Origin of the sequence: Bradyrhizobium sp. HKCCYLS3077, from assembly GCF_051167555.1 — a bacterium.
Lineage (GTDB): Bacteria > Pseudomonadota > Alphaproteobacteria > Rhizobiales > Xanthobacteraceae > Bradyrhizobium.
Genome location: NZ_JBNPTH010000007.1, coordinates 1 through 111,521, shown reverse-complemented (window position 1 = coordinate 111,521; position 111,521 = coordinate 1). Strand labels below are relative to the sequence as shown.

General features: G+C 65.8%; 106 protein-coding genes (1 of these 106 running past the window's edge). 51 read left to right on the top strand and 55 right to left on the bottom strand.

What is annotated here, in order from left to right; translation table 11 throughout:
* Positions 1-123 carry the end of a LysR family transcriptional regulator gene (locus ACQR0Z_RS26570; protein ID WP_434861503.1) on the top strand. 786 nt of this gene lie to the left of the window's left edge, so 123 of the gene's 909 nt are visible here — the last part of the coding sequence; its start codon lies off the left edge, out of view; the stop codon is at positions 121-123.
* 6 nt (positions 124-129) lie between these two features.
* On the opposite strand, the gene ACQR0Z_RS26565 is transcribed toward ACQR0Z_RS26570, so the two are convergent.
* The 3 genes from ACQR0Z_RS26565 to ACQR0Z_RS26555 form a co-directional block, all read right to left on the bottom strand.
* A complete protein-coding gene (locus ACQR0Z_RS26565; protein ID WP_434920600.1) occupies positions 130-753 on the bottom strand; it encodes a LysE family translocator in 624 nt (207 codons plus the stop codon).
* A gap of 110 nt (positions 754-863) precedes the next feature.
* A complete protein-coding gene (locus ACQR0Z_RS26560; protein WP_434877637.1) occupies positions 864-1,325 on the bottom strand; it encodes a YbaK/EbsC family protein in 462 nt (153 codons plus the stop codon).
* A gap of 14 nt (positions 1,326-1,339) precedes the next feature.
* A complete protein-coding gene (locus tag ACQR0Z_RS26555; RefSeq protein WP_172113282.1) occupies positions 1,340-2,224 on the bottom strand; it encodes an amidohydrolase family protein in 885 nt (294 codons plus the stop codon).
* A gap of 290 nt (positions 2,225-2,514) precedes the next feature.
* Between ACQR0Z_RS26555 and ykgO the strand changes: the two genes are divergently transcribed.
* From ykgO to ACQR0Z_RS26540, 3 genes are all read left to right on the top strand, one after another.
* Positions 2,515-2,640 (top strand): type B 50S ribosomal protein L36, encoded by a 126-nt coding sequence (gene ykgO, locus ACQR0Z_RS26550; RefSeq protein WP_006611362.1) that lies wholly within the window; start codon positions 2,515-2,517, stop codon positions 2,638-2,640.
* 99 nt (positions 2,641-2,739) lie between these two features.
* Positions 2,740-3,369 (top strand): tetratricopeptide repeat protein, encoded by a 630-nt coding sequence (locus ACQR0Z_RS26545; RefSeq protein ID WP_434877636.1) that lies wholly within the window; start codon positions 2,740-2,742, stop codon positions 3,367-3,369.
* 103 nt (positions 3,370-3,472) lie between these two features.
* Positions 3,473-3,730: a hypothetical protein gene (locus ACQR0Z_RS26540; RefSeq protein ID WP_434877635.1), complete on the top strand. Its 258-nt coding sequence runs from the start codon at positions 3,473-3,475 to the stop codon at positions 3,728-3,730.
* Positions 3,731-3,758: 28 nt separating this feature from the next.
* Here the strand turns inward: ACQR0Z_RS26540 and ACQR0Z_RS26535 are convergent, their stop codons facing one another.
* The gene (locus tag ACQR0Z_RS26535; protein WP_434861498.1) at positions 3,759-3,941 is read right to left on the bottom strand and encodes a hypothetical protein; all 183 of its coding nucleotides are present in this window, start codon (positions 3,939-3,941) and stop codon (positions 3,759-3,761) included.
* A 252-nt stretch (positions 3,942-4,193) separates the two neighbouring features.
* On the opposite strand from ACQR0Z_RS26535, the gene ACQR0Z_RS26530 reads away from it, so the two are divergent.
* Positions 4,194-5,153 carry an alpha/beta fold hydrolase gene (locus ACQR0Z_RS26530; protein ID WP_434920599.1) on the top strand — a complete coding sequence of 320 codons (960 nt, stop codon included), beginning with the start codon at positions 4,194-4,196 and terminating at the stop codon, positions 5,151-5,153.
* Between the two features lie 62 nt (positions 5,154-5,215).
* Here the strand turns inward: ACQR0Z_RS26530 and cycA are convergent, their stop codons facing one another.
* A complete protein-coding gene (cycA, locus tag ACQR0Z_RS26525; RefSeq protein ID WP_434861496.1) occupies positions 5,216-5,611 on the bottom strand; it encodes a cytochrome c-550 CycA in 396 nt (131 codons plus the stop codon).
* Positions 5,612-5,822: 211 nt separating this feature from the next.
* Between cycA and ACQR0Z_RS26520 the strand changes: the two genes are divergently transcribed.
* The 3 genes from ACQR0Z_RS26520 (at position 5,823) to ACQR0Z_RS26510 (ending at position 12,318) form a co-directional block, all read left to right on the top strand.
* Entirely contained in the window at positions 5,823-7,316 is a 1,494-nt protein-coding gene (locus tag ACQR0Z_RS26520) for an FAD-linked oxidase C-terminal domain-containing protein (RefSeq protein WP_434877632.1), read from the top strand.
* 1,313 nt (positions 7,317-8,629) lie between these two features.
* Positions 8,630-10,627 (top strand): ATP-dependent nuclease, encoded by a 1,998-nt coding sequence (locus tag ACQR0Z_RS26515; RefSeq protein WP_434920598.1) that lies wholly within the window; start codon positions 8,630-8,632, stop codon positions 10,625-10,627.
* 2 nt (positions 10,628-10,629) lie between these two features.
* Positions 10,630-12,318, top strand: coding sequence for a UvrD-helicase domain-containing protein (locus ACQR0Z_RS26510; RefSeq protein ID WP_434920597.1), 1,689 nt, complete (start codon positions 10,630-10,632; stop codon positions 12,316-12,318).
* A gap of 231 nt (positions 12,319-12,549) precedes the next feature.
* Here ACQR0Z_RS26510 and ACQR0Z_RS26505 read toward each other — a convergent pair whose 3' ends face one another.
* Entirely contained in the window at positions 12,550-13,011 is a 462-nt protein-coding gene (locus tag ACQR0Z_RS26505) for a hypothetical protein (RefSeq protein ID WP_434920596.1), read from the bottom strand.
* Positions 13,012-13,722: 711 nt separating this feature from the next.
* Between ACQR0Z_RS26505 and ACQR0Z_RS26500 the strand changes: the two genes are divergently transcribed.
* The 4 genes from ACQR0Z_RS26500 (at position 13,723) to ACQR0Z_RS26485 (ending at position 18,320) form a co-directional block, all read left to right on the top strand.
* A complete protein-coding gene (locus tag ACQR0Z_RS26500; protein WP_434920595.1) occupies positions 13,723-14,961 on the top strand; it encodes an FAD-binding protein in 1,239 nt (412 codons plus the stop codon).
* A complete protein-coding gene (glcF, locus tag ACQR0Z_RS26495; RefSeq protein WP_434920594.1) occupies positions 14,958-16,280 on the top strand; it encodes a glycolate oxidase subunit GlcF in 1,323 nt (440 codons plus the stop codon). The genes ACQR0Z_RS26500 and glcF overlap by 4 nt, the downstream gene beginning before the upstream one ends.
* 73 nt (positions 16,281-16,353) lie before the next feature.
* Positions 16,354-16,815 (top strand): hypothetical protein, encoded by a 462-nt coding sequence (locus ACQR0Z_RS26490; RefSeq protein WP_434920593.1) that lies wholly within the window; start codon positions 16,354-16,356, stop codon positions 16,813-16,815.
* Positions 16,816-17,321: 506 nt separating this feature from the next.
* Positions 17,322-18,320: a TorF family putative porin gene (locus ACQR0Z_RS26485; RefSeq protein ID WP_434862457.1), complete on the top strand. Its 999-nt coding sequence runs from the start codon at positions 17,322-17,324 to the stop codon at positions 18,318-18,320.
* 539 nt (positions 18,321-18,859) lie between these two features.
* Here the strand turns inward: ACQR0Z_RS26485 and ACQR0Z_RS26480 are convergent.
* Positions 18,860-20,620 (bottom strand): ABC transporter ATP-binding protein/permease, encoded by a 1,761-nt coding sequence (locus ACQR0Z_RS26480; RefSeq protein WP_434920592.1) that lies wholly within the window; start codon positions 20,618-20,620, stop codon positions 18,860-18,862.
* Positions 20,621-20,940: 320 nt separating this feature from the next.
* Between ACQR0Z_RS26480 and ACQR0Z_RS26475 the strand changes: the two genes are divergently transcribed.
* The gene (locus ACQR0Z_RS26475; RefSeq protein WP_434862455.1) at positions 20,941-22,605 is read left to right on the top strand and encodes an L-lactate permease; all 1,665 of its coding nucleotides are present in this window, start codon (positions 20,941-20,943) and stop codon (positions 22,603-22,605) included.
* 214 nt (positions 22,606-22,819) lie between these two features.
* Entirely contained in the window at positions 22,820-23,218 is a 399-nt protein-coding gene (locus tag ACQR0Z_RS26470) for an META domain-containing protein (protein ID WP_434920591.1), read from the top strand.
* A gap of 330 nt (positions 23,219-23,548) precedes the next feature.
* Here the strand turns inward: ACQR0Z_RS26470 and ACQR0Z_RS26465 are convergent, their stop codons facing one another.
* From ACQR0Z_RS26465 to groES, 3 genes are all read right to left on the bottom strand, one after another.
* Complete coding sequence (locus tag ACQR0Z_RS26465) at positions 23,549-24,742, bottom strand: hypothetical protein (protein ID WP_434856185.1); 1,194 nt, start codon at positions 24,740-24,742, stop codon at positions 23,549-23,551.
* A 138-nt stretch (positions 24,743-24,880) separates the two neighbouring features.
* Entirely contained in the window at positions 24,881-26,524 is a 1,644-nt protein-coding gene (gene groL, locus ACQR0Z_RS26460) for a chaperonin GroEL (RefSeq protein ID WP_012029656.1), read from the bottom strand.
* 122 nt (positions 26,525-26,646) lie between these two features.
* A complete protein-coding gene (groES, locus tag ACQR0Z_RS26455; protein WP_434856184.1) occupies positions 26,647-26,943 on the bottom strand; it encodes a co-chaperone GroES in 297 nt (98 codons plus the stop codon).
* Between the two features lie 327 nt (positions 26,944-27,270).
* On the opposite strand from groES, the gene ACQR0Z_RS26450 reads away from it, so the two are divergent.
* Positions 27,271-27,780: a hypothetical protein gene (locus ACQR0Z_RS26450; protein ID WP_434856183.1), complete on the top strand. Its 510-nt coding sequence runs from the start codon at positions 27,271-27,273 to the stop codon at positions 27,778-27,780.
* Between the two features lie 462 nt (positions 27,781-28,242).
* Here the strand turns inward: ACQR0Z_RS26450 and ACQR0Z_RS26445 are convergent, their stop codons facing one another.
* Positions 28,243-29,022 (bottom strand): protein phosphatase CheZ, encoded by a 780-nt coding sequence (locus ACQR0Z_RS26445; RefSeq protein ID WP_434856182.1) that lies wholly within the window; start codon positions 29,020-29,022, stop codon positions 28,243-28,245.
* A 307-nt stretch (positions 29,023-29,329) separates the two neighbouring features.
* Between ACQR0Z_RS26445 and ACQR0Z_RS26440 the strand changes: the two genes are divergently transcribed.
* Positions 29,330-30,118 carry a L,D-transpeptidase family protein gene (locus ACQR0Z_RS26440; RefSeq protein ID WP_434856181.1) on the top strand — a complete coding sequence of 263 codons (789 nt, stop codon included), beginning with the start codon at positions 29,330-29,332 and terminating at the stop codon, positions 30,116-30,118.
* 84 nt (positions 30,119-30,202) lie between these two features.
* Here the strand turns inward: ACQR0Z_RS26440 and ACQR0Z_RS26435 are convergent, their stop codons facing one another.
* From ACQR0Z_RS26435 to ACQR0Z_RS26410, 6 genes are all read right to left on the bottom strand, one after another.
* The gene (locus tag ACQR0Z_RS26435) at positions 30,203-31,021 is read right to left on the bottom strand and encodes a DUF2076 domain-containing protein (protein ID WP_434856180.1); all 819 of its coding nucleotides are present in this window, start codon (positions 31,019-31,021) and stop codon (positions 30,203-30,205) included.
* Between the two features lie 187 nt (positions 31,022-31,208).
* Complete coding sequence (locus ACQR0Z_RS26430; RefSeq protein ID WP_434920590.1) at positions 31,209-32,051, bottom strand: ChbG/HpnK family deacetylase; 843 nt, start codon at positions 32,049-32,051, stop codon at positions 31,209-31,211.
* Positions 32,048-33,088: a glycosyltransferase family 2 protein gene (locus ACQR0Z_RS26425; protein ID WP_434920589.1), complete on the bottom strand. Its 1,041-nt coding sequence runs from the start codon at positions 33,086-33,088 to the stop codon at positions 32,048-32,050. Before ACQR0Z_RS26425 ends, ACQR0Z_RS26430 begins: the two co-directional genes overlap by 4 nt.
* Before the next feature lie 71 nt (positions 33,089-33,159).
* Positions 33,160-34,137 carry an ATP phosphoribosyltransferase gene (gene hisG, locus ACQR0Z_RS26420; RefSeq protein ID WP_434920588.1) on the bottom strand — a complete coding sequence of 326 codons (978 nt, stop codon included), beginning with the start codon at positions 34,135-34,137 and terminating at the stop codon, positions 33,160-33,162.
* The gene (locus tag ACQR0Z_RS26415; protein WP_434920587.1) at positions 34,134-35,294 is read right to left on the bottom strand and encodes an ATP phosphoribosyltransferase regulatory subunit; all 1,161 of its coding nucleotides are present in this window, start codon (positions 35,292-35,294) and stop codon (positions 34,134-34,136) included. Before ACQR0Z_RS26415 ends, hisG begins: the two co-directional genes overlap by 4 nt.
* 117 nt (positions 35,295-35,411) lie before the next feature.
* Positions 35,412-36,161 carry a 16S rRNA (uracil(1498)-N(3))-methyltransferase gene (locus ACQR0Z_RS26410; protein ID WP_434920586.1) on the bottom strand — a complete coding sequence of 250 codons (750 nt, stop codon included), beginning with the start codon at positions 36,159-36,161 and terminating at the stop codon, positions 35,412-35,414.
* 163 nt (positions 36,162-36,324) lie between these two features.
* On the opposite strand from ACQR0Z_RS26410, the gene ACQR0Z_RS26405 reads away from it, so the two are divergent.
* The 3 genes from ACQR0Z_RS26405 (at position 36,325) to ubiA (ending at position 38,608) form a co-directional block, all read left to right on the top strand.
* The gene (locus ACQR0Z_RS26405) at positions 36,325-36,792 is read left to right on the top strand and encodes a hypothetical protein (protein WP_434920585.1); all 468 of its coding nucleotides are present in this window, start codon (positions 36,325-36,327) and stop codon (positions 36,790-36,792) included.
* A gap of 206 nt (positions 36,793-36,998) precedes the next feature.
* A complete protein-coding gene (locus ACQR0Z_RS26400; protein ID WP_434856553.1) occupies positions 36,999-37,679 on the top strand; it encodes a hypothetical protein in 681 nt (226 codons plus the stop codon).
* The gene (ubiA, locus tag ACQR0Z_RS26395) at positions 37,676-38,608 is read left to right on the top strand and encodes a 4-hydroxybenzoate octaprenyltransferase (protein ID WP_434856173.1); all 933 of its coding nucleotides are present in this window, start codon (positions 37,676-37,678) and stop codon (positions 38,606-38,608) included. Before ACQR0Z_RS26400 ends, ubiA begins: the two co-directional genes overlap by 4 nt.
* Here ubiA and ACQR0Z_RS26390 read toward each other — a convergent pair whose 3' ends face one another.
* Positions 38,609-39,133, bottom strand: a complete 525-nt coding sequence (locus tag ACQR0Z_RS26390; RefSeq protein WP_434920584.1) for a DUF6101 family protein — start codon at positions 39,131-39,133, stop codon at positions 38,609-38,611. It lies immediately after the preceding gene.
* A 284-nt stretch (positions 39,134-39,417) separates the two neighbouring features.
* On the opposite strand from ACQR0Z_RS26390, the gene ACQR0Z_RS26385 reads away from it, so the two are divergent.
* The 6 genes from ACQR0Z_RS26385 to lpxK all read left to right on the top strand — a co-directional run bounded on the left by ACQR0Z_RS26385 (position 39,418) and on the right by lpxK (position 45,009).
* Positions 39,418-40,812, top strand: coding sequence for a TldD/PmbA family protein (locus ACQR0Z_RS26385; protein ID WP_434877615.1), 1,395 nt, complete (start codon positions 39,418-39,420; stop codon positions 40,810-40,812).
* 73 nt (positions 40,813-40,885) lie between these two features.
* Positions 40,886-41,632, top strand: coding sequence for a 3'(2'),5'-bisphosphate nucleotidase CysQ (locus ACQR0Z_RS26380; protein WP_434877653.1), 747 nt, complete (start codon positions 40,886-40,888; stop codon positions 41,630-41,632).
* Between the two features lie 66 nt (positions 41,633-41,698).
* On the top strand, positions 41,699-41,941 hold the full coding sequence (locus tag ACQR0Z_RS26375; RefSeq protein ID WP_006610384.1) for a DUF4170 domain-containing protein: 243 nt from the start codon (positions 41,699-41,701) through the stop codon (positions 41,939-41,941).
* A gap of 15 nt (positions 41,942-41,956) precedes the next feature.
* Positions 41,957-42,712: a lysophospholipid acyltransferase family protein gene (locus ACQR0Z_RS26370; protein ID WP_434920583.1), complete on the top strand. Its 756-nt coding sequence runs from the start codon at positions 41,957-41,959 to the stop codon at positions 42,710-42,712.
* Entirely contained in the window at positions 42,705-44,012 is a 1,308-nt protein-coding gene (locus tag ACQR0Z_RS26365) for a 3-deoxy-D-manno-octulosonic acid transferase (protein ID WP_434920582.1), read from the top strand. Before ACQR0Z_RS26370 ends, ACQR0Z_RS26365 begins: the two co-directional genes overlap by 8 nt.
* Positions 44,002-45,009 (top strand): tetraacyldisaccharide 4'-kinase, encoded by a 1,008-nt coding sequence (gene lpxK / locus ACQR0Z_RS26360; protein WP_434920581.1) that lies wholly within the window; start codon positions 44,002-44,004, stop codon positions 45,007-45,009. Before ACQR0Z_RS26365 ends, lpxK begins: the two co-directional genes overlap by 11 nt.
* Here lpxK and ACQR0Z_RS26355 read toward each other — a convergent pair.
* Positions 45,006-45,233: a DUF2093 domain-containing protein gene (locus tag ACQR0Z_RS26355; RefSeq protein WP_434856167.1), complete on the bottom strand. Its 228-nt coding sequence runs from the start codon at positions 45,231-45,233 to the stop codon at positions 45,006-45,008. The two genes, lpxK and ACQR0Z_RS26355, sit on opposite strands and share 4 nt — an antisense overlap.
* 172 nt (positions 45,234-45,405) lie before the next feature.
* Here ACQR0Z_RS26355 and ACQR0Z_RS26350 point away from each other — a divergent pair, with 172 nt between their 5' ends.
* On the top strand, positions 45,406-46,236 hold the full coding sequence (locus ACQR0Z_RS26350; protein ID WP_434920580.1) for a dienelactone hydrolase family protein: 831 nt from the start codon (positions 45,406-45,408) through the stop codon (positions 46,234-46,236).
* Positions 46,237-46,243: 7 nt separating this feature from the next.
* On the opposite strand, the gene xseA is transcribed toward ACQR0Z_RS26350, so the two are convergent.
* Positions 46,244-47,857 (bottom strand): exodeoxyribonuclease VII large subunit, encoded by a 1,614-nt coding sequence (gene xseA / locus ACQR0Z_RS26345; protein ID WP_434920579.1) that lies wholly within the window; start codon positions 47,855-47,857, stop codon positions 46,244-46,246.
* A gap of 189 nt (positions 47,858-48,046) precedes the next feature.
* Between xseA and ACQR0Z_RS26340 the strand changes: the two genes are divergently transcribed.
* From ACQR0Z_RS26340 to ACQR0Z_RS26300, 9 genes are all read left to right on the top strand, one after another.
* Positions 48,047-48,970 carry an alpha/beta hydrolase gene (locus tag ACQR0Z_RS26340; RefSeq protein WP_434920824.1) on the top strand — a complete coding sequence of 308 codons (924 nt, stop codon included), beginning with the start codon at positions 48,047-48,049 and terminating at the stop codon, positions 48,968-48,970.
* Between the two features lie 13 nt (positions 48,971-48,983).
* A complete protein-coding gene (locus ACQR0Z_RS26335) occupies positions 48,984-49,532 on the top strand; it encodes a hypothetical protein (RefSeq protein ID WP_434920578.1) in 549 nt (182 codons plus the stop codon).
* A gap of 4 nt (positions 49,533-49,536) precedes the next feature.
* Positions 49,537-49,851 (top strand): winged helix-turn-helix domain-containing protein, encoded by a 315-nt coding sequence (locus ACQR0Z_RS26330; protein ID WP_434856163.1) that lies wholly within the window; start codon positions 49,537-49,539, stop codon positions 49,849-49,851.
* A 72-nt stretch (positions 49,852-49,923) separates the two neighbouring features.
* Positions 49,924-51,207: a phosphoribosylamine--glycine ligase gene (gene purD / locus ACQR0Z_RS26325; RefSeq protein ID WP_434856162.1), complete on the top strand. Its 1,284-nt coding sequence runs from the start codon at positions 49,924-49,926 to the stop codon at positions 51,205-51,207.
* A gap of 135 nt (positions 51,208-51,342) precedes the next feature.
* Positions 51,343-54,573, top strand: a complete 3,231-nt coding sequence (locus ACQR0Z_RS26320; protein ID WP_434920577.1) for an AAA family ATPase — start codon at positions 51,343-51,345, stop codon at positions 54,571-54,573.
* Between the two features lie 49 nt (positions 54,574-54,622).
* Positions 54,623-55,114 carry a hypothetical protein gene (locus ACQR0Z_RS26315; protein ID WP_434856160.1) on the top strand — a complete coding sequence of 164 codons (492 nt, stop codon included), beginning with the start codon at positions 54,623-54,625 and terminating at the stop codon, positions 55,112-55,114.
* Positions 55,111-55,827, top strand: a complete 717-nt coding sequence (locus tag ACQR0Z_RS26310) for a methyltransferase domain-containing protein (RefSeq protein WP_434856159.1) — start codon at positions 55,111-55,113, stop codon at positions 55,825-55,827. Before ACQR0Z_RS26315 ends, ACQR0Z_RS26310 begins: the two co-directional genes overlap by 4 nt.
* Positions 55,827-57,140: a cytochrome P450 gene (locus ACQR0Z_RS26305; protein ID WP_434920576.1), complete on the top strand. Its 1,314-nt coding sequence runs from the start codon at positions 55,827-55,829 to the stop codon at positions 57,138-57,140. The genes ACQR0Z_RS26310 and ACQR0Z_RS26305 overlap by 1 nt, the downstream gene beginning before the upstream one ends.
* A 49-nt stretch (positions 57,141-57,189) precedes the next feature.
* Positions 57,190-58,095: an alpha/beta fold hydrolase gene (locus tag ACQR0Z_RS26300; RefSeq protein WP_434920575.1), complete on the top strand. Its 906-nt coding sequence runs from the start codon at positions 57,190-57,192 to the stop codon at positions 58,093-58,095.
* Positions 58,096-58,097: 2 nt separating this feature from the next.
* Here the strand turns inward: ACQR0Z_RS26300 and ACQR0Z_RS26295 are convergent, their stop codons facing one another.
* Positions 58,098-58,544: a nucleoside deaminase gene (locus ACQR0Z_RS26295; RefSeq protein ID WP_434877605.1), complete on the bottom strand. Its 447-nt coding sequence runs from the start codon at positions 58,542-58,544 to the stop codon at positions 58,098-58,100.
* A 131-nt stretch (positions 58,545-58,675) separates the two neighbouring features.
* On the opposite strand from ACQR0Z_RS26295, the gene ACQR0Z_RS26290 reads away from it, so the two are divergent.
* Positions 58,676-60,784, top strand: coding sequence for a pseudouridine synthase (locus ACQR0Z_RS26290; RefSeq protein ID WP_434920574.1), 2,109 nt, complete (start codon positions 58,676-58,678; stop codon positions 60,782-60,784).
* A gap of 249 nt (positions 60,785-61,033) precedes the next feature.
* Positions 61,034-61,588: a 16S rRNA (guanine(966)-N(2))-methyltransferase RsmD gene (gene rsmD, locus ACQR0Z_RS26285; protein WP_434920573.1), complete on the top strand. Its 555-nt coding sequence runs from the start codon at positions 61,034-61,036 to the stop codon at positions 61,586-61,588.
* Between the two features lie 206 nt (positions 61,589-61,794).
* Here rsmD and mutL read toward each other — a convergent pair whose 3' ends face one another.
* Complete coding sequence (mutL, locus tag ACQR0Z_RS26280; protein ID WP_434920572.1) at positions 61,795-63,645, bottom strand: DNA mismatch repair endonuclease MutL; 1,851 nt, start codon at positions 63,643-63,645, stop codon at positions 61,795-61,797.
* Positions 63,646-63,813: 168 nt separating this feature from the next.
* Between mutL and ACQR0Z_RS26275 the strand changes: the two genes are divergently transcribed.
* Complete coding sequence (locus tag ACQR0Z_RS26275; RefSeq protein WP_434877601.1) at positions 63,814-64,125, top strand: ribbon-helix-helix domain-containing protein; 312 nt, start codon at positions 63,814-63,816, stop codon at positions 64,123-64,125.
* Positions 64,126-64,346: 221 nt separating this feature from the next.
* Here ACQR0Z_RS26275 and ACQR0Z_RS26270 read toward each other — a convergent pair whose 3' ends face one another.
* From ACQR0Z_RS26270 to ACQR0Z_RS26220, 11 genes are all read right to left on the bottom strand, one after another.
* Complete coding sequence (locus tag ACQR0Z_RS26270) at positions 64,347-65,915, bottom strand: GMC family oxidoreductase (protein ID WP_434920571.1); 1,569 nt, start codon at positions 65,913-65,915, stop codon at positions 64,347-64,349.
* 38 nt (positions 65,916-65,953) lie between these two features.
* Positions 65,954-66,502: a gluconate 2-dehydrogenase subunit 3 family protein gene (locus ACQR0Z_RS26265; protein ID WP_434920570.1), complete on the bottom strand. Its 549-nt coding sequence runs from the start codon at positions 66,500-66,502 to the stop codon at positions 65,954-65,956.
* 49 nt (positions 66,503-66,551) lie between these two features.
* Entirely contained in the window at positions 66,552-66,947 is a 396-nt protein-coding gene (locus ACQR0Z_RS26260; RefSeq protein ID WP_434920569.1) for a VOC family protein, read from the bottom strand.
* 1 nt (position 66,948) lies between these two features.
* Positions 66,949-67,266 (bottom strand): c-type cytochrome, encoded by a 318-nt coding sequence (locus ACQR0Z_RS26255; RefSeq protein WP_315784600.1) that lies wholly within the window; start codon positions 67,264-67,266, stop codon positions 66,949-66,951.
* 445 nt (positions 67,267-67,711) lie between these two features.
* Positions 67,712-68,131: an alternative ribosome rescue aminoacyl-tRNA hydrolase ArfB gene (arfB, locus tag ACQR0Z_RS26250; protein ID WP_434920568.1), complete on the bottom strand. Its 420-nt coding sequence runs from the start codon at positions 68,129-68,131 to the stop codon at positions 67,712-67,714.
* A gap of 330 nt (positions 68,132-68,461) precedes the next feature.
* On the bottom strand, positions 68,462-69,841 hold the full coding sequence (locus tag ACQR0Z_RS26245; RefSeq protein ID WP_434877598.1) for a M16 family metallopeptidase: 1,380 nt from the start codon (positions 69,839-69,841) through the stop codon (positions 68,462-68,464).
* Complete coding sequence (locus ACQR0Z_RS26240; RefSeq protein WP_434856147.1) at positions 69,841-71,226, bottom strand: M16 family metallopeptidase; 1,386 nt, start codon at positions 71,224-71,226, stop codon at positions 69,841-69,843. Before ACQR0Z_RS26240 ends, ACQR0Z_RS26245 begins: the two co-directional genes overlap by 1 nt.
* A gap of 177 nt (positions 71,227-71,403) precedes the next feature.
* A complete protein-coding gene (locus ACQR0Z_RS26235) occupies positions 71,404-72,099 on the bottom strand; it encodes a hypothetical protein (protein ID WP_434856146.1) in 696 nt (231 codons plus the stop codon).
* A gap of 184 nt (positions 72,100-72,283) precedes the next feature.
* Complete coding sequence (lspA, locus tag ACQR0Z_RS26230; protein ID WP_434920567.1) at positions 72,284-72,781, bottom strand: signal peptidase II; 498 nt, start codon at positions 72,779-72,781, stop codon at positions 72,284-72,286.
* Positions 72,782-72,992: 211 nt separating this feature from the next.
* Positions 72,993-76,004 (bottom strand): isoleucine--tRNA ligase, encoded by a 3,012-nt coding sequence (gene ileS, locus ACQR0Z_RS26225; protein WP_434920566.1) that lies wholly within the window; start codon positions 76,002-76,004, stop codon positions 72,993-72,995.
* 321 nt (positions 76,005-76,325) lie between these two features.
* On the bottom strand, positions 76,326-77,306 hold the full coding sequence (locus tag ACQR0Z_RS26220) for a bifunctional riboflavin kinase/FAD synthetase (protein ID WP_434856143.1): 981 nt from the start codon (positions 77,304-77,306) through the stop codon (positions 76,326-76,328).
* A gap of 267 nt (positions 77,307-77,573) precedes the next feature.
* Here ACQR0Z_RS26220 and ACQR0Z_RS26215 point away from each other — a divergent pair, with 267 nt between their 5' ends.
* On the top strand, positions 77,574-77,969 hold the full coding sequence (locus tag ACQR0Z_RS26215; protein WP_006613531.1) for a response regulator: 396 nt from the start codon (positions 77,574-77,576) through the stop codon (positions 77,967-77,969).
* Positions 77,970-78,039: 70 nt separating this feature from the next.
* Here ACQR0Z_RS26215 and ACQR0Z_RS26210 read toward each other — a convergent pair whose 3' ends face one another.
* The 11 genes from ACQR0Z_RS26210 to uvrC all read right to left on the bottom strand — a co-directional run bounded on the left by ACQR0Z_RS26210 (position 78,040) and on the right by uvrC (position 89,097).
* Positions 78,040-78,894: a TIGR01459 family HAD-type hydrolase gene (locus ACQR0Z_RS26210; protein WP_434920565.1), complete on the bottom strand. Its 855-nt coding sequence runs from the start codon at positions 78,892-78,894 to the stop codon at positions 78,040-78,042.
* 15 nt (positions 78,895-78,909) lie between these two features.
* Positions 78,910-80,460, bottom strand: coding sequence for an EAL domain-containing protein (locus ACQR0Z_RS26205; protein WP_434920564.1), 1,551 nt, complete (start codon positions 80,458-80,460; stop codon positions 78,910-78,912).
* Between the two features lie 334 nt (positions 80,461-80,794).
* Complete coding sequence (locus ACQR0Z_RS26200) at positions 80,795-81,346, bottom strand: phage holin family protein (RefSeq protein WP_434920563.1); 552 nt, start codon at positions 81,344-81,346, stop codon at positions 80,795-80,797.
* 200 nt (positions 81,347-81,546) lie between these two features.
* A complete protein-coding gene (locus tag ACQR0Z_RS26195) occupies positions 81,547-81,996 on the bottom strand; it encodes an endonuclease domain-containing protein (protein WP_434920562.1) in 450 nt (149 codons plus the stop codon).
* Between the two features lie 169 nt (positions 81,997-82,165).
* A complete protein-coding gene (locus ACQR0Z_RS26190; RefSeq protein WP_434920561.1) occupies positions 82,166-83,509 on the bottom strand; it encodes an aspartate aminotransferase family protein in 1,344 nt (447 codons plus the stop codon).
* A gap of 296 nt (positions 83,510-83,805) precedes the next feature.
* On the bottom strand, positions 83,806-84,771 hold the full coding sequence (gene prmB, locus ACQR0Z_RS26185) for a 50S ribosomal protein L3 N(5)-glutamine methyltransferase (RefSeq protein ID WP_434920560.1): 966 nt from the start codon (positions 84,769-84,771) through the stop codon (positions 83,806-83,808).
* Positions 84,771-85,235, bottom strand: a complete 465-nt coding sequence (locus tag ACQR0Z_RS26180; RefSeq protein ID WP_434877589.1) for a molybdenum cofactor biosynthesis protein MoaE — start codon at positions 85,233-85,235, stop codon at positions 84,771-84,773. The genes prmB and ACQR0Z_RS26180 overlap by 1 nt, the downstream gene beginning before the upstream one ends.
* A gap of 21 nt (positions 85,236-85,256) precedes the next feature.
* Complete coding sequence (gene moaD / locus ACQR0Z_RS26175) at positions 85,257-85,508, bottom strand: molybdopterin converting factor subunit 1 (protein WP_434877588.1); 252 nt, start codon at positions 85,506-85,508, stop codon at positions 85,257-85,259.
* Complete coding sequence (gene pgsA, locus ACQR0Z_RS26170) at positions 85,505-86,122, bottom strand: CDP-diacylglycerol--glycerol-3-phosphate 3-phosphatidyltransferase (protein ID WP_035647124.1); 618 nt, start codon at positions 86,120-86,122, stop codon at positions 85,505-85,507. The genes moaD and pgsA overlap by 4 nt, the downstream gene beginning before the upstream one ends.
* Before the next feature lie 266 nt (positions 86,123-86,388).
* The gene (locus ACQR0Z_RS26165; RefSeq protein ID WP_434856134.1) at positions 86,389-86,724 is read right to left on the bottom strand and encodes a GIY-YIG nuclease family protein; all 336 of its coding nucleotides are present in this window, start codon (positions 86,722-86,724) and stop codon (positions 86,389-86,391) included.
* Positions 86,725-87,033: 309 nt separating this feature from the next.
* Positions 87,034-89,097 (bottom strand): excinuclease ABC subunit UvrC, encoded by a 2,064-nt coding sequence (gene uvrC / locus ACQR0Z_RS26160; protein WP_434920559.1) that lies wholly within the window; start codon positions 89,095-89,097, stop codon positions 87,034-87,036.
* A 246-nt stretch (positions 89,098-89,343) separates the two neighbouring features.
* Here uvrC and ACQR0Z_RS26155 point away from each other — a divergent pair, with 246 nt between their 5' ends.
* Complete coding sequence (locus ACQR0Z_RS26155; protein ID WP_434856132.1) at positions 89,344-89,979, top strand: outer membrane protein; 636 nt, start codon at positions 89,344-89,346, stop codon at positions 89,977-89,979.
* Between the two features lie 244 nt (positions 89,980-90,223).
* On the opposite strand, the gene ACQR0Z_RS26150 is transcribed toward ACQR0Z_RS26155, so the two are convergent.
* The 4 genes from ACQR0Z_RS26150 to ACQR0Z_RS26135 all read right to left on the bottom strand — a co-directional run bounded on the left by ACQR0Z_RS26150 (position 90,224) and on the right by ACQR0Z_RS26135 (position 93,273).
* Entirely contained in the window at positions 90,224-90,439 is a 216-nt protein-coding gene (locus ACQR0Z_RS26150) for a cold-shock protein (RefSeq protein WP_006612991.1), read from the bottom strand.
* A gap of 252 nt (positions 90,440-90,691) precedes the next feature.
* The gene (locus tag ACQR0Z_RS26145; RefSeq protein ID WP_434920558.1) at positions 90,692-91,552 is read right to left on the bottom strand and encodes a 23S rRNA (adenine(2030)-N(6))-methyltransferase RlmJ; all 861 of its coding nucleotides are present in this window, start codon (positions 91,550-91,552) and stop codon (positions 90,692-90,694) included.
* A gap of 429 nt (positions 91,553-91,981) precedes the next feature.
* The gene (locus ACQR0Z_RS26140; protein ID WP_434877585.1) at positions 91,982-92,686 is read right to left on the bottom strand and encodes a ribonuclease T2 family protein; all 705 of its coding nucleotides are present in this window, start codon (positions 92,684-92,686) and stop codon (positions 91,982-91,984) included.
* A gap of 107 nt (positions 92,687-92,793) precedes the next feature.
* Entirely contained in the window at positions 92,794-93,273 is a 480-nt protein-coding gene (locus ACQR0Z_RS26135; protein ID WP_434856129.1) for a hypothetical protein, read from the bottom strand.
* 167 nt (positions 93,274-93,440) lie between these two features.
* Between ACQR0Z_RS26135 and ACQR0Z_RS26130 the strand changes: the two genes are divergently transcribed.
* Positions 93,441-93,746 carry a hypothetical protein gene (locus ACQR0Z_RS26130; protein WP_434856128.1) on the top strand — a complete coding sequence of 102 codons (306 nt, stop codon included), beginning with the start codon at positions 93,441-93,443 and terminating at the stop codon, positions 93,744-93,746.
* A 98-nt stretch (positions 93,747-93,844) separates the two neighbouring features.
* Entirely contained in the window at positions 93,845-94,393 is a 549-nt protein-coding gene (locus ACQR0Z_RS26125; protein ID WP_434856127.1) for a DUF3617 domain-containing protein, read from the top strand.
* Between the two features lie 259 nt (positions 94,394-94,652).
* Here the strand turns inward: ACQR0Z_RS26125 and ACQR0Z_RS26120 are convergent, their stop codons facing one another.
* The 3 genes from ACQR0Z_RS26120 to ACQR0Z_RS26110 all read right to left on the bottom strand — a co-directional run bounded on the left by ACQR0Z_RS26120 (position 94,653) and on the right by ACQR0Z_RS26110 (position 97,790).
* A complete protein-coding gene (locus ACQR0Z_RS26120; protein ID WP_434856126.1) occupies positions 94,653-96,041 on the bottom strand; it encodes an ATP-binding protein in 1,389 nt (462 codons plus the stop codon).
* Between the two features lie 469 nt (positions 96,042-96,510).
* On the bottom strand, positions 96,511-97,242 hold the full coding sequence (locus ACQR0Z_RS26115) for a response regulator (protein ID WP_434877583.1): 732 nt from the start codon (positions 97,240-97,242) through the stop codon (positions 96,511-96,513).
* Positions 97,239-97,790: a MarR family winged helix-turn-helix transcriptional regulator gene (locus tag ACQR0Z_RS26110; protein WP_434920557.1), complete on the bottom strand. Its 552-nt coding sequence runs from the start codon at positions 97,788-97,790 to the stop codon at positions 97,239-97,241. The genes ACQR0Z_RS26115 and ACQR0Z_RS26110 overlap by 4 nt, the downstream gene beginning before the upstream one ends.
* A gap of 346 nt (positions 97,791-98,136) precedes the next feature.
* Between ACQR0Z_RS26110 and ACQR0Z_RS26105 the strand changes: the two genes are divergently transcribed.
* The 4 genes from ACQR0Z_RS26105 to ACQR0Z_RS26090 all read left to right on the top strand — a co-directional run bounded on the left by ACQR0Z_RS26105 (position 98,137) and on the right by ACQR0Z_RS26090 (position 102,132).
* Complete coding sequence (locus ACQR0Z_RS26105) at positions 98,137-99,216, top strand: branched-chain amino acid aminotransferase (RefSeq protein ID WP_434920556.1); 1,080 nt, start codon at positions 98,137-98,139, stop codon at positions 99,214-99,216.
* A gap of 312 nt (positions 99,217-99,528) precedes the next feature.
* A complete protein-coding gene (gene hisS, locus ACQR0Z_RS26100; RefSeq protein ID WP_434920555.1) occupies positions 99,529-101,172 on the top strand; it encodes a histidine--tRNA ligase in 1,644 nt (547 codons plus the stop codon).
* Positions 101,173-101,184: 12 nt separating this feature from the next.
* The gene (locus ACQR0Z_RS26095; protein ID WP_434856121.1) at positions 101,185-101,511 is read left to right on the top strand and encodes a tautomerase family protein; all 327 of its coding nucleotides are present in this window, start codon (positions 101,185-101,187) and stop codon (positions 101,509-101,511) included.
* Positions 101,512-101,736: 225 nt separating this feature from the next.
* Entirely contained in the window at positions 101,737-102,132 is a 396-nt protein-coding gene (locus ACQR0Z_RS26090) for a thioesterase family protein (protein WP_434920554.1), read from the top strand.
* Between the two features lie 5 nt (positions 102,133-102,137).
* Here ACQR0Z_RS26090 and ACQR0Z_RS26085 read toward each other — a convergent pair whose 3' ends face one another.
* The gene (locus ACQR0Z_RS26085; protein ID WP_434920553.1) at positions 102,138-102,542 is read right to left on the bottom strand and encodes a DUF4864 domain-containing protein; all 405 of its coding nucleotides are present in this window, start codon (positions 102,540-102,542) and stop codon (positions 102,138-102,140) included.
* Between the two features lie 256 nt (positions 102,543-102,798).
* On the opposite strand from ACQR0Z_RS26085, the gene kynU reads away from it, so the two are divergent.
* From kynU to ACQR0Z_RS26065, 4 genes are all read left to right on the top strand, one after another.
* Positions 102,799-103,992: a kynureninase gene (kynU, locus tag ACQR0Z_RS26080; RefSeq protein WP_434920552.1), complete on the top strand. Its 1,194-nt coding sequence runs from the start codon at positions 102,799-102,801 to the stop codon at positions 103,990-103,992.
* A complete protein-coding gene (gene kynA, locus ACQR0Z_RS26075) occupies positions 103,989-104,828 on the top strand; it encodes a tryptophan 2,3-dioxygenase (RefSeq protein WP_434920551.1) in 840 nt (279 codons plus the stop codon). Before kynU ends, kynA begins: the two co-directional genes overlap by 4 nt.
* A 30-nt stretch (positions 104,829-104,858) precedes the next feature.
* Positions 104,859-105,686 carry an alpha/beta hydrolase gene (locus ACQR0Z_RS26070; protein ID WP_434920550.1) on the top strand — a complete coding sequence of 276 codons (828 nt, stop codon included), beginning with the start codon at positions 104,859-104,861 and terminating at the stop codon, positions 105,684-105,686.
* A gap of 207 nt (positions 105,687-105,893) precedes the next feature.
* Complete coding sequence (locus ACQR0Z_RS26065) at positions 105,894-107,399, top strand: amidase (protein WP_434920549.1); 1,506 nt, start codon at positions 105,894-105,896, stop codon at positions 107,397-107,399.
* Between the two features lie 17 nt (positions 107,400-107,416).
* Here the strand turns inward: ACQR0Z_RS26065 and ACQR0Z_RS26060 are convergent, their stop codons facing one another.
* Positions 107,417-108,160 carry a haloacid dehalogenase type II gene (locus ACQR0Z_RS26060; protein WP_434920548.1) on the bottom strand — a complete coding sequence of 248 codons (744 nt, stop codon included), beginning with the start codon at positions 108,158-108,160 and terminating at the stop codon, positions 107,417-107,419.
* Positions 108,161-108,311: 151 nt separating this feature from the next.
* On the opposite strand from ACQR0Z_RS26060, the gene ACQR0Z_RS26055 reads away from it, so the two are divergent.
* A complete protein-coding gene (locus ACQR0Z_RS26055) occupies positions 108,312-109,172 on the top strand; it encodes a LysR substrate-binding domain-containing protein (protein WP_434920547.1) in 861 nt (286 codons plus the stop codon).
* A 22-nt stretch (positions 109,173-109,194) separates the two neighbouring features.
* On the opposite strand, the gene ACQR0Z_RS26050 is transcribed toward ACQR0Z_RS26055, so the two are convergent.
* Together ACQR0Z_RS26050 and ACQR0Z_RS26045 are read right to left on the bottom strand one after the other, a co-directional pair.
* Positions 109,195-110,790, bottom strand: a complete 1,596-nt coding sequence (locus ACQR0Z_RS26050; protein ID WP_434920546.1) for a gamma-glutamyltransferase family protein — start codon at positions 110,788-110,790, stop codon at positions 109,195-109,197.
* A 141-nt stretch (positions 110,791-110,931) separates the two neighbouring features.
* On the bottom strand, positions 110,932-111,315 hold the full coding sequence (locus ACQR0Z_RS26045; RefSeq protein WP_434920823.1) for a RidA family protein: 384 nt from the start codon (positions 111,313-111,315) through the stop codon (positions 110,932-110,934).
* Positions 111,316-111,521: the final 206 nt, after the last annotated feature.

Genomic DNA, 111,521 nt, shown 5'->3' with positions numbered 1-111,521 from the left:
GGCTGGAGCCAGCCGGAAGGCGCGATGCACTTGGTGATGCCGCCCGGCGGCCCGCGCCCAGCGCGCGTGGAGGTGCTGTCGGAGTTTCTGGTGAAGGAGCTGGCGAAGGGAAAGCGGAAGTGAGGGCGATCAGGCCATGACCCGCACCGCCATGCGCAGCAACGTCGTGACACCGAGCGCCAGCAGGATGAGGCTCGCGAGCTTGCTGCTCCATGCCATGACGCCAGCGTCGACACGCTGTCGTATCAGCGCGACCGTGGCGCTGAGTACGAGCCACCAGGCGACCGAGCCCGCGAACACGCCGGCGATCAGCAGCGGCGCGGCCGATTGTCCGGCGAGCGCGTGAAGCATCGCCAGGAAAAGAACGATGGTGAGGGGATTGGCCGCGCCCAATCCGATCGCGCTGAAGAATGCATGCGCCGGGTGAATGCGGGCGGTGTCGCCGCTCGCGCTCAAGACGACGGTGCGGCGGTAGAGGCGGAGCGCGAACCAGAGCAGGATCAGGCCGGAGCAACATCCAAGTAATAGCGAGTGCGACTCGAGCCACGGCTGGGCCAGGGTGCCGAGGCCGAAGACGGCGAAGGCGCTGTAGACGAGGTGGACGGTGGCTGCGCCCAAACCGGTTGCCACTCCCGTCGCGGCGCCGCAGCTCAGCGTGCGTTGGATGCAGAGCACGCCCATCGGGCCGATCGGGGCGGCGACGGAGAGGCCTACGCCTACTCCGGACAACAAGGCGGCTATGGCTTGCGACATGCAATGTATCCAACGACATCGAGCACCGATCGGTTGTGCTTAGCGTTGGATGCGATTGCACGCGTCCATCATTTGCCGGAGTCCCGGCTATCAAGTCGACGCTGCGTGACCTAGGTCACGCAGACATCGACCCATTCGGCAGATGTGAGTTCGGCCATCCGCTCCGGCGTGATCTTCACCGCGCTGTGCGTCGAGCCCGCCGCGGGCACTACGATGTCGAACGCCTTCAGCGAGACGTCGCAATACACCGGCAGCGGAGACTTCAGTCCGAACGGGCAGACGCCGCCGACTTCGTGTCCGGTGATGTCGGCGACCTCGTCGAGGCCGAGCATCTTCGGCTTGCCGCCGAACAGCGTCTTGACCTTCTTGTTGTCCATCCGCGCGTGGCCGGCCGCGACAATGAGAATCACGCGGTCGCCGACGCGCAGCGACAATGTCTTGGCGATGCGCGCGGGCTCGACGCCATAGGCCTCCGCCGCGAGTGCGACGGTGGCCGAGCTTTGGGAGGAGACGAGCACCTCGATATCAGGGGCCTTTTCGGCGAAGAACGCGCGGACGGAGTCGAGGCTCATGCTGACGTGCGCTCTCAGATCCCGAGCAGCTTGCGCGCGTTGGCCTTCAGCACCTTCGGCCGGATCTCCTCGCGGATGTCGAGCTTGGCGAAATCCGCCAGCCAGCGATCCGGCGTGATGACAGGCCAATCCGAGCCGAACAGCATCTTGTCCTGCAAAATCGAGTTGATGTAGCGCACCAGGATCGGCGGGAAGTACTTCGGCGACCAGCCCGACAGGTCGATATAGACGTTCGGCTTGTGGGTCGCGACCGACAGCGCCTCTTCCTGCCAGGGGAAGGAGGGGTGCGCGAGGATGATCTTGAGGTCGGGAAAATCGGCCGCGACGTCGTCCATGTACATCGGGTTCGAATACTTCAGCCGCATGCCCATGCCGCCCGGCATGCCCGAGCCGACGCCGGTCTGGCCGGTGTGGAACAGCGCGATCGCGCCGCCGTCATTGATCGCCTCGTAGAGCGGGTAGGCGAGGCGGTCGTTGGCGTAGAAGCCCTGCATGGTCGGGTGGAACTTGAAGCCGCGGACGCCATAATCCTCGATCAGCCGGCGCGCCTCGCGCACGCCGAGCTTGCCCTTGTGCGGATCGATCGAGACGAACGGGATCAGCACATCGAGATGCTCGGAGGCGATCTCCAGCATCTCTTCATTCTTGTAGCGGCGGAAGCCGGTCTCGCGCTCGGCATCGACCGGGAAGATCACCGCGGCGATGTTCTTGGAGCGGTAGTACGCCGCGGTCTCCGGCACGGTCGGCGGATGCTTGTGCGGCGACTTGAAGTATTCGGCCATCTGGGCCTGGAAATCGTCATAGCCGTCGTCGGCATGCATGCCGCACGGCTCCTCGGCATGGGTATGGATGTCGATGGCGACGACGTCGTCGATCTTGGGCAGAGCGAGCTTTGGCATGGACGTTCCCGGCGTTCGGTTCTTGATTTGGTTGTTGGTTTGGTTCTTGGCTTTGTGAAATTGATTATACGATATAACGAATTTGGCAATCGGCAATTGGCCCGCCTGCCGAGTTCCCCGGGCCCGGGGACGCCAGGCTCTGTTGAAGCCGGCGCCACAATCGTTGACATCGCCCAAGTCGGTGGTTAGAAACCGGCCACTCCGGGCGACCCTGTCGCTTGCGGAAATCCCTTTCTATTTGCCACTTCCGGCCTGTCCAACACGGCCTTTCGAACGTATCAGGATGTCCCATGAAGGTCCGTAACTCGCTGAAGTCGCTGCGTGGCCGCCATCGCGCCAACCGTCTGGTTCGCCGCAAGGGCCGCGTCTACGTAATCAACAAGGTCCAGCGCCGCTTCAAGGCCCGCCAGGGCTGATCCGAAGGCTGATCCGGCTCGCGCCAGCCTCACCTGCTCACAGGTCTTTGACGCGCGCTCTGCTTTGCAGGGCGCGCTGTCTGCGTTTAGACTTGCCGCATGGCAAAACGCTCCTCCCTGGCGATTCTTCTCGCCGCCGCTGTCATCTGCATACCGCACCTTGCGTTCGCGCAGGGTGAGCCGCGATCGGGCGCCAAGCCAAAACCCCCGGAAGCGCCGTCGAAGCTGCCCAAAGTCGGCGCCGACAAGACCAAGGGGCTCGATTTCTTGTTCGGAGCGCTGAAGGCCGCGCCCGACGAGATCAGCGCCAAGCATGTGGAGGCCCGGATCTGGGCGATCTGGCTGCAGACCCCCAGCGACACCGTCGCGCTGCTGATGGCGCGCTCCAAGGCCGCGATGGACGCCAAGCAGAACGAGGTCGCGCTCAAGCTGCTCGATTCCGTCATCAAGCTCCGTCCCGACTATGTCGAGGCCTGGAACCGGCGGGCGACCATCTATTACCTGCAGAACGACTACGGCCGCTCGCTCGCCGACATCCAGCAGGTGCTGGTGCGCGAGCCGCGGCACTTCGGCGCGCTCGCCGGCCTCGGCATGATCATGCAGGACCTCGGCGAGGAAAAACGGGCGCTGGATGCCTTCCGCAAGGCGCTGGAGGTCAATCCGCACCTCGACAAGGTGCCGGATCTGGTCAAATCGTTGACCGAAAAGGTCGAAGGCCGCGACATCTAGCCTTAACCGCCGGTTAACCATGTTCGGACGGCCGTGCTTGCCGGCTGAACCGCGCCATCCCACCTGCCGTTCACCGGAGGAGATCTGGCGAGGAGACGGCGCAATGAGGCGTGCAGGACTGACGGCGGCGCTTGTGGGGCTGACAGCTCTGGGAATCACGGCGGCCGCCGCGCAGGCGGACGGTCTGTTCTGGGTGGTCGGAAACCGTGCCACCGATCGCTGCGAGATCGTGACCAGCAACCCCGTCATCATCGGGGACATCTGGTTCGCGTCGGGGCCGTTCAAGTCGAAGGACGACGCCAAGCTGGCGCGATCGACGATCAACGCGTGCCCGAACAAGGACCTGACACAGGAGGACTGATCGGCGCGACTGCGCCCGGTCGGTCCGCTTAGTGGAACGCGGTGCTGCGGCGGTCCGGCATGCCGTATTGCGCGGCTGCGGCATAGAGCTGAGCGATCTCGGCCTCGAGATGCTCGTTGACCAGCAGCAGCGCCTTCAGCGCGCCACGCAGATCGCCATTGCAGCTCGCGACGATCTCGTCGATCGCTGACTCGCTTGAACGAAAGCTCATCGGGTACCCCCTCCCAAAACACCAAACTAAACGCAGGGCCGGTGATCGCAGGTGACATCCTGCAATGACCCAACCGTAAGTAATTCACGGCCATCAGCCGATTGCGAGGAAAAGTCCCGACCATGGTTATAAAATGGCCGACGACGCCGTGATGACAGGATTCCTTATTGAAACGGCCCAGCACCGCCGCTGGATCTGCAACTCTCGTCTTTTCAGCCCGTAACTGTCTTTGTGACAGGCAGAAAACTATCAATGATTTCAATGTTCTTAGTGGGCGCATTGGCCGTGCTCGCGGCGATGACCCGGGCTGGCGTCGCGCTCGTCGAGCGCCGCTATCCGGCGAAGGGGCAGGCCATCGACGTCGACGGCGCCACCATCAATCTTGTGGATATCGGTCCGCGCGACAGCGAAAAGCCTCCCCTGTTGCTGCTGCACGGCGCGAGCTCGAACCTCGAGGCGATGCGCAAGCCGCTCGGCGACATGCTGGCGGAGCGCCACCGGGTGCTGCTGGTCGACCGTCCCGGCCATGGCTGGAGCCCGCGCGTCAGGCCGGAGGATTCCACCCCGGCGGCCCAGGCCCGGATGCTGAACGAGGCGCTCGGCCGGATCGGCGCCGGCCCGGTCATCCTGGTCGTGCATTCCTGGAGCGGCGCGCTCGGGCTGCGCATGGCGCTGGATTTCCCGGACCGCGTTGCCGGGCTCGTGATGCTGGCGCCGGTCGCCTATCCCTGGCGCGGCGGGGTCGGCCAGTACAACGCCGCGGTGACGACGCCCGTCATCGGCCCGTTGCTGGCCCACACCATCACTTTGCCGCTCGGGCTTGCCCTGATGGGCCCCGGCGCCCGCGGCGTGTTTGCACCGCAACAGATGCCGGAGGATTTCGTCGACCAGAGCGCGACGCCACTGCTGCTGCGGCCCCGCGAATTCCTCGCCAACGCGTTCGACCTCGTCACCCTGAAGCAGGCGGTCATCGAGCAGGCGCCGCGCTATGGCGAGATCAAGGTCCCCGTCACGATCCTGGCCGGCGACGCCGACAAGACCGTCTACACCGACATTCATGCGCGCCAGCTCGCGCGAACCTTGCCGCAGACGCGGCTCATCGTCGTGCCCGACCTCGGCCATATGGTCCAGAACGCCGTGCCGGAGCTCGTCGCCGGCGAGGTCGACCGCATGGTCGGCGCGCTCACGGCCACCGCGGCGGCCGCGCCTTGAAAACGAAAAAGCCCCGGCGCGCGGCCGGGGCTTCGAGGGCAGAGCGCGTGGCGCGCCGCCGCTTACTGCTTCTGCTTGCCGTCCTTGTCGAACGACGAGATGTAGGCCCAGAGGTTGTTGACCTCGGTCTCGTTCTTGATGCCGGCGAAGGTCATCTTGGTGCCGGGAATCTTGGCCTTCGGATCCTTGATGTATTCCTTGAAGGTCGCCTCGTTCCAGGTGATGCCGGAGTTCTTGTTCGCTTCCGAATAATTGTAGTCCGGCGCGGTGCCCGACTTGCGGCCGTCGAGGCCGTTCAGTTCCGGGCCGACCTTGTTCTTCGCGCCTTCGCCGATCGCGTGGCACGGCAGGCACTTGTTGAACGAGGTCTTGCCTGCGGCGGCATCCTGCGCCAGCGCGGCGGACACCAGCGACGACGAGGCGATCACGACGAGCGCAGTCAAAGTCAGTTTCTTCATGGATCAGGCTCTGTGGTTTCGAGACAAAAATCGTGCGCAGGTTTGTTGCATGGCCTCCGCCCTCAGACAAGCCGTCCATCGGGATAGGGTTCATTTGATCGCCGCGAACTTTGCGCGGCAGCAAACAGCGAAACCGGCCGCGGCCGCCTACCCAAAGCGCCGCGGTTGTGGTTGATATGACGGTCGAAATCGAGGTCAGGAGACGCGCGCGATGGCCATCATGATGCCGGAGGCTGATCAGGCGGTGCTGGCGCGCCGCGGCGAGATCGTTGCTGCACTGCGCGCGATTGTCCCAGGCGAGGGCGTCATCGACAGCGCCGCCGAAATGCTGCCTTACGAGTCCGACGGATTGATGGCGTATCGCCAGCCGCCGATGGTGGTGGTGCTGCCGGAGACCACGGCACAGGTTTCGCAGGTTCTGAAATACTGCCATCAGCAAGGCATCAAAGTGGTTCCGCGCGGCTCCGGCACGTCGCTGTCCGGCGGCGCTCTGCCATTGGCCGACGGCGTGCTGCTTGGGCTGGGCAAGTTCAAACGCATCCGCGAGATCGATTTCGACAACCGTGTCGTCGTCACCGAGCCGGGCGTGACCAACCTCGCCATCAGCCAGGCGGTGGCGCATGCCGGCTTTTACTACGCGCCCGACCCGTCGTCGCAGATCGCCTGCTCGATCGGCGGCAATGTCGCGGAGAATTCCGGCGGCGTGCACTGCCTCAAATACGGCATGACCACCAACAACGTGCTGGGATGCGAGATTGTGCTGATCAACGGCGAGGTGTTGCGCATCGGAGGCAAGTGCACCGAGAACGCGGGCTACGACCTGATGGGCCTGATCACCGGCTCGGAGGGCCTGCTCGGCGTCGTCACCGAGGTCACCGTGCGCATCCTGCAAAAGCCGGAGACGGCGCGCGCGCTGATGGTCGGCTTCGCGCAAGTCGAGGCCGCCGGCGAATGCGTCGCGCGCATCATCGGCGCCGGCATCATCCCCGGCGGCATGGAGATGATGGACAAGCCGGCCATCCACGCCGCTGAGGCCTTCGTCCATGCCGGCTATCCGCTTGACGTCGAGGCGCTGCTGATCATCGAGCTCGACGGCCCCGGCGTCGAGGTCGACGAGCTGATCAGCCGTGTCGAGGCCATTGCCAACGGCTGCGGCTCGACCACCTGCCGGATTTCGACCTCCGAGGCCGAGCGCAACCTGTTCTGGGCCGGCCGCAAGGCGGCGTTTCCCGCGGTCGGCCGCATCTCGCCGGACTATCTCTGCATGGACGGCACCATCCCGCGCGGCGCGCTGCCCAAGGCGCTGGCGCGCATCCGCGAGCTGTCGGACAAGTACCAGCTCGGCTGCGCCAACGTCTTCCATGCCGGCGACGGCAATCTGCATCCCCTCATCCTCTACGATGCCAACAAGCCCGGCGAGATGGAGCGTGCGGAGGCCTTCGGCGCCGACATCCTGCGCTGCTGCGTCGAGCTCGGCGGCGTCCTCACCGGCGAGCACGGCGTCGGCATCGAGAAGCGCGACCTGATGCCCGACATGTTCACCGAGATCGACCTCAACCAGCAGCAGCGCGTGAAATGCGCGTTCGACAGCCAGGGGCTGTTGAACCCCGGCAAGGTGTTCCCGACCTTGCACCGCTGCGCGGAGCTGGGTCGGATGCATGTCCATGCCGGCAAGCTGGCGTTCCCGGATCTGCCGCGGTTCTGAAAAAGCCACCGGCCTCTCCACGTCATTGCGAGCGCAGCGAAGCAATCCAGGGGCGTAGGCGGGACTCTGGATTGCTTCCGCCTTCGCTCTTCGAGCTTCGGCGGACACGTCGCTGCGCTCGCAATGACGCTGAGAGAGTCGTCCAAGCATTTCGCATCCCGCCTCGCAGACCACACGGCCCGCTGATGTGAAGACTCTCTCCCCACGTCATTCCGGGGCGCCCGCAGGGCGAGCCCGGAATCCATAACCACAGCCCGTTGAGTGAGGCACGCCGGCAGCTCCATCTCGCTCCACCAACATCTGCTCGGGGATATGGATTCCGGGCTCATCGCTTCGCGATGCCCCGGAATGACGCGGAGAGAGGTTGCCCCACTCATCCATCGTCCCCTCTGACGCACGGCGACTGCTCGATCGCACCCACACTCTCTCTCCACGTCCTTCCGGGGCGCCCGCAGGGCGAGCCCGGAATCCATAACCACAGGCCGCTATGTGAGGCACGTCGGCAGCTCCATCTCGCTCCAACAACATCCGCTCGTGGTTATGGATTCCGGGCTCATCGCTGCGCGATGCCCCGGAATGACGGTGGAGAGAGCCTGCCTCCCTCCACATTCCACCCCTCAGACACACGCCCGCAATCCCGCGGCGTCCTCCGCCCAGGTGATGCAACCGTCCGCCCTCCAAAACCAATCGAGAGGGCACGGGGAATGCCGGGTGAAGGCCTCACCCATGGCCCGCCTGCAACAAAAAAGCAGGCGGCAGTCACCACAGGTTCAGCCGAACATCCGGCATTCCCCGCGTGGCGGTCTTAACGCTTATACGTGCTCGCCCCGGGGATCGGCGTTCTTGTCCCCGTCGCCGACGCGACGCACCGAGGCGTCATCGCCGGCTTGACCTCAGCACCGGGAGGCCAGGCCCACACGATTTCACGTCCGCATCGGACTCGTTCGTCGGCGCGACACGAAGCCACGCTGCGACCCGACACGGCCACCACATCCCCACCCCACGTATCGTGACGACCGCGCGTACGCCCCTCTCGGAGGGGTGGGATGAACGAGTCATATCATGATTTCCGTTAAAACGAAATACAAAAAGTGGGCATCCGGGACAAATTGGCCGTCGATGATGAAAGCGCACGCGAAACTAGTTTTCCAGCGCAAGCGAAAGTACTGTTGCGGACCCCATTACACGCTGAGACCACTGCAAGATCGCACGGGCACTTTTTGCCCGATTAAAGGCGCTATGGACCCCTGCACGTGATGGTTGTATAAAATGAAAAAAATCGGCGTTTGAAGCGCTGATCGGCTGGAGGGCGCATGAGGCTTGAGCGCATTTGTATCAGAAATTTTCGATTGTTGAGACGATTCTCGATTGACTTGGCTAGAAATAAGACGACGACGGTGCTCGTCGGACCGAACAACAGCGGTAAGACCTCGGTCATGGAAGCCCTGCAACTATTTGTTGGAGCTGGCGGAGAGCTTAGACGAAGATTTTCTATCCATGACTTCGCGCATGCCCGCCGGAAAGACTTCGCGCATATGGAGTCCAGGCTGACTGCGATAGCCAGTGAGGAGGATGCAATAAAATTGCTCCGCCGGTTCGCCCCAAGCATCAGGATGGAGCTTAAATTCCGCTATGCGGACGAAACGGCAGATTTGGTCGTTGCGAACGAGTTGCTCATGTCCCTTGAAGTTACCAGTGACGTGATAGCTGTCCGCATCGAATACGCAATTGATAATGCAAGAGGTCTGTGGGTTGACTTCAAGGCCCGCACTGACAAGGCGCAGACGCTCTTCGAGTTTCTGGCCGGAAACCTTCAGCTCTATTACAAAGTAAAGACTTACAAGATCTCCGAAGATGGTTCAAAGGCGCAGGCGCTCGATAGCAACGAGGTGCTCAATCGGCTTATTAAGATCGATACAATTTCAGCACAGCGGCATCTCGATGATGAGGAGGCGACCGGCGCTGCAAAGCTGTCGCGGCTCCTACATGATCACTACAACCGCTACTATAAGGTGGAGCATGTCGAAGGCGCCAAAGACATCGAAGATGCTATCAAGAGTAGCTCCGAAATTCTCACCGGAAAATACGTGGGAGCTTTTGGACGGCTTACAGGGAGGCTCAAAACCTTCGGCTATCCTCAGGGGCACGCATCACCTGATCTGTTGATCAAAGCTGAAATGACGGCAGAGAAAATCTATCGAGATAGCACGCGAATCTACTACGCGAGCGAGCATACTTCTATCGGGGGTGTCGTCACGAAGTACGAGCTTCCGGAGAAGTACAATGGCTTAGGCTACAAAAATCTAATTTTCATTGTGCTCCAATTGGAATCGTTTCGAGCGGCTCTAGAGTCTATGCCTAAGGATAAGCCGCGGGTCCATATCATCGCCTTGGAGGAGCCTGAGGCTCACCTTCATCCGCAAATGCAGAGTGTCTTCATTAGAGAGATATCAAGGGCGCTTGAGCACACCGACGGCGTTACCGCGCAGGTCATTCTTTCTACGCACTCGTCCCATATGGTGTCGGGGTCGGATTTTGATCCCATCCGTTACTTCAAGCGCAAGGGACATGAGGTTTCCGTAAAGGATTTGTCGGCGTTGCCGCTCGGTAAGGATGATGGTACCGTCCTAAATTTCCTGCGGCGCTACATGAAGAGCACGCATTGCGAACTCTTTTTTGCCGATAAGGCTATATTCGTCGAAGGTCAGGTCGAACGCTTATTGTTGCCGCTTATGATCGAGAAATTTGCAAGCAAGAAGGTTGGGTCGTTTTTGGCAAGCCAGTACATAAGCATTTCCGAAGTGGGTGGCGCTTATGCGCATATTTTCAAGCCTCTGATCGACTTTCTCGGTGTGCCGACGCTCCTGATTACTGACTTGGACTCTGTAGACGACGATGGAAAAAAATGCCCGGTTGCGGATGGGAAAAGTACCAGCAATGCAGCATTGAAAAGTTGGCTGCCGGGCAAAAGCGTGTTGACAGACCTAATGTCATGTGATGCGCCCGCTAAAACGGAAGGGCGCGTTCAGGTGTCATATCAGGTGGAGGAAAATGGAAGTTGTGGTCGCTCCTTTGAGGAGGCGTTTGTCTATGCTAACGTTGACTGGTTGAAAAGCAACCATACTAATTTGCTCGCGTCGGGCAAGCTATTCGACGAAGTCGCAACCAAGGATTTGGTGGCGAGTGCATACGAGCTGTGTGCGCGACTGCCTAAGGTGGATTTTGCGCTGGACTTGGTTGCTCACGGAGGCTGGGATATCCCTAAATACATCTCCGATGGCCTTGAATGGCTTGCGCAGCAAGGGTCTTGAACATGAAGACCACTGAGGCTGATGAAAAGATCAAAAGGTGCGTTGAGGAACGGAAGAGTTTCTTGCTCGACGCAGGTGCGGGATCTGGCAAGACCGCATCTCTTATCCGAACCTTGAATCAAATTCGTGGTAGTCAGCGGCGCCGATTGGTTGCTAATTCACAGAACGTCGCCTGTATTACGTTCACGAATGTCGCGAAGAACGAAATCATCGAGAGAACGGAGGGTGACGATCTTTTTAAGGTGTCTACGATTCACGACTTCCTCTGGAATTCGATAAAGCCGTTTCAAAATGAATTGAAGGTGGCGGTTGAGCTTGTCAACGAGCGGCTACCCGCCAAAAGTAAGCGTAGAAAAGATCCGGCCGAACTGAAATCTGCTCTAGCAGAGGTTCAAGGGATCTCGTACTCGGATCGCGGTGGAAATTTTCTTGAAGGACGCATCTTTCACGATGATCTCCTGGAAGTAGCGCAGGTTATGTTCAAAACATATCCCATGCTGTCGCGACTCGTCGCAGCAAAATATCCGTACATCTTTGTGGACGAGTATCAGGACACAAACGAAAAGGTTATTTCTTCATTGCTCGACTGCATTTTGGTTACGAAGAGTCCGCCGGTCATAGGTTTCTTTGGCGACAAAATGCAGAGCATCTACTCCGATGGCGTCGGCGAGTTGTCTGAAGGGTATTTGGCAAAGCTGGAGCTTATACAAAAGGAAGAAAACTTCCGTTGCGCAACGACGGTTATCGACGTTCTCAACGGAATACGCTCCGACATCAAGCAAAGGCCAGCGGGTAGGAATCAGGTTGGGTCGGCCATCTATCTCAACCTCCATCGGGCTAACGCCGACGAAGTTGTCGACGTCGCTAAAGCCTTGGTCCGTGAAAAGTTTTCATGGCAGTTTGCTGATCGCGATCTCCGCGTGCTTTTTCTGACGCACCGTCTGATCGCGCGTAAGGCCGGATACGAAAATCTATTTGCTGCATACAACCAGCGGGGGGGCTTCTCGCAGGAGCAGTTCCAGGCCGGGGAAGATGTTAATGGAAAATTCCTATGTAATGAGATCGATGGACTAGTGACGGCCTGGAAAAGCGATGACGCCGGCACTGTAATATCTTTGCTTCATCGCAATCAGCGGGTGGTTGCTTCGAAAAAGGATAAGAAGCGGGTCAAAGAAGTGCTAGATAAACTCGCGGCGTTGGTGGTTGCCGACGCGAGTATCGGCGACGTACTAAGGTACGTACGCGATGTCGACCTTCTGCCGCTTCTCGACCAACTCAATTACTGGCTCAATCCTGAAGTATGTGGCAACATCGCTAATGACCCTGATTCCGAAAGGGATCGCACGTTTTTTAAGGCGCTGTTTTCAGTGCCGTTTAGGGAGGTTTCGGCTTATCGCGGAGTGTTGGAAAGAAACCTTCCTTATTCGACCAAGCACGGTGTGAAGGGCGACGAGTTTGATACTGTAATGGTCGTTCTCGATGATGTCGGAGCCAACTGGAGCCAATACTCGTTCGGAAATATGCTAGCCGGCAGCGATTCAAGCGAGGCGCGACTTCAAAGAACTCGAAACCTGTTCTACGTAAGTTGCTCCCGAGCAAGACGCAATCTAGCTGTAGTCGACTTGGCGGCCCCGGGAGCCAGCATAAGTAAGATCCAGAAGCTGTTCGGTAAGGACAATTGCGTCTTTTGATACAGTTCTGATTGGTCGTCGCGCTAGCGGCGGGGTGGGGCGGACGGGCCGAATGCGAAATCTGCCGCGGTTCGAGAAGCGGGGGCGGTTATGCTTCGCTAACACGTCCCAGGAACAGGTAGGCAGAGGTGCTGAAGACGTTGGCTTTTCGGCGGACACGAGCCGTCGCTGCCTAACAATCGGGAAACTTCCTTGGGTGACGGTGACAGTGCAACTAATTAGACAATCCGTCTACCGCGGCCCGCCGCCGGCCGGGACGTTGATTGCGCAAGGCCGATAGAGCGCTTGGAGCTCCTTGCCGCGAAGGAAGATCGGATGTGCGGTCAGGCCGCCCTGGCGCGTGATCCATCGTTTGATCGGGGCCGGGTAGAGGTCAAACAGCATCCGCGTTGCTTCCGGGTTCGGGACAGGACGAAAAAAGGGCCCCAGATCGTCAGTTTCCCTGAACGTGAACACGGCTCGCGGGGTGACGCAGATCCTGTCGCGCGGAAGGGTCCCTAGCACGATCGTGCAGGCGCCCCCGCAGATCCCGTCGATGATGACGTGCTCGCCGGAGTCGCGCAGCAGTTTGAATTTGTCGACATACGTCCCGATGCGTCCGCCCGGGTCGTCGGCGATGCGCACCGTCGCCCGGCCCGCGCCCATGCCGGCCAGGACGAGCGCGGCGGCCAATATCCCCATCACAAGCTTCATGTGCATCCCGTCCAGTCGCATCAAATCCGATCGATCCGAATCGTCGCACCGTTCATCGTCGTCGCGGTTTTATCGCAGCCTAAGGCTTGCGATAGGCTTCGATGATCGACTTCCGACGTTCCTCAGGGGACAGGGGCTTGCCCATTGTAGACGATGCGGCCTTCATAGTGGGGGAATACTCGATCCCCTCGACGGCGCTGATCGTGCGATAGCGCGCGCTGCCGATCACGAAGCCGCGGGCCTTGGTCTTTTTCGATGCGGGTCTCTTTGGAGCCATGCCAATACGCTAGCACGTTTGGAGCGATCTCGCACGAGAAGCGGGTCGGGCGGAATGAGCCGAAGGCGTCATCCGCCGTGTGGCGCGAAAGGTCGGCGGGTTACGCTGCGCTGACCCGCCCTACGGACTACACATGCACCACCCGTGCGGCGCCCCTCACCCCGACCCTCTCCCCGTGAAGGACGGGGAGAGGGGGCGCGCCGCTCGTGGGGTGATGGCTCGTGTCATGACGGCGGCGGTCCTGGCGAGTCCGCGCTCCAAGACCGCGAATGGTCCGCCCGGCGTGTCCGTCGTTCCCTCTCATCTCCTTGTCCGCGCACGATCTTTTCGCCACACCGGGCTGCCCTTTTCGCCCATCATGCTCTAGAACGACTCCAACGCAGGTGGCCGCGCGTGCGGCCGCCTGCCATCATCAACAAGCAAGGCGAGCAGTGGTGGACGCCCTCAGAGTACGGAACGCAGCCGATGTGGAGGAGGTGGTCCGCTCGGCGATGGCCGATGAGCAGCCGATCGAGGTGATCGGGCATGGCTCGAAGCGCGGGATCGGGCAGGTGACGGCGACCAATGCCGTGCTCGACCTGTCGGCGCTGAGCGCGGTGGTCTCCTATGAGCCGAACGAGCTGATCATCACGGCGCAGGCCGGGGCGCCGCTGGGCGACCTCTTGTCGCTGATCGATTCGAAGAGCCAGCAATTCGCGTTCGAGCCGATGGATACGGGGCCGCTGCTGGGCACCACGGGGCGGGGAACGCTGGGCGGGATGATCGCGGCGGGGCTGGCCGGGCCGCGGCGGATCCGGGCCGGCGGGGTGCGCGATCATCTGCTCGGGGCTTACGCCGTGTCCGGCTTCGGCGAGAGCTTCAAGACCGGCGGCAAGGTGGTGAAGAACGTCACCGGCTATGATCTCTGCAAGCTCTTGGCGGGGTCCTGGGGCACGCTCGCGGTCATGACCGAGGCGACCTTGAAGGTGATGCCGCGGCCGGAGGCGGAGCGGACGCTGGTGCTGCGCGGGCTCGACGATCTCAGGGCCAACCGGGCGATGACGGCGGCTCTGGGCTCGCCGTTCGACGTCTCGGGCGCGGCGCATCTGCCGGCCTCGACCATGCGGCCCGAGGTGGACGGGCTCGGCGCGATCGGCACGCGGGGCGAGGCGGTCACGCTGATCCGGCTGGAGGGCATCACGGCCTCCGCCGTGCATCGCGCGGGCTCGCTGACGAAGCTGCTCGCGACGTTCGGCGCGGCCGAGATCATCGCCGATGACGTCTCGGCCAACGCGTGGAGCGCCATCCGCGACGTGCTGCCGTTCGCGGCGCAGGGCACGCTCGGGGCGTGGCCGGTGTGGCGGATCGTCTGCCCGCCGGTGTCGGGCGCTGATATCGGGCAGGCGCTGGTGAAACAGACCGGCGGCGAGGTGATCTATGACTGGGGCGGCGGCCTGATCTGGGCGGCGCTGCCGCCGCAGGCGGATGCCTCGGCGGGCGTGGTGCGCAAGCTCGCGGACGCCGCGGGCGGCCACGCGATGCTGCTGCGGGCGTGGGACGAGATGCGGCTCGCCGTCGACGTGTTCCATCCGCAGCCGCCGGGCGTCGCCGCGCTGGAGGAGCGGGTTCGCGTGTCCTTCGACCCCAAGACGATTCTCAACCGCGGGCGGATGCGCCGGAGCGTTGTGGCATGAAGACCGAGTTCACTTTGGCGCAGCTGGCCGATCCCGATATCGCGGTGGCCGACAAGATCCTGCGCGCCTGCGTCCATTGCGGCTTCTGCACCGCGACCTGTCCGACCTATGTGCTGCTCGGCGACGAGCTCGACAGCCCGCGCGGCCGCATCTACCTGATCAAGCAGATGCTGGAGAAGGAGCAGGCGCCGACGGCCGACGTCGTCAAGCACATCGACCGCTGCCTGTCGTGCCTGTCCTGCATGACGACCTGTCCGTCCGGCGTGCACTACATGCACCTGGTCGACCAGGCGCGAGGGCGGATCGAGGCGACCTATCAGCGTGCGCCGATGGACCGGTGGCTTCGCGCCGTGCTGGCCTATGTGCTGCCGCGGCCGCGCGAGTTTCGCCTGGCGATGACGCTGGCGCGGTTCGCCCGGCCGTTCAAGGCGCTGCTGCCGGCAAGATCGCAGACCACGGGGCCGGCGCCGAGCGTGCTGCGGCGCGTCAGGGCGATGCTCGATCTCGCACCGTCAGCGCCGCTGCCGGCGCCGGGGCCGGCGGGCGGCTCGGTGTTTCCGGCGCAGGGCGCGCGGCGTGGCCGTGTGGCCTTGTTGCAGGGCTGCGCGCAGGCGGCGCTGGCGCCGCGCATCAACCAGGCTGCGATCAATGTGCTGACGCGGCACGGCGTCGAGGTGGTGCTGGTGAAGGACGAGCAATGCTGCGGCGCGCTCACCCATCACATGGGGCAGGACGACGACGCCAAGGCGCGGGCGAAAGCCAACATCGCGGTGTGGACCGCGGAGGCGCAGCGCGGCGGCCTCGACGCGATCCTGGTGACGACGTCCGGCTGCGGCACCGTCATCAAGGACTACGGCCATATGCTGCGCGAAGACCCGCAATTCGCAGCGCCTGCGGCGGCGGTGTCGGCGATGGCCAAGGACATCAGCGAGTATCTCGCGACGCTCGAGCTGAACGTTCAGGCGACGCATGATGACATCACGGTCGCCTATCACTCCGCATGTTCGCTGCAACATGGGCAGAAAATCACGAGCATTCCGAAAGAATTGCTTTCCAAGTCCGGATTCGTGGTGAAAGATATACCGGAGAGTCATCTGTGTTGCGGTTCGGCGGGGACCTACAACATTCTCCAGCCCGACATCGCGATGAGACTGCGCGATCGCAAGGTCGCCAACATCGCGAGCGTCAGGCCGAATGTGATCGCGGCGGGCAATATCGGCTGCATGATGCAGATTGCCAGCGGCACAACCCTCCCTGTCGTCCACACCGTTGAACTTCTCGACTGGGCGACGGGCGGTCCGCGTCCGGAAATGAATTGAGCGACGGGCGCGAGCGGCTTGCCGGCCCGTCCCGCCGGATGATCTGACCGATCGGCGGCAACAGGAGGTTTCGATGGCGAAGGACAAGAAGTCGAAGAAGGACAAGAAAGAGAAGAAAGAAAAGAAGCTGATGGCGCAGGCCAAGAAGGCCGCGAAGAAGGCGAGCAAGTCGGCGAAGAAGGCTGGGAAGTCCGCCAAGAAAGCTGCGAAGGCTCCGGCCAAGAAGGCGAAGAAGGCCGTGAAGGCGGCGCCGAAGAAGGCTGCCAAGGCTCCGGCCAAGAAGGCCGCCGCCAAGAAGGCGGCGAAGGCTCCGGCGAAGAAGGCCGCCAAGGCTCCTGCCAAATCTGCGCCGAAGTCCGCCGCGAAGGCGCCGGCCGCGCCGAAGAAGGCGGCCAAGAAGCGCGCTCCGAAGAAGATGGCGCCGCTGGTCGAGGCTCCCGAGACGCACGAGACCGAACAGGCCTCCGAGACCAGCTGGGCGACGCCGAGCGAGCCGGCCCACGACGGCGAGCAAGGCACGACCTCCGAGAGCTGATACCGGCTTCTGCGCTGGTCAGGGCAGGCCGCCAGGACCAGACTGCAGGACCAGACCCCAGGATCAGACCCCAGGATCAGACTTGGGGGCACGACGATCGATGGACGACCGAGGCTGCAGCGCCACCGCTGCGGCCTCTTTGCTTTTGACGGGCTCGCGCGTCGACTCACCCCGGTGCGGGGGCTGTCCCCGTAAATCTACGACCGGGCGAATCCGCATTGCCGTCGGTGGTCGAATGTGAGGACCGAGCGCCACGATCTCGCGGTTTTGTGCACGCCACGGGGATTTCACCCACAGAAACTTGTTGTTCAAATGCAACAGGCCGACGGCAACCTGCCGTAGAATTGTCAAATCGCCCAAAAAGGCGGCAGATGCCGCGCTTTTTTGCTTCACCTGCGGCGAGACGCTGTCACAAATCGAGACTGTATGACGCAGATGGTCTTGATTGTGCCCTGGGGGGCCGAACATCGGACCGGTGCTCGAAATTCGGGTGATGGGGAACGTTCATGAAGAAGTTGGCTTTGTTGGCAACGGCGCTGGCAATGGTTTCGGGTTCGGCCTCGGCCGCTGACATGGCGGTGAAGGCCTACAAGGCTCCGCCGCCGGTGGCCGCTTTCGATCCCTGGGACATCGCGTTCGGCGCCGCGATCATGAACGACTACGTCTTCCGCGGCGTGACCCAGTCCAACCACAAGCCGTCGGTCGCCGCCTATTTCGAGCCGCGCTACAACGTCAACAAGGACCTGCAGCTGTACATCGGCGTCGCCGGTGAGAGCATCTCCTTCCCGAACCGCGCCGCGGCCGAGATCGACATCTACGGCGGTATCCGCCCGACCTTCGGCGCCTTCGCCTTCGACATCGGCGTCTGGGGTTACCTGTATCCGGGCGGCACCTGCTACTACGGCGGCGGCGCGACCACCGACTTCGCCGGCCGCGCCCTGAGCGCCGAGTGCCAGGCCAACACGCTGACCAACCTGAACGTGATGAAGAAGGACGTCTCGTTCTTCGAAGTCTACGGCAAGATGAACTACACCGTGAACGACATGTGGACGTTCGGCGTCACCGAGTTCTACACGCCCAGCTTCCTGAACACCGGCGCCTGGGGCAACTACGCCTCGGTCACCGGCAAGTTCACTGCCCCCAGCACGACCTTCGGCTCCAGCGGCGTCGGCATGTATGTGTCGGGTGAGTTCGGCCGCCAGTGGTTCGGCACCTCCGACTCGTTCTACGGCACCGCCGCCTTCCCGAACGGCATCAAGTATGCCGACTACAACACCTGGAACATCGGCGTCGGCTTCACCTACAAGGTCTTCACGCTGGACCTGCGCTACTCCGACACCAACCTGTCGAAGGGCGATTGCAACGCCTTCACCAGCGACTTCACCGGCAGCGGCACCACCAACGTGACCGCGATCAACCCGACCGGCGTCGGCTCCAAGTGGTGCGGCGCGACCGGCATCGCCAAGCTCTCGGTCGACCTGACCGCGATGAGCAACCTGAAGTAAGTCGCCTCACGGCGGATCGAATTCTCCAAGGCAAAGGGCGGCAGAGCAATCTGCCGCCCTTCTGCTTTTTTGGGGTCTTGTTGTCGAGAGCATCATGGGATCCCGCGGACGCAGATGATGGAGGCCCCGTGTACGGTCCCGATTCTGCCACGCGCTTCTTGGAGGTCAGCCTCTGCGGTTTTGCGCTCATCTTTCCACGTCGTCATGGCCGGGCTCGTCCCGGCCATCCACGTCGGTCGGCGTGCTGACAACGACGTGGATGCCCGGGACAAGCCCGGGCATGACGGAGCAAATAACTTGCAGGATCGTTCGCCGCGATAGCCCTGCATCTCATATGCGACAGCGCCGCTTTGAGGGGTTCGGCTCCCGGCGAGCGAAGCGAAACGTGAGCCGGGGTGGCGAGATCTCTCCACCCGCACCGGTGTCCGCGGCTCACCCCACCCCCGCTCGCCCGCTTCGCGTGCGATCGACCCTCCCCCTCCAGGGGAGGGTGAGATCGAGATCGCCGCGCCTGCGAGGCCTGTCACGCCAGGATTGCCTTACTCGGCTCCCTCCGCCGGGGCCTCCGCCGGCTGCGCCGTCGGCCGCAAGGTGAAGCGGTCGCCGTCGCGAATCAGTTCGACCTTGCGGTCATGGAAGTCGTGCAAGGTCGAGCGGTGGCCGATCGAGACCACCGTGGTCTGCGGCAGGCGTTCGGCGATGACGCGGTAAAGCTTGGCTTCGCCCGGCTCGTCCAGCGACGCCGTGGCCTCGTCGAGGAACAGGTAGTCCGGTTCATGCAGCAGCGCGCGGGCGATGCCGAGCCGCTGCTGCTCGCCGAGCGACAAGGTCCGGTTCCAGTGCCCGTCCTCGGCGAGCCGGTCAGCCAGTTGCGGCAGCCCGACGGCCGCCAGCGCCTCCTTGATCCGATCGGCGCCGTATGCGTCCGCCGCGGCCGGATAGGCGATGGCGGCCCCCAGCGCGCCGATCGGGAAGTATGGCCGCTGCGGCAGCATCATCAGCTTGGCGTGGCCGGGCACGCTGATCGCGCCGCTGCCGAACGGCCAGATGCCGGCGATGGCGCGGAACAGGGTGGATTTGCCGGCACCGGACGGGCCGGTCAGCAAAGTCCGCTCGCCGCTCTCGAGGCGGAAGCCTTCAGCGGCGATCAGCGGCAGGCCGTTCGGCAGCTTCAGCAGCAGCTGGGCCAGCTCGATGCTGTCGCCCGAATGGCCGACGACATCGATCGTCTGCGGCTCCGTGGCGAGCTTGGCCGCGCTCTCGATCGCCATGTCGAAGCCGTCGAGGCGGGCCACGGTGGAGCGCCAGTCGGCGAGCGTGCGGTAGGTCGAGACGAAGAACGACAGCGCGCCCTGCACCTGGGAGAACGCCGAGGCCGTCTGCATGATCGCGCCCATCTGGATGGTCTTGGCGAAGTAGGCCGGCGCCACCAGCACATAGGGGAAGATCACCGCCGCCTGCGAGTAGCTCGCGGTGAACGCCGTGAGCCGCTTGGTCCGGCTCATGATCTGATACCAGTTCTGCACCACCCGGCCGAACCTGTCGGTGAGCTGGCCCTGCTCGGCGCCCTCGCCGCGCAACAGCGCGATCTGCTCGGAGCTTTCGCGCACCCGCACCAGGTTGAAGCGGAAGTCGGCCTCGTAGCGCTGCTGCTCGAAATTGAGATTGACCAGCGGCGCGCCGATCCAATGCGTCAGCACCGTGCCGAACACCGCGTAGATGAGTGCGATCCAGACGAGATAGCCGGGTACGGAAACCTGCGTCCCGAACAGCTGCAGCGGCGCGTCATTGGACAGGCCCCACAGCACCACCGTGAACGAGGCGAGCGACACGATGGAGCTGAGCAGGCCGATCGAGATGTTGAGGGTCTTGTCGACGAACAGCTGCACGTCCTCGGCGATACGCTGGTCCGGGTTGTCGGCGATGTCGCCGCGCAGCTGCATGCGGTAGTGCGTGGCGCTGCTCAGCCAGCGCCGCAGATAGACCTCGGTCATCCAGCGCCGCCAGCGGATCTGCAGCCACTGATTCAAATAGAGCTGGTAGATTGCGAGCAGGATGTAGATCGCCGCGAGCCCGACGAACACGCCGATCTCCCAGATGAAGCTGTCCCAATTGTATTCCTGCAGCGCGTTGAAGAAGCGGTTCTGCCATTGGTTCACCAGCACCTGGATCGCGACCAGCGACAGCTCGATGGCGATGACGGCGGCGAGCAGGATGCGTCCCGCCAGTCTGTCCTCGGACCGGAAGTAGGGGATGGCGATCCGCCAGACGGTCGCGATGGTCGAGCGCAGATTGTTCACAGTGGAACTGCTCCTGAGAAAGGGCCTTAACGGGCTGAGTTGGCGGGAGAATTTCGCAGTCGCCACCGCCTGTCTAGACGAAAGTCGTAAGGTGCCGGGCGACCGCCGGCTTGTCGGTCGCATGCGGCAAACCGTAGCATGCTGCATACAAGAGACATCGCGGCTGCCGCCAGATTTCGCGAGAATTTGAGCAGATTGGGGCGGTTGCCGGGTTTGTGATCTCGAATGCGCAGTCTTGCCCGGGCTTGACCTTGGGCAGATAGACCCGGTCCGCCCCGCCGGCTCGGGTCCAACAAGAAGAACGTGGGGGGAGACGTACCATGTGGAACCAAGTCTATGATCCGTTGGCGAGTCCGGTGCTGTCCACACTGGCCGCCGCAGTCCCCGTCGTGACGCTGCTGGTGCTGATCGCCAGCGGCAAGGTCAAGGCGCACATCGCGGCGATCATCGCCGTGATCCTCACCAACGTGATCACGATCGTTGTCTTCACGATGCCCGCCAACATGTCGCTGCGCGCCACCTTCCTCGGCGTGGTCACCGGCTTCTTCCCGATCGGCTGGATCGTCCTCAACGTCATCTTTCTTTACCAGGTCACGGTCTCGACCGGCCGATTCGAGCTCTTGAAGCGCGCGATCGGCGGCGTCACCGAGGACCGGCGCCTGCAATTGCTGCTCGTCGCGTTCTCCTTCGGCGCCTTCTTCGAGGGCGCCTCCGGCTTCGGCACGCCGGTGGCCATCACCGGCGCCGTGCTGATCGGGCTGGGCTTCTCGCCGCTCGCGGCCTCCGGCCTGTCGCTGATCGCCAACACCGCGCCGGTCGCCTACGGCGCGCTCGGCACGCCGATCCAGGGCCTCGCCTCGGTCACCGGCATCGATCCCTATATCCTCGGCGCGATGGTCGGCCGGCAATTGCCGGTATTCTCGCTGATCGTGCCGTTCTGGGTGATCTGGGCGTTCGCGGGCTGGAAGGGCATGAAGGACGTCTGGCCGGCGATCCTGGTCACCGCCGTCTCCTTCGCCGTGCCGCAGTTCCTGATCTCGAACTACATCAATCCCTGGATCGTCGACATCGGCGCCTCGCTGATCTCGATGGGCGCGCTGATCCTGTTCCTGAAGGTCTGGCAGCCGCGGCAGCTGTGGCTGTCGCCGGCGCTGCGCGGACGCGACGATTCGGCGGCGACCATGGCCGCGCAGAAGCCGCTCGACCGCACGCCGCTGACGCAAGCCGAACTGTGGGGCGCGCTGCTGCCGTGGATCATCGTCTGCATCATCATGCTGATCTGGGGCAGCGGCGCCTTCAAGAGCTGGGCGAACGCGAACTTCGCGTGGAACTATCCGGTGCCCGAGCTCGACAAGCTGATCAACAAGATGCCGCCGGTGGCTGCCAAGCCGACGCCGGAGGGCGCGGTGTTCTCGTTCACCTACCTGACCTTCACCGGCACCGGCATGCTGATCGCTGCGATCATCTCCGGCTTCCTGATGGGTGTCGGACCGGGCAAGCTGATCGCCGAATATGGCCGCACCATCCGGCTCTGCGCGATCTCGCTGATCACGATCTCGGCGATGCTCGCGATCGGCACGCTCACCCGCTTGTCCGGCGTCGACGCCACCCTCGGCCTCGCCTTCGCCACGACAGGCGTGCTCTATCCCTTCTTCGGCACCTTGCTCGGCTGGCTGGGCGTGGCGCTGACGGGGTCGGACACGGCGTCGAACGTGCTGTTCGGCAACCTGCAGAAGATCACCTCCGAGCAGCTCGGCCTGTCGCCGGTGCTGATGGCGGCCGCCAACTCCTCCGGCGGCGTGATGGGCAAGATGATCGATGCCCAATCCATCGTCGTCGCCTCGACCGCCACCAACTGGTACGGCCACGAGAGCTCGATCCTGCGCTACGTCTTCCTGCACTCGATCGTGCTGGCCTGTCTGGTCGGCCTGTTCGTGACCTTGCAGGCCTATGTCTATCCGTTCACCGCGATGGTGCTGAAGTAGCGCCATCGCTCAAGACAGAGACCGATTGCGATCGAACGGACTGCGACAAAAACCCCGCGTCGCCTGGGCGACGCGGGGTTTGCTATGTTTGGACCACAATTGTGCGGGAGCCGTGCTGGCAGCCATCGAGTCGATCGCCTACAAGGCGGGCTCCGTGCGTGATGATCTGTCGAGAGGAATGATGCGAGTTGTGAAGCGAGCCAGGACGCGAACCATGACGCGAACCATGGCCGGCGTGATCGTCGCGCTGGCGATGTCCAGCATGTCCGTCGGTGCAATGGCGGCGGAGGAGTTTCCGTTCGGCATGGAAATGACGCTGGACGCGCTGCCGCAGCCCGGCTCGAAGCGGGTGCCGGATCTCGATATCGGCGACCACGGCGAGACCGTGCTGGAGCTCTGGTGCAAGGGCGGCAAGGGCCAGTTCTCGGTCGCTGGCAACACCATCGTGTTCATCGCGGGCCAGATCGAGGACCGCAACTGCCCGGCGGCGCGTGCCCAGGCCGACGACGAGCTGATCGCCGCGCTGAGCGCGGCCACGAACTGGAAGCGTCAGGGCGATTTGATCACCTTCATCGGCCCGAAGACGCTGCGCTTCCGGCTGAACACGAACTGAGAATTGAGCTGAGGCAGGCCTTTCTGAAATCAGAGTTGCATCGATCGGAATGCAGGCCCCGCTGCCACCCTCCAGGGCAGGGCTATCGCATGTGGAAATTCCAGGCTGTCGCGACGAACGATCCTGCAAGTTAGTTACTCCGTCATGCCCGGGCTTGTCCCGGGCATCCACGTCGTTCTCAGCATGCCGGCCGACGTGGATGGCCGGGACAAGCCCGGCCATGACGACGTGGAGAGAGACGAGCACAAAACGGCGATCGCCACACGCGATTGCCCTGCCCTCCAGGGGAGGGTGAGACCGAGATCGCGGCGCTTGCCGTCGGAGCTCGCCTTACTTCCAAACCGAGTTGTCCGCGTCCCAGCGCTTGGCCTTGAAGACCTTGGCCAGCTCGTCGATGGCACCGCCGTCGTCGCGGGTGTCGCCTTCCTCGTCGCCGGAGGATTCATCCGACAGGATCAGCTTGGCCGACGAGTTCTCGTCGATCGTCGTTGTCGTCGGGCTGCTGATCCACAGCATCAGCGCCTCAGTGCTGCCGGGCTTGTCGGTCGAGACCAGGCCGGTGACCTCGATGACGTCGGTCAGTTCGAGCGACGGCATCAGCTGGCTCGGCCGCTTCAAGGTCAGCTTCAGCTTGCCGGTGACCGGATTCCACACCGCGCCGGTCGGCTTGGCGTTGTAGGTCTTGGCCAGGACGTCGGAGATCGCGCCCGCCAGCTTGTCGCGATTGATCTTGTCGCCGTCGCGCCAGTCGGCGGCGGTAAAGCGGATGGTACGGTCCATCTCGACCGTGCCTGCTGTCCAGCCGGCGGTCACGACGCCGGTCGTGGCGCGCGCCTTGGCGATCAGCGCGCCGGCGCGCTCGGGATCGACCGTCATGCTGATGGTCTGCTCGCCCGCGCGCAGCGCGTCGCAGCCGACGATCAGGCTCGACAGCGAGACCTCGACGTTCTCGCCCTTCAGGCTCTTGAGGAAGTCGGCCACCGCGTCGAGCTTGAGGCGAACGGACACGGCCTCGGGCGAGACGTCGGTGAAATCCTTCGGCTGCGCGCTGATGCCGTCGTCGGTCGACTGGCTCTCCTGAAATTCCTTCTCGCTGACATCGGAGTTGTCGGTCGAGGCGACTTCGGTGACGGTCTTGCCGATCGCGATCTGGCCGCGGAATTCGAACGTGTCGCCGGTCGGCTTGCGGTTGAGCTTCACCGTGACCGGCTCCTTGGCGCCGTTGCTCTGGGTCGCGCCGGTCAGGGTCTGGCCGTTGACGGTGAGGGTGACGACGAAGCGGTCCTTGCGGTCCGAATTCTTCGCCACGGGATAGCAGACGTCGAGCGTGGCCGCGGTGACGGTCTTGCCCTGGCGCGTTTCTTTCAGGATCACGTCGGCATTGCCGTCCATCAGGCCATCGATCGCGGTGAAATAGCGTGTCTCGATGGCGGGGGCGGCCTTGGTCCCGCTCTTGCTCTGGGCCCAACCGAGTTCCGGCGCGGCCGCTGCAATCACGGCCAACGCAAGCAAAATAGCGCGCATCTGAAAATCCTTGTGGGAGCGGAATCGGCGCTAGCTGTAGCGCCAATCGGCCATCACTGCACCCCCACTGGGACACTCCGCCAAAAAGAAGGCCGCCCGGAGGCGGCCTTCCTGAAGTCTTGGTGATGGGCGTTGGGCTCAGAAGCCCATGCCGCCCATGCCACCCATGCCGCCGCCGGCGGGCATCGCCGGGGCCGCGTCCTTCGGCAGCTCGGCGACCATGGCCTCGGTGGTGACCAGCAGGCCGGCGACCGACGAGGCGTCCTGCAGCGCGGTGCGGACGACCTTGGCCGGGTCGATGATGCCCTTGGCGACCATGTCGACATAGTCCTCGGTCTGGGCGTCGAAGCCGAAGGTCTCGGACTTCTCCTCCAGGATCTTGCCGACCACGATCGAGCCTTCGACGCCGGCGTTCTCGGCGATCTGGCGCATCGGAGCCTCGAGCGCCTTCAGCACGATGTTGATGCCGGCCTGGACGTCCGAGTTCGGGTTGGTGATGCGGCCGACCGCCTTCTTGGCGCGCAGCAGGGCCACGCCGCCGCCGGGGACGATGCCTTCCTGCACCGCGGCGCGGGTCGCGTTGAGGGCGTCCTCGACGCGGTCCTTCTTCTCCTTGACCTCGACCTCGGTCGCGCCGCCGACGCGGATCACCGCGACGCCGCCCGCGAGCTTGGCGAGACGCTCCTGCAGCTTCTCACGGTCGTAGTCCGAGGTGGTCTCCTCGATCTGCGCCTTGATCTGGCCGACGCGCGCCTCGATGTCGGCCTTCTTGCCGGCGCCGTTGACGATCGTGGTGTTCTCCTTGTCGATCACGACCTTCTTGGCGCGGCCGAGCATCTTGATCGTGACGTTCTCGAGCTTCATGCCGAGATCGTCCGAGATCAGCTGGCCGCCGGTCAGGATCGCGATGTCCTCGAGCATGGCCTTGCGGCGGTCACCGAAGCCCGGCGCCTTGACGGCGGCGACCTTGAGGCCGCCACGCAGGCGGTTGACGACGAGCGTGGCCAGGGCCTCGCCCTCGACGTCCTCGGCGATGATCAGCAGCGGACGGCCCGACTGCACGACGGCTTCGAGCACCGGCAGCATGGCCTGGAGACCCGACAGCTTCTTCTCGTGCAGCAGCACGTAGACGTCGTCGAGCTCGGCGGTCATCTTCTCGGCGTTGGTCACGAAGTACGGGCTGAGGTAGCCGCGGTCGAACTTCATGCCTTCGACGATGTCGACCTCGGTCTCGAGCGACTTGTTCTCCTCGACCGTGATCACGCCCTCGTTGCCGACCTTCTGCATCGCCTGGGCGATCATCTTGCCGATCGCGGCGTCGCCGTTGGCGGAGATGGTGCCGACCTGGGCGACCTCGGCGGAGGAGGCGACCGGCTTGGCGCGCTTCTCGATGTCCTTGATGACGGCGGCCACCGCGGTGTCGATGCCGCGCTTGAGGTCCATCGGGTTCATTCCGGCGGCAACCGCCTTGGCGCCCTCACGGACGATGGCCTGGGCGAGCACGGTCGCGGTGGTGGTGCCGTCGCCGGCCAGGTCGTTGGTCTTGGATGCGACCTCGCGCAGCATCTGCGCGCCCATGTTCTCGAACTTGTCCTCGAGCTCGATCTCCTTGGCGACGGTGACACCGTCCTTGGTGATGCGGGGAGCGCCGAAGCTCTTCTCGATGACGACGTTGCGGCCCTTCGGGCCGAGCGTCACCTTGACGGCGTTGGCGAGAATGTCGACGCCGCGCAGCATCCGGTCGCGCGCGTCGCCAGAGAATTTGACGTCCTTGGCTGCCATTTGAAATCTCTCCTGGAGTGGACCCCGACGGCCAGGGGCGTGATCGCCTGCCTGTCGCCTGAACGAGGTTGAACAACGCTAGTTGCCCCGGGCGGCTTGGCGCCGCCCCGGGCGGATCGGGATCAGGCGACGACGCCCATGATGTCGGACTCCTTCATGATGAGGAGCTCCTCGCCGTCCAGCTTGACCTCGGTGCCGGACCACTTGCCGAACAGCACGCGGTCGCCGACCTTGACGTCGAGCGGGGTCAGCTTGCCGTTCTCGTCGCGGCCGCCCGGGCCGACGGCGACGACTTCACCCTGCGAGGGCTTTTCCTTGGCGGAGTCCGGAATGATGATGCCGCCCTTGGTCTTCTCTTCGGCGTCGATGCGCTTAACCACGACGCGGTCGTGCAGGGGACGAAACTTCGATTTGGCCATGACAGGTCCCTTTGCGGGTGCTTTGGTACGGTGATTGTCTGGATTTCTGAATCCGGCCACATTTGGCGCCCAGGTGGGGCCACGTGACTCGGGGCTTTAGCAATCATGCCCTCCGAGTGCTAAAGGCCATCGCCGGAATATGGCTTGGCGCTGTTCCTGTCAAGCAAGGGGCACCGGTTAAGCGCTTGTTCAGGCTGTTAGGGGGATGCTGTCGCGGGCCAGACATGTTAGTGGAGCGGCGTCGTCATCCGACGTCATTGCTCTGATGCGCGTTTTGCGCTTGGTTGCCAGACGGGGCAGCCATGATCTTGTTCCTAAGGGGATGCCATGACGAGTTCACGGTGCGCGCGGCCGGTTGCCAATCTCGCAATCGCAGCGGCGCTCACAACGCTTCTGGGAGCATGCGGGGGCGGTTTCAACCTCTCGCCTTCCAGTCCCGCGCCTCCGGAGGTCGCCGTGGAGCCCGAGGTTCCGGCGACGATTCGCGCGGAGGATCTGGTGGGCAAGTGGGGCCTCGCCGCCTACAACAATCCCAACGACCGCGCGCGGACCGAGAAGATGGCGCTGGCGCAGTGCAAGCAGCCCTATGTGATCGGTGCCGGAACGTCGGGCGGTGTCGTGATGCATCTGGCCGACCAGGCGACCCCGCAGGAGCTGCGCCTGAAGGGCTCGGCCGGCGGCAAGAACTACATCGGTCCGGCCGGCCCTCCCGGCGGCGAGCAGGATCGCGAAGTCGTCTCGTTCGACGGACGGGTGCTGATCACCCGCTTCGTCGACAAGGACGCGGCCACCCGCTACCAGACCATGGTCTATGTCCGCTGCGGACCGCGCGCCTGAGCCTTTCAGCGTCATGCGATATCCAAGAAGCGCATGATGCTCCCATTCATGACCGGGCAGAGGCTCACCGGCTGCTCGATCTCAAACTGCAGATGATGACGGCGGTGGAGCTGCGATCTCAGTCTCACCCTCCCCTGGAGGGGGAGGGTCGATCGCACGCGAAGCGGGCGAGCGGGGTGGGGTGAAGCCGCGGACACAGGTGTCAGTTGAGAGATCACCCCACCCCGGCTCACATTCCGCTGCGCTCCATGTGAGCCGACCCTCCCCCTCCAGGGGAGGGTGGCAGCTAATCTCCAAGCTGCGCGCTGCGGAATAAGGCGCGTGCCCGAATCTTCCGGATTCGATTCCGCGGAAACACATCACGCCCTTGGGACCGCTTCAGCCGAACGGGACAAACGAAAAACGCCGGCGGGAACGCCGGCGTTTTTGTTTGAGATCTCGTGTTGCAGAGGCCGCGGCGGCTCAGTTGAACAGCGCGTCGATGTCGTCCTGCGAGGCGTGGCCGACATCGCCTTCCGCCTTCGGGCCGTTCAGCAGCCTGGCGTCGCCCTCGCGGGTGTCGACGATCGGCGGCACATGCGCCTTGATGGCGTCGACGCCGCCCCAGATGTCCATCATCACCACGATGTGGTGCTCGATGAACTTCATGGTGGTCATGACCTTGTTGATGCGCTGGCCGGTCAGGTCCTGGAAGTTGCAGGCCTCGAAGATCGAGACCACGCGCTCCTGGATCTCTTCGCTCAGGATCTTCTGCTGGTCGGCCGAGTCCACCTTGCCGAGCGCGCTGGCGGCCTGGTCGATGGCCTCCGCGGCCTCGAGGATCTGCTGCGTCGCCTGCTCGGTGCCGCCGACGACCGCGCCGAGCTCGCCGTTGACCTTGGCCATCTCCTCGCCGTTGAAGCTCTTGGCATGGAGGGTGGCGATCTCGCCCTTGGTGCGGTTGATCGCGTCGTGGATCAGGTCCAGCTCGACCTTGAGCTTCTCGCACTGCTCGATCTGGGCGCGGTAGGTCTCGAGCAGCGCGCGCGCCTCGGCGACCTCGCGTTGAGCCGATTCTTCGATGGCGGCGTTGGCCGTGCTGTTTCCGCCGGTGCGGATGGCGTTGGCCATCTGCGCCCGGATCGCGCGGAGCTCGTCCATGATTTCCTTGTGGTTGGGGCCGATCTCGCCGCCCACGAAGTCGGGCTCCGGCATATGGCCGACGATGGCTTCTTCGATACGGAAACGCTTGCGAACCGGCATGAGAGTGTCCCTGACCTTTTACTGCGAACAGTTCTATGCAGAGGCTATTTAACATCGCGTTCACGGCAGGAACCGCAGGGGCGCAACGTTCGCGTGTCGCTGAAACGCGCGATTAACCATGCGCCTGCGCCTTCACGCAAAAGTAACGCTAGCTGACAAATCCACGGCCATGTCCGCCGATGGTGAATCCCGGCGGCCTCCCTGTTTACCAAAGCGATCGGGTTTTGCTCTTTATTGACGATACGCGGCGGCCTGACCGGCTGTGCGCAACGAACGGCATTCAGACGAAACAGTACAGAGTACGTCGATGTTCAGATCATTCTCCACGGCGCTGCTGGCCGGCGCATGCGTCTTTGCGGCTCTGGATCGTGCCGCGGCCCAGGGATTTCAGCAGCCTGCGGTGGTCTATAACGGGCCGTCGCAGCCGGCGGCGCCGGTGCGTACCGCCTATGTCGACCGCTCGCGCATGGGCGGCGGCTTCATCGAATTCCTGTTCGGCGATCCGCAGGGAGCGCGCGGCGCACTGCCGCCGGGACAGCCGATGTACCAGCAGCAGCCGTCGTACTACGAGCCGCAGCGGCAGGCGCCCGGCTTGGTGCCGCAGCAGGGCGCGCCGGACGAGGAGGCCTATGAGCTGACGCAGCGGCCGCTCGATCCGAAATACGAGAAACAGATCGTTGACTATGACGGCAAAGAACGGCCGGGCACGATCGTCATCGATACACCCAACAAGTTCCTCTATCTGGTGCAGGGCCAGGGCAGGGCGTTGCGCTACGGGATCGGGGTCGGCCGCCCCGGCTTCACCTGGTCGGGTGTGAAGACCATCTCCGCCAAGCGCGAATGGCCGGACTGGACGCCGCCGCCGGAGATGCTGGCGCGCCGGCCCGATTTGCCGCGCCACATGGAGGGCGGTCCGCAGAACCCGCTCGGCGCCCGCGCGATGTATCTGGGCTCCTCGCTCTATCGCATCCACGGCTCCAACGAGCCCTGGACGATCGGCACCAACGTCTCGTCCGGCTGCATCCGGATGCGCAACGAGGACGTCATCGACCTCTATGGCCGGGTGAATGTCGGCGCACGGGTCATCGTGCTCTGACGCCGGCCGGCCGATGACCGGCACCAAAAAGGCCGCCCAAGAGGGCGGCCTTTTCATTGTACGTGGCGCGGTGGTCAGCGCGCGTTACGCGTAGTTGCTGCCGCCGTCGTCATCGCCATAGCCGTCATCGGCGTCGAAATCGGCGGCGTCATTGTCGTTGCCGCTGTCGTCATAGCTCGCCTGGTCGAACAGGCCGGCCCGGCCGCCGTCGCCGCCGGAGCGGCCGATGTCGTTGAGCCCCGCGTCATTCGCCAGCGAGCCGCTGGACTGATCGCCGCCGCCCCACGGGCTGCCGCCGCCGCCACGCTCCTCGATGATGGTGGTGTCGCCGAAGGCCTGATGCTGGCCGCCGCCCATCATCGAGCGGATGCCGCCGAGCAGCAGCGAGCCGCCGACCATGCCGGCCGCCGCCGCCGCCGCCGTGCCGAGGAACGAGCCGCCGCCACCACCGCCGCCGCCGAACAGGCCACCGCGCTGCTGGCCGTAGCCGCCCTGATCATAGGGGCCGGGCTGGCCGGGATAGCCGGGCTGGCCCTGATAGCCGGCCGGCGGCATCGCCTGGCCGCTGTTCCACACCGGGCGGTTCGGCAGCGGCGGAGGAACGTTCGGCACCGAGCCGCGGCTGCCGCCGGAGCCGAAGATGCTGTCGCGCATCGAATCGAGGAAGCCGCCCGACTGCGCCTGCGGCGCCTGGGCGTGCTGCAGCTCCTCGATGCGGGCATTGGCGCGCTTCAGGGCCTCGTCCTGCACCAGCACGGTCTGAACCAGCGCATAGACGGCGTTGGGAGCCCGCTGCAGCGCCTGGGAGATGGCGGCGGCAGCCTCCGGATCGCGCGGCGCACTCTCCAGCTTGGCAAGCCGGTCGAACAGGTCGTCGATGAGTTGGCGTTCTTGCGGTGTCATGTGGTTCTCCTGCCGCTTGCCGGTTCCAGCGAAGCGCGGCCAACATTTGGGGGGACTTTGTGGTTCGGCCAGTCGGGCCGCGCATTAAATTTCCGTATGCGACAAAGCGTCTTCCGGGCTTGCGAACTTCATTGCGGTGAAAACGCTGCCAGCTGGCATTTGTTCGTCGCCGGCCCGCCAAATCCGTTCAGGCGAGCGTCACGCCACGGCGGTCGAGCAGCGCGGGAAAGTGCTCGCCGGCCAGATAAGCGTGTTCATGCTCCCGCTGCCCGGTCAGGGGATCGAGCGCGATCAGCACGTCGTCGACGAAGCCGGGATGGCACATCACGAGGCCATGCTCGGGCAGCGCGTCAAGGAAGCCGTCCATCAACGCGCCGAAATCCGAGCCCTTGGTGAAGTCGTAGGCGCCGGCAAAAGCGGGGTTGAAGGCGATGTCGGCGCGCTGCGCATGCTTGCGGAATTGCGCGCTCAAGACGTCCAGCAGCAGCGCCTTCGGCGCTGCCAGCCGCTGCCGCAGCGGCGCGTTGCGGCCGCCCTGGCGCACCCAGGCTGATGGCGCAGCCTCCTTTACCGCGGCCAGAAAACCCTCCCGCACCTGCGGATAGAGCTGCGCATGCTGGTGACCGTCGACGAAATCGGGCGCGCGCCCGAACAGCTCCCCGAACGCCGTCAGCTGCACCATGACCTCGGCGCGGATCAGTTCGGGGTCGAGCCGGCGGGTCAATCCGGCGCGCAGCAGTTTCGGAAACGGCAGGAACATGCCGCCTTCGGACGGACGAAAATGCATCGTCAGCGGCCGGAACGGCGCGGTCAGCGTGACGTGCAGGCCGATGGCGCAGCGCGGGCTGTCGGCCGCGACCTTGGTGAGCTCCTTGACCTCGTCCCGCCCGATCGCGGCGCCCACGGTCATTACCGAGGTCGCGTTCAAGCGCCCGCGCGCGATCAGGTCGCGGATGGCGCGGTTGACGCCCGGGCTGATGCCGTAGTCATCGGCGCACAGCCAGATGCGCCGGGGCGGCGCCTCGCTCATTCGGCGGCAGTCCTCTCGCCGTCGCTGCGCGCGTCGAGCGTGGCGCGCTTCTCGCTGTGCTCGGCGACGAAGTAGATCGGCCGCGCCTTCAGCTCGGACAGGATCTTGCCGATGTACTCGCCCATGATGCCGATCATGATCAGCTGCACGCCGCCGATCGTCATCAGTCCGACCATCAGCGAGGGATAGCCGGGCACCGACTTGCCGGTGGTGAAGGTCTCCCAGAGAATCGTCAGGCCGAACAGGAAGGCGGCCGAGGCCAGCAGGATGCCGAGCAGGCTCGCGACGCGCAGCGGCGCCACCGAGAACGAGGTCAGGCCCTCGATCGACAGGCCGAGCAGGCTGGTGACGTTGAAGGTCGTGACGCCATGCGCGCGCGCCGCGGGTTCGTAGTCGACGCGGATCTGGCGGAAGCCGATCCAGCTCGCCAGGCCCTTGAAGAAGCGGTTGCGTTCGGGGAGCTGGCGAAGTGCTGCGACCGCGCGCGGCGACAGCAGGCGGAAGTCGCCGGCATCCTCGGGGATCTTCTGCCGCGCGCCCCAATTGATCAGCGCGTAGAAGCCGTGCACGGCGACGCGGCGCAGGAACGGCTCGTTGTCGCGATGCGCCTTGGCCGTGTAGACGACGTCGTAGCCGTCCTTGATCCAATGCGTGACGAGCTGCTCGACCAGCGCCGGCGGATGCTGGCCGTCGCCGTCCATGAACAGCACGGCGCCGCGGCGGGCGTGATCGAGGCCGGCCATCAGCGCCGCCTCCTTGCCGAAATTGCGCGACAGCGACACGACCTGCACGTCGAGCGCGTCGGCCTGCAGGGTGCGCGCGATCGCGAGCGTGTTGTCGCGGCTGCCGTCGTCGACATAGACGAGCTCGCAGGCCAGGCCGAAGCGCTGGCGCAAGGTGCGCGCGAGATTGTTCAGCCGCTCGTGCAGCGCCGTCAGTCCCGCGCCTTCGTTGTAGGCGGGGATAACGATCGACAGTCCCTGCGACGCGGCGTCGGCCGCGGTCGTGGTCAGGTCGGACACGTCAGTTCCCAGCATCGCTTTGGAGTCCTCGTTCACGGACCAACATATGGTAGCAGCCGCTGCCTGTCGCTACGATGAACGGCGATTTATGATCGCAGGAAGGCCTCGAGGCGGGCAAACAGCGGATTCTCGCGGTCGAGCACGTAGTCGAGCGACGCTACGGACACCGTCTCGGCGCCATGCGCCCGCAGGAAACTGCCGAGCGCGTAGATCTGCGCAGGCGGACAGTGCAGGGTCAGCATGCCCGAAGAGGTCGGGCCGCCGAACGGCGCGACGACGCCGAAGCGGTTATGCGCCTCGGTCAGCATTGCTGCGTCGCACCCTTTGAAGCGCGTGCGGACCTCGCGGTATTTGCTGGCGCGGGCACGGGCGTGGATGTGATCGAGGATGATCCGCGCGCTCTCGCGTGGGCCGTCCGACCAGTCGGCGTCGCGCGAGGCGACGAGATTGGCCTGGCTGCGCAGGATGACGCCGTCGTCCAGCACCTTCAATCCATTCGCGGCCAGTGTCGAGCCGGTGCTGGTGATGTCGACGATCAGCTCGGCGGTGCCAACTGCCGGCGCGCCCTCGGTGGCGCCGGCGCTTTCGACGATGCGGTAATCGACGATGCCGTGATGCGCGAAGAAGCTGCGCGTGAGGTTGATGTATTTGGTCGCGACGCGCATGCGGCGATTGTGCTGGGCGCGGAAGCCGGTGGCGACGTCGTCGAGGTCGGCCATGGTGCGGACGTCGATCCAGGCCTGCGGCACGGCGACCACGACATTGGCGCCGCCGAAGCCGAGCGTGTCGATCAGCAGCACGCGCTTGTCGGCATCTGCGATGCCCTCGCGGACGAGGTCTTCGCCGGTGACGCCGAGATGCACGGTGCCGCGCGCCAGCTGCGAGACGATCTCACTCGCGGAGAGATAGGCAATCTCGACATTGTCGAGGCCGGAAATGGTGCCGCGATAGTCGCGCGCCCCGCCCGGCTTGGAGAGGTTCAATCCGGCGCGGCCGAAGAACGCCTCTGCATTCTCCTGCAGGCGGCCCTTTGAGGGAACGGCGAGGACGAGGGGGCCGCTCATGATGCTCTCCCGCGCGCGGCCTTCCCCGCGGCGCTGCTCTGGGCCAGGCGCTCGATCCAGATCGAGAAGCCGACGGCCGGAATGGACTGGGACGCGCCGAGCTGGCTCAGGAGCCCGTCATAGCGGCCGCCCGCCACCAGCGGCTCGTCGCCATTGCCGGGATGATGCAGCTCGAACTCGAAGCCGGTGTAGTAGTCGAGGCCGCGGCCGAACGCCGTGGCAAAGCGCACCTTGCTCACATCGAGGCCGCGCTGGGCCATGAAGCCAGTGCGCGCTTCCAGCGCATCGATTGCGGCGGAAATGTCGAGCTTCGCGTCAGCGGCGAGCGCGCGCAGCTGCTGCACCGCCTCTGTCGGCGTGCCGCTGATGGCGAGGAAGCGCTTGATGCGGTCGAGCGCGTCGCGCGGCAGCGCGCCGCCCTTCAGCGTGGACTGCTCCAGAAAGCGATCCGCGATCTCCGCCACGGAGCGGCCGCCCAACGCGGTGGCACCGGCGATCGACATCAGGTCGGTGACGAGCGCCAGCGCCGCCTTGCGGTCGGAGCCGGCCAATGCGGCGAGCACGCCCTCATATTCGTTGCGTGGCGCGACCTCGGCGGTCGCCAGCCGCTCCAGATCCTGCGCCAAGGTGCGCTTGCGATTGAAGTCCTTGATCAGGCGCCGCCGCCAGACCGGGTAGAGATCGAGCGCGTCGATCAGGGCCGTGAACAGCGCCACGTCGCCGGTGCGGATCTCGACCTCGGCCAGACCTGCGGCCGCGGTCGCCTCGATCGCCAGCGCCAGCATCTCGGCATCGGCGGCAGGGTGATCCTGGCGGCCGAAGGATTCGATGCCGCCCTGCAGGAACTCGCTCGGCCGGCCGCCACGGTAACGAAATACGGGGCCGAGATAGCTGAAGCCGGCCGGCTGGCCGGCGCGGGGCGAGGCGAGATAGTCGCGCGCGACGGGAATGGTCAGGTCCGGCCGCAGGCACAGCTCCTCGCCGCCGAGGTCCGTGGTCAGGTAGAGGCTTTTGCGGATGTCCTCGCCGGAGAGGTCGAGAAACGGCTCGGCCGGCTGCAGGATGGCAGGCGTCGCCCGCGCGTAGCCGGCCTCGGCGAACGACTGCAGCAGCTTGTCCGCCCACGCGGCGGGTCCGGTCGGAGCGGGTCCGGTCATGTCGATCAGGTTCCAAACTGGATGGCGCCCCCTCGCGGGGCGGCGGCTGGCCTTAGCATGGTCATTTGACGGTTTCGACAGGGAAGGGCCGGGTCGGGCCACAATCGGGCCGATGCCTTAACCGCCTGCGCCCCGCCAATCCCCGAGCGTCGCCTGGATCAGGGCCAGCGCGGCCACCGCGGCCGTATCGGCGCGCAGGATGCGCGGGCCGAGCGCCAGCCGGATCACGCGCGGCTGCCGCAGCAGCAGCTCGCGCTCCTCGACGGCAAAGCCGCCTTCCGGGCCGATCAGCAGGTCGATGCCGGCCGGCGCGTCGTCGCGCAGCGCCTGAAGCGGGTCGGCGACATCAGCCGCCTCGTCGCAGAACACCAGCAGGCGTGAGGTCGGCCGTTGACCGAGGAAGCGCTCCAGGGGCACGGGGTCCTTGACCTCGGCGAGGCTGAGGATGCCGCATTGCTCGGCCGCCTCGATGACGTTGGCGCGCATGCGCTCGCCGTTGACGCGCGACACCTGGGTGTGCCGGGTGATCACCGGCTCCAGCCGCGCCGCGCCCATCTCAACCGCCTTCTGCACGATGTAGTCGAGCCGGGCATGCTTCAGCGGTGCGAAGACATAGGCGATGTCGGGCAGGTGGTCCTGCGGCCGGATTCGCTGCCGGGGGATCACGCCCTCGGGCCGTTTGCGGCCGGCGATTTCGCCCTGCCATTCGCCGTCGCGGCCATTGAACACGAGGACGCGATCTCCCGCGCCGAGCCGCAGCACGTTGCCGAGATAGTTGCTCTGGTTGCGATCGAGCGGGACGGCGTTGCCATCCAGCAGAGGTGCATCGACGTACAGGCGCGGGGCGGTGAAGTCGTATTCAGGCATGTCTGTGTCGGTTGCAACGAGGAGCCGGACCGGCGATGGCGCCTTTGCGCCGCGCTGCCGACAGATTTGTCCGCTTCGATAGCTCTGGAAATGGCGGTCGTCCATTCGGGCGGGACTCTGGCGCTGCCGGAAGCCTTCTTGGGGGCTTGCGAGGAGAACAGCCGTGAACTTGAGACAATCGACGTGGGTGATGTGGACCATCGCTGCGGTCATCGTGGTGGTGCTCTCCGGTTCTGTGAGGGCCGACGACAAGGCGGCCGCGGCGCCGCAGCCGGCGGTCCCCGCGGTTCCCGGCAGCCCTGGCGTGGCCGGTTTTCGTCCTCCCGAGAGCTGCCTGAAGGAGTTCACGCCGCTGCGGGACGAGACCGCGCGGCGCGCCAAGCTGCTGAAGGCTGCGACCGAGCGTCGCTTCGCGCCCGGCGAGGCCTGCCAGCTGGTGCATGATTACGAGCTCGCCCAGACCAAGATGATCGATTACGCGGTCGCGCACGCCTCGATGTGCGGCATCCCCGCCAAGATCACCGATCAGCTCAAGGCGAATCACGCCAACACCCTGGCGGTGATGCGCAAGGTCTGTACCGTGACCTGGAACTTCGCTCCCGCTGCCGGCACATCCGCCTCAAGATCCTGAGGAGGGCGTTGAATGAACGGCGTTTGGCACGAGCTGAGACGCGCTGCCACGTTTTCGCCTTGAAATGTCGACTGCGGCCCTCCGCCGCGGCCGTGATCAACTCCGCGGTTGTGCTGGGCGGACGAGAATCGTAAAAGCCCCGGATCGGATCGTGCTTTCATCCGGAAGTGTTGAGGATTCTTGGTCTTACCGGAGAACCAGCCTTGATCGTGCACAAGACGTTGTTGCCGCTCGCCGTCGCCGCCACCGTGCTCTGCACCGGGCCGGCCTTTGCACAGGGCTCCTTTCCGGCGCCGCTTCCCGGCCAGGCTCCGGCCAGCAGCTCGCCATTTCCTCCCATCAACGGCGCAGCGCCGCCGCCGATGCAGGCCGCCGCTCCGTCGAGCGCGTTCCCGGCTCCCGGTGGCGGGGGAGGAGGCTTCGGCGGCGGCGGGTTTGCACCAGCGCCGATGGGCGCTGCCCCGCGTGGCGGCCCGCCCGACAGCTGCATGAAGGAATTCATGCCGCTGCGCGAGGAGGCTGAACGCCGCGGCAAGCTGATCAAGGCTGCCAGCGACCGCAAGGCCTCGCCTGTCGAGGCCTGCAAGCTGATCGGCAACTTCGGCAAGGCCGAAGTGAAGATGATCAAATATGTCGAGCAGAATTCCGCAACCTGCGGCATCCCGCAGCAGATCGCCGATCAGCTCAAGGCCGGCCACAAGAACACCGATGCGCTCGAGAAGAAGGTCTGCGCGGTGGCGGCCCAGATGCAGAAGGGCGGCGGCGGCCCGGCGGCCCCTGGCCTCAGCGACGTACTGGGAACGTCGGCTGCGTTGCCCGAGGCCAACACGATGAAGAAAGGCGGCTCGGCCTTCGATACGCTGACCGGCAACGTTCTCACCCGATGAGCACCACCGCCGTCCGCGTTGCTGACGCGACCGGCAACTGGGTCGATACGCTGGCGCCGCTCTGGAGCCGGCCCTATTTGCGGCTTGCGCGTTTCGATCGACCGATCGGTTCCTGGCTGCTGTTGATGCCGTGCTGGTGGTCGGCCGCATTGGCCGCGGGGATGCTCGGCGATCTGTCCATGCTTCCCGTATGGATCGCGCTGTATTTCGTCGGCGCCTTCGTGATGCGCGGGGCCGGCTGTACCTGGAACGACATCACCGACCGCGATCTCGACGCCAAGGTGGAGCGCACCCGCTCGCGGCCGATTCCGGCCGGGCAGGTCGGCGTGAAGCAGGCGCTGGCTTTCCTGATCGCGCAGGCCCTGGTCGGGCTTCTGGTGCTGCTGCAGTTCAACCGGTTCGCCATCGCCACCGGCATTTCCTCGCTGCTGATCGTGGCGGTCTATCCGTTCATGAAGCGCGTCACCTGGTGGCCGCAGGTCGTGCTCGGCCTCGCCTTCTCCTGGGGCGCGTTGATGGGATTTGCCGTCGCCTTCGGCCGCATCGATGCCACGGCGCTGCTGCTCTATGCCGGGTCGATCTCGTGGGTGATCGCCTACGACACCATCTACGCGCATCAGGACGCGGAGGATGACGCGCTCATCGGCGTCAAGTCGACGGCGCGGCTGTTTGCCGAGCGCACGCATCTGGCGCTGGTGATTTTCTACGGGCTCGCTGTCGTCTTGATCGGAGCCGCGTTCGTGACCGCACATGTGCATGTTGCGGCATGGCTTGGGCTGGCGGCGTTTGCCGCCCATCTCGGCTGGCAGATCCGGCGTCTCGACACTGCTGATCCGGCGCTGTGCCTGCGCATCTTCAAATCGAACCGCGATGCCGGACTGCTGTTGTTCGCCGGCCTGCTGGTCGACGCGGTGCTGCGCGCAACCTGATCAGTTGCGCGCGATGATCTCGCGTTCGCCGCGATGCACCGAGGCCGGATTGGGCTGGTAGCCGACGCGGCGCCGCATTAGGAAGCGCGGACGGCGTGCGCGGATCGCGTTGCGGCGGCGGCGGCGTGGCGTGGCCTCGCGCCGTTTGTCCTGCAACTGCGGCAGCGCGAACGTCTCGCTCCACATCGCCCAGGCCGTCACGATGTCGTCCTGGTCGTCGCTGACGCACAGCGGAATGCTGAGCGAGGGGTCGCGATGGACCAGCACCAGCATCATCTGCGTGTCGTCGACCTCGCGCAGCGCGATGCCGAGAAAGTCGCTGACCCGGAGATTCACGGCCATGCGCATGCCGCTGACGGCACGGCGCAGGACCACCCGCTCCCGGTGCAATTCGATCTGCCGGATCCCGCCATCGGCACGGGTATCGTGCGCGCTGTACGAGACGGGCAGGGAAAGAGGGTCGAGCCGCAGCACGCGGCTCGACCCAGCGGAATCGCTTCCGCCTGTTGCTGTTTGACGCCTCACGGCTTGGTCTCCCCGCCGGGATTATGCTCCCGGTCGATGCGTGAGACCTTGCCACGCACCTCGCCCGTATCAGCTTAAGAAGGCTGGTTAATCAGTCCTCACGCATGATCCTCTTACCGTCATGATTGACAAGCGCTTGCCCCGCATGATTGACGAGACCTTGCCGATTTGCCGACAATCCGACGTGGTGTCTGCCGACCTGCTTGAAGTCGGCGTGATGAGGCCACATTTCGTCTGGATTGAGCCGTGTTCGCCGCCCACCTGACATCGATCGGATCGTGTTCGTGACCTCTCCTTCCTCAGCCGCCGCAACGTCGACCTCCGCCCATTCGGATCTGCTCGATCAGTCCGCCCTGCGAACGCTCGCCGAGCGGCTGGTGGAGGCCGCGAAGAAGGCCGGCGCCGACGCCGCCGATGCGATCGCGGTGCGCGGCATCTCGCAAGGCGTCGAGGTCCGGGACGGCCGCGTCGAGGAATCCGAACGCTCCGAAGGCGATGATGTCGGCTTGCGCGTGCTGGTCGGCAAGCGGCAGGCGGTGGTCTCGACCAATGACGTCAGCGGCGATGGCGTGGCGCGTCTGGCCGAGCGGGCCGTGGCGATGGCGCGGGTGGCGCCCGACGACAAATATGTCGGCCTCGCCGATCCCGCGCTGCTGGCGCGCGACATTCCCGAGCTCGACCTGCTCGATCCGGCGATCCCCGGGACGGCGGAACTCGAGCGGCGGGCGCAGGAGGCGGAGGCCGCCGCCCTCGGCGTGAAGGGCGTCACCAAGTCCGGCGGCGCCTCGGCCTCGGCCGGCATCGGCGGCATGGTGCTGGTCACCAGCGACGGCTTCCACGGTGCCTATCTGCGCTCCAGCCAGAGCATTTCGACCACCGCGATCTCCGGTGAAGGCACCGGCATGGAGCGCGACTACGACTACACGGCGGCGCCGCATGGTGAGGATCTCCTGAGCCCGGCGGCGGTCGGGCGCAGCGCCGGCGAGCGCGCGGTGGCGCGCGCCAATCCGCGCAAGGTTGCGACCTGCCAGGTCCCGGTGGTGTTCGATCCCCGCGCATCCGGCTCGCTGGTCGGCCATCTCGTCGGCGCCATCAACGGCGCCTCGATCGCGCGCAAGACCAGCTTCCTGAAAGACAAGCTCGGCGCTCAACTGTTCGCGAAGGGGATTCGCATCATCGACGATCCATTGCGTCGGCGTGGCCTGCGCTCGCAGCCGTTCGACGCCGAAGGCGTCAAGGTGAAGCAGACGGCGCTGGTCGATGACGGCGTTCTCACGACCTGGCTGCTGGATTCCGCCACGGCGCGCGAGCTCGGCCTGACCACGACAGGCCACGCCCATCGCGGCGTGTCGTCCTCGCCGTCCCCGGGGCCGTTCAACCTGCATCTCGAAGCAGGCGTCGTCACCGCCAAGGAGCTGATTTCGGACATCAAGCAGGGCTTCTACGTGACCGACCTGATCGGCTCGGGCGTGAACGGCGTCACCGGCGACTATAGCCGCGGCGCCTCCGGCTTCTGGATCGAGAATGGCGAGATCACCTATGCGGTCAGCGAGGTGACGATCGCCGGACATCTGTTCGAGATCTTCAAGTCGATGACGCCCGCCAGCGACCTCGAATTCCGCTACGGCGTCAATGCGCCGACCGTGCGCATCGAAGGATTGACGCTTGGCGGACGGTGAGTTCGAAACCTCTGATACGGAGAGCCTCGGCACGGAGAGCCTTGCGGCGGACGCCGTACTCCTGAAGGCGGTGGTGCGCGAAGCCGGCGAGCTCGCGCGCGCGATGTTCGGCACCGACCTGCGCAAATGGACCAAGGGCGCCTCGTCGCCCGTGTCCGAAGCCGACATGGCCGTCAACGCGCTGCTGGAGCGCAAGCTGCGATCGGCGACGCCTGAGTATGGCTGGCTGTCCGAGGAGAGCGCCGACGATGCGGTGAGGCTGGGCCGGTCCCGGGTCTGGATCGTCGATCCGATCGACGGCACCCGCTCCTATCTCGGCGGCCGCAATGACTGGTGCGTGAGCGTCGCCCTGGTTGAGAATGGTGCGCCCGTCTTGGCGGCCGTCCACGTCCCGATGAGCGAGGAGTTCTTCTTCGCGGCGCAGGGACGCGGCACCACGCTGAACGACGCGCAGGTTCACGCCTCGGAGGGCCACGACATCGATTTCGCGCGCGTCGCCGGACCAAAACCGCTGGTTGAGAGGCTGGCACCGGAATCGACACGGATTGAGTTGCATCCGCGAATCGGATCGTTGGCACTCAGGCTATGTCGTGTCGCGCATGGTGCGCTCGATGCCGCTTTTGCGGGCGGGCAAAGTCGCGATTGGGATCTTGCGGCGGCTCATTTGATCGTGCAGGAAGCGGGTGGTAAAATGAGCGCATTGTCCGGCGAGACGATCCTCTATAATCGTCCCGACGTGGCCCATGGGGTGCTGGTAGCAGCGGGACGCGATCGACATGCTGACATAGTCAGCCATTATCGCCGCCTGCCGCAGAGCTGATCACACCCTTCAGGACCGCGCCGGCCAGGCCGCCCCGCAAGGCGCGTTGATTAGGAAACGATACCGATGACAGATAGCGCCTCGCAGCAGCTCCTTCACCTCGTGATCGGCGGCGAACTCGTCAACCTCGAGAAGAACGAGTTCAAGGATCTCGACAAGGTCGATATCGTCGGCGTCTATCCGAACTATGCGTCGGCCCATGCCGCCTGGCGCGCCAAGGCACAGATGACGGTCGACAACGCCCATATGCGCTACTTCATCGTGCACCTGCACCGGCTGCTCGATCCCGGCCAGGACGCCAAGGCGTAAGACGAAGCTCACGACTTGAAACATCTGATCCGCAATACGCTGCGTAGCGGCTGGTTCCAGCGCGCCGTCGGGTTCCTCGCGGCCGAATATCTGCGCCTGGTGTGGCTGACCAACCGCTTCACCTTCGAGCCGCCCGAGGTCTACGAAATCGTCGAGCCGCAGATGCCGGCGATCTTCGCGTTCTGGCACGGCCAGCATCTGCTGACGCCGTTCATCAGGAACAAGCCGAGCTATCGCGCCAAGGTGCTGATCTCCAAGCATCGCGACGGCGAGTTCAACGCCATCGCGGCGGAGCGGCTGGGGATCGGAACCATCCGCGGCTCCGGCGACCATGGCGGCTCCTTCCACCGGAAAGGCGGCGTCGGGGCGTTCAGGGAGATGGTGCAGGCGCTCGAAGACAACTATAATGTTGCGTCGACTGCCGATGTGCCGAAACGCGCGCGGATCGCGGGTCTCGGCATCATCATGCTCGCGCGTGAGTCAGGACGTCCGATCATGCCCTTCGCAATGGTCACGAGCCGCTTCGTCCGCCTGAAGAACTGGGACAGCACGACCATCAATTTGCCATTCGGCCGCGGCGCATTGGTGGGAATCAAGGAAATCAACGTGCCGCGTAGTGCCGACGCTGCCATGATGGAGCAGGCGCGCCTCGACCTCGAGGCCACGCTCAACGAATGCATGCGCCGCGCTTATGCAATCGTCGGCCGTCCCGACGCCTGCCCGCCGCCGGTGAATTCGCGAGCCGACTCTGTGGGAGTCGCCAGTGGCTAGCCCGCTGCCGATGGCCCTGCGCGTCTACCGCGGGTTGTCCTCGGCGGCGGTGCCGCTTGCGCCGGCCCTGATCCGGCAGCGCCTCAAGAACGGCAAGGAAGATCCTGAGCGGACCGACGAGCGGCGTGGCTTGAGCCACGATACCCGTCCTGAAGGCCCGCTGGTCTGGATTCACGGCGCCAGCGTCGGCGAGGTGCTGGCGGCGGCAGCGCTGATCGAGCGGCTGCGTGCGCTCAACATCCGCATCCTGATCACCTCGGGCACGGTGACGTCGGCGGCGATCGTCGCCAAGCGCTTTCCGCCCGACGTGATCCATCAATATGTGCCCTATGACACGCCGCGCTTCGTCGAGCGCTTTCTCGATCACTGGCGTCCGTCGCTCGGGCTGTTCATCGAATCCGACCTCTGGCCTAATCTGATCCTGGCCGGAGCGTCGCGGCGGGTGCCGATGGTCGTGATCAACGGCCGGATGTCGCCGCGCTCGTTCCCGCGCTGGCGCCGCATGTCCGGCACGATCTCCGCACTGCTCGGACGTTTCGATCTGTTCCTCGCGCAGTCGCAGGCCGATGCCGACCGGTTCTCCGCGCTCGGCGCGCGCAACGTGGTGACGACCGGCAATCTCAAGCTCGACGTGCCGGCGCCGCCCGCCGATCCGGCCAAGCTCGACCGCCTCACCGCGATGACGCGGGGCCGACCGGTGATCGTTGCGGCGTCGACGCATCCCGGCGAAGAGGAGATGCTGATCGCGACCCACAAGGTCCTGTCGACGATCTATCGCTCGCTGCTCACGGTGATCGTGCCGCGCCATCCGCATCGCGGTCCCGCCGTCGCCGAACTGATCGCCGGCGCCGGGTTGCAGCCCGCCTTGCGATCGCGCGACGAGCAGCCGCTCGCCGGCACCGACATCTACGTCGCCGATACGATGGGGGAACTCGGCCTGTTCTACCGGCTCGCGCCGGTGGTGTTCATGGGCGGCTCGCTGGTCGAGCATGGCGGACAGAATCCGATCGAGGCCGTGAAGCTTGGCGCTGCGATCGTGCATGGACCGCATGTCTTCAACTTCACCGAGGTCTACGAGGCATTGGATCGCGCGGCGGGCGCGCGCCTCGCACGCGACCAGGAGGCGCTGATCCGGCAGCTCCGGCAATTGCTCGGCGATGCCGCGGCCGTCGGCAATCTGGCGGCGGCGGGAACACGGGTGGTCGATCAGCTCGGCGGCGCGCTGGATCGGACGGTGTCGGCGCTCGAGCCGTATCTCCTGCAGATCAGGCTGGAGATGGGAGCCGCCGGTGGCGCGTGAGCCGGCCTTCTGGCACCGGCCTCGGTCCTGGCAATCGCGCCTCTTGTCTCCGCTCTCGATGCTTTACGGCAGCGTTGCCGCGCGCCGGATGCAGCAGCCGGGGATCGACGCCGGCCTGCCGGTGATCTGCGTCGGCAATTTTCACGTCGGCGGTGCCGGCAAGACACCGACGGTGCTGGCGCTGACCGATCTCCTGCGTGGCATCGGCGAGACCCCGGTGGTGCTGAGCCGCGGCTATGGCGGGCGGCTGCCTGGTCCCGTGCTCGTCGACCCGGCCGCGCACACGGCCGCCGATGTCGGCGACGAGCCGCTGATGATGGCCGCGCGCGTGCCCGTCATCGTGTCCCGCGCGCGTGCCGAAGGCGTCGGCCTCGTCAAGGCACAGGGGGCTACCGTCATCCTGATGGACGACGGGTTTCAGAATCCATCGATCAACAAGGATCTCGCGCTGATCGTGATCGATGGCGCGCGCGGGCTCGGCAACGAACAGGTTTTCCCGGCCGGGCCGTTGCGGGCGCCCTTGCCGCCGCAACTGGCGCGGACGGATGCCTTGCTGGTGATCGGCAGCGGCGAGGCCGGCGCCCGGGTCGCATCGACCGTCTCCGCCGCCGGAAAGCCGGTGTTTGCGGCCACGCTGCGGCCCGATCCGCAGGCGGTCGAGGCGTTGCAGGGCGGGCCGCTGCTGGCCTTTGCGGGAATCGGCGATCCCAGCCGCTTCTTTCGCACGCTGCGAGCCGCCGGGCTCGATGTCAGGCGCGAGCGCGCCTTTGCCGACCACCATCCGTATTCGACAGATGAGATCGCCGAGCTGGCCGAACAGGCGAAGCGCGAAGGGCTGACCCTGGTGACGACGGAGAAGGATCTCGCGCGTCTTCGCGGCAGCAAGGCGGCGAGGGCAGATCTCGCCATTGCCGCATTTCCCGTGACGCTGCAGTTCGCTGATCCGCACGCGCTGTGCGCGCTCGTCGCGCAACGCTTGAACGTGCGGAACGTCTAGCCGTTGGCCTTCAGCGCGCCCGGGTAATGCCGCTGCAGCACCGCGCTCGGCAGTGCATAGGCCTCCTGCAGGTCGACGCTCCAATATTTCAGCTCATCGAGCGGGATCCGCGCGTCGGTGATCGCGCAGCGCACATAGCTTCCGGGCGAAATCACGCGGAAGTCGCCATCCAGATACTGCACCTGTGCTTCGCCCTGGCCCGAGGGACCAAACTTGTTGAGCACGTCCGCGATCTCCAATCCCTGCACCCGCCGAGGGGCACACGACACGCCAAATTCGATGATCTGGTAACATAGATAAGCGGACCTGTCCCTCCCGCAAACCCACCGATTTGTGATGCTTTGGCGCGAAACTCCGTGCTAGCTAGGCTGAAATATCCGCCGTCCGGCTGGTTTGATGCGCTCCCTGATCACCGTTGTTGCTGCTTTGCTCTGTGCCACGGCTTCCATCGCCTCGGCGGAGCCTTTGCCGGCGCCGGTCGCTGTCGAAATCCCCTCGGACAACTACGTTCTGCACGCGCAGCTCTACAAGCCGCGCGGGACGGGCCCGTTTCCAGCGGTCGTCGCGCTGCATGGCTGCGGCGGGCTGTCGGGCCGCTCCGAGCCGGTGCTGCCGCGCTATCGCGATTGGGCCGAGGAACTGGTCAAGGACGGCAAGGCCGTGCTGCTGCCGGACAGCTACGGCTCGCGCGGGCTTGGGCCCCAATGCCGCGTCAAGGATCGCCGCATCAGCGGCCGGCGCGAGCGCGTGGCGGACATCGTCATCGCGCAGAAATGGCTGATCCAGCAGCCCTGGGCGATGCCGGACCGCGTCAGCCTGGTGGGCTGGGCCAGCGGCGCCAGCGCTTTGCTCTGGGCGGTGCGCCCGCAACTGCCTGATCACGTCTCGCCGGATTTCCGCTCGGCCGTCGCGTTCTATCCGGATTGCCGCGCCTCGTCCGGCCTCGGCTGGAGCACGCGAGTCCCGACCCTCGTTCTGATCGGCGGACTGGACGACGTCTATTCGCCGCCGGCGTGCCGGCAGATGATCGACGGTGCGCGCGGTCGCAGTGCGTTGACCCGCATCGTCATCTATCCCGGCGCCTATCATGATTTCGATCGCGTCAATCTGCCGGTGCATCAGGTCGCCGGCGCCGATGTCGCGGCGCCCGAGCGCGGCCATGTCGGCTCCGATCCCGAGGCGCGCGCCGATGCGCAGAAGCTCGTCGCCGAGTGGCTGGCGCGCTGAGGGCCCCTTAGAACAAGCTGCCCTGATCGGCGGGATCGGGCGTGCGCTTCGGCGCAGGCTTGCTGTCGCGCGACGGCTTCGGCGCGGCTGAACTCACCGACGGCTGCGGCCGGTCGGCGCCCGCCGTCGCCGCGACCTTGCCGTCGGCGAACTCGATCGACAGCGCGGCGCCCGGACCGATGCTTGCGGCATGGTGCAGCGGGTGGCCGGCCTCGTCGCGCACCAGCGCGAAGCCGCGCGCCAGCACGCTGCGATAGGACAGAGCGGTGAGCAGCTTGTCGCTCTGGCCGACGCGCGCCGACAGCCGCTGCAACTGTGTGACCAGCGCCCGCCTGGCACGTTCGGCCAGACGTTCGGTGCGGTCGCGCTCCCGTGCGATAACCTGATACTTGGCCTGCGCGTAGGCCTGGCGCGAAGCCTTGAAGCGCGCATCGAGTGCCTCGAACCGCTCGCGCCGGCGATGCAGCTGGCCACGCGACGACAGCGACAAACGCTCGGATGACGCGATCAGGCGATGGCGCGAGTGCGCGATCTGCGCGTGCAGCACGCGCAGCGTGAGCTTGGCGCTCGCCGCGGCGAACTGCCGGAAGTGCACATGGGTGTTGGTCTTGAGCGCGCGCGGCAGGCTGGCGGCGGCCGAGTCGAGGCGCTGCTGCGGGATGGCGAGCAGATCGCTCGGGCCGGGCAGGGCGCGCGCGGCCGCGCGCAGCTCGTTGCGCCGGCTCTCCTGGCTGCGCTGCCAGCACACGCTGACGCGGCGGGCGAGGCTCGCAACCTCCTGCATCAACTCGCTGCGCACCGGCACCGCCATCTCGGCGGCCGCTGTCGGGGTCGGCGCGCGCTTGTCGGCGGCGAAGTCGATCAGGGTCACATCGGTCTCGTGGCCGACGGCCGAGATCAGCGGAATCATGCTCTCCGCCGCGGCACGGACCACGATCTCCTCGTTGAACGACCAGAGGTCCTCCAGCGAGCCGCCGCCGCGCGCGACGATCAGCACGTCGGGCCGCGGGATCGGGCCATCCTCCGGCAGCGCGTTGAAGCCGCGGATCGCGGCCGCGACCTGTTCGGCCGAGCCGTCGCCCTGCACCTTGACCGGCCATACCAGGACACGGCGGGGGAAGCGGTCCTCCAGCCGGTGCAGGATGTCGCGGATCACCGCGCCGGTCGGCGACGTCACGACGCCGATCACCTCGGGCAGCCATGGCAAGAGCTGCTTGCGCGCGGGATCGAACAGGCCCTCGGCGCCGAGCTTGCGCTTGCGCTCCTCCATCAGCGCCATCAGCGCGCCGATGCCGGCGGGCTCCAACGCCTCGATGACGATCTGGTACTTGGAGGAGTTGGGATAGGTCGTGAGCTTGCCGGTCGCGATGACCTCGAGCCCTTCCTGCGGCTTGAAGCGCATGCGGCCGTGCACGCCCTTCCAGATCACGGCCTCGATCTTGGCGCTCTCGTCCTTAAGCGCGAAATAGCAGTGCCCCGAGGAATGCGGCCCGCGAAAACCGGTGATCTCGCCGCGCACGCGGACGTGCCCGAACTGGTCCTCGACCGTGCGCTTCAGCGCCGAGGACAGTTCGGTGACGGTGAATTCGGGCGCGTTGGGCAGGGCTTCCGCAGGCGGCATTGCTTCTGATTCGGTTCGGGGAGCAGCCGCCAAGGTAGGAGCTTTCGGCTCCCATCGCCAATCAAGCCGTTGCCTTTTCGATAACTCTGTATTACAGAGTTCTCTATTATAAGACGGGAGAGGACGATGAAGAGGGGTGTTCGGATCGCCGTGCGGCTGGTGGGCTGGCCGTTGGCTCTCGCAGGAGCGATGGCCCTCACCCTGGGGGCAATGATCGCCCGGCCCCTGGTGCGGCCGCCCGAGCTGAAGTCGATCTCGAACACAGCGGGCCAGGTCGACCGCAGCACCATGCCCGGCCTGCAGCGCTTCACGGCCCGCGACGGCACCGAACTCGCCTACCGGCACTATCCGGCGCGAGGGACGCCGGTTGGAAAGGTCGCGGTTCTGGTGCACGGCTCCGCCGGCTCCAGCATCGCCGTCCATGCGCTGGCCGACGCCCTGGCCGCGCGTGGCGTCGAGACCTTCGCCCCGGACATGCGCGGCCATGGCGGCTCCGGCACCCGTGGCGACATCGGCTATCTCGGGCAGCTCGAGGACGACCTCGCTGACTTCGTTGCGGAGGTGAGGACGTCCGTACCGGCGCAGCCGCTCGTGCTGCTCGGGCATTCGGCCGGCGGCGGCTTCGCGCTGCGCGCCGCGGGCGGACCGATCCAGGACCTGTTCGCCCGCACCGTTCTGCTCTCGCCCTATCTCGGCTACGACGCGCCGACCAACCGTGACAATTCAGGCGGCTGGGCCAGTCCCGATATTCCGCGCATCCTCGCGCTCGCAGTGCTGAGCCGCATTGGCCTGTCCTGCTGCGAGGCGCTGCCCGCTCTCGCCTTTGCCGTGCGGCCGAACGCGGAGAAATACGTCGTCTCGACCTACAGCTATCGGCTGCTGCGCAACTTCGCGACCGGTGGCTACAAGGCTGACCTCACAGCGGCGAAGCATCCGGTGACCCTGATCGCCGGCGCCGACGACGAACTGATGCTCGCCAACAAATATGCCGAGGCTGTGCATGCGGTTGCGCCCGCGGTTGACGTGAAGCTGATCGCCGGCGTCAATCACATGGAGATTGTGTCGGCGCCGCAGGCCATCCACGCGATCGCCGAGGACGTGGCCACGCGCTAGAGGGTCTATTGCCATGATCGACAGCCGGGAGGCCGCGCGTGCGCTCGGCGACATCGAGGACGTCACGAAGCGCGTACGGCAATCGCAGATCTACAGGCTCTCCAGCCTGCTGATGATCCTGTGGGGCGTGCTGGTGTTCCCCGCCAACCTCATCACCTATCTCGCCCCGGTCTACGCCGACAAAGCGTGGCTCGCGGTCTACGTGCTCGGCATCGCCGGCTCGGCGATGCTCGGCGTGGGACAGAAATTCCGCACCGGCGTGCGCGGCTTCGATATCCGGGCGCTGCTCGCCTTCGTGTTGTTCTTCGCCTTCGGCTCCTTCGTCGAGACCATCGGTCATTTCGGGCCGCGCGAGATGGGCGCGTTCTGGCCGATCTACTTCATGCTGTTCTACTGCCTCGCCGGCCTGTGGTTCGGCATCGCGTTCATGATCTTCGGCCTCGGCGTCACTGCGCTGACCCTGATCGGCTATGCCTTCATCGGCGCGGCCTTCCCGCTGTGGATGGCCTTCGTCAACGGCGGCGGCCTCGTCCTCGGCGGCCTGTGGATGCGGCGGAGCTGAGGGGGTGGCGGAGCTCGACGAGATCATCCACCAGCCGCTGCGGCTGAAGATCATGGCGGCGCTGAATGCGCTGCCGACCGCGGGCGGACTGGAATTCGTCCGCCTGAAGAAGCTGACCGGCGCCACCGACGGCAACCTCGGCGCCCATATCGAGACGCTGGCGCGCGCGGGCTATGTCGCGGTGGACAAGGCCTTTGTCGGCAAGAAGCCGCAGACCACGGTCACGGTCACCGCGGCCGGCCGGGCCGCTTTCGCCCGGCACGTCGCCACCCTGCAGGAGATCATCGCTGGCGCCGCCGCCAAACCGTCCGAGCCATGATTTGACTCTGTAGCGACGGCCGGGCAATTGGGGCGTCCAGATTGGCTTACACCCCCTGCAACGGCTTCGACGATGAACATTCTCCTCCTTGGTTCCGGCGGCCGCGAGCACGCGCTCGCCTGGAAGATTGCAGGCTCCCCGCTGCTCACCAAGCTCTGGTGCGCCCCGGGCAATGCCGGCATCGCCAAGGAGGCCGAATGTGTCACGCTCGACGTCGCCGACCATGCGGCCGTGATCGCCTTCTGCCGCGCCCACAAGGTCGACCTCGTGGTGGTCGGCCCGGAAACTCCTCTGGCGGCCGGCATCGTCGATGATCTCGAGGCGGCCGGAATCAAGGCGTTCGGGCCGTCCAGGCTCGCCGCGCAGCTCGAGGGCTCCAAGGGTTACACCAAGGATCTCTGCGCCGAGTACGACATTCCGACCGGTGCCTATTGCCGCTTCGACAATGCGCCGGAGGCGCTCGCCTATGTCCGCGAGCACGGCGCGCCGATCGTCGTCAAGGCGGACGGGCTCGCGGCCGGCAAGGGCGTCGTCGTCGCCAAGACGCTGGCCGAGGCCGAGGACGCGGTGCGTATGATGTTCGATGGCGGCTTCGGCGTCGCCGGCACCGAGGTCGTGATCGAGGAATATCTCGAGGGCCGCGAGGTCTCGTTCTTCGCGCTGTGCGACGGCCAGACCGCGATTCCGCTCGCATCCGCCCAGGACCACAAGCGGGTGTTCGATCATGACCAGGGGCCCAACACCGGCGGCATGGGCGCCTATTCCCCGACGCCGTTCGTGACCCAGGAGATCCATGATCAGATCATGGATCGCATCATTCTGCCGACGATTGCCGGCATGAACGCGCGCGGCACGCCGTTCAAGGGCATCCTCTATGCCGGCCTGATGCTGACGGCGCAGGGCCCGAAGCTGTTCGAGTACAATGTGCGCTTCGGCGATCCGGAATGTCAGGTCCTGATGCTCAGGATGATGTCGGATCTCGTTCCCGCGATGCTCGCCGCCTGCGACAGTCAGCTCAAGAATTTCGATCTGCGCTGGTTTCCCGACGCCGCCGTCACCGTGGTGATGGCCGCCAAGGGCTATCCGGGCGACTACGCAAAGGGCGGCGTGATCGAGGGACTCGATGACGCCGCGAAGGTCGACGGGGTCGAGATCTTCCACGCCGGAACGGTCGCCAAGAACGGTGCTGTTCTCGCCAATGGCGGACGGGTCCTCAATGTGTGCGCGTCGGGAAAGACCGTGACCGAAGCGCAGGCGCGGGCCTACCAGGCCGTCGACCGCATCAAATGGACCGACGGCTTCTGTCGCCGCGACATTGCCTGGCAGGCCGTGGCTCAGGAGAGCGGCAACGGCTGAGCCGGCGGTGGCGGTTCCAAAATCCGGCCTCTGCCTTGAATCTGCGAAACGCTATGTTTCCCCGGAAATCTGTGGCAGTTCCATACTATCATGCCGTGATGGGATGATTCAGTTCCGCCGTGGAACGGAGGGGCCATGGAATGCGCGCGGTGCGGGAGGCAAAATCAGCCAGGGAGAGCGTCATGCGATCTCTGCGGTGAGCCGCTCGGCCTCAGATGTGAGGCGTGCAGCCACGCGAACAACTCGTCGAATCGCTTCTGCGGCCAATGCGGCTCGCCGCTGCCGGGACGGGTCGCTCCGCCCGACCAGGCCGCTCAGCGCGTCCTGAGGACGCTGAGCAGCAAGGGCGGCGAGCGCAAGCGCCTCACCATTCTGTTCGCCGACATTCGCGATTCGACCCAGCTGATCGACAGCCTCGGCGATCCCGAGCTCGCGATGCAGCGGCTTGATCCGGTGCTCAACCTGATGAAGGAGGCCGTTCACCGCTACGACGGCGTCGTCAACAAGACGCAGGGCGACGGCGTGATGGCGCTGTTCGGCGCGCCAGTGCCGCATGAGGACCATGCGGTGCGCGGCTGCCTTGGCGCGCTCGCGATGCAGGATTCGATCGGGCGTCTGGCGGACCCGCATCTGCAGGTCCGCGTCGGGCTGCACACCGGCGAGGTCATCGTCCAGGTCGTCGAAAACAGCATGTACCAGACCTACGACGCGGCCGGGGCCAACGTGCACCTGGCCAACCGTCTGGAGCACATGGCCGAGCCCGGGACGATCCTGATCAGCAAGGAAACCTATCTCGGCGCCCGCCAGTTTGTCGAAGCGGAATCACTCGGCACGCACACGCTGCGAGGCATTGCGTCGCCCGTCTCCATCTACAAGCTGATCGGCCGCCTCAGCGCGCCGGCGAGCGACGTCTTCCGCAGCGGACAGCGCCTGCTGCCGCTGATCGGGCGCAACGCCCAGCTCCGGGTGCTCGAACGCGAGCTCGACGACGTGCTGGCCGCGCGCGGCGCCGTGGTCGGCATCGTCGGCGACGCCGGCATCGGCAAGAGCCGGCTGTGCTTCGAGTTCGCCGAGCACTGCCGCCGGCAGGGCATTCGTGTCTACGAGGCGCGCGTGCTCGCGCACAGCCGCACCACGCCATTCCAGCCGGTGCTGGAATTGCTGCGCGACTTCTTCGGCATCCGCGCCAAGGAGCCCGTGGAGGTGTCGCGCCAGCGTGTCGTCGACAAGCTTGAAGCCATCGGCATGCCCGACACGGCGCTAGTGCTGCTCCTGGACTTCATGAGCCTCGCCGACCCGGCGCGGCCCGCGCTGCGGCTCGATCCCGGCGTGTTCAAGACGCGCCTCCTGAACGTCTTCAAGACGCTGTTCCGCACGGCGCCCGCCGACGGCGCCGTCGTGATCATGATCGAGGATCTGCACTGGCTCGACGAGGCCAGCGAGGAATTCGTCGAGGCTCTCGCCGAGGCCACGATCGGCACCAAGACGCTGCTGGTCGTCAACTATCGGCCGGGTTTTGCCGCGTCCTTCATGCAGCGGGCGCTGTTTCACGAGCTGCATATCGTCCCGCTGGCCTCCACCGAGGCGCGCGAGCTGCTGCGCGGCGTGTTCGGCGACGATCCATCGCTGGAGCAATTGGCCGGCGACATCGTCGAGCGCGCGCAAGGCAATCCTTTCTTCCTCGAGGAGCTGGCGAGCGCGGTGTCGGAAAGCGGCGGCTTCGAAGGCGAGCGCGGCGCCTACCGGCTCAAGGGCGGCATTGGCCCCATTCCGCTGCCCCCGACCGTGCATGCCGTGGTGGCCGCGCGCATCGACAGGCTCGGCGAGACCGCCAAGAGCGTGCTCGAAACCGCCGCCGTGATCGGCCGCTCGGTCGCACTTGCGGTGCTCAGGCCGGTGATGGAGCTCCCCGATGCCGAACTCTATGAGGCGCTTGCACAGTTGCGACAGGCCGACCTGCTCTACGACCTGCCGCCATTCGACATGGGCGTGCTCGCCTTCCGCCATCCGCTGATCCAGGAGGTGGCCTATGCGATGCAGCTGCGCTCGCGGCTGACCGGCGTGCATCTGGCCGTGGCCAAGGCGATCGAGTCACTCGATTGGGGCAGCCAGGACGAGTTCGCCGCCCTGATCGCCTCGCACTACGAGTTCGCAGGCCAGACCATGCAGGCCGTCGAGCATCTGCAGCGGGCAGCGCGCTGGATCGGACGCACCAACACGCCGGAGGCGCTTCGGCTCTGGCGCAAGATCCGCAACATGCTCCAGGCGTTGCCGCCGTCGGAGCACGTCGATCGCCTGCGTGCTTTGGCCAGCGGCCAGATCCTCAATTGCGGATGGCGCGAGGGCATGTCGGCCGACGAGGTGAGGCCGTTTGCCGAGGAGGCCCTGCGCTATGCGCGCTCTTCCGACAAGATGCATGAGCCCATTCTCATCGGCGCGTATGGCCGGGTGCTTGCGTCGACCGGAGCGGCTGACGACTACGTCGATCTGGTGCAGAACGCCGTCAAGCTGACGTCGGAGGAGGGCGACGTCGGACGTTACGCCACCGTCAATGCCATGCTGGCCCAGGCGTTCTTCATGTCGGGGCGCCCGCGCGAGGCGCTGGCCGCGGCCGAGACCGCCCAGGATGTCATTCGCAGCCAGGGTGGCTTCGACAGCAACGTGACGCTCGGCCTGACGCCTAACCAGATCCTGGGTTTCGATGTCGAATATTGGATCAGATGTCTGAAGTCGCGGATCCTGCTCCAGCTCGGCCGCTTCGAAGACGTCGAAAAGGAGTTGGCCCATCTGCTTGGCGAGTCGGCTCAGCAAGTGGCCGCCGTCGTGCGCTTCATCCCGCATTTTGCTTCGGTCGAGTTCGGGTGGGCGACCGGCAACGCCGCGATGGTGCGCGACCACGCGGCCCGCGTGAACGACATCGCCGAGCAATCGGGCATGCCATACATCCGCATGGCGGCCCTCTGGTGCGCAAGTCTCGCGCTCGCTGCCGCGGGTGATCTCCCCTCGGCGGCGCAGGAGCTTCAGGACGCGATCGCCTATGCGCGCCAGAAGAGAGCCGGCCTCGAGTTCGAGCCGCGCATGCTGGCGTCCTACGCCGCGTTGCTCTGGCAGGCCAAGCGGATGGACTCGGCTCTTTCGGCGGCCGAAGAGGCCATTGCCGTCGGTCAAAGACGAACGGATCGCATCGCGCAGTTGCACGGCCTGCTGCTGAAGGGACACATCATGAGCTCCGCTCCGCATGTAGCTGCAGCAGATGATGCTCGTCGCTTGCTGGCGGAGTGCGAAGGACTGCTGTCGATCACGGGTGCGGATTTGCATCAGCCGTTGTTGATGGCGCTGAGGTCCTCCCTTGAACAAGTAAGATGATATGGGCAGAGTGCCGGCGTTTGTATGACCAAACGATGGCGAGGGACCCATGGGTGCAATGATCAAGGACAGCACGACGCTGGATATCGTCGTGCAGTTGAATAAGCGTTTTGATGCGGATGCGTTGGCCGAAATGGTCGAGTTGCAGCGTGAGTTCGGGGTTTTCTCACTGCAGCACGGGCTGCAGCAGTCTTTCGCCCTGCTCGGAATCGTTCCGTCCGACTGGTCCGAGCGGCGCCGCTGGTACAAGTTCCTCGAGTTTCTCAAGACCTACCCATCGGATATGCCCAACGTGAATGGGCATGACCGCGTCATCAAGGCGTTCAAGGACAATCTCGAAGCCGAGAAGCCGCTTCCCGTCTCGATCGTGTGCCATGCCGCGGCTGATGATCCGCGCGTCACCGTGTCCGAAGGACGCCCCGTGGTGTTCTCCCTCGATGTTCACGTGATGGTGTCGATTCCGACGACGCCAGGGCGTGAAGTCCGCCGTCAGGCGGCCGAGACCGCGCGGGCGAGGCGAGTCGAGAAACGCAAGAAGTGAGCGAGACGCAGGGCGGCGGTCCTGAGCGGACGGATCCTCCTCCGGAGGCCGTCTGCTCCGGCGTCGATGCCTACTACACCGCTTGCGTCGCGCGTCATGGCGCGACGCCGCGTGGCGTCGATTGGTCGTGCGAGGCGACGCAGAGCCTGCGCTTCGTGCAGCTGATGAAGCTGTGCGACACGTCGGCGCCGTTCAGCCTTAACGATGTCGGCTGTGGCTACGGCGCGCTGGTGCCGTTCCTGGCTTTCCGTCATTCGTCCTGCGACATCGACTATCTCGGCATCGACTTGTCCCGCGCCATGATCAGCCGCGCCCGCCGGCGTTTCTCCGGCCCCCGGCGGCGCTTCATCGTCGCCGCGCAGAGCCCGCGCGTCGCCGACTATTCGGTCGCTTCAGGGATCATGAACGTCAATGTGGGCTATCCGCGCGAGGTCTGGGAGAGCTACATCAAGGATCTGTTGCGGCAGCTGCATGCGGCCAGCCGGCGCGGCTTCAGCGTCAACTTCATGCACGCAGATGCCGTCGATCCATTGGATCGCGAGCCGGCGGCGACGCGTCTGTATCGGACGACGCCGGACATCTGGTCCGAGCATTGCGCGCGCGAATTTCCGGTCACGGTCGATATCCTCGGCAACTACGGCATGAAGGAATTCACGCTGTTGGTGCGCCGCAAGCCGGACCCGGGCCCGCTCCAGGCGAGCCCGCCAGCCTGATGCCGGGCCGGCCGACATCATCGTCGCGCGCCGATCGTCGCAGTGACGCCATCGAGGGTGCGGTCGACGTGCTGATCTCGCCGCGAGGCCACGCGAGCCCTTCGCGGCTCGAACGCGCCTGCGCGCTGCTGCGACGGCAGGCGCCGCTGCATTGGGTCGAGCGCCCCGGCGTGCGCCCGTTCTGGGCCGTCACGCGCCATGCCGATATCGCGGCCATCGAAACGCAAAGCCGGGACTTCGCCGCGGGACCTCGGACCTATCTCGCCAGCGAAGCCTCCGAGGCTGTGCTGCAGCGCGTGACCGGCAAGCCGCAGCTCGTGCGCGGCCTGACGGAGATGGATCCGCCCGATCACGCCGTCTACCGCGCGGTCATTCAAGCAGCCTTCTCGCCGCCGGCCTTGCGCGACATGGAAGCCTGGCTGCCGCGATGGGCGGCCGAGATCATCGATCGCGTGGCGGCGCGCGGCAATGAATGCGACTTCGCCGCCGACATCGCGCGGCCGTTCACCTTCCGCGTCATCGGCCGCATGCTAGGCACGCCCGAAGCCGATGATGCGCGGCTGGCGCGGCTCGCCCAGGCCTTCGTTGGTGCCGAGGATCCCCAGCGGCGGCTCGCGGAGTCGCCGGCCGACACCATGCGGATGGCCATGCTGGCGCTGCGCGACTATTTCGAAGCCGTCGCCGCCGATCGCCGCGTCCATCCGCGCGATGACCTCGCGACGATGATCGCGACGGCCACGCCGCATGGCGCGGCAATGCCGCATTACGAATTGATCTCCTACTTCATCCTGCTGGTCACCGCGGGTCACGACACCACGGCGCTCGCGCTCGCCGGAGGGCTGGAGGCGCTGCTGGCCGCGCCCGACCAGGTTGCGCGGCTGCGCTCGGGGCCTGATCTCCTCGACAGCGCCGTCGAGGAGATGTTGCGCTGGACCAGCCCCGTCCGTCATTTCATGCGGACCGCTATTCGCGACACCGACATTGCCGGCCGGCGCATTCGCGAGGGCGAGGCGTTGGCGCTGTTCTTTCATTCTGCCAATCGCGACGAGGCGGTGTTCGAGGACGCCGGCACATTCCGGATCGATCGCCGGCCGAATCCGCACATTGCCTTTGGCCGCGGACCGCATGTCTGCTTGGGGCTGCATCTGGCGCGGATGCAGATGCGGGCGCTGCTGACGGAACTGTTGCGGCGCACGGAGCGGATCGAACTGGCGGGGCGGGTTCGCCGCGTCGAGTCGCCCTTCATGAGCGGTGTGAGCGCGCTGCCGCTACGCATCTCGTTTTGCGCGCCGCGTCGTGCGGCTGTAGCATGAAGCGCGATCAACTGCGGACCGTGCGTACGGCGTACGCTGTGAGGCTGACATGAGTGACCTCGCCGATCTGTTTCCAGGCTATGCGTCCGAATGGATCGACACCTCCGCGGGGCGCGTCTTCGCGCGTGTCGGCGGCAGTGGTCCGCCGCTGCTGCTGCTGCACGGCTTCTCCGAAACGCATGTGATGTGGCACCGCGTGGCGCCAGCGTTGGCCGATCGCTTCACGCTGATCGTCGCCGACCTCCCTGGCTACGGCTGGTCCGACATGCCCGACAGCGATCCGGAGCACACGCCGTACACCAAGCGCGCGATGGCGAAGACGATGATCGAGGCGATGGAGCAGCTCGGCCATGTCCACTTCGCGCTGGCCGGCCACGATCGCGGCGGCCGCGTCGCCTATCGGCTGGCGCTCGATCATCCCGGCCGGCTGTCGAAGCTCGCCGTGCTCGATATCCTGCCGACCTATGACTATTGGGAACGTATCAACCGCGCCTATGCGCTCAAGATCTACCACTGGGCATTCCTGGCCCAGCCGGCGCCGCTGCCGGAGACGCTGATCGCGGGGGCGGGCGAGTTCTTCCTGAAGCAGAAGATGGCGAGCCAGACCAAGAGCAAGACGCTTGACGCGATCGACCCTCGCGCGCTTCAGCACTATCTCGCGCCGTTCCGCGACCCCGCGCGAATCCATGCGATGTGCGAGGACTATCGCGCCGGCGCCTATGCCGACTATGAGATCGACAAGGCCGATCTCGGCGCCGGCAAGAAGATCACGATCCTGATGCTGGCGCTGTGGGGCGATGCCGGCATCGCGCGCGCGGCGGCGACACCGCTCGACACCTGGGGGAAACGGGCGACCAACGTGCGCGGCGCGCCGGTCGATTCCGGGCATTTCCTCACCGAGGAGGCGCCATCCGAGACGGCGCGGCTGTTGCGGGAGTTCTTTCTGAGCGAGTGACATCAGCGCCGCGCCTTGAAGAACTCCTTCAGCATCTGCGCCGCTTGTTGTTCGCCGACGGCCGAATAGACGTCCGGCACGTGATGGCAGGTCGGGGAGGCGAAGAAGCGCACGCCCGACTCGACGGCGCCGCCCTTGGGGTCGGCCGCCCCGTAATACAGCCGGCGGATGCGGGCGAAGGAGATGGCGCCGGCGCACATCGTGCACGGTTCGAGGGTCACGTAGAGGTCGCAATCCACCAGCCGCTCGCTGCCGATCACCTGGGCGGCCTGGCGCAAGGCCAGGATCTCGGCATGGGCGGTGGGATCCCGGTCGGTCAGCGTGCGGTTGCCGGCGGTGGCGATCACCTCGCCGTTACGGACGACCACGCAGCCGATCGGCACCTCGCCAGAAATTCCGGCCGATTCGGCCGCTTTCAGGGCCAAATCCATGAAAGAAGGGCTGTTCATGGCTCGTATTACCCGGTCAAGTCTGCTACTGCATCGCCCTTCAGCAAAACCGGACACCGATTTCCCGCGTGACATGCGCTGCTCAGAGCGCGCGTATCACCCCGCGTCCTGCACCTCGAAGCGAGACCTTCATGCCCCGTGATACCGACAAAGACAACGATACCCGCGGCCGCCGCGGTGGCGCCCCGCGAGGGCGGTCCGAGGGGGCCAAGGGACCTAAGGGACGCTCGGGCGCCGCGCGCGGGCCTGAGAAGAAGTTCGCCAAGCGCGGTTTCGGGGCCAAGGACGGCGGCAAGAGCTTTGCCAAGCGCGACGGCGACAAGCGCTCGTTCGACGAGGGCCGCGCGCCGCGCCGGCGCGACGACGGCGATGCGCCGCGCAAATCCTTTGGCGACAAGCCGCGCTTCAATCGCGATGAGCGTCCGCGTGGCGACCGGCCCTATGCCGCTCGCCCCGCCCGGGCCGCCGATGGTGAGAAGCGCGCCTTCAAGCCGCGTGGCGACCGGCCGAAATTCGATCGTGATGAGCGCGGTGGTGAGAAGCGCCCCTATACGCCGCGTGCCGGCCGCGACGAGGCCCGTCCTGCGGGGCGGTCGTCGGAGCGCAAGTTCGGCGAGCGCAAGCCTTACGCGCCGCGAGAGCGTGACGGTGAGAAGCGTCCGTATACGCCGCGTGGCGAGGGCGCGCGCGATCGCGGCGACCGGCCCGCGCGCAGCTTCAGTGACCGTCCGTCGCGTGGAGGTGATCGTCCGGAGCGCAAGTTCGGCGGCGAGCGCAAGTTCTCGCGCGGCGCCGAGGGGGATCGCGGCGAGCGAAAGTTTGGCGGCGGCGCACGTGGTCCGCGCAAGGAGTTCGGCGACCGACCGCCGCGGGGTGAAAGCAAGCCGTGGCAGAAGCGCGATGGCGATCGCGCCGAGCGCGGCGCGCGTCCGCCGCGCGAGGGCGGCCGCAGCTACGACCGTCCGCGGTCCGACCGCACCCGTGAGGATCGTCCGAAGTTCGACCGGCCGAAATTCGATCGTCCGCGTGATCGCGGCGACGACCGGGGCTTCGACAAGCCGCGCCGCCGTCCCGAGGGGCGCACCGACTGGCAGGAGCACCCGCGCAGCGAACGCCGCGAGTTCGGCGATCGGCCGCGCCGCGACAATGAGAACGACGGCGAAATCTTCGCCAAGCGCCCGGCGTTCGGCGGCCGCGGCCCGTATCGCGAGCGCAAGCCTGAGCCCGAGAAGCGCAGCAAGCGCGTCGTGCCCGACGAGGCGCCGAAGCCCGGCAAGACCGGCGAGCGCATCGCCAAGGTGCTGGCCCGCGCCGGCCTCGCCTCGCGCCGTGACGCCGAGGAGATGGTGACGCAGGGCCGCGTCAGCGTGAATGGCCGCGTCATCAACTCGCCGGCGCTCGACGTCACAGAGAACGACGAGATCAAGGTCGACGGCGCGCCGCTGCCGGAGCGCGAGCGGACACGGCTGTTCCTGTACCACAAGCCGCGCGGCCTGATGACGACGCACAGCGACCCCGAGGGGCGCCCGACGGTGTTCGACAATCTGCCCGAGGGCCTGCCGCGGCTGATCTCGATCGGCCGGCTCGACTTCAACACCGAGGGCCTGCTGCTGCTCACCAATGACGGCGGCCTCGCGCGCGTGCTCGAGCTGCCGGACACCGGCTGGACGCGGCGCTACCGTGTCCGCGCTCATGGCGAGATCACGCAGGGACAGCTCGACCAGCTCGCCGCTGGTGTCGAGGTCGATGGCGTGAAGTATGGTCCGATCGAAGCGACGCTCGAGCGCGACCAGGGCGCCAATGTCTGGCTCGTCGTGGCGATCCGCGAGGGCAAGAACCGCGAGGTACGCAATGTGCTGGCGCATCTCGGCCTCGAGGTGAACCGCCTGATCCGCGTCTCCTATGGTCCGTTCCAGCTCCTGGAGCTGCCGGAGGGCGAGGTGCAGGAGGTCAAGACGCGGGTGCTGCGCGAGCAGCTTGGCGAGAAGGTCATCGCGCAGTCCGGCGCCGATCTCGGGCCGGCTGGCAATAGCAATCGCGAGCCGCTGCCGGATCCGAAGCCCAAGCCGAAGCGCGAGGTCGTCGCCGACCGCAAGGGCCGCCGCGTCCTCGTCCAGCGCACCGGCAGCGAGGAGGCCCGCGAGCGCCACGAGGCCGAGGCGCGCTTCCCCGGCCCGCCGAAGCGGCCGAAGCGCGGCTATCACGGCAAGCGTGATATCGCGCCGCGGGACGACGAGTAGGGCGATGCGGCCTGCTGCGATGTATGCCGCGGACTCAGTCTTGCTAATCTCCGACGCTCGGGTGGTCTCTCCTCTCCCTCCTCCCTTGTGGGGGAGGGGCGGGGAGGGGGGTAACCCAGCAGGCAGTCTCGCTCGTGGCACCCCCACCCCCGACCCCTCCCCGCCTAGCGAAGCTTCGCTTCGCGCGGGGGGAGGGGAGCATAGCTCCCGCGTTGTTACTGCATCTCCCAAAGCAGTCAGAGGCGCGTGATGCGTGTCGTCGGGGGGCGGCTGAAGGGCCGCAACATTGCTTCGCCGGCGTCGCGCGATATCCGGCCGACGCAGGATCGGCTGCGCGAGGCGTTGTTCAACATTCTGGTGCACGCCTACGACAATCCGGTCGAGGGCGCGCGCGTGCTCGATCTGTTTGCCGGCACCGGCGCGCTCGGCATCGAGGCGGTGTCGCGCGGGGCTGAGTTCACGTTGTTCGTCGACAATGGCGCCGAGGCGCGGGCGCTGTTGCGCAACAATGTCGAGGCGCTGGGGCTCGGCGGCGTCACCAAAGTGTATCGCCGCGATGCCACCAATCTCGGCCCGACGCATCCGGTCGAACCGTTTGCGCTGGTGTTTCTTGATCCGCCTTACGGCAAAGGCTTGGCGGAGACGGCTCTGGTGTCGCTGCGCGATGGCGGCTGGCTGGTGCCATCGGCGTTGCTGGTGGTCGAGGAGTCCAAGGCCGCGGCGTTCAAGGCGCCAGACGGGTTCGAGGAGCTCGAGCGGCGCGCCTACGACGACACGGAATTCGTGTTTCTGCGCCGCTCGTGATCCTTGCTCGGTGTCGCCTCTGCAAACGCAGGGGCCCATAATCACAGGATCACGTTGGGAGGCAGGCTGCTCGCCACCCCGTTCTTTTTCCTCACGGCTGCTGCGGCGTATGGGTCCCGGATCGGCGCCTCCGCGGCGCTTTGCGCCGCTGCGGCTTGTCCGGGACGACACCGGATTTGTAGCTATCGTCGTGGCCTCGAGCGTCGCTATCTCCTCCCGAACAGCTTCTCGACGTCGGCGAGCTTGAGCTCGACATAGGTCGGGCGGCCGTGGTTGCACTGGCCGGAGTTCGGCGTCTCCTCCATCTCACGCAGCAGCGCGTTCATCTCTTCCGGCTTGAGGCGGCGGCCGGCGCGGACGGAGCCGTGGCAGGCCATGGTGGCGGCGACGTGCATCAGGCGGCGCTCCAACGGCAGCGCTTCGCCCCATTCCTCCATGTGCTCGGCGAGATCGCGCAGCAGCGCCGACGCATTGACCTTGCCGAGCAGCGACGGCGTCTCGCGCACCGCGACCGCGCCGGGGCCGAAGGATTCGATCGCGAGCCCGAAGGAGGCGAGCTCATCGGTTCGCGCAAGCAGCGACTCGACGGTGGCCTCGTCGAGCTCGACGATATCCGGGATCAGCAGGATCTGCCGCTGCACGCCGTGGGTCGCAAGCGAAGACTTCAGGCGCTCATAGACGATGCGCTCGTGGGCGGCGTGCTGGTCGACGATGACGAGGCCGTCGCGCGTCTGCGCCACGATGTAGGTGTCGTGGATCTGCGTGCGCGCCGCGCCCAGCGGACGGTCGAGCAGGTCGGGCGCCGCCGGCTGCTCGTGCAGCCGCAAATCGGCGCGCGGGCCGCCGACGTCGAACGCCGACTGCATCGGCTCGGCGAAGGCGGCAGACGAGAATGCTGCCGGGCCCGCAGCCGCATCGTCATAGAGCGGCATCGGCGCCACCGGCGCCGACGGCGAGCGCTGCCAGTCCCAGTTCATCGGCGCAGCGTTCGGCCGCGGCGGCGAGAATGCCGGGCGGAACGCCGCGATGGTCGCACCGCCATCATTGGCCGCGGTGCGGCGGCCTTCGCGCGCCAAGCCTTCCTTCAGCGCGTGGATGATCAGCGCGCGGACGAGACCGGCGTTGCGGAAGCGCACCTCGGTCTTGGCCGGATGCACGTTGGCGTCGACCTCGCGCGGATCGAGCGTGACGAACAGCGCCACCACCGGATGGCGGTCGCGCGGCAGATAGTCCGCATAGGCCGCGCGCACCGCGCCGAGGATCAGCTTGTCGCGCACCGGGCGGCCGTTGACGAACAGATACTGGCCGAGCGCATTGGCCCGCGTCAGCGCCGGCGCCGCGGCGAAGCCTTCCACCACGACATGATCGCGCTCGCTGCGCACGGCGATCGCATGGCTGCGGAAGTCGGCGCCGAGGATATCGCCGAGCCGCGTCAATTGTCCCGGCGCGCCGGGCAGCGCGGCGGCCCAGGTCACCGGCGCGCGCTCCTCGCCGGCGATGGTGAAGGCGATGTCGGGCCGTGCCATCGCCAGCCGCCGCACCACCTCGCGGATCGCCTCGGCCTCGGTGCGGTCGGTCTTGAGAAACTTCAGCCGTGCCGGCGTCGCGTGGAAGAGATCGGCGACCTCGACGCGCGTGCCTTGGTTCAACGCAGCGGGCACGATCTCGGACTTGTCGCCGCAATCGACGGTGATCGCCCAGGCATGCGGCTCGCTCTTGTGCCGTGTCGTGATCGACAGCCGCGCCACCGAGCCGATCGAGGGCAGCGCCTCGCCACGGAACCCGAGCGTGCGGATCTGCAGCAGATCCTCGTCGTCGAGTTTGGAGGTCGCGTGGCGCTCGACCGCGAGCGCGAGATCGGCCGAGGTCATGCCGCCGCCATCATCTGTAATCGCGATTGTCCGCCGTCCGCCGCCGTCGGTGAAAATGTCGATGCGGTGGGCGCCGGCGTCGATGGCGTTCTCGACCAACTCCTTGACCACGCTCGCGGGCCGCTCGACCACCTCGCCTGCCGCGATGCGGTTGATGATCTGCTCGGGAAGCTGGCGGACGGGCATGGGGCTGACTGGCTTGGATCTTAAAGGCACGAGCACGCTGCTGCGAGCGGCGAGAATAGCGCGTTTTATGCAGTGCGGCAGGCGAAAGCCACGTTCTCCAACGGGATTGTGAGGCGGGCGGGGCCGGTATATCGTTTTGCGAAAATGACAATCTGCCGGAGGAAGCCCATGTGCCGTCTGTTCGCACACCAGCCTCAGCGCGATTATGAGTCGCAGACCCGCTCCTTGCGGATCGGCGGCCATAGCACGTCGATCCGGCTTGAAATGGCGTTCTGGGACACGCTCGAGGAGATCGCGGCCAAGGAAGGCATGAGCGTCGCCAAATTCGTGACCACCCTGTATGCCGAGGTGCTCGACCATCACGGCGAGGTGAAGAATTTCGCGTCGCTGCTGCGGTGCTCCTGTCTGATTTACCGAGCGAAGGTGAGCGCGGCGATGCCGGAGTTCACCGCGGCCGCGATCATGGACGCGGCCGAGTAGCCACACGGGCAGTCTTTCGTCTCCCTCCCCCGCCTGCGGGGGAGGGCGGGGTGGGGGCGCCCCACGGATAGTCTTTGCCGTATGAGCTCCATCATCAGCAATCTTTGCTGAGCGTTCCCCCACCCGCATCGCATCTTCGATGCGATGCGACCTCCCCCGCAAGCGGGGGAGGCGCTGACCGTCGTTGCGGTGACGGGGATGCCCGATACGATTGAGCAGACTCATATCTCCTTCTTCTGCATCGCGCCCGCGATGTAGTCGGCTTGCCTGATCGCCAGCGCTACGATGGTCAGCGTCGGATTGCATGCCGCGCCCGTGGTGAACTGGCTGCCGTCCGACACGAACAGATTCTTCACGTCGTGCGTTTGGCCGAACTTGTTGACGACGCCGTCTTTCGCCTTCTCGCTCATCCGGTTGGTGCCAAGATTGTGCGTCGAGGGATAGGGCGTGGTCGGATAGGTCACAGTGGCGCCGACGGCCTCGTAGATCGCCGAGCCCTGCTTGTAGGCGTGGGCGCGCATCGCGACGTCGTTGGGATGATCGTCGAAATGCACCGACGCCACCGGCATGCCGAACTTGTCCTTGGCGACCGGATCGAGCGTGATGCGGTTGGTCTCCTGCGGCATGTCCTCGCCGACCAGCCACATGCCGGCCATGCGCGGATAGGTCTCCAGCGCCGCGGTGAAGCTGCGGCCCCAGGCGCCGGGGTTGAGGAACGCCGCCATGAAGGGCAGGCCGAGCGACAGGGTCTCCATCTCGTAGCCGCCGACGAAGCCGCGCTTCGGATTGAACGCCGCCTCGTCGCGCACGATGCCGGCCATCGTGGTGCCGCGATACATGTGCACGGGGTTCTCGAACGTCGCATAGACGCTGCCGGTCATGTGCCGCATGTAGTTGCGGCCGACCTGGCCCGACGAGTTCGCGAGTCCATCCGGGAACAGGCTGGAGGCGCTGTTGAGCAAGAGCCGCGGGCTCTCGATCGAGTTGCCGGCGACCGCGACGATGCGCGCCTTCTGCTGCTGCATCTTGCCGTCGGCGTCGGCATAGACGACGCCGGTCACCTTGCCGGACGCGTCATGCTCGATCTTGATCGCCATGCAGCCGGAGCGGACCTCGAGATTGCCGGTGGCCTCGCCCTTCGGAATCTCGGTGTAGAGCGTCGACCATTTCGCACCGGACTTGCAGCCCTGGAAGCAGAAACCGATCTGCTGGCACGCGCCGCGGCCGTCGCGCGGCTGCGAGTTGATCGCCATGTTGCCGGTGTGCACGGTCTTGTAGCCGAGCCGCTTGGCGCCGGCTTCCAGCACCTTGAAGTTGTTGTTGCCGGGAAGGCCGGGAATGTCGTTGGTGCGCGTCACGCCCATCTTGAACTCGGCCTTGGCGTACCACGGCGCCATCTCGGCCAGCGTCACCGGCCAGTCGAGCAGCGTCGTGCCGGGCACGCCGCCATAGGTGGTACGCGCCTTGAACTCGTGCTCCTCGAAGCGCAAGGAGGCGCCGGCCCAGTGCACTGTGGAGCCGCCGACCGCCTTGACGATCCAGGCCGGCAGATTGGCGAAATCCTTCGCCACGCGCCAGCTTCCCGAGGTGGTTCGCATGTCGGTCCAGGCGAGCTGGGTGAAGCTCTCCCATTCGTCGTTGATGAAGTCGGGGATCTCGTAGCGGCCCCCGGCCTCCAGGATCACGACCTTGATGCCCTTCTGCGCGAGCTCGTTGCCCAGGGTGCCGCCGCCGGCGCCCGAGCCCACGATCACGACCACGCTCGAATCGTTCAGATCGAATTTTGCCATTGTGGTTTCCTCCGTGTTCTCGTTGTTGTTCGCCGGCGTCAGGCTTTGGGCAGCCAGTCGATGTCGGAGAAGCCACGGTTGATGTAGCCGCCATGCTCGGCGGAGGAGCCCTCGTAGCCGAACTTCGGCCAGAGCTCTTTCTGGTTGTACAGCGACACCACGAGATCGCCGCGCAGCGTCTTGAAGAAAGTGGTCTGCTCGATGCCCACAAGCAGCGCGACGCGGTCGGTTTCCCACGGCACCTGCGCATAGGGCACCTTGTGGCGGTCCCTGGCGTCCTGGTCGAGCCGGGCGATGCCATCATTGATCATCGCCTTGACGGCAGCATCTTCCGCCGCCTTGCCGTCCCACGGCTTGACGGCAGTGATGTAGTAGCGGTCGGCGAGGAAGTCGTGCGGATAGATGTCGCGCGCGACCTTCACCAGCGTCTTCAAGGTCGCTGGCGTCAGCGCCTTGGCATCCTCCGCCCAGGCATCGGTGACGCCGACGCCGGTCGCGGAGGCGACGGCGGCGGCCGGCACTGTCGCTGCCGCGCCCTTCAGGAAGACGCGGCGGTCGTATTTGTTACGGCGATCGACTTCTCTCATGGCAGTTTCCTCCGTGTGATTTTTATTTGTAATTCCGTGGTCTTGCGGCTCAGCCGAAGCGGCCGCCGCGCTGGATCACCTCGATCTTGTAGCCGTCGGGATCGCTGACGAAGAAGAAGCGGGCCAAGGTCGCGCCATTGTGCTTGAAGTCGCGCAAGGGGCCGGGCGCCAGGTTCTCGCGCTCGAAGCGGGCGTGCTCGGCATCGACATCGTCGACCACGACCGCGAGATGGCCGTAGCCGTCGCCGAGCGTGTACGGCTCCTTGCGGTCGAAATTGACGGTCAGCTCGACCTCGAACGGCGACGAGGGATGGCGCAGATAGATCAGCGCAAAGCCGTCGAAGCGGAGATTGTCGGCGATCTCCAGGCCGAAGGCGCGCTTGTAGAAGTCCAGCGCCTTGGCCTCGTCGAGGACGCGGATCATGGAATGTACGGGCTTTGCCATCTCAATTGTCCTTCAGGTAGTTTATGATCGCGGCGCGGACGTCGGGCTTGGCCTGGCGATAGGCCATGACGGCGCCGGGGATCAGCTCTTGCGGATTGGTCAGCCAGGCGTCGAGCTTGGCCTCGTCCCAGGTGAAGTCGGCTTTCGCGAAGCCGGCGGAATAGCGGAAGCCTTCGACGGAACCGGCGCGGCGACCGACGATCTTCGACAGCGGCGGTCCCTGTCGCATCGGCTCGGTGCTGCTCAGCGTGTGGCAGACACCGCATTGCTGCTTGAACAAGGTGGCGCCATCGGCGGGCTTGGGCGAGGGCAGTGCCATCTGCGCGGAGGCGATCGTGGTGCCGAGCACCGCGCTGCAAAACAGCCGGACAAAAACAGGCGCAAGCCGCGCCGCACGCCATCCCGACATCGATCCTCGCTCTCGTTTTTTCTGAGAGTAGGTTGCAGCCGATGTGGCGTGGTAGTAGCCGGCTGTTTCAGCGAGAACAAAGCAGGCGCGGGTCGTTGCAGCGCGGGAGGTGGGTCAGCAATGCAGACTCATCGTCATGCGATCGGTCGGCGAAAGAGGATACTGCCGCTTCTTCTTGTGCCACACCCACCGTCATTCCGGGGCAAGGCCGCAGGCCTTGAACCCGGAATCTCGAGCTTGGCTTGCGTTCGTTTCCAACAATCTCGGGATTCCGGGTTCAATCGCCGATGCGCAAATGCGCATCGACGATTGCCCCGGAATGACGGGATTGGGTGACAAGCCGACGGCCGGCCAACTAATCGTCGAAACGTCTCGCGCCGCGGCCGGCCTTGACGTCGCTGCGCAGCTTCTTGCCTTCGAGGCGGCGCTGCTTGGAGCCGAAGGTCGGCTTGGTCGGGCGGCGGACCTTCGGCCGCACCATCGCCTCGCGCAGCAAGGTCACGAGGCGCTCGATCGCGTCGGCCTTGTTGCGCTCCTGGGTGCGGAAGCGCTCGGCCTGGATCACGATGACGCCGTTCTTGGTCATGCGCTGGCCGGCGAGGCGGGCGAGCCGTGCGGCGGCATCCTCCGGCAGCGTGACGCGGCTGGTGTCGAAGCGCAGTTGCGCCGAGGTCGACAGCTTGTTGACGTTCTGGCCGCCAGGGCCGGAGGCGCGGACGAACGAGATCTCGATGTCGTTCTCGTCGATGGCAAGGTCGCGGGAGATCCGCAGCATGGGGCACCAGGGGAATCGAAGGATTTCGTGGGCACCATAGCGAGTTTAGCGGCGGTGTGCGCGGGTGGGCAGTGACCAGATTTATGATGGTGCCGCGACGCTACCAAAACCTCCGCTGTCATCCCGGCGAACGCCGGGATCCATAACCACAGGGAGCGGTTTGGGGCAGGCTGGTCATGACCGCCTTTCGCATCATTTCGGCTGCGGCGTATGGGTCCCGGATCGGCGCCACGCCGCGCTTCGCGCGTCGCGGCTTGTCCGGGACGACACCATTTGTGTTGTGGCAGCTGTGGTCAACCGCACCGAGGTGTGATGCGGCGTCGCCTCCGCTCAGTTCGTCTTCGTCACCGGCGCGGTGACCGGCGCCTGCGCCGGCTCGGCCGCCGCCTGCGGCGTGCGGCCGACCACCGCCGTCAGCAGGCCCTGGCTCCAGAGCTGCTTGGCCGCCTTCTTGGCATCGTCGAGCGTAACCGCATTCACGATCTCGCTGCGCTTCTCGATGTAGTCGATCGGCATCTTGTCGAGCTGGTACTGCAGCATCGCCTGCGCCAGCTTGGAGGAGGTGTCGAGCGCCAGCATCTGCGAGCCGTTGATGTAGGACTTGGCCTCGTCGAGCTCCTGCTGGGTCGGACCTTCCTCGGCCATGCGGCGGATCTCGCCCTCGACCGCGGCGATGGTCTCGCTGGCGCGGTCGAAGCGGGTCGCGGTGTTGCCGATGAAGAGGGCCGAGTGATCCATCCACAGCAGCGCGTCATAGACGGAGTAGGCGAGGCCGCGCTTCTCGCGCACCTCCTTGTACAGCCGCGACGACAGGCCGCCGCCGCCGAGGATGTGGTTGACCACATAGGCCGCCATGAAGTTCGGGTCGTGGCGGCGGATGCCGGGGCCGCCGAAGGTGATCACGGTCTGCGGCACGTCGAGCGAGACCAGCACGCGCTGCGGCGGCTTGGTGGCGACGACGTCTGGCACCGGCGTCAACTGCGCCTTGGCCGGCAGGCTGCCGAAGGTCTGGTCGAGCAGCTTGCCGAGCGTCGCCGGATCGACATCGCCGACGACGGCAACCTTCAGCGTGTCCTTGGCGAGGACGCGGCCGACATAGGCCTTGAGATCGTCGACGGTGATGCTCGGCACGCTGTCGAGCGTTCCGTTGGCGGGACGGCCATAGGGATGGTTCGGAAAGGCGAGCTCGAGGAATTTGCGGCCCGCGAGCGAGCTCGGGTTTGTGGTCTCGCGACGCAGCCCCGAAAGCACCTGCGACTTGATGCGCTCGACATCGGCGCTGTCGAAATGCGGCGAGGTCAGCGCCGTGCGCAACAGGTCGAACGCTTCGTCCTTATTGTCACGCAGCATGCGCAGCGAGCCGCGGAACTGATCGCGCGACACCTGAAACGACAGCTCGATGGCGCGGCGGTCGAGGCGCTCGTGGAAGGTCTTGGAATCGAGATCGCCGGAGCCCTCGTCGAGCAGGTCGGCGACGAGATTGCCGACGCCGGGCTTGCCCTGGGGATCTTGCGAGGCGCCGCCCTGGAAGGCGTATTCCATCGCGATCAAGGGGACGGTGGCGTCCTGGACGAACCAGGCCTCGATGCCGCCGGGCGAGACCAGGCGCTGGATCTTGGTCGCGGCCTGCGCGGCCGGTGCCAGCGTGAGCGCGGCAGCGGCAACGGCAAGCGTGCAGGCGAAACGGCGGGCGAAGCTCATTGTGCTCATCACGACCGCTTCTCCTCGCGCTTGGCCGCATTGTCCTTGATCAGATAGCCGGTCACCGAGCGCTTCTTCTGCAGCCAGGTCTGCGCGGCGGCGCGGACCTGCTCGGCGGTGACGGCGCGGATGCGGTCCGGCCAGCTCCGGATGTCCTCGATCGAGAGCCCCGTGGTGAGGCCGCCGCCATACCAGCGCGCCATCGTCGCCTGGTTGTCCTGGGCGTAGATCGCTTCAGCAATAAGCTGCGTCTTGACGCGCTCGAGATCCTCGGCGCGCACCGGGTTCTGCGCGAGCTCGGCGATGACGCTGTCGACGACGGCTTCAACCTGGGCAAACTCGACGCCCGGCCGCGGCGAGGCCGCGATCGAGAACTGGGTCGGATCGAGCGAGGTGCCCTGATAGGACGCGCTGGCATTGATCGCGAGCGGCTTGTCGACGACCAGCGCGCGGTAGAGATAGGAGTTGCTGCCGCTGCCCATCAGCTGCGCCAGCACGTCGAGCGCGGCCGACTGGCCGGGCGCTGCGGTCGTGGCCGAGGGCACCAGATAGAAGCGCCGCATCGAAGGCTGCTCGACATGCGGATCAGCGAGCGTGACGGTGCGCGGCGCCACCGGTTCCGGCTCCTGCGGCCGCATGCGGCGGGCGGGGATGTCGGGCTGGGAGGGGATCTTCGCGAACGTCTTTTCGACGAGCGGACGAACCTCGTTGACGTCGGTGTCGCCGGCAATCACCAGCGTCGCATTGTTGGGTGCATAGAAGCGGCGATAGAACGCCAGCGCATCCTCGCGGCTGAGCTTCTCGATCTCCGGCTTCCAGCCGATCACGGGACGGCCATAGGGATGGTTGACGTAGAGCGCCGCCATGATCTGCTCGTTGAGGCGGGCCTCCGGCGAGTTGGCGACGCGCATGTTGTACTCTTCGAGCACGACGTCGCGCTCGGGCAGCACGTTCTCGTCCTTGAGCACGAGGCCGGTCATGCGGTCGGCCTCGAACTCCATCATCTTCGGCAGCTGGTCGCGCGGCACGCGCTGGAAATAGCCGGTGTAGTCGACCGAGGTGAAGGCGTTCTCATTGCCGCCAATCTTCAGCACGGTCTTGGAGAACTCGCCGGCCGGATGTTTCTCGGTACCCTTGAACATCAGGTGTTCGAGGAAATGCGCGAGGCCCGATTTGCCGGGCGTCTCGTCGGCGGAGCCGACCTTGTACCAGATCATCTGCGTCACCACTGGGGTGCGGTGATCCTGGATGACGACGACCTGCAGGCCGTTGGGAAGCGTGAAGCTGGCGGGGGGCTCGGAGGCGAACGTCGTTTGCGCCGAAGCGCCGGCCGTGAACGCAAACAGGGAGACGAGTGCGGCGGCGACGGGAATGAACCGGTGCGAGGACATCATGATCCTTCTGAAAGCCCGCGGGAGGGCGGGGCGATCGGGTTTGAGCGCAGCATGCTACACCGCGCGGGACGGCGCCCGGCGTCACAAAACGGCGACATGGTGCCGCCCCAAGACATTAAATTTCGCTAACGCCGGCTTGAGCCGGCATCCCCGGAAAAGATGAGGCGGTCGCCGCCGTCACCGTTCCTTGCCGGTCATGATGTCCAGCTGCTTGCCCCCGATCGGCTCCATCTTGCCGGTGCCATAGGCATAGCTGGACGAGGGGGTCTGGTAGCCCGGCGGCGGCTGGGTCAGGCTTTCGCGCTGCGGCTCGCTGGTAAACTGCTTGGTCTCGGTGTCCGTGCCCTTGAACATGCCGAACAGGCCGCCCTTGAAGCCGAGCTGGGACGGGCTCATCATCGGGTTGTTGCTGACGCCGGGCTGGATCGGCTCGGTCGACTTGGCGGATGCCGTGCGGCCGGCACGCATCTCGGCGGGGGTCAGCGGACGCGAGGCGGCGACCGGATCCTTGTTGTCCTTCTTGCGCGCGGCGGCGGCTGCGCGGCGCTGCTGCTCGTCGGGGTCCTTCGGCCAGTTCGGCGCGGTTGCCTGGGCCGCGGAGGCCGGCGGCGGCAGATCGAGCTTGGGCGGGACCACCAGCGGCGAGCGCTCGCGGTAATTGATGGTCGGCGTCTCCATGTTGGTGCCGCCGAGGCCGCGCATCACGTTGTCGATGATCTTCTCTTCGAAGGTCTTGTCGTCTTCCTCGTCCTCCTGGGCACGGGCCGCGCCCGTGGCCATGATGACGCCGATGCCGAGCACGACCGCCGAAAGGCGCAGGGCGCGAATGGCTGGGCGGCTCACGATCCGGCCGCTGACTTCGGTCTTGCGCATGGCTTTCCCTGTCCTCGCTTGTCCAGTGGTCGTGCTCCGACGAACCGGCCGCGACTCCATCGTCTGAATAACCCGCGCCCCTAGGGGCCGTCCGGTCATCGCGCCGATCTCGAAAACGTGAAGAACGTCAGGCTCTTGACCCCAAGTCACCCCGGGGATCGGCACCGGCCGGTATCGACCCGGATCAGGGCGCTTTTGCGGCGGAGCCCCCGAAGAAGGAGTCATACAGCAGGCCCGCCACCCCGGCAACGATGGCCACATCGGCCATGTTGAAGATGTACCAATTGTAGACCGTGCCGCCGATCTGGACGTGGAACAGCGCGAAATCGACCACGGCGCCAAACGCCAGCCGGTCGATGCCGTTGCCGATCGCGCCGCCAATGATCAGGCCGAGCGCCAGCGTCGCCAGCTTGGTTTCCGCCCTGAGCATCCAGATGCCCAGCGCGATCACCGCGACCACCTTCACCGCCATCAGACCGTATTGCGCCATCGGTGAGTCGTTCTGCAGCCAGCCGAAGCTGATGCCGATGTTCCAGGCCAGCACGAGATCGAAGAACGGCGTGATCTTGACGGTGCCGCGGTTCGGCAGATCGAACCCGTAGAGCAGCCACAGCTTGGTGGCCTGGTCGATGATGAGTGTGGCGAGGGCCGCGAGGAGGCCGAAGCGGAGGCGGGCGGTCATTGCAGAGTGGCCGTGGGATCGTCACAGCGCGTACGCGGCAGGTCCTCACCTCTCCCCGCGTGCGGGGAGAGGTCGGATTGCATCGGAGATGCAATCCGGGTGAGGGGGACTCTCCACGAGCTCGGTCTGTGGAGAGTCCCCCTCACCCCCGCCCTCTCCCCGCACGCGGGGCGAGGGAGCGCACCGCGCTCGGGGACAGAGATCGGGTCCATTAAGCGCTCACTCCCAGCGCCTTCCATTCGCGCAGCGCCTTCGCGTCGCGGGGGGAGACGTCGGGATAGTCCTTGTCCTCGCCGACGCTCTCCAGGATCTTCCAGGAGCGGGCGCACTTCCTGCCGACGGCTTTCTCGACCACCACCGCCACACCCGGCACCGCATCCAGCCGGAACGCCTCGGCCGGCGCGTCGCCCTCGCGGACCTCGTAGTTCGAGGTGATGCAGACCTCGGCGAGGTCGGTGTCGAACAAGGTGCCGAGCAGGGCGCGGTCGGCGACGTAGATGATCGGCGAGGCCTCCAGCGAGGAGCCGATGGTCTTCGCCGCACGCGCCAGCTCCAGCGCGCCGGTGACGACGCGTCTGACGTTGCGGATGGCCTCCCATTTCGCGGCGAGCGCATCGTCGCGGTAGCCGTCCATCGCATCCGGGAACAAGGTCAGATGCACCGACGGCTCGGCGTCCGGGCGATACATCCGCCAAGCCTCATCGGTGGTGAAGGAGAGCACCGGCGCCAGCCATTTCAGGATGGCGTCGCAGATCAGGTCGATCGCGGTCAGCGCCGCCTTGCGCGCCACCGACGACGGCGGATCGCAATACAGCGTGTCCTTGCGGATGTCGAAATAGAACGCCGACAGCTCGGTGTTCATGAATGCGGCGAGGCTCGCGATCACGGTCTTGTAGTCGAACGCGGCATAGGCGCGGCGGATCACCTCCGCCTGCTGCGACAGCTGATGCAGCATCAGCCGCTCCAGCTCCGGCATGTCGGCGAACGCGACGGCCTCGCTGCGCTTGTAATGGTGCAAGGTGCCGAGCATCCAGCGGATGCTGTTACGCAGCTTGCGGTAGGTCTCGATGGTGTTCTTCAGGATCTCCGGGCCGATGCGCTGGTCATCGGCATAGTCAGTGGCGCAGACCCAGAGTCTGAGGATGTCGGCGCCGGAGTCTTTGATGACCTTCTGCGGCTCGATGGTGTTGCCGAGCGACTTCGACATCTTGCGGCCGTTCTCGTCGAGCGTGAAGCCGTGCGTCAGCACGACGTCGTAAGGCGCACGCCCGCGCGTGCCGCAGCTCTCCAGCAGCGACGAGTGGAACCAGCCGCGATGCTGGTCCGAGCCTTCGAGGTACATCACCGTATCCTGGCCGCCATCGACCTTGCGCTTGATGCCGGCGAGGCCGGGGAAGTGCACGGGGTCTTCCAGCACGAAGGCGTGGGTCGAACCGGAGTCGAACCAGACGTCGCAGATGTCGTCGACCTTCTTCCAGTCTTCGTTGGCGCGGGATCCCAGGAAGCGCTCGCGCGCGCCGTCGGCGTACCAGGCGTCGGCGCCTTCCTTCTCGAAAGCGTCGGCGATGCGGTTGTTGACCGCCTCGTCCTGCAGGATCTCGGCGGAGCCGTCGCCCTTTTCGCGCACGAACACGGCGATCGGCACGCCCCAGGCGCGCTGGCGCGAGATCACCCAATCCGGGCGGTTGGCGATCATGCCGTTGATGCGGTTCTGGCCGGCGGCCGGCACCCATTGCGTCACCGAGATCGCGCGCAGCGCGCGCGCGCGCAGGGTGTCGCCGGACTTCGCCTGGCCGTGGTCCGCAATGTCCTTGTCCATCGCGATGAACCATTGCGGCGTGTTGCGGAAGATCACCGGCTTCTTGGAGCGCCAGGAATGCGGGTACTGATGCTTCAGACGGCCGCGCGCCAGCAACTGGCCGGCGTCGGTCAGCGCCTTGATGACGGCCTCGTTGGCGTCGCCCTTCTCGCCCTTGTCGTTGATGACGCGCTTGCCGGTAAAGCCGGGCGCATGATCGGTCAGCGCGCCGTTCTCGTCGACGGTGTAGGGGATCGTGGTGGCGATGCCCCGCCCGTCGAGCTCGCGCGCATTGGCCATCCAGACGTCGAAGTCTTCGCGGCCGTGGCCGGGGGCGGTGTGCACGAAGCCGGTGCCGGTGTCGTCGGTGACGTGCTCGCCCGACAGCAGCGGCACGACGAAATTGTAGCCGCCTTCGAGACCCTTGAACGGATGCGCGCATTCGACCGCATCCAGCGTGTCGCCGGGGATGTCGCGCAGCTTGGCGTAGCTCGTGACGCGCGCCTGCTTGAACACGCTGTCGGCCAGCGCGTCGGCCAGGATCAGCTTGTCGCCGGCCTTCGCCCAGTTGTCCGCCGGTGCGTCGGTGACCTCATAGAGGCCGTAGGCGATCTTGGGCGAGAACGAGATGGCGCGGTTGCCGGGCAGGGTCCAGGGCGTGGTGGTCCAGATCACGACCGAGGCGCCGGCCAGCGCGCCATGCGCTGGCGACGTCACCGGAAACTTCACCCACACCGTGTCGGACTGATAGTCCTCGTACTCGACCTCGGCCTCGGCGAGCGCGGTCTTCTCGACCACGCTCCACATCACGGGCTTGGAGCCGCGATACAGCGTGCCGTTGGCGGCGAACTTCATCAGCTCGCGCGCGATCTGGGCCTCGGCCGGATAGGTCATGGTGGCGTAGGGATGGTCCCAGTCGCCGATCACGCCGAGACGCTTGAACTCTTCGCGCTGCACGTTGAGCCAATGCTCGGCATAGGCGCGGCATTCGCGGCGGAACGCGACCATGGCGGCAGAGTCGCGGAAGTCGGGCTTGGTCTTGCCCTTCTTGCGGTAGTTCTCCTCCTCGATCTTCCACTCGATCGGCAGGCCGTGGCAGTCCCAGCCCGGCACGTAGTTGGAATCGTGGCCGAGCATCTGCTGGCTCTTGGTCACGACGTCCTTGAGGATCTTGTTCAGCGAATGCCCGATATGGATGTTGCCGTTGGCGTAGGGCGGGCCGTCATGCAGGACGAATTTCGGCCGTCCCTTCGCGGTCGCGCGCAGCTTGCCGTAGAGGTCGATGTCGTTCCAATATTTCAGCAGCTCTGGCTCGCGCTGCGGCAGGCCAGCGCGCATCGGGAATTCCGTCTGCGGCAGATAGAGGGTTTTCGAATAGTCCTTGTCGGCTTTTTGGGCGTCGGATTTTTGCGGCTTGTCGGACATGGGGATCTGGCTTGATGAGCTCAAAGAGGGGCGCGGAAGCGCGATCTGCGATCGCGGGCGGCGGAACGAGCAGAGACATCCCGGTCTTGCGCCGAGCTCGAAAAGCTCAGGCGGAAGCCGGGCCGCTAATGCCGATGGTGCGCCGTATCAACATGGGGCTCCCTCATAGCAGCCGGGCGGCCAAATCGCAAAGTGATCTGCGCGTCAGCGCTCTCCAGATGCGGTCATTCCGGGGCAGCCCGTCAGGGCTGAACCCGGAATCTCGAGATTCCGGGTTCGATGCTGCGCATCGCTCCGGAATGACGGCATGGAGGACGCAGGTCAGCCGATCTCGCCGAGCCGGGGGAAGAGGCCGGCGCTCGCCGCCAGCAGGGCGCGGGCCTTGGCGCTGTCGTCGTCCATCTGCCGGATCAGGGCGTCGATCGAGGTGAATTTCGCCTCCTCGCGGATGAAGCCGATGAAGGCGACATCCAGCACCTCGCCATAGAGGCTGTCCTTGAAATCGAACAGAAACGTCTCCAGCAGCGGCGCGCCATTGTCGAAGGTCGGCCGGCGGCCGAAATTGGCGACGCCGTCGATCAGAACCCGGTTGGCGCCGCGGCCGCGGCCGACCCGGACGGCATAGATGCCGTGACGCAGGCCGCAATCGCGATCGAGCCGCATGTTGGCGGTGGGGTAGCCGAGGTCGCGGCCGCGCTTTTCGCCATGGATGACCTCCGAGGAGACGAACCAGGGACCGCCCAGCATGGCGGTGGCCTCCGCGACCTGGCCCTCGGCCAGCGCCTCGCGGATCGCGGTCGACGACACCGGCCGCTCGTCGATGTCGACATGCGGCTGGACCTCGACGGTGATCCCGAGCTTGGGCGCCTCATTGGCGAGCAGGGTCGGGGAGCCGACCCGGCCCTTGCCGAAATGAAAGTCGTAGCCGACGGCAATTCCGGCCACGCCGAGCCGGCCGATGAGATCGTGGTGAATGAAGTCCTGCGCCGGGGTCTGGGCGCGGCCCTTGTCGAAAGTCATGACCACGGCACCGTCGAGCCCGGCGCCGGCCAGCAGCCGCAGCTTGGCGGCCTCGTCGGTCAGCCGGAATTGCGGGGTATTCGGGCTGAAAAAGCGCCGCGGATGCGGCTCGAAGGTCAGGGCGAGCGCCGGGCGGCCCTTGGCCCTGCCCATCGCGATGGCGGCGTCGATCACGGCCCGATGGCCGAGGTGAACGCCGTCGAAATTCCCCATCGCCACCACCGCGCCCTTGAGGATGTCCTGTGGCGGGGTGGAATCGCGGATGATCGTGAAAGCTGACATCTGACGGAAATATCTCGCGAATTTGTCAAGTTCCCCGATCCGGCGGGGTGCCTTCGACCGTGGGCGGGCGGCCTGCCGAAGTCAAGCCAAAGGGGCCGCGGAATTCATGCAGCGCAGCAATAGCGACATGCGGCCGCAGCGCAGTTAACGCGCTGTTTAACGGCTGATGCTACTGCTTGGACCGGATGGCGGGGTCGCTGAAAGACCTGAGCCGAAAGAGCGTTTTGGTAACAGTCTGCGCGTTGTGTTCGCGTTGGGGGAGTCAAGATGGCGGTTGATTTGACGATGCCGGTGCTCGTCGTCGACGATTACAGCACCATGATCCGGATCATCAGGAATCTTCTGAAGCAGATCGGGTTCGAGGACATCGACGACGCGAGCGACGGCTCGATGGCGCTCAACAAGATGCGCGCCAAGAAGTACGGCCTCGTGATCTCCGACTGGAACATGGAGCCGATGACCGGCTACGACCTGCTCCGCGAGGTCCGCGCCGATCCGAACCTGGCGACCACGCCGTTCATCATGATCACGGCGGAATCCAAGACCGAGAACGTGATCGCGGCCAAGAAGGCTGGCGTGAACAACTACATCGTCAAGCCGTTCAACGCCGCGACCCTGAAGACCAAGATCGATGCGGTGTTCCCGGACATGGCGACGGCCTGAGGGCCGATCCGATCTCATCACGGAAAAAAGACGCCCGGCATTGCCGGGCGTTTTTCGTTTCAGGATCCGCTCACCACTTCAATTCGCGCATCAGGGCGCGGGGCGGGTGGCCGAACAGCTCCTTGACCGAGGCGGGGTCGAGCTGTTCGACGCCGGCGAACTCCTCGGAATGGATGCCGCGGGTCACGAACAGGCAGTCGATGCCGAAGCCGTGCGCGCCGGCGAGATCGGTGCGGACGGAATCGCCGATCGCCAGCACCTCCTCGCGCGCGACCTGTCGCCCGGCATGCTGCTCGGCGAGCTGCATGGCGCGCTCGTAGATCGGCCGGTGCGGCTTGCCGTAGAAGATCACCTCGCCGCCCAGCTCGCGATACAGCTCGGCGATGGCGCCGGCGCAGTAGATCAGCCGGTCGCCGCGCTCGACCACGATGTCGGGATTGGCGCAGATCAGCGGCAGCTTGCGTTCGCGCGCCTGCAGCAGCATCGCCCGGTAGTCCTCGGCGGTCTCGGTCTCGTCGTCGTACAGGCCGGTGCAGATGATGTAGGAGGCGTCCTCCAGCGGCGACAGGGTGACGTCGAGGCCGCGATAGATGGAGTTGTCGCGCTCGGGGCCGAGCCAGAACACCTTGCCGCCGGGATGATCGGCGACGTAGTGCCGGGTCAGGTCGCCGGAGGAGACGATCGCGCTATAGACCTCGTCGGCTACGCCGAGCTTGCGCAATTGCCGTTGCACCGAATCGGCGGGACGCGGCGCGTTGGTGATCAGGATCACCGTGCCGCCCTGCTGCCGGAACCGATGCAGCGCCTCGCAGGCCTCGGGGAACGACTCCAGCCCGTTATGGACGACGCCCCAGATGTCGCTCAGCAGAACCTGCTTGCGGACGAGAAGATCGCGCAGCCGCGCCTCGAAGTGGAGCGCGGTCATGCGAGGGGCCGTGCCTCAGTGCGTGCCGGCGATACGGCGGACGAGCGCGGCATTGCCGCTGCGCGTCGGACCGATGCTGTTCGAGACGTCCAAAGTGGTATTGCCGGCGGCATTCTGGTCCTGAATCTTGATGTCCTGCCCGCCCGAGGGGGTGGAAGCGGCCTCGCCGGTAGCAGATGCGCCTTCCGGTCGCAATGGGCGGGGCGGCGCGAACAGGAAGCCCTGGCCGAAGCGGACGTCGTAGTCGAGCAGGTCGACGACGCTGCCCTCGCCCTCGATCCGCTCGGCGATCAGGTCGATGCCGAAACGGCCGAGCAGGTCGGATAGATCGGTCGGGTGGATGTCGGACACCGAACTCTGCTTCGGGTCGAGCAGCAGCGCGGCCGGCACCTTGATGAAGCGGACGCCGCGATCGGCAAGCTCGCGCGGCTCGAAGCGGAGGTCGGTAACGTGGTCCATCGAGAACCGGTAGCCGCGCTGCGCCAGCGCCGCGAGATGCTCGGTCTCAGTCGGGCCGAGGTTGCGCAAGGTCGACTGCTTGAATTCGAGCACGAAAGACGGCGCCAGCGCCCGGTTGGCTTCGAGGAAGTCGAGGCACTGCGAAAAGTTCTCGGGGTTACTCAAGGTCGCGGCGGAGATGTTGCAGAAGATCCCGACATCCTTGTTGCGCACCATCAGGCGCCGCAGCACCTGGACGCAACGGAGCATCACCATGTGATCGATCCGACCGACGAGCCCGGCGCCCTCGGCGATGCCGATGAAATCCTCCGCCGCAACGACCTGGTCGCGCTCGTCGCGCAACCGGGTCACCGCCTCGTAGAAGCGCACCTTGCGCTGAGGCAGCGTCACCAGCGGCTGCAGGTAGATGTCCATGCGGTTGTCGTCTATGGCGCTTTTGACGGCGGCAAGGATCTGGGCCTGGGTCCGCGGGACTGCCGGTGCCGGCGGGGCGACCGCAGGCGTGGCAGCGACGGGCGCGGCGACCGGCGCTTTCGCCACCGGAGCCGGCCCGACCGTCGCGATCGCTTCCTTCTTGAGCTCGATCGGCGCGGACGGCGCGGCCTTCGGATCGGGATAGACGGCCGACGCCGCGGGGGGCGCGACCGCGGCCGGAGCTTCGCGCGCAGGCACGGACGTTGCGTCCGCCGCTGCTGCCGGCATCGCGGCGATCAGATCCTCATGCTGGGCCACGGTGACGGCGAGCTGCTTCATCAGTCCGCCGAGCTCGTTGATCTCGCCGATCACGCCCTGCAGGCGATCGGAGCTGACCGAGTTCGACGACACGATGCGTCCTTCGACAGCCGACAGCCGCCGGCCGAACTCGGCGACCTGACGGGCGAGGTCGGCCGTTCCGCGCGACAGATCGGCGATCTGGCTGCCGACATCGGTGCGGTCGCGCAGCCGCATCGAGACGGCGTTGTAGAGGATGAGGAAGGTCAGCGCCGTCAGCGCGACGATCGCGGATTCCGACCCACTGATGCCGGCCACCGAATACAGGATCAGGCCGAGCGACGCCGCGACCAGAACCATGCAGATGGCGATGAAAATCGTGGAAATACGGATCATGCTGCGCGACGCTCCCAACCGAATGCAACCTTAGCACTTCTGTTGATTCGCGAGGATAGTCGGCAGGATTCAAATACCGGGCGTGGCTGACGATTTCCCCATCGCGTGTCATTTACGCAAGTTCGCGCCCGACATCGGAGTGTCATCGTAGTGAGGCGGTCCCGTAGAACGACGGGGTGCACCATCCCGACATGTGTCTGGATGTGTTCACTGCTCGGAGGCGTCTCGAAGACCGTGGCAAAACACGCGCGTCAGCCGGGACCGCCGTCCCGGCATGCGCGCGTTGCTGATCAGCTCAGATAATTCGCCTATGCTTCGACGGCGATCGAAGCGCTCAGTCGTTGTGCTGGCGACGCCGGCGCAGCGCCGCGACCCCGAGCAGCAGGGCGGCAACGGCGACGCCGACCGGCACGTTGACGCGGCCAAGACCGCCGCTGTGATTCGTCGAACTTGCCGATGGCGCCAGCGGGATGGTGTCGGGATCGATCTGGTCGGCGTCGGGCTGCCGCGCCACCGGCGCGGCGATCGCCACGCGCAGCCGGCTGCCGAGCGAGGGATAATGCGGCGTCGGGCTGCGCAGCTTGACCGCCGCGATCACCGCGCAGATCACCGCCAGCGCCAGCATTATGCCCCCGACCACCGCGAAGGCGGTGAACAGGCCGTAGGTCATTTCCACCCACCGGAATAGCGCGGTTAGGCCGACGATGCAGGCTGCGATCAGGAAGATTCCCGCCGTGGCGAACAGCCCGGCCGCGACGGCATAGGAGGTCACCGTGCCCGTCGCCTGTCGCGTGCGATCCCGCATATAGGCCTGGGTGGCGCGCTTGACGCGGTTCAGCCTCTGCTCGAGGCCCAATTGCAGGAGCTCTCCTGGCGGTGCGAGCATGCGCGTCCTCCGAAAGTCGTCGCCGCGCGCGAACCGCCGGCTCGCGACATGAACGTGGAGGATTTGGGAAGGTTCCCGGTTGAAAGACGGAGGCGATGTCCGTCATTACTTGCTGCTCCACCGAGTGGCGATGTCGAGAGGATCTTCAGCAGGGACAGCGTGAGTACCGCGGTGAAATGGCTCGGGGTCTTACAGGTGCTCTATCCCGGGTGTTTTCGCGCCGCGAGCGAAGCACTCTCTGCTCCCTCCCCCCTTGTGGGGGAGGGTCGGGGAGGGGGGTAGCCATGGGCGCGATCAACGAGAGCCTGACCGACGGCTTCAACGACGCCCTCCAAGTTCGACATCACCTGCGCATTGGTGAAGCGAAGCACGCCAAATCCCTCGGCTGCAAAAAACGCGTCGCGCTTGGCATCTTTCGTTTGTCGCTCGGCGAAATCGTGTGACTCGCCGTCGAGTTCGATCACGAGCTTGGCCGAGAAACAGATGAAGTCTGCGATGTAGTTATTGATCGGCACTTGGCGGCGAAAGCCCGCGCCCTCAATTCGGTTCGCCTTGATGTACCGCCATAGCAGCGTCTCGGCGCGCGTCATCGCCTGGCGAAGTTGCTTCGCTCTGTTGCGCTGGCGGTCGCTGACGTCTGCGTGCGGCATGCTGGGCTAACCCCCCTCCCTGCCCCTCCCCCACAAGGGGGGAGGGAACGGATAGATCGGTGATTGTTGAAGCATAGCAAGGACGCCGCCGGCGCGAAGTCTCCGCAAATAAAAAATGGCGGCTCTTCGAGCCGCCATTTCGCTGTTTGCTATCCGATCTTCGCGCGGCTTACGCCACGGCCTTGATGACCTTGCCGACCTTCTCGACGATCTCGCCGACCTGGTCCTCGTTGATGATCAGCGGCGGCGTGAGCGCGAGGGTGTCGCCGGCGATGCGCAGCATCATGTCCGTGTTGTGGAAGGCCTGCTCCATCGCCTGATAGCCGCGCTTGCCGACCGCGTCGGGCAGCGGCGCGAGGTCGATGCCGGCGGTGAGACCGACGGTGCGGATGTCGAGCACGTTGGGCAGGCCCTTCAGCGACATCACGGCGTCCGCCCATTTCGGCTCGATCGCCTTGGCGTGCTCGAACAGCTTCTCGTCGCGATAGATGTCGAGCGTGGCGAGGCCGGCGGCGCAGGCGATCGGATGCGCCGAGTAGGTGTAGCCATGGGTGAACTCCACCATGTGCTCCGGGCCGCTCATGAACGCGTCATGGATGGTGTCGCGCACCAGCACGCCGCCCATCGGCGCCGCGCCGTTGGTGACGCCCTTGGCGAAGGTCAGCAGGTCCGGCGTCACGCCGTAGCGCTCGGCGGCGAAGGCATGGCCGAGACGGCCGAAGCCGGTGATGACCTCGTCGAAGATCAAGAGGATGCCGTGCTTCTGGGTGATCTCGCGCAGGCGCTTGAGATAGCCCTTCGGCGCCGGGATCACGCCGGTGGAGCCGGCCATCGGCTCGACGATGACGGCGGCGATGGTGTTGGCGCCGTGCAGGCCGACGAGCGTCTCGAGCTCCTCGGCGAAGTGCGCGCCGTATTCCGGCTCGCCCTTGGTGAAGGCCTGCTTCTCGCGGTCATAGGTCGCGGGAATGTGGTCGACGCCGGTCAGCAGGGTGCCGAACAGCTTGCGGTTGTTGACGATGCCGCCGACCGAGGTGCCGCCGAAGCCGACGCCATGATAGCCGCGGACGCGGCCGATCAGACGGGTGCGGCTGCCCTGGCCGTTGATCTGGTGATAGGCGAGCGCCATCTTCAGCGCGGTGTCGGCAGCCTCCGAGCCGGAGTTGCAGAAGAAGACGTGGTCGAGACCGGCGGGCGCGAGGTCGGCGATTCGGTTGGCGAGTTCGAACGCCTGGGGAATGCCGAACTGGAAGGGCGGGGCGTAGTCGAGCGCTGCGGCCTGCTGGCCGATGGCTTCCGCGATCTGGGTGCGGCCGTGACCGGCGTTGCAGCACCACATGCCCGCGGCAGCGTCGATGATCTTGCGGCCGTCGACGGTGATGTAGTGCATGTCCTTGGCGCCGGCGAGCAGGCGCGGGTTCTTCTTGAACGCGCGGTTCGCGGTGAACGGCATCCAATGCGCGGCAAGATCATTCGGAACGGTGACGGCGGGGCGGGGGCTCTTGTCCAGCATGGGGACCTCTTCGGGCGTTCAAGGCAGATTGTGCGACGGCGACAGCATGACCCGGAAAGGTGGCAAACCGGTTGCCAGACACTGACCGAAACGGATCGTGCGTGAGGGGCCTGAATGCGCGCGCCGACGTCGTCAGCGGATGATCCGGGCCGGCGCCAAGCTATCAGTTTCGCGGACGGACGGAAACGCCAAAGGTCCGGCGTTCCCGCTGCCCTGGTGAGCGAATTCTGCACAGCGGCAGCAGTTTGTGCCGAATCCTGGAAGTCCGCTGCGTCATTTCGCGCCAGCGCGGAGCCTCACACCAGATCGCGCGCGGTGATCCAGAACACCTCGCCCTCGGAGTCCTCGGTATCGAGCCACAGCAGCGGCAGGTCGGGATAGGCGGCCTCGATCTGCGGCCGGTCGCGGCCGACCTCGCACAGCAGCCCGCCTTCGGCGGTCAGGTGATCGCGGGCCTCGCTGATGATGCGGTGGATGATATCGAGCCCATCGGCGCCGCCGTCGAAGGCAAGTGCCGGCTCGGCGCGGCATTCCCGGGGCAGGCCCGCCATGCCCTCGGCATCGACATAGGGCGGATTGCTGATGATCAAATCGTAGCGGCGCTGGCTCAGCGGCGCGAACAGATCGCCGCGATGCAGCGTGACACGCTCGCCGAGGTCGTAGTCGGCGACGTTCTTGGCGGCGACGGCAAGCGCATCCTTGGAGATGTCGACCGCGTCGATGACAGCGTTCGGGAAGTGGCGGCTGGCGAGGATGGCGAGGCAGCCGGAGCCGGTGCAGAGGTCGAGCACGCTGTCGACCGCCAGGGGATCGTCGATCAGCGAGGTGCCGTCAGCTTCGGCCCCACCGAAATGGGTTTCCAGGAGCTCGCCGATAAAGGAGCGCGGCACGATGACGCGCTCATCGACATAGAACGGCAGGCCTCGCATGTAGACCTTGTTGACCAGGTACGCCGCCGGCTTGCGCGTCGTGATTCGGGCGGTGACCAGGTCGAGGATGGTCTTGCCCTCGGCGGCGGTGACCCGTGCGGTGACGAAGGTCTCGAACTGCTCGGGCCGCAGATGCAGCGCCTCGCCGATCAGGAACGCGGCTTCCGACACCGGATCGGTTGTGCCATGCGCGAACACCAGATCGACGTTCTGGAAGCAGCTCACGGCGTAGCGCAGGTAATCCAGCAGCGTCGCCAGCTCGCCGGCATTGACCTTCGGCAGCTTCGGAGCCGCCGGCTTGCGCGGCGCAGCCGCCTTCGCCTTCTTTGCCATCACTTCGTCCAGCGCGCCGCGGCGGCATCGTCGTGGCTTTTGGCCTCGACCCAGCTGCCGCCATCTTCGGTTTCCTCGCGCTTCCAGAACGGCGCGTTGGTCTTGAGATAATCCATCAGGAACTCGGCCGCCTCGAACGCGGCCCGGCGGTGGCTCGATGCGGTCACCACCAGCACGATGTTCTCGCCCGGCGTGATGCGGCCGAAGCGATGGATCACGGTGAGGCCCTGCAGCGGCCAGCGCGCCATCGCCTGCTCGGCATGGCGCATGATCTCGGCTTCCGCCATGCCCGGATAATGCTCGAGCGTCAGCGCCGAGATCGGCGTGGCGTGGTCGTTGCCACGGCACAGGCCGGAGAAGCTGACGACGGCGCCGACGTCGGTGCGGCCTCGGCCCAGCGCCGCGATCTCGGCGGCAGTGTCGAAATCCTCGTGCTGCACGCGGACGGTGACGATCGCGGTCATGGTGTTTGTTTCCGGCGCGCGTCAGCCGCCGGTCATCGGCGGGAAGAAGGCAATCTCGCGGGCGCCTGATATCGCCGTGTCCGGCTGCACATGGGTCTGGTCGATCGCGGTGCGGATCACCTTCGGCTTCTCGAAGGCATAGGCATAGCCCTCGCCGCGTTCGGTCAGCCACGCAATCAGCTCGCTGACGGTGCGGACGTCGGCCGGCGGCTCGATGGTCTCCTCGGCCTTGCCGATGCGCTCGCGCACCCAGGCGAAATACTTCACCTTCATCGCGAATCCTCTTCGATGAGGTGGTGGATGCCGGCGCGGAAATAATCGTAGCCGGTGTAGATCGTGAAGATCGCCGAGGCCCACAGCAGCACGATGCCGATCATGGTCACCACCGGAACCACCTGGTCGCCGGCCTCGCCCGCGAGCAGGAAGCCGATCGCGATCAGCTGCATCGTGGTCTTCCACTTCGCGACCTTGGTCACGGGCACGCTGACGCGCAACGCGGCGAGATATTCGCGCAGGCCCGAGACCAGGATCTCGCGGCACAGGATCACGATCGCGGCCCACAGGGTCCAGCCATGGATGCTGTTGTCGGCGGCCAGCATCAGCAGGCACGAGGCGACCAGCAGCTTGTCGGCGATCGGGTCCAGCATCCGGCCGAACGCCGATTGCTGGTTCCAGATGCGGGCGTAATAGCCGTCGAGATAGTCGGTGATGGCAGCGGCGATGAACACGGCCACCGCGACCCAGCGCAGCCACAGCGGATAATCCATGATCGACTGCGCGTAGATGCAACCGACCACGACCGGTATCGCGGCGATGCGCGTATAGGTCAGGATGTTCGGCAGGGACGTCGACGTCTTGCTGGGCACGCGTGTGGTCGCAATATTCATCCGGTGTACCAATACTGCCGCCGTTCGAACGTCAACCTCCGAGCCGGGCCGCCTGGGCAGGATGACGCAGATATGACGCAAATCGCAACGAGGTCTTGCGGAGATAGGAACTCTCCCGCCCGGATACAAAGAGAGCGGTAACGCTTCCTTAAGCAACCCGGCGCGCTCGCGCCAGTGTCGAGATCGGCGCGCCGCGGTGGGCCCGCCGATCCTTCTTATTGCGGTGCAGTGACAGCTGCGCGACCGCGCGGCGCGGCTCCGGCTTGTCAGATCGCCTCGGCCGCGTGCACTGCGCACCAATGCGCCTGGCGCTCCGCGAACACGCGGTCGCGGACATAGGCCAGCGTCTCGTCGTCGAAGGTCTCGATTACCTCCAGGCTGAAGGCGGCTTCGCCATGCGCCGTCCAGGCCGCCTGCAGTCCGCCGCGGCGATGGCCGCCCTGGCGCAGGGTGAACCAGAGCCGATTCTGGATTTTGTCGAGATCGGGCGCGCAGCCGACCCAGCGCGCGCCGGTGGCGGCGCAGGTCACGGCATAGATGCCGGCGGGGGTCTTGCGTTCCTTGTAGGCGGCTGCGGCCGCCTTGCGCTGATCGGGGGTCATGGTGGTGCTCCGGATTTTCGTCCGGGTGGATATCAGATAATTATATCCGGGTAAAATACTTTCCGCGCCCCCAGTGGAAGAAGCAGGGCACCAGCCCATCGACGTCATTCCGGGGCGCCCGAAGGGCGAGCCCGGAATCCATAACCACGAGAGTGAGTGGTGATGCGGGATGATCGCCACAGCCTGTCCCGTTCACACGTCCGCCTGTGGCTATGGATTCCGGGCTCGCGCTGCGCGCGCCCCGGAATGACGGTGGAGAGGGGCGGGCTCAAGCCGCGGCGGGACTCTCGCCGGATCGGCGAACCGCCCTCAGCTCACATTGCTGTGGAAGTACTCGAAAATCTTCCGCGCACTCTCCGCGGAGACGCCCGGCACCTTGCCGAGGTCGGCGATCGAGGCGCGCTCGATCTCCTTCAGGGTGCCGAAATGGTGCAGCAGCGCGCGCTTGCGGGACGGGCCGATGCCGGGGATCTCCTGCAGGCCGGCTTCGCGGATGTCCTTCTTGCGCAGCTTGCGGTGCGAGCCGATGACGAAGCGATGCGCCTCGTCGCGCAGGCGCTGGATGAAATACAGCACGGGGTCGCGCGGCTCGAGCTTGATGGCTTCGCGCTCGGGAATGAACAGCGTCTCGCGGCCAGCGTCGCGATCCGGGCCCTTGGCGACCGACATCAGCGCGACGTTGCTGACGCCGAGCTCGGTGAAGATCTCTCTGACAGCATTGAGCTGGCCGCGGCCGCCGTCGATGATGACGAGGTCGGGCCATTGCGGCACGTCGTCCTCCTTCGCGGCGCGCGCGAGGTCCTTCTCCGACGGCGCGACCAGCCGCTTGAAGCGGCGCTGCAGCACCTCCTTCATCATCGCGTAGTCGTCGCCGGGCGTGAGCCCCTCCGACTTGATGTTGAACTTGCGGTACTGGTTCTTCATGAAGCCGTCGGGACCGGCGACGATCATCGCGCCGACCGCGTTGGTGCCCTGGATGTGGCTGTTGTCGTAGACCTCGATGCGCTTCGGCACCTGCGGCAGCGCGAGCGTCGCGGTCATCGCCTCCAGCAAGCGGCTCTGCGTTGCGGTGTCGGCGAGCTTGCGGCCCAGCGCCTCGCGCGCATTGGTCAGCGCATGCGTGACGAGATCCTTCTTCTCGCCGCGCTTCGGGCAGGACACCTCGACCTTGTGGCCGGCCTTGACGCACAGTGCCTCGGCGAGCAGCTCGGCCTCCTCGATCTCGTGCGACAGCAGGATCAGTTTCGGCGGCGGCTTGTCGTCGTAGAATTGCGAGAGGAAGGCGGACAGCACCTCCTCTTGTGTGAACGTCTTCTCGGCGCGCGGGAAGTAGGCGCGGTTGCCCCAGTTCTGGCCGGTGCGGAAGAAGAACACCTCGACGCAGGAGAAGCCGCCCTCCTGGTGAATGGCGAACACGTCGGCTTCCTCGACCGTGCGCGGATTGATGCCCTGCTGCGAGGAGATCGCCGACAGCGCGGCGAGACGGTCGCGATAGACGGCCGCGGTCTCGAATTCGAGCTCGGCGGAGGCCTTCTCCATCTCGCCTGCGAGCAGCGACTTCACCGCCTGGCTGCGGCCGGACAGGAAGTCGGTCGCCTCGCGCACGAGCTCGGTGTAGCCGGGAAAGTCGATCTCCTGGGTGCAGGGCCCGGCACAGCGGCGGATCTGGTGCAGCAGGCAGGGCCGGCTGCGGCTCTCGAAGAACGAATCGGTGCAGGAGCGGATCAGGAACGCGCGCTGCAGCGCCGTGATGGTGCGGTTGACCGCACCGGCCGAAGCGAACGGGCCGAAATAGCGCCCCGGCCGCGACTGCGCGCCGCGATGCTTGAGGATCTGCGGCGCCCAATGGTCGCCGGTGATCAGGATATAGGGGAACGATTTGTCGTCGCGCAGCTGCACGTTGAAGCGCGGCTTGAGCTGCTTGATCAGGTTCGCTTCCAGCAGCAGCGCCTCGGTCTCCGTCGTCGTCGAGACGATCTCGACGGTCACGGTGGCCGCGATCATGCGCAGGATACGCGCCGGCAGCGGCGCGTTGGCCCGCGCGTAGGACGACAGCCGCTTTTTGACGTTCTTGGCCTTGCCGACATAGAGCACGTCATGGGCCGCATTGAGCATGCGGTAGACGCCGGGCGAGGTCGGCGCCAGCCGCACCGCGTTCTCGATGGCGGCATGGCCGGTCGCGAGCGGGCCTTCGCCGATCGGCTCCAGGCTCTCCTCGGTCAACTCTGGCAGCCGGCCCTCGTCGTCCTCATCGGCGGGCGCCGCGGGATCGAGATCTGGCGTGTCGGCCGCCTCGGGCGGCAGGTCGGCCGTCGCGCCACGGCGGCTGTCAGGCGCCGGCGCCTTGGGTGGATCGGAGCTGTGGGTGGTCATGTCCGACAAATTAAGCGCTGCCGCGCCGTCTCGCCAGCGTGTGCGCGCGCCATGCACAGGGCAGGGCCGACGGCGGTAACGCTTCGTTAAGCACGTTAATGGCTCGCTAACCCGGCTTAACAACGGCTTAACCTAAAACTCTCGATAAATGCTCACGAAAAAAGTTGGAGTTCCGTAACCACACCGGCCCGCGCCGTCGCGCGGCGCTTGCTCCGGGTGGTGGCGGCAAGTGGCGTGGAGTGAGCGATGAACAGGTTCTTGGTCGGTGCTGCCGCTGTGGCGGGGTTGGGCGCAGCGGCTCTCGGATCGGTGTCGGCGCAGGCGGCCGACCTCGGCTATGGGCGCCGCGCGCCCTACACGGTGAATCAGCCCCTCAATGCCTATAGCTGGGCCGGACCCTATCTCGGCGGCACGCTGGGCTATGAATGGGGTACGGTCGGCAACAACCCGACCAAGCCCTCGGGCCTCACCGGCGGCATCACCGCGGGCTACAACTGGCAGAACGGCCCCTGGGTGTTCGGCGCGGAGGGCGACTTCAACCTGACCGGCGCCAACGACACCTTCGCGCCGTGGAAGTTCTCCAACCCGTGGTTCGGCACCCTGCGGGGCCGCGCCGGCTACGCCTTCAACAACATCCTGTTCTACGGCACCGGCGGTCTCGCCTTCGGCTCGTTGCGCGCGGAGACCTTCGGCCTGTCGGAATCGCACACCACGGTCGGCTGGACGCTCGGCGTCGGCACCGAGGTCGGCCTCGCGCAGAACTGGAGCGCCAAGATCGAGTATCTCTATGTCGATCTCGACAGCAGCAATTTCGTGATCACGGGGGCGAAGAACGACTATCGGACGGGACTGGTGCGCTTGGGCATCAACTTCCGGTTCTGATGGCAAGACTGGATAGGAAGAAGAAACGTCGAACGACAACCTCCCGGCCGCTCGCGCGGCCGGGATTTTTTTGTTGTCGCCGTCGCTGGCGCACGCGCGTGACCCCGCAGCCTGTCCGCATGGATCGCGCGGGCAAGCGTCGGCTGCACGGCCGTCAGCTTTCGAGAGTCGGATCGATTGACGTCGGAGTGCGCCCGCTACGACCGGCTGCGCCGAAGCGCCGCGACGATCGCCCGGGCCTCCGTCAAGACGACAGCACCAGGTTCACCGCTTTCGGTCCCTTGCCCTTCTTGTCGGGCTCGACCTCGAAACTGATACGCTGTCCCTCGGTCAGGTCCTTCAGGCCCGCGCGCTCCACCGCCGTGATGTGCACGAACACGTCGCGTCCACCGTCGTCCGGCTTGATGAAGCCGTAGCCGCGCTCACCATTGAAGAACTTGACCGTCCCAGTCATGGCCATCGGGAAACTCCTCCCCCGCAATGCTTCCTCCACTGCGCGCCCTGCGCAGCGTCCGACCGGACATCACTTTGATCGGAAAGCGTTGGCCACCTTAACGACCGGCGCTCGTCGCGCCGGATCGTCGGTACTTATTAGGCCTTGATCACCCCGCCGCAACCATTCGCGGAAGCGGAACGTAAAGCCAGTCTTACAATCAGACACAATAATACGGTTCCGCGTCCGTTGACCATGGCTTTTCGAGGTATACAGGCTTCAACCTTTGGGGATTTCCAGCCGGAAGCGTGCGGCGCCGCCCTGGCCGAGCGGCCGCTGCAACTCCTGCATGATGAGCTTCAACTCATCATGCAATGTCCAGGGAGGGTTGACGATCAGCAGTCCCGTCGAGGTCAGCGCCTCCCCCTCGATTTGCGGTGCAACGCTGAACTCGAGTCGCAACAGCTTGCCCGCCGGCTTGGAGCTACCTACCAGCTCTGCGACACGATCGGTCAGTTCCTCGGTCGCGCGGCGGGTCTTGGCGGGATACCACAGCACATAGATACCGGTCGGCCACTTCACATAGGCTGCGGCGAAGCGCTCGGCGAGCCGCGCGAACTCATCCTTGGCCTCGAAGGCCGGATCGATCAGCACCACGCCGCGGCGCTCGTTCGGCGGCACGAAGGCGGGCAGGGCGACCCAGCCGTCGAGATCGACGACGCGGGCCTGCGTGTCGCGCCGCAGTGCGTCGATCAGCTGCTTGCGCGGCACGGGCGCCAGCTCGCACAGGGTCATGCGGTCCTGCGGCCGCAGCAGCGCGCGTGCGATCAGCGGCGAGCCGGGATAGGCGACGAGCTCGGCTTTCGGATTGAACGATCTGACGATGTCGAGATATGGCGACAACAGTGCATAGGCCGGCTCGGACAGCCGCGCCTGCAGCAGCCGTGCGATGCCGGTGAGATATTCGCCGCTGCGCGTGGCCTCGTCGCCGGTGAGATCATAGAGGCCGGCGCCGGCATGGGTGTCGATCACCCGGAATGCCGCCGGCTTCTCCTGGAGGTAGACCAGGATGCGCGTCAGCACGATGTGCTTGATGACGTCGGCAAAGCCGCCGGCGTGAAAGGCGTGTCGGTAGTTCATGCCGCACGGGTTACGCCGTTCCGCGCCAAAAGGGTACCCCGTCGATGCGCGAGCCGGGAGGACCAGAGCATGATGTGTTTCCACGGAATCGCATCTGGCAACTCGCGCACGTTCCCGATGCCACAGCGCCCAGCTGGAGGTCATCCACGCTGTCACCCTCCCCTGGAGGGGGAGGGTCGGCTCATAGGCGCGAAGCGCGTGTGAGCCGGGGTGGGGTGATCTTTCCACTTGCACCGGTCTCCACGGCCTCACCCCACCCCGCTCGCCCGCTTCGCGTGCGAGCGACCCTCCCCCTCCAGGGGAGGGTGAGACTGAGAGCGCGGCGCCTTTGCATCGTCATCATCGGCAGTTGGCGAACGTCGTGCAGAGCTGACGGCGGTCCGCGTTCCAATCGTCAGTGAGGGCAAGCCGCCGCTCGCCGCGTCCGAACTAGCCGCCGCGCACCGGCGGCATGTTGACCTCGTCGCGCCGGCAGGCCTGGCGGTCGACCTCGTCGCAGCTGCGGAATTCCAGATCCTTCGACAGGCAGATGCGAACCTCGCTGAGCCGGGTGCGGTTGCAGGTCACGGCTATGCCCGACGTCGTGAGCTTGGGATTGGCCTTGATGAAGGCGTCCTCGACCGCCGCCGGCGAGACCGTCTTGGCCTGCGCCAGATCGAGAAACTCCGGCGGGATCTTGATCGCGGCGCGCGCTTTGCGGATTGCCTCGAAATAGGCCTTCGCCGACAGGCCGGCGCAGGTGCCGTGCTTGTCCCATTCGTTGTAGATCAGCCCCGGCGCCGGCATCAGGTCGAGCATCGAGGTCATGATGTTGCGCGGCAGGCGCGGCGCCGGCTGCTCGCAATATTCGGGATAGCCGGTCTCATATTGCGGCCACAGCCCATGCACGACGAAGGAGTAGGGCCGGCCGCTGCATTGCTGCGACTTGCTGCCGCGGCCGCCGCGCTCCTCGGCCTCGGCGCAGAACGAGGGCGACCAGGACAGCGACAGCACGTAGAAGTCGAATGCGCCGGGCGCATTCTGACGGCGGTCCTGGGCCCGCACGGGCAGGGCCGCCAGCAGGCAGAGCAGGAGCGTGAGGCAGGCAACCAGTTGGGATACACGGACGGCAGGTCGGCGCAGGCAATCGGACATGGCGGGCTCCCCGGACAATGCCGGGAGGGTAGCAGTCCGCCGGAACATTTCAAGAACAAAAAGGCCGCCCTGGCGGGCGGCCGACTGATTCGGCTGGTGTCAGCGACTCAGGGCTTGGCGGCGCGGCAGGCCGGATTGTAGGCCCAGTTGCGGTCGAGGCCGACGACGCAGAACTCGACGCCCTGGTCATAGCCGGCAAAGCCGCCGTCCTCGATGATCGAGAAATTCACGGTGCGCGCCTTGCCGTCGCTGATCATCACGCTGCCGGTGCAGAAGCGGCGCGGAATGTTGTCCGACTGCCAGGGACGGAAGGCGATCTCATGCACGTTCGCCACGCCGGTGATGGTCAGCGACGAATTCCAGAAGGTGCTTTCCTTCTCCTGGAAGCGCGACACCACGGTCGGAATGGCCGCTTCGCAAGGGGCGACCCGGCCTTCATATTTCGGACCGGACAGCCAGAAATTCATCTCCAGCGGATTGGCGGCCTGGGCCGGAGCGCTCGCGACGAGGCCGGCGAGCAGCGCGCCGCAGGCGGCGCCGAACGTCTTGATGCCGAGCGTCTTAAAGGAGGTGCTGAAGTCGCGCATGGGGCGTCCGCAAGTCTGATCCGGGAGCGTGGACCGTGCCGTGGCGGCCACAGGAGGTCAAGTGCAACGCGGCAACACTCCACGATTAGTCCTGTTAACCCGGGCGCGGTGTTCTTTTCTTGGCCGGACAGGACCTTTAGAATGGCAGCCAGCTCAAGGAGATTGCAATGCGGACGCTGAAGGCCGGACTCGTGAAGACTGCAGGCCTCGCGGCCGTCGGGACGCTGTTGGCGGTCGCATCCGCCCAGGCTGACTATGTGCCGGCCTTCAAGGGCAACGACACCGGCGGCATCATCGCCTATCAGCTGGCCCAGACCACGGATGCGCGCCAGCTCGCAGTGGATCATTGCGCCTCCTACGGCAAGGTCGCGAAGTTCAAGGCTGTCGATGCCCGCTATGGCGGCTATGTGTCGTTCGCCTGCCGCTGGGTACCTTACGGCTCGGCGCAACGGCCGCTGCGGACGCTGTACTGATCTTCGATCCACTGCCGTTCGCTCGATCGACGTTCTCCTAATTGCCATCTTTTGGCGGCATTCGCTCCGGCATCGCGCAACGATCTGGAACGAAGCTGATGACCCGCACCCGCACCGCCCTCGGCCTGTTGGCCTGCTGCCTTCTCAGTGTGGCCGCCAGCCATGAGGCTCGCGCCGTGGACCTGCCGGTCCGCAAGGCGGGGCTATGGGAGCTGAAGATGATGCGGTCCGGCAGCCAGCAGCCGGACGCGACGATGCAGCATTGCACCGACGAGTCGACCGACAAGGAGATGAACAACTTCGCTTCGCCGATGGCGCAGCAGGTCTGCTCCAAGCAGGAGATCCAGAAGACGGCGACCGGCTATGTCAGCGATTCCGTCTGCAATTTCGGTGGCATCAATACGACGTCGCATGCCGACATCACCGGCGACTTCAACTCGGCCTATACGGTGAAGACGATGTCGAAGGTCCAGGGCGGCGCCGCAGGCACGACGGGCGTGAAGGACACCGCCATGACGATCGAGGCGAAATGGCTGGGGGCCTGCAAACCGGACCAGAAGCCCGGCGACATCGTCATGCCCGGCGGCATGAAGATGAACATCAAGGACATGAACAAGCTGAAGAACCTGATCCCGGGCGTGAAGTAGCAGGCTCTCGCCGCGAGCCCGGTCCGCTCCCCTCCCCCTTGCGGGGAGGGGTCGGGGGTGGGGGTCCCCGGGCGCGGAGCGCGGTTGGGAGTTCGTTCGCTTTGCTGGGTTTCGCAATCAGCTGACGCGCTGGGGACGCGCTCTTCTTATTGATAGCGGAATTCGTGGACCCCCACCCCCGACCCCTCCCCGCAAGGGGGAGGGGAGAGGACCGCCGGTGTTGTGAGATATCGAATCCCACTGCCGCGCAGCGCTGCGCCTACACCGGAATCCGCACGCTCGCCCGCAAGCCGCCCATCGGGCTGTCGCTCAGGGTAATGTCGCCGCCATGCGACCGCGCGATGTCGCGGGCGATGGCGAGGCCGAGGCCGGTGCCGCCTTCGTCCTGGTTGCGGGCGTCGTCCAACCGCAGGAACGGCTTGAACACCTCCTCGCGCATGGCCGCGGGAATGCCGGGACCGTCATCGTCGACGGTGATGGTGAGGTAGCGGTGGTCGCGATGGCCAGTGATGGCGATGGCGTCCGCGTGGCGCGCGGCGTTGGAGACGAGATTGCCGAGGCAGCGCTTCAGCGCCTGCGGCTTCACCGTCACCACCGGCAGGCCGTGGAACGACACCGTGGCGGAATGACCGTTGCGCTCGGCGTCGCCGCGCAATTCCTCCAGCGCGTTGGAGATGTCGGTCGGCTGCGCGATCTCGCCATTGTCGCCGCGCGCGAACGCCAGATAGTCCTCCAGCATATGCGACATCTCGTCGACGTCCTTGCGCATGGCGTCGATCTCGGGACTGTCGCCGAGCAGCGCCAGTTCGAGCTTGAAGCGCGTCAGGATGGTGCGGAGGTCGTGGCTGACACCGGCCAGCATCGCCGTGCGCTGCTCCATCGCGCGCTCGATGCGGGCCTTCATCTCCAGAAACGCATGCGCCGCGCGCCGCACCTCGCGCGCGCCGCGCGGCCGGAAGTTCGGCACCTCGCGGCCCTTGCCGAAGCTCTCGGCGGCGTCGGCGAGCCGCAGGATCGGCTTGATCTGGTTGCGCAGGAACAGCACCGAGACGATCAAGAGGATCGAGGACGTGCCGACCATCCAGAACAGGAAGATGTCGGTGTTCGACGCATAGGCCGCGCCGCGCTGCGCGAACACCCGCATCACGGCATCATCGAGCGCGATGCGGATCTCGACCAAATTGGAGCGGCCGACGGTGTCGATCCAATAGGGGCGGCTGATCTGGCGGCCGATCTGGCTCGACAATGATTGGTCGAGCAGATTGAAGAACGGCTTCGGTCCGGGCGGCGGCATATCACCGGCGGGCAGGAAGTCGACCACGAGATTCAGCCGCTGCTGCGCGATCCGGCGCAGCATGGTGCGGTCCTTGTCCTGCGGATAGCCCTTGTAGATGTCGATCAGCGCAGCGACGTCCTGCACCACCGCGGCCGACAGGCGCCGCGTCACCGTGTTCCAGTGCCGCTCCATGAACACGCCGGCGACCACCGTCTGCAGGATCACCATCGGTACGATCATGATCAGCAGCGCGCGGGCATAGAGTCCGGTCGGCATCCAGCCCTTGAAGGCGTTGCCGACAATGCTGTTGGCGCGCGACACGCGGCGCGAGGCGGTGCGGATCAGGGTGAGGCCGGTGTCGAGCGTGGTCATGATGTGCGCAATCGCTGCATGCGTCCGTCATCGCGAGCGAAGCGACGCAATCCAGAGTCATTGCGGGACCCTGGATTGCTTCGCTTCGCTCGCAATGACGAGGAGAGATCGGGGCGCTTCACGTCCTGCAGCGGCGAGGCGACAGCTTTCGCCCAGGCGCCGGTCTGCTCCCTCTCCCTGTCGTTACGGGGAGAGGGCTGGGGAGAGGGGCTGCCGCACGGGGAATGGTCGTGGTGAGACCTGTACCCCCTCACCCCAACCCTCTCAGCGCGAGCGAAGCTCGTCGCGTCCCCGCATCCGCCTTCGCTCTTCGAGCTACGGCGGACAAGAGCGGGGAGAGGGAGCGCACCGAGCGCGGCGCTCCATCTCGGCTCCAACTTGCTCCCCGACGCCAACATGGAGGAGGCCCTATATGCCCTCGTACCAAGGACGAGCGGGTCAGTGCGCTGCTTCAAAAGCCCGCTCATCCTCACCCCGACGTCATCAGCCGGTAGCCGATGCCGCGCACGGCTTGCAGGAACAGCGGGTTGGCGGGATCGATCTCGAGCTTGCGGCGGAGGCGGTTGATCTGCACATCCACTGCGCGCTCGTTGACGGTGCCGTTGCCGGTCAGCGCGCCGCGCGGCACGGTCTCGCCGCGGGCATTGGCGAGTATGCGCAGCATCTCGCGCTCGCGGTCGGTGAGGTGGACGATCTCCTCGCCCTGTTTCAATTCGCCGCGCGCCAGATGATACACGAACGGACCGAAGCTGATCTGCTCGATGACCTCCTCGGCCGGCGGCGGCGCGGCGCGCTTGAGGATGTTGCCGATGCGCAGCGCGAGCTCGCGCGGTTCGAACGGTTTGGCGACGTAGTCGTCGGCCCCGAGCTGCAGGCCTTCAATCCGGCTCTCGGGCTCCGCGCGCGCCGTCAGCATCACGATCGGCACCGATGACTGCGTACGGATGAAGCGGGCGAGATCGAAGCCGCTTTCGCCGGGCATCATCACGTCGAGGATCAGGAGATCGAAATGCAGCCCCGTCAGCTTGGCGCGGGCATCGCTCGCGCTCGCCGCCGTGGTGACGCGATAGCCCTCGCCGCGCAGGAAGCGTGACAAGAGATCACGGATGCGGCGGTCGTCGTCGACGAGCAGGAGATGCGGCGCGTCGTCGGCCGGCGTCTGCTGCTGATGCGGGGCGATGGCGGTGATCGTCACGGTCACTCCTTGGCAGCGGCGACGGGCGTCCTGAAGATCGCTTCCAGCACCTTGTCCGGATCGTCGCGATCGATCATCGCGCGCAGGAATTGCCGGACCTTCTCGGCACCGGCCGGTCCGATCTGCTCCAGCGCGCGATCGATGCGCTTGGTCTGCAGGCCGGCCAGTTTGGCCACCAGCGCCTCGCCCTTGGGGGTGGCGAAAAGAAGGCGCTGCCGGCGATCATTGTTGCCGGTCTTCTGCACAATGTAGCCTTCGTCGAGCAGCTGCTTCAGCACGCGCCCGAGCGACTGCTTGGTGATGCGCAAGACGTCGAGCAGGTCGGCGACCTTCAAGCCGGGATAGCGTGTGACGAAATGCATCACGCGGTGATGCGCGCGGCCGAAGCCGAACGCCTCCAGCTCATGGTCAGCATCGCCGACGAAGTCGCGATAGGCGAAGAACAACAGCTCGATGATGTCCCAGCGCAGCGTCTCGCCGCCGGCGGCCGCAGCGGGCTCAGCCGGACGCACATCCGGGCTCAACGTCGGAGACGAGAAATTTATGTCAGCCATATTGACGTTTCTGCGGTTCAATGTTACAAAACAATCGCCCGTCACGAAATTTTAGATCGCTTCATCGGCGGGTGATCGTCTCAAGGCGTGTCTGAACGGGCCTAAAGCAACCCCGACGGGCAACCCTTGGCGGTGTATTCAACAACCGTGTGATGTCGAGCGGCATTTCGGCAAACCATACTGGACTTCCGCGAGGCGCAAAAGCATGTCCTGTCGTGGCATGCTTGCCTGGCAACCCGGCGCGACGCCGGTCACGGCAGGTCTGAAAATTCAAAGGACGACGGCCCGGATCGACGGGGCGGCGCCAGAACTCGCGAACGGCGACCAGAGCGGGGGAAGCAAGGACATGACTTTGACATTCGACATCAAGCCGACAGCGAACCCGACCTCCGACCAGGAGCGGGCGGCCAAGCTCGCCAATCCCGGCTTCGGCCGCGTGTTCACCGATCACATGGCCGTGGTCCAGTACAGCCAGGACAAGGGCTGGCACAGCGCCCGCGTCGAGTCCCGCGCCAACTTCCCGCTCGATCCGGCCGCCGCCGTCCTGCACTACGCGCAGGAGATCTTCGAGGGCCTGAAGGCCTACAAGCGCGACGATGGCGGCGTGAATCTGTTCCGGCCCGACGCCAACGCCAAGCGGTTCTGGAATTCGGCCGAGCGCATGGCGATGGCGCAATTGCCGGAGAGCGTCTTCATCGAGGCGGTCGAACAGCTCGTCCGCATCGATCGCGCCTGGATCCCGGGCGGCGAGGGCAGCCTGTATCTGCGCCCATTCATGATCGCCAACGAGGTGTTCCTCGGCGTGAAGCCGTCGGCGGAGTACATCTTCGCGGTCATCGCCTCGCCGGTCGGCTCCTATTTCAAGGGCGGCCCGGCCCCGGTCTCGATCTGGGTGTCGGAGAACTACACCCGCGCCGCGGTCGGCGGCACCGGCGGCGTCAAATGCGGCGGCAATTATGCCGCGAGCCTGAAGGCGCAGGCCGAGGCGATGGCGCAGGGCTGCGACCAGGTCGTGTTCCTGGACGCGATCGAGCGCCGCTATGTCGAGGAGCTCGGCGGCATGAACGTGTTCTTCGTGTTCGCCGACGGCTCGCTGTCGACGCCGCCGCTCGGCACCATCCTTCCCGGCATCACCCGCGACTCCGTCATCAAGCTGGCGCGGGACGCCGGCCGCGAGGTGCGCGAGGAGGCGTATGCGATCGACCAGTGGCGTGCCGATGCCGCGAGCGGCAAGCTGAAGGAGGCGTTCGCCTGCGGCACCGCCGCGGTGATCTCGCCGATCGGCAAGGTGCGCTCGACGAGCGGCGACGTGCTGATCAACGGCGGCGACGCCGGCCCGGTCGCCATGGGCCTGCGCAAGCAGCTGGTGGATATCCAATACGGCCGCACCCCGGATCCGCACCAGTGGATCAGGGATGTGAAGTAGGGGGTCTGAAGGAGGGGCAGGGCGCCCCTTCGGCCGGCAATTTCTGGGCACAGCCGAGTTCTGGCACAGCCGAGCCGCGATGACGGTCTTCTCCCCTCCCCGCAAGGGGGAGGGGGGCGCACCGCATGCGGAGCGAAATGCTCGGCCCACATTGCAGGCTGAAGCCCAGCCATCGCGTTCAACGTCATACCTGCCCTTCCGGTTGCCGCACCCTTCCTCGGCTGCTACCACCCTCTCAACGCATTCCATCCTGCAGGGTGGGCAAAGCACCGCGCAAGCGGGCCGTGTCCATCGCTGCGGCGTTTGTCACCCATGAGTGGGCACGCTGCGCTTGGCCCACCCTACGTCTCGGTCCCCATGTCCGACAAACCCAAAAAACCCCAGAAGCTGAAGGCGCGGCTGCCGCGCGGGCTCGAGGATCGCGGCCCCGCGGCGATCGCGGCGACGCGCGAGATGGTCGAGAAGATCCGCGCCGTCTACGAGCGCTACGGCTTCGAGCCGGTGGAGACGCCGGCGTTCGAATACACCGACGCGCTCGGCAAATTCCTGCCCGACCAGGACCGACCGAACGAGGGCGTGTTCTCGTTCCAGGACGATGACGAGCAGTGGATCTCGCTGCGCTACGACCTCACCGCGCCGCTGGCGCGCTATGTCGGCGAACGCTACGGCACCGATGGCCTGGTGCTGCCCTATCGCAGCTACCGCTCGGGCTACGTGTTCCGCAACGAGAAGCCCGGCCCCGGCCGCTTCCGCCAGTTCATGCAGTTCGATGCCGACACGGTCGGCTCGGCATCGCCGGCGGCGGATGCCGAGATGTGCATGATGGCGGCGGACACGCTGGAGGCGCTCGGCATTGCCCGCGGCGACTATGCGATCAAGGTCAACAATCGCAAGGTGCTCGACGGCGTGATGGAGGCGATCGGCCTCGGCGGCGATGAGAACATCGGCCGCAGGCTGACCGTGCTGCGCGCGATCGACAAGCTCGACCGTCTCGGCGAGCGCGGCGTGCGCGAACTGCTCGGCGCCGGCCGCAAGGACGAGAGCGGCGACTTCACCAAGGGCGCCGGGCTCGACGAGACGCAGATCAAGAAAATCGAGACCTTCGTCAATGCGCGCGCGCTGGTCGCGCCGCCGACGCTCGCTTATGCCGGCGACAAGGATGTCGCGCAGCGCCTCGCCGGCGATGCCGATCGCAAGGAGAGCGAGTACGACATCGCCCGCCGCATCGTCGACATGCTGCGCGAGACCTTCGCCGACTCCAAGCTCGCGGTCGACGGCCTGAACGAACTGGTCGAGATCGCGCGCCTGGTCGATGCCGCCGGCTATCACAGCCAGATCATGGTCGATCCTTCGGTCGTGCGCGGTCTCGAATACTACACGGGGCCCGTGTTCGAGGCGCAGCTGCTGGCTGCGATCCCGAACGAGAAGGGGCAGCCGGTGGTTTTCGGCTCGGTCGGTGGCGGCGGCCGTTACGATGGTCTCGTCTCGCGCTTCCGCGGCGAGCCGGTGCCGGCGACCGGATTCTCCATCGGAGTATCCCGCCTGCAGGCGGCGCTGACCTTGCTCGGCAAGCTCGATACGCGGCCGGCCTTCGGCCCGGTGGTGGTCACCGTGTTCGATCGCGACCGCGTCGCCGACTATCAGAAGATGGTCTCGACCCTGCGCGGCCACGGCATCCGTGCCGAGCTCTATCTCGGCAACCCGAAGAACATGGGCAACCAGCTCAAATATGCTGACCGCCGCAACGCGCCCTGCGTCATCATCCAAGGCTCGGACGAGAAGGCGCGCGGCGAGGTGCAGATCAAGGACCTGATCGAGGGCGCCAAGGCCGCGGCCGCGATCGCCTCCAACCAGGAATGGCGCGAGAGCCGCCCGGCGCAATTCTCCGCCAAGGAGGACGAACTCGTCGCCGCCGTCCGCGAGGTGCTCGCCCGCCACGACGTGAGCTGGGGGTAGGGGAAGGTCGTCATGCGCGGGCCTGACCCGCGCATCCATCACTTCAAACAATTCCGACGATTTCAGAAGATGGATTGCCGGGTCAAGCCCGGCAATGACGAGCTTCAGACAAGGCTGACTAACAGGGAGCAACCAATGCCCGAGATCACCATCAACATGGCCGCCGGCCGGACCGACGAGCAGAAGACCAACATGATGCGCGACATCAGCAAGGCGTTGGTGACGCATCTCGGCGTCGACCCCGAAGCCGTCGTCATCCAGATCAACGAGGCGCCGCTGACGCACAAGATGAAGGGCGGCAAGACCTTCGTCGAGCGCCTGGCCGAGCAGAAGAAGTAGCGCGCCGTCGTCCGGGCGGAGCGCGGCCATCGCCTCGGTCTCGCAACCACCGCCGTTGTCCCGGCGAAAGCCGGGACCCAGACCCCCCGGGAGCGGTTTGAGGCAGGCTGGTCATTGGCATTTTGCCCATCACGGCCGCTGCGGCGTATGGGTCCCGGATCAGCGCTACGCCGCGCTGCCGCGCGTCTCAGCTTGTCCGGGACGACAACGGAGTTCGGAGCGACCATGGATGCACGTGACATCATCAAGCCGGGGATGCGCGCCGAGCGCCTGCTGGTTGTGCCGCCGGAGCGCACGGTGGGGCACTTCGTGCCGCATATGCCGATGGTCTATGCGACGCCGATGATGATCCTGGAGATGGAGATGACGTCGGGCGACGCCATCAATCCGGTGCTGCCGCAGGGCTGGGTCACGGTCGGCACCGAGGTCAATATCCGCCATCTCGCGGCCTCGCCGGTCGGAGCCACCATCCGCACCGTGGCCGAGGTGATCGAGGTCGAGCGCCGCGTCATCCGCTTCAACGTCGAGGCCTATCATGGCGAGACCAAGATCGGCGACGGCCGCCACGGCCGCCGCCTGATCAATGTCGAACAGTTCAAGAAGCGCTTCGGCGTGCCGTAGGGCAGTTAGACCGACTGGCCCGTTTTCAACAGCGAGCAGCCAGTGATCTTGAGGCTGCCATCGGGCTGGACCTGCAGCGTGTACAGCGCCTCCCAGGCCTGGCCGTCGGGATCGACGATGTGGACGCGCTGCGCGACGCTGTCGCCTTCGACCTGCGCCGCGCCGAACTCGAAGCTGCGATGGCGGTAGACCGGCGGGTAGCCGCTCTTGACCATGCTCATGAAGATCTCGACGCTCGGAAACAATGCCTGGATCTCGGGCGCGGCCTGCGCATAAGCGGTCGCGCCGTCATCCCGCGCGAACGCCTGCTCCTGCGCGCGGATCACGCTCTGCGCGGCGCCGGCGTCGGCCGCGCCGGCGGACTGCGCCCATAGCGACAGCAGCAGGACGAGCGGCATCAGAATGCGCATGTCGTGTCCTCCATCGGCAGTTCGGATCATAGATATCATGCGCCACGCGCCGCCCGTGACAAGCCTGCCGTGGCGCGTCAATGTCGCGGGCCGGTGTCGATCCACCGGCCGGACTGTGTCGACGCCGTCACGTCTTCGCGAGCCAATATCCGCGAGCCATGCGACCGGCGCGATGCCCGCCGCGCCGCGTCCGGCTTGATCTGGTCGGATGCGGCGCGAATCATGCATGCATGGCCGCGAACGAAACAGGGGCAGCATGACCGATTTTTCCAGGACCCGGGGACTCTTCACGATCCCTGAGGGCGTCATCTATCTCGACGGCAATTCGCTCGGCGCGCTGCCCTCCGCGGTGCCCGCACGCGTGGCCCACATGCTCCAGGCGGAGTGGGGGCAGGAGCTGATCCGCGGCTGGAACAGCGCCGGCTGGATGGTGCAGCCGCGCCGCGTCGGCGATCGCATCGCGCGGCTGATCGGCGCGGCGCCCGGCACGGTCGTGATGGGTGATACGCTGTCGATCAAGGTGTATCAGGCGCTCGCCGCCGCGCTGTCGCTCAATCCCGATCGCCGCGTGATCCTGTCCGACAGCGGCAATTTCCCGTCCGATCTCTACATGGCGCAGGGCCTGATCCGCATGCTCGGCGATCGCGCATCGCTGAAAGTGGTCGAGCCCGAACAGGTCGAGGCCGCGATCGACGACAGCGTCGCCGTGCTGATGCTGACCGAAGTGGACTACCGCACCGGCCGCATGCACGACATGGCCGCGCTGACGAAGAAGGCGCATGCCGTCGGCGCGCTGACGGTGTGGGACCTCGCGCATTCCGCCGGTGCCGTCCCGGTGGATCTTGCCGGAGTTGATGCCGATTTCGCCGTCGGCTGCACCTACAAATATCTCAATGGCGGCCCCGGCGCGCCGGCCTTCATCTATGTCGCGCCCCGCCATGCCGAGATCGCGCCCCCGGCGCTGTCCGGCTGGATGGGGCATGAGGCGCCGTTCGCCTTCGATCTCGATTACCGCCCTGGCGGCGGCATCGAGCGGATGCGGATCGGCACGCCGCCGATCATCGCGCTGGCGGCGCTGGATGCGGCGCTGGACGCGTGGGAGGGCGTGTCGATGCACGACGTGCGCAAGGCCTCGATCGCACTCTCCGAGCTGTTCATCGCCGAGGTCGAGAAGCGCTGCCCTTCGCTCACCTTGGCGTCGCCGCGCGATGCGACGCGACGCGGCAGCCAGGTGTCGTTCCGTCATCCCGACGGCTATGCGATCATGCGCGCGCTGATCGCGCGCGGCGTCATCGGTGACTTCCGCGCGCCGGACGCGCTGCGCTTCGGCTTCACGCCGCTCTACATCGGCGAGGCCGAGGTGCGCGGCGCCGTCGACATTCTCGCGGAGGTGCTCGACAACAAGCTCTGGGACAAGCCTGAATATCGCCAGAAGGAGCTCGTGACATGAGCAACGCCCCTTACGATCCCGCCACCGAAGGTGCGCGGATGAACTTCAAGGGACGGATGTCCTATGGCGATTATCTGATGCTGGACCGCCTGCTCGACGCGCAGGAGCCCCTCTCGACGGCGCATGACGAGCTCTTGTTCATCATCCAGCACCAGACGTCTGAATTGTGGATGAAGCTCGCGATCCACGAGATCAAGGCCGCGATGGCCGCGATCGCCAAGGACGATGTGCAGCCGGCCTTCAAGATGCTGGCGCGGGTGTCGCGCATCTTCGAGCAGCTCAACGGCGCCTGGGACGTGCTGCGCACGATGACGCCCAGCGAATACACGTTGTTCCGCGACAAGCTCGGCGAATCCTCCGGTTTCCAGTCGTTCCAGTATCGCTCGATCGAATTCCTGCTTGGCAACCGCAACCTCGCGATGCTGCGCCCGCATGCGCATCACCCCGAGCTGACTTCGGAGCTGGAGTCGATTCTCGCCAGGCCCAGCCTCTACGACGAGGCGCTGCGGCTACTCGCGCGCCGCGGCTTCTTCATCGGCGCCGACGGCCAGCGCACCGACTGGCGCGGTACCCGCACCGAAAGCCCGGAGGTGGCGGCGGCCTGGACCAGCGTGTATCGCGATCCGCAGCGGCATTGGGAGCTGTACGAACTCGCCGAGAAGCTGGTCGACTTCGAGGACTATTTCCGCCGCTGGCGCTTCAACCACGTCACGACGGTCGAGCGCATCATCGGCTTCAAGACCGGCACCGGCGGCACCTCGGGCGTAAACTATCTCCGCAAGATGCTGGAGATCGTGCTGTTCCCCGAACTCTGGAAGCTGCGCACCGGGCTGTAAGCCGCGCGCTCATTCGATCAGGAGATACTCATGCTGTATGCCGTCAAGGACTGGGACAACGCCTATGCCAACGGCCCGAACATTCCCGGCGGCGAGCGCTGGCCCGGCTTGTGGGTCGCGCCGGCGGAAGCCTATCGCAAGGAGCTCGCGGGGCAGGGCCGCGCGAAGCTCGACATCGCCTATGGCGGGCATGAGCGGCAGCGGCTCGATCTGTTCCTGCCGGAGGGCAAGCCGAAGGGCCTCGTCGTGTTCGTGCATGGCGGCTACTGGATGCGGCTCGACAAGAGCTTCTGGTCGCATCTGGCGAAGGGACCGATCGCCCACGGTTTTGCAGTGGCGATGCCGTCCTACCGGTTGTGTCCCGAGGTCGGCCTCGGCGACATCACGGTCGACGTCGCGCAGGCGATCGCGAAGGTGATGGACGAGGTTGATGGGCCTGTCGCGCTGACCGGACATTCCGCCGGCGGCCATCTCGTCAGCCGCATGATCTGCCGCGGCGCGCCGCTCTCGACAGAGCGGCAGAAGCGCATCACCAGCGTGGTGTCGATCTCCGGCCTGCATGACCTGCGCCCGCTGCAGCGGACCGCGATGAACGAGACGCTGCATATCGACGATGCCACGGCGCTGCGCGAGAGCCCGGCGCTGCTGGTGCCCGTCGATGGCGTCGACGTCACCGCCTGGGTCGGCGGCGCCGAACGCAACGAATTCCGCCGCCAGGCGCAACTGCTCGCGAATATCTGGATCGGGCTCGGTGTATCCGCGGCCTATGTCGAGGCGCCGGACCGGCACCATTTCGATGTGATCGATGAGCTAGCCGATGCGGAAAGCGGGCTGGTGAAGGCCCTGGTGGCGCAATAAGCGCGCACTCGCGGCGAGAACGGCGATGGCGGTAGCTATCGCCGTCGCGACCGTACGTGAGAACACAATCGTCAAAACCAATTACTGCTATCGACATAACTCATTATGGAATGATCTCACGGCTGGCTAGTCTCATCGCATGTTGAACGCTGATGTCCACTCGCATCGTTGCGGGTGGACCGGCTCTCACCTTGACGAGAGGCATCGATGCCAGTCCGCCGTCCGAGTGCACCCGAGCTGCAGCAAGCTGCGCGTGAGATCGGCCTCGATCTCGATGATGCCGATGCGCTGTCGTTTCTCGCGCTGATGCAGGGCCAGCTCGACGCCTACGATCTCGTCGACGGCATGGCCACTCCGCTGCCCGAGGTCAAATATCCGCGGCCTCCGGGCGTCCGTCCGGCGCCGCAGGACAATCCGTTCGGCGCCTGGGCGGTGACCACGCATATCCGTGGCGCTTCTGAGGGCAGGCTGAAGGGCAAGCGCGTCGCCATCAAGGACAATGTCTGCGTTGCCGGCGTGCAGATGATGAACGGCGCCACCATCCTCGAAGGCTACGTGCCGGAGATGGATGCGACCATCGTCACGCGCCTGCTGGACGCAGGGGCTGATATCTTCGGCAAGGCGGTCTGCGAGTATTACTGCGCCTCCGGCGGCAGTCACACCTCCGCCAATGGCGTCGTCGAGAATCCTGTTGTGCCCGGCTACAATGCCGGCGGATCGTCATCGGGATCCACCGCCCTGGTGATGGCCGGCATCGTCGACATGGCGACCGGCGGCGATCAGGGCGGCTCGATCCGCATCCCCGCGTCCTATTGCGGCGCGGTCGGTCTCAAGCCCACGCACGGCCTCGTGCCCTATACGGGAATCTTTGCCGTCGAGCTCACGGTCGATCACGCCGGACCGATCACCCGCACCGTGGCCGACAATGCGCTGATGCTCGAGGTGATGGCGGGACCTGACGGCCTCGATCCTCGGCAGCGCGGGGCACCCGGGCAGAACTACACGCAGGCGCTGCCGCAAGGGGCGGCCGGCTTGCGGATCGGCATCGTGCCTGAAGGGTTCGGCACGGCCGGCGCCGAGAGCGAGGTCGACGACCGTGTGCGCGAGGCGGCGGGCCGTCTCCAGGCAAAAGGGGCCGACATTCGCGAGGTCTCGGTGCCGCTGCATGCCGCCGGCGCGGCGATCTGGACGCCGATCTTTCTCGAAGGCGCCACTGATCTGATGATGCGTGGCAACGCCTATGGCACCAACATGAAGGGCGTGTTTCTCGAGAGCCTGCTGGATGCCCATGCGCGCTGGCGCGACCGGGCCGGCGAGTTGTCGGAGACGCTGAAGCTCGGCATCCTGACCGGCCACTACATGTCGTCGCGCAACCGCGGCCGCTACTACGGCAAGGCGCAAAACCTCAACCGCCTGCTCACGGCGGACTATGACCGCGCGCTGGGAGAGGCCGATCTGCTGCTGATGCCGACGACGCCAATGGCGGCGACGCGGCTGCCTCCCGCGGGCGCCTCGCGCGAAGAGATCATCGGCCGTGCGTTCGAGATGGTCGGCAACACCGCGCCGACCTGCCTCACCGGCCATCCGGCGATTTCCGTACCTGTTGGGAAGACCTCCGACGGCCGGCCGATCGGCGCGATGCTGATCGCGCGTCATCTCGACGAAATGACGTTGTACCGTGCCGCGGCAGCGCTGGAGGCGTGCTATCAGTAGCGAGCCTGCTGATCGGCCTACGGCCGCGATGGCAGCAGCCCGGCGAGCTCGGACAATCCCCGGATCCGGTGGTCGGGGGCGAGCCCGAGCTCGTCCATCTGTGTCCGCATCGCCTTGAACATCGTCAGCGGCGGCACGACTGCAGTGCTGTCGCAAGCCGCTGCCATCGCCTCTTGTGTGACCCGCTCGATCCACGCGACGTTCAACCCGAAAGCCTTGGCGCCGATCGCATCCCAGGGATTGGAGCTGATGAACAGCACTTCGGCCGGCTTGGCGCCGAGTTCGGATTCGATCAGGGAATAGGCCTCGGGGCTGGGCTTGAAGATCCTCCTGGCATCGACGCTGATGGTCTTGTCGAGCAGGCGATCGAGCCCGGTGTTTCGGACCAGGGTGTTCAACATCGCGGGCGAACCGTTCGACAGGATCGCCAGTTGGCGTCCCTGGAGATGGTTCAGGGCCGGCAGCGCGTCCGGGTAGAGATCGAGATGGACATATTTGTCCATGATCCTGTCGAGCAGCGCCTCCTCGTAACGCAGCCCGAGGATTCGCAAGGTGTAGATCAGGGATTGGCGGGTGACCGTCTCGAAATCCTCGTAGCGCCGCATCAGCGAGCGGAGCCAGGTATATTCGAGCTGCTTCATGCGCCAGACCTGGGTGATCATGTCACCATGGCCCGGAAAGGCTGCATCGGTAACGGCCGCCACCGACTGGATGTCGTAGAGCGTACCGTAAGCGTCGAAAACCACGGTGTTGATCGCCACGGGACCTGTCCTTGTGTCGAGGGTGCGCCCGGAGGACTGATGCGAGTTCCGTCAGCCGATGCCGCAAGTCTGGTCTTTACGGACCGCGGCCCGGCCGACAAAGTGAAAAATGACGATGTCAGTATCGTCTTTTTCGATAGCGGGGATTGTCGTGAACTTCGATATCGACTGCCTCAGATCGTTTCTGGTCATCGCCGAAACGATGAGCTTCTCGCGCGCCGCCGAGACCGTCGGCCGGTCGCAGTCGACGATCAGCCAGCAGATGACCAAGCTCGAAATGCAGGTCGGCAAGCCGTTGCTGGCGCGGCGGAAGGGCCGGGTGCTGGAGCTGACCCCCGAGGGCGACCGCTTCGTGCAATACGCCCGGCGCATCCTGCAGCTCAATGACGAAGCCTATGCGTCGATGAGCGACGACGTTCTGGTCGGGTTCGTCCGGCTCGGCGTTCCGCTCGACTTCTTCGGCCGCGACTTCACGACCTGGCTCGCGCGGTTCAAGCGAAAGAATCCCATGGTCGGCATCGAGGTGGAGGCCAATCAGTCGGAAAGCCTGATGAAGCGGAGCGCCCGCGGCGAGTTCGACCTCGCCTTCTTCAAGCAGGACGTCGGCGCCCGGACCGGAACCTCGATGCTGACGGAGCAACTGGTCTGGGTCAGCGGCCCGAACTACAGCCCGGATGATGCATCCATCCCGCTGGTCCTGTTCCCGGAGGGCTGTGCCTATCGCCGCTTCGCGCTGTCGTCGCTGAAGCAGCATGACCGGCGCTGGCATCTCAGCTTCGTCAGCCCGAGCTTCGAGTGCCTGAAGGCGGCGACGCTCGAAGGCTTGGGAATCACGGTCCTGGCACGCGCATTGGTGCAGCCGCCGCTGCGCATCATCCGGCAGGATCTCGGCCTTCCCCGCTTGCCGGCCGTGGAACTCGCTTATGCCCGCGGCCGGACCAACTCCCGGACGGTGGGGGAGTTGACCACCTTCCTCGCCGACAGGCTGACGGGAGCCGGCCTGCCGGCGTAATGGCCGCAGATTCGCTCGGAGATCAGCTCTCCGCCACCGCATCGCCCCAGGCGTGCGCGATCTCCGTCGCGCCGCTGTTGGTCTCGCCATCGCGCAGCACGATGCTGGGGCAGGCGAACTTCATCGGCATGGTCTGGACCGGCGCCGGGATCGTCTCGAACTTCGCGGAGAGCGCATTGATCACCTCCGCCGGCAGCCGCGTGTCGGCACCGACCACGTCGCCTTCGCTGGCGTCGATGCGCGGCTGATGGATCGCCGTGTCGAGATCCATGCCATAATCCATTACGAAGGACAGCATCTGCGCCACCGCGGGCAAGATACGACGGCCGCCGGAAGCGCCGAGCGCGAGACGTTGTCCCGTCGCAGTTTCCGCCACCACGGGCGTGTAGTTCGTCAGGCAGCGCTTGCCCGGCGCGAGCGAGTTGGTCGTGCCCGGCGTCGGGTCGAACCACATAATGCCGTTGTTCATCATGATGCCGCTCTGCGGCGCCTGGAACTTCGAGCCGAAGCCCGACAGCAGGGTCTGCGTCACCGCGGCCATGTTGCCGTCGCGATCGACCACCGAATAATGCGTGGTGCAGGCCGGCGCGAGATATTCGGCGCCGAGCGCGCGCTTGCCCGCGGCGTCGCCCATGTCGTTGAGCCGCTCGCGATAGGCCGACTGCATCGCTTCCGCATAGGCGATGAAGGCGCCGGCATCGGGCGTCTTGCCGGTGGCCACGATGCTCGCCTGCATCAGCCGCAGCGCGTGTGCGAGCGTGGGGCCTGCGGTGAGCTCCGGCGTCGCGAACACGGTGCCGCCGCGATAGGGAATCCGCAGCGGCTCGCGGGCATGCGCCTCGAATGCGGCGAGATCCTCGACCGACAGCGCACCGCCGGCGGCCTGGATGTCGCGGGTCATGGAGCGCGCGATGTCGCCCTGGTAGAAGTCGCGGGCACCGGCTTGGGCCAGATGCGACAGCGTCGCCTTGAGCTGCTCCAGCGGCAGCCGCGTCACCGCCTTGGCGCCCCATTGCGGGTTCGGCGGCAGGCCGTCCTTCAGATAGGCCGCGGCGCTGCCGGGATAGCGGCGCAAATCGGCGGCGCAGCTCGAGATCATCACGGTGGTCCACCAGTCCACCAGCAGGCCTTCGGCGGCGAGCGTGACGCTCGGCTTCACCAAGTCCTGCCATGGCAGCCTGGCGTAACGGCGGTGCGCCGCCTCCATGCCGGCGACGACGCCGGGCACGGCGATCGCGCCCGGACCATGCAGGTTGCGGTCGTCCTTGACGCGGGGCCACGGGAAGATGTCGGGGGACACGCTGCCGTCATTGGTCAGCGGATAGTCCTCGACGCGCAGCGAGTCCGGCGCGCGCATGCCGTAGTCGATCACCTCGACCTTGTTCTCCTTGGCGCGATACAGCACCATGGCGCCGCCGCCGCCGAGCCCGCTCATCCACGGCTCGACGACGCCGAGCGCAAAGCCGGTCGCGATGACCGCGTCGATGCAGTCGCCGCCGGCCGCCAGCACCTCGGCGCCGATTTCGGCCGCCCGCCGCGACTGCGCCGCGACGATGCCGCCCTTGGCTGTCACCGCCGGCTTGCGGATCTCCTGGCGATTGGAAAACTGATACGGCATGGCACTTCCCTTCGATCCACCTCATTGGTCGGGCGAATTGACACCGTCGGCCGCCGACACACAATCGGCAACCGCGCCTGCCTCCTCAGCTCAGATCGAATGGCCGTACCAGGCGTTGAGGAGAAATTTACCATTCAGGCCTTATGGTCGTCGGCAGACCAGATCGATCTCGATCAGCGCGTCATAGGCGAGGCCGGTGACGCCGACGCAGGTACGGGCCGGCAGCCGGTCCGCGGGGAAGAATGAACGATAGGTTTCATTCATTGCCGCGTAATCCCGCTTGAACTCGGTCAGGTAAATCCGAGACATCACAATATGTTCGAGGCCGAGGTTGAGACCTTGGAGGATGTACTTCAAGTTCTGCATCACCGCCTTCGTCTGATCCACGATCCCCTCTGGCAGCACGCCCTTCGCCTCCGGTGAGTCCGGCATCTGGCCGGTGACGAACACGAAGCCGTCGGTCTCGACGGCATGGCTGAACGGCGCCACCGGCTTGGTCGCGCCGGCGATCATGTGGAACTGCATGGTGGTGTCCTCTCGTGTGTGGCTCAATGGAAAGACGATAACGGTCGTCATTGCGAGGAGCCAACGGGTCCGCGCGAAGCGCGGCCCGATGACAGGCTCCGCGACGAAGCAATCCAGGGCTGCGCGTGACGCCCTGGATTGCTTCGCTTCGCGTAACTGCCCAGGTGTCCGTCTGTATCGCTTGACTGGCCACATGTGTTTGTGAG

Excerpts from the sequence above, each read along its gene's own strand:
- ACQR0Z_RS26565 (WP_434920600.1), bottom strand. The coding sequence starts at position 753 with ATGTCGCAAGCCATAGCCGCCTTGTTGTCCGGAGTAGGCGTAGGCCTC.
- ACQR0Z_RS26560 (WP_434877637.1), bottom strand. The coding sequence starts at position 1,325 with ATGAGCCTCGACTCCGTCCGCGCGTTCTTCGCCGAAAAGGCCCCTGAT.
- ACQR0Z_RS26555 (WP_172113282.1), bottom strand. The coding sequence starts at position 2,224 with ATGCCAAAGCTCGCTCTGCCCAAGATCGACGACGTCGTCGCCATCGAC.
- ykgO (WP_006611362.1), top strand. The coding sequence starts at position 2,515 with ATGAAGGTCCGTAACTCGCTGAAGTCGCTGCGTGGCCGCCATCGCGCC.
- ACQR0Z_RS26545 (WP_434877636.1), top strand. The coding sequence starts at position 2,740 with ATGGCAAAACGCTCCTCCCTGGCGATTCTTCTCGCCGCCGCTGTCATC.
- ACQR0Z_RS26540 (WP_434877635.1), top strand. The coding sequence starts at position 3,473 with ATGAGGCGTGCAGGACTGACGGCGGCGCTTGTGGGGCTGACAGCTCTG.
- ACQR0Z_RS26535 (WP_434861498.1), bottom strand. The coding sequence starts at position 3,941 with ATGAGCTTTCGTTCAAGCGAGTCAGCGATCGACGAGATCGTCGCGAGC.
- ACQR0Z_RS26530 (WP_434920599.1), top strand. The coding sequence starts at position 4,194 with ATGATTTCAATGTTCTTAGTGGGCGCATTGGCCGTGCTCGCGGCGATG.
- cycA (WP_434861496.1), bottom strand. The coding sequence starts at position 5,611 with ATGAAGAAACTGACTTTGACTGCGCTCGTCGTGATCGCCTCGTCGTCG.
- ACQR0Z_RS26520 (WP_434877632.1), top strand. The coding sequence starts at position 5,823 with ATGGCCATCATGATGCCGGAGGCTGATCAGGCGGTGCTGGCGCGCCGC.
- ACQR0Z_RS26515 (WP_434920598.1), top strand. The coding sequence starts at position 8,630 with ATGAGGCTTGAGCGCATTTGTATCAGAAATTTTCGATTGTTGAGACGA.
- ACQR0Z_RS26510 (WP_434920597.1), top strand. The coding sequence starts at position 10,630 with ATGAAGACCACTGAGGCTGATGAAAAGATCAAAAGGTGCGTTGAGGAA.
- ACQR0Z_RS26505 (WP_434920596.1), bottom strand. The coding sequence starts at position 13,011 with ATGAAGCTTGTGATGGGGATATTGGCCGCCGCGCTCGTCCTGGCCGGC.
- glcF (WP_434920594.1), top strand. The coding sequence starts at position 14,958 with ATGAAGACCGAGTTCACTTTGGCGCAGCTGGCCGATCCCGATATCGCG.
- ACQR0Z_RS26490 (WP_434920593.1), top strand. The coding sequence starts at position 16,354 with ATGGCGAAGGACAAGAAGTCGAAGAAGGACAAGAAAGAGAAGAAAGAA.
- ACQR0Z_RS26485 (WP_434862457.1), top strand. The coding sequence starts at position 17,322 with ATGAAGAAGTTGGCTTTGTTGGCAACGGCGCTGGCAATGGTTTCGGGT.
- ACQR0Z_RS26475 (WP_434862455.1), top strand. The coding sequence starts at position 20,941 with ATGTGGAACCAAGTCTATGATCCGTTGGCGAGTCCGGTGCTGTCCACA.
- ACQR0Z_RS26470 (WP_434920591.1), top strand. The coding sequence starts at position 22,820 with ATGACGCGAACCATGGCCGGCGTGATCGTCGCGCTGGCGATGTCCAGC.
- ACQR0Z_RS26465 (WP_434856185.1), bottom strand. The coding sequence starts at position 24,742 with ATGCGCGCTATTTTGCTTGCGTTGGCCGTGATTGCAGCGGCCGCGCCG.
- groL (WP_012029656.1), bottom strand. The coding sequence starts at position 26,524 with ATGGCAGCCAAGGACGTCAAATTCTCTGGCGACGCGCGCGACCGGATG.
- groES (WP_434856184.1), bottom strand. The coding sequence starts at position 26,943 with ATGGCCAAATCGAAGTTTCGTCCCCTGCACGACCGCGTCGTGGTTAAG.
- ACQR0Z_RS26450 (WP_434856183.1), top strand. The coding sequence starts at position 27,271 with ATGACGAGTTCACGGTGCGCGCGGCCGGTTGCCAATCTCGCAATCGCA.
- ACQR0Z_RS26445 (WP_434856182.1), bottom strand. The coding sequence starts at position 29,022 with ATGCCGGTTCGCAAGCGTTTCCGTATCGAAGAAGCCATCGTCGGCCAT.
- ACQR0Z_RS26440 (WP_434856181.1), top strand. The coding sequence starts at position 29,330 with ATGTTCAGATCATTCTCCACGGCGCTGCTGGCCGGCGCATGCGTCTTT.
- ACQR0Z_RS26435 (WP_434856180.1), bottom strand. The coding sequence starts at position 31,021 with ATGACACCGCAAGAACGCCAACTCATCGACGACCTGTTCGACCGGCTT.
- ACQR0Z_RS26430 (WP_434920590.1), bottom strand. The coding sequence starts at position 32,051 with ATGAGCGAGGCGCCGCCCCGGCGCATCTGGCTGTGCGCCGATGACTAC.
- ACQR0Z_RS26425 (WP_434920589.1), bottom strand. The coding sequence starts at position 33,088 with ATGCTGGGAACTGACGTGTCCGACCTGACCACGACCGCGGCCGACGCC.
- hisG (WP_434920588.1), bottom strand. The coding sequence starts at position 34,137 with ATGAGCGGCCCCCTCGTCCTCGCCGTTCCCTCAAAGGGCCGCCTGCAG.
- ACQR0Z_RS26415 (WP_434920587.1), bottom strand. The coding sequence starts at position 35,294 with ATGACCGGACCCGCTCCGACCGGACCCGCCGCGTGGGCGGACAAGCTG.
- ACQR0Z_RS26410 (WP_434920586.1), bottom strand. The coding sequence starts at position 36,161 with ATGCCTGAATACGACTTCACCGCCCCGCGCCTGTACGTCGATGCACCT.
- ubiA (WP_434856173.1), top strand. The coding sequence starts at position 37,676 with ATGAGCACCACCGCCGTCCGCGTTGCTGACGCGACCGGCAACTGGGTC.
- ACQR0Z_RS26375 (WP_006610384.1), top strand. The coding sequence starts at position 41,699 with ATGACAGATAGCGCCTCGCAGCAGCTCCTTCACCTCGTGATCGGCGGC.
- ACQR0Z_RS26350 (WP_434920580.1), top strand. The coding sequence starts at position 45,406 with ATGCGCTCCCTGATCACCGTTGTTGCTGCTTTGCTCTGTGCCACGGCT.
- xseA (WP_434920579.1), bottom strand. The coding sequence starts at position 47,857 with ATGCCGCCTGCGGAAGCCCTGCCCAACGCGCCCGAATTCACCGTCACC.
- ACQR0Z_RS26340 (WP_434920824.1), top strand. The coding sequence starts at position 48,047 with ATGGCCCTCACCCTGGGGGCAATGATCGCCCGGCCCCTGGTGCGGCCG.
- ACQR0Z_RS26335 (WP_434920578.1), top strand. The coding sequence starts at position 48,984 with ATGATCGACAGCCGGGAGGCCGCGCGTGCGCTCGGCGACATCGAGGAC.
- purD (WP_434856162.1), top strand. The coding sequence starts at position 49,924 with ATGAACATTCTCCTCCTTGGTTCCGGCGGCCGCGAGCACGCGCTCGCC.
- ACQR0Z_RS26320 (WP_434920577.1), top strand. The coding sequence starts at position 51,343 with ATGGAATGCGCGCGGTGCGGGAGGCAAAATCAGCCAGGGAGAGCGTCA.
- ACQR0Z_RS26315 (WP_434856160.1), top strand. The coding sequence starts at position 54,623 with ATGGGTGCAATGATCAAGGACAGCACGACGCTGGATATCGTCGTGCAG.
- ACQR0Z_RS26305 (WP_434920576.1), top strand. The coding sequence starts at position 55,827 with ATGCCGGGCCGGCCGACATCATCGTCGCGCGCCGATCGTCGCAGTGAC.
- ACQR0Z_RS26300 (WP_434920575.1), top strand. The coding sequence starts at position 57,190 with ATGAGTGACCTCGCCGATCTGTTTCCAGGCTATGCGTCCGAATGGATC.
- ACQR0Z_RS26295 (WP_434877605.1), bottom strand. The coding sequence starts at position 58,544 with ATGAACAGCCCTTCTTTCATGGATTTGGCCCTGAAAGCGGCCGAATCG.
- ACQR0Z_RS26290 (WP_434920574.1), top strand. The coding sequence starts at position 58,676 with ATGCCCCGTGATACCGACAAAGACAACGATACCCGCGGCCGCCGCGGT.
- rsmD (WP_434920573.1), top strand. The coding sequence starts at position 61,034 with ATGCGTGTCGTCGGGGGGCGGCTGAAGGGCCGCAACATTGCTTCGCCG.
- mutL (WP_434920572.1), bottom strand. The coding sequence starts at position 63,645 with ATGCCCGTCCGCCAGCTTCCCGAGCAGATCATCAACCGCATCGCGGCA.
- ACQR0Z_RS26275 (WP_434877601.1), top strand. The coding sequence starts at position 63,814 with ATGTGCCGTCTGTTCGCACACCAGCCTCAGCGCGATTATGAGTCGCAG.
- ACQR0Z_RS26270 (WP_434920571.1), bottom strand. The coding sequence starts at position 65,915 with ATGGCAAAATTCGATCTGAACGATTCGAGCGTGGTCGTGATCGTGGGC.
- ACQR0Z_RS26265 (WP_434920570.1), bottom strand. The coding sequence starts at position 66,502 with ATGAGAGAAGTCGATCGCCGTAACAAATACGACCGCCGCGTCTTCCTG.
- ACQR0Z_RS26260 (WP_434920569.1), bottom strand. The coding sequence starts at position 66,947 with ATGGCAAAGCCCGTACATTCCATGATCCGCGTCCTCGACGAGGCCAAG.
- ACQR0Z_RS26255 (WP_315784600.1), bottom strand. The coding sequence starts at position 67,266 with ATGGCACTGCCCTCGCCCAAGCCCGCCGATGGCGCCACCTTGTTCAAG.
- arfB (WP_434920568.1), bottom strand. The coding sequence starts at position 68,131 with ATGCTGCGGATCTCCCGCGACCTTGCCATCGACGAGAACGACATCGAG.
- ACQR0Z_RS26245 (WP_434877598.1), bottom strand. The coding sequence starts at position 69,841 with ATGAGCACAATGAGCTTCGCCCGCCGTTTCGCCTGCACGCTTGCCGTT.
- ACQR0Z_RS26240 (WP_434856147.1), bottom strand. The coding sequence starts at position 71,226 with ATGATGTCCTCGCACCGGTTCATTCCCGTCGCCGCCGCACTCGTCTCC.
- ACQR0Z_RS26235 (WP_434856146.1), bottom strand. The coding sequence starts at position 72,099 with ATGCGCAAGACCGAAGTCAGCGGCCGGATCGTGAGCCGCCCAGCCATT.
- lspA (WP_434920567.1), bottom strand. The coding sequence starts at position 72,781 with ATGACCGCCCGCCTCCGCTTCGGCCTCCTCGCGGCCCTCGCCACACTC.
- ileS (WP_434920566.1), bottom strand. The coding sequence starts at position 76,004 with ATGTCCGACAAGCCGCAAAAATCCGACGCCCAAAAAGCCGACAAGGAC.
- ACQR0Z_RS26220 (WP_434856143.1), bottom strand. The coding sequence starts at position 77,306 with ATGTCAGCTTTCACGATCATCCGCGATTCCACCCCGCCACAGGACATC.
- ACQR0Z_RS26215 (WP_006613531.1), top strand. The coding sequence starts at position 77,574 with ATGGCGGTTGATTTGACGATGCCGGTGCTCGTCGTCGACGATTACAGC.
- ACQR0Z_RS26210 (WP_434920565.1), bottom strand. The coding sequence starts at position 78,894 with ATGACCGCGCTCCACTTCGAGGCGCGGCTGCGCGATCTTCTCGTCCGC.
- ACQR0Z_RS26205 (WP_434920564.1), bottom strand. The coding sequence starts at position 80,460 with ATGATCCGTATTTCCACGATTTTCATCGCCATCTGCATGGTTCTGGTC.
- ACQR0Z_RS26200 (WP_434920563.1), bottom strand. The coding sequence starts at position 81,346 with ATGCTCGCACCGCCAGGAGAGCTCCTGCAATTGGGCCTCGAGCAGAGG.
- ACQR0Z_RS26195 (WP_434920562.1), bottom strand. The coding sequence starts at position 81,996 with ATGCCGCACGCAGACGTCAGCGACCGCCAGCGCAACAGAGCGAAGCAA.
- ACQR0Z_RS26190 (WP_434920561.1), bottom strand. The coding sequence starts at position 83,509 with ATGCTGGACAAGAGCCCCCGCCCCGCCGTCACCGTTCCGAATGATCTT.
- prmB (WP_434920560.1), bottom strand. The coding sequence starts at position 84,771 with ATGGCAAAGAAGGCGAAGGCGGCTGCGCCGCGCAAGCCGGCGGCTCCG.
- ACQR0Z_RS26180 (WP_434877589.1), bottom strand. The coding sequence starts at position 85,235 with ATGACCGCGATCGTCACCGTCCGCGTGCAGCACGAGGATTTCGACACT.
- moaD (WP_434877588.1), bottom strand. The coding sequence starts at position 85,508 with ATGAAGGTGAAGTATTTCGCCTGGGTGCGCGAGCGCATCGGCAAGGCC.
- pgsA (WP_035647124.1), bottom strand. The coding sequence starts at position 86,122 with ATGAATATTGCGACCACACGCGTGCCCAGCAAGACGTCGACGTCCCTG.
- ACQR0Z_RS26165 (WP_434856134.1), bottom strand. The coding sequence starts at position 86,724 with ATGACCCCCGATCAGCGCAAGGCGGCCGCAGCCGCCTACAAGGAACGC.
- uvrC (WP_434920559.1), bottom strand. The coding sequence starts at position 89,097 with ATGACCACCCACAGCTCCGATCCACCCAAGGCGCCGGCGCCTGACAGC.
- ACQR0Z_RS26155 (WP_434856132.1), top strand. The coding sequence starts at position 89,344 with ATGAACAGGTTCTTGGTCGGTGCTGCCGCTGTGGCGGGGTTGGGCGCA.
- ACQR0Z_RS26150 (WP_006612991.1), bottom strand. The coding sequence starts at position 90,439 with ATGGCCATGACTGGGACGGTCAAGTTCTTCAATGGTGAGCGCGGCTAC.
- ACQR0Z_RS26145 (WP_434920558.1), bottom strand. The coding sequence starts at position 91,552 with ATGAACTACCGACACGCCTTTCACGCCGGCGGCTTTGCCGACGTCATC.
- ACQR0Z_RS26140 (WP_434877585.1), bottom strand. The coding sequence starts at position 92,686 with ATGTCCGATTGCCTGCGCCGACCTGCCGTCCGTGTATCCCAACTGGTT.
- ACQR0Z_RS26135 (WP_434856129.1), bottom strand. The coding sequence starts at position 93,273 with ATGCGCGACTTCAGCACCTCCTTTAAGACGCTCGGCATCAAGACGTTC.
- ACQR0Z_RS26130 (WP_434856128.1), top strand. The coding sequence starts at position 93,441 with ATGCGGACGCTGAAGGCCGGACTCGTGAAGACTGCAGGCCTCGCGGCC.
- ACQR0Z_RS26125 (WP_434856127.1), top strand. The coding sequence starts at position 93,845 with ATGACCCGCACCCGCACCGCCCTCGGCCTGTTGGCCTGCTGCCTTCTC.
- ACQR0Z_RS26120 (WP_434856126.1), bottom strand. The coding sequence starts at position 96,041 with ATGACCACGCTCGACACCGGCCTCACCCTGATCCGCACCGCCTCGCGC.
- ACQR0Z_RS26110 (WP_434920557.1), bottom strand. The coding sequence starts at position 97,790 with ATGGCTGACATAAATTTCTCGTCTCCGACGTTGAGCCCGGATGTGCGT.
- ACQR0Z_RS26105 (WP_434920556.1), top strand. The coding sequence starts at position 98,137 with ATGACTTTGACATTCGACATCAAGCCGACAGCGAACCCGACCTCCGAC.
- hisS (WP_434920555.1), top strand. The coding sequence starts at position 99,529 with ATGAGTGGGCACGCTGCGCTTGGCCCACCCTACGTCTCGGTCCCCATG.
- ACQR0Z_RS26095 (WP_434856121.1), top strand. The coding sequence starts at position 101,185 with ATGCGCGGGCCTGACCCGCGCATCCATCACTTCAAACAATTCCGACGA.
- ACQR0Z_RS26090 (WP_434920554.1), top strand. The coding sequence starts at position 101,737 with ATGGATGCACGTGACATCATCAAGCCGGGGATGCGCGCCGAGCGCCTG.
- ACQR0Z_RS26085 (WP_434920553.1), bottom strand. The coding sequence starts at position 102,542 with ATGCGCATTCTGATGCCGCTCGTCCTGCTGCTGTCGCTATGGGCGCAG.
- kynU (WP_434920552.1), top strand. The coding sequence starts at position 102,799 with ATGACCGATTTTTCCAGGACCCGGGGACTCTTCACGATCCCTGAGGGC.
- kynA (WP_434920551.1), top strand. The coding sequence starts at position 103,989 with ATGAGCAACGCCCCTTACGATCCCGCCACCGAAGGTGCGCGGATGAAC.
- ACQR0Z_RS26070 (WP_434920550.1), top strand. The coding sequence starts at position 104,859 with ATGCTGTATGCCGTCAAGGACTGGGACAACGCCTATGCCAACGGCCCG.
- ACQR0Z_RS26065 (WP_434920549.1), top strand. The coding sequence starts at position 105,894 with ATGCCAGTCCGCCGTCCGAGTGCACCCGAGCTGCAGCAAGCTGCGCGT.
- ACQR0Z_RS26050 (WP_434920546.1), bottom strand. The coding sequence starts at position 110,790 with ATGCCGTATCAGTTTTCCAATCGCCAGGAGATCCGCAAGCCGGCGGTG.
- ACQR0Z_RS26045 (WP_434920823.1), bottom strand. The coding sequence starts at position 111,315 with ATGCAGTTCCACATGATCGCCGGCGCGACCAAGCCGGTGGCGCCGTTC.